This window comes from Phaeobacter sp. NW0010-22, assembly GCF_040365955.1.
In the GTDB taxonomy this organism is placed as follows: domain Bacteria; phylum Pseudomonadota; class Alphaproteobacteria; order Rhodobacterales; family Rhodobacteraceae; genus OMPR01.
Genome location: NZ_BAABWT010000003.1, coordinates 395,109 through 505,147, shown reverse-complemented (window position 1 = coordinate 505,147; position 110,039 = coordinate 395,109). Strand labels below are relative to the sequence as shown.

Below are 110,039 nucleotides of genomic sequence, written 5' to 3'. Positions count from 1 at the left end.
CACGGTGAAACATTAGAAAAGGCCGCTCAATTGGGCGGCCTTTTTTGCTTTTGCTGGCTGGCAATGAGTTGTGGAAGGAGAAAGCTCCGGCAGGGGGCAACCATATAACTTCCTCACTGCAGCTGTTCCTTTGTTACGCCTAGCTTGGCGTAGGATGTTGCCTTTGTCGTTACGACACAGAAACACCGACTGCCTAAATGCGCCTTCCCAAAGTGCTGTAACAGCATAACAAATTCTTTTGACGACGGAGCAGCTGAGATCTAGGCTTCAAGTAACGATTGCATACCTTTCAACATCGCGTTGGCATTACACACGAACTGGGAGCTCTAAATGAGATACTTTACGGCAATAATTTCGGCAATTTCTCTTCTTATGGCATTCGGTTTTGCCGATTTGGCAATGGCTAAAGACAAGGGCGGTAAGGCCAAAGGCAAGAAAGTACAAATCGACGGCAAGCCAGGGAAGGGAGCTAAAAAAATTCCACCTGGGCAGGTTAAACGCTACACTCGCGGGGCAAAGCTTCCTAGTGATCTAAAGTATACCAGCATTGACGACCTGTCGAAATGGAAGCTCAAGTCTCCTGGGAATGGCAATCGTTATATTCGGGTCGATGATGAAATTTTAGAGGTATCGAACGATCTTTCAACTGTAGTCGACGCTGTGGGAATTGTTGGAGATTTGCTGAAGTAGCAATACTTCTGTATCTCACCGGTTGTCTGGGCTACCCAAATTGGATGCAAACCGATCAGATCGGCCCAATTTCAAATACCCTCTTGTCACGTCCCGGTTACGGGCGTATAGCGCGCAAGTTCTCATGAAGAACATGGAGGCGGGGTGATTCCCGTCTTTCGGGTTCGAAGAGGGGCTGCGATGAGCGCAGGCCCTTCCTCTCAATCCTAATGCCTAGATAAGGGCTAATAAATGCAAAGCCAAAATATCCGTATTCGGCTGAAGGCGTTTGACTACCGTGTGCTGGACGCCAGCACACAGGAAATCGTCAACACAGCCAAACGGACCGGTGCCTCTGTTCGTGGACCGATCCCGCTGCCGAACAAAATCGAGAAGTTCACGGTTCTCCGTGGTCCTCACGTTGACAAGAAATCCCGCGATCAGTTCGAGATCCGTACGCACAAGCGTCTGCTCGACATCGTTGATCCGACCCCCCAGACCGTGGACGCGCTGATGAAGCTCGACCTGGCCGCTGGTGTGGACGTCGAGATCAAGTTGCAATCGTAAGATCGGAGGGTAATGAATATGCGCTCTGGTATTATCGCAAAAAAAGTCGGCATGACCCGTGTGTTCATGGAAGACGGCAAGCAGATTCCTGTGACCGTACTCCAGTTGGACGCCTTGCAGGTTGTGTCTCAACGTACCGCTGACAAAGACGGCTACACTGCTGTTCAGCTCGGCGCTGGTACACCTAAAGTTAAACGCGTTTCAAAAGCGATGCGTGGCCACTTTGCAGCGTCGAAAGTTGAGCCCAAGCGTAAGCTGGTTGAATTCCGCGTTTCCGAAGATGCCCTGATCGAAGTTGGCGCTGAAATCTCAGCCGAGCACTTCCTCGAAGGTCAGAAAGTTGACGTTTCGGGCACATCCATCGGTAAAGGTTTTGCCGGTGCGATGAAGCGCTGGAACTTCGGTGGTCTGCGCGCGACACACGGTGTTTCGATCTCGCACCGTTCGCACGGTTCGACAGGTCAGTGTCAGGATCCCGGTAAGGTTTTCAAAGGCAAGAAAATGGCTGGTCACATGGGCGCTGCCCGTATCACCACTCAGAACCTTGAAGTTGTAAAAACTGATGCGGACCGTGGCCTGCTGCTCATCAAAGGTGCCGTTCCCGGTTCCAAAGGTGGTTGGGTTACTGTCAAAGACGCTGTGAAAAAGAAGGCCCCTGAGGGTCTGCCTTTTCCCGCAGGTCTGAAAGCGGCTGCAACCGAAGCTCCGGCTGAAGAAGCTGCTGCGGAAGGTGGTGAAGCATGAAACTTGATGTGATCAATCTCGACGGCGGTTCCGCCGGCAACATCGAGCTGGACGCAGAACTGTTCGGTCTCGAAGCACGTGCGGACATCCTGCACCGTGTGGTCCGCTGGCAGCGTAACAACGCGCAGGCCGGTACCCACAAGGTAAAGACCCGCTCGGAAGTCAAATACTCGACCAAGAAGATCTATCGCCAAAAAGGCACCGGTGGCGCACGCCACGGCGCTCGCTCGGCACCGATCTTCCGCGGTGGTGGTATCTACAAGGGTCCAACCCCACGTAGCCACGGCCACGAGCTGACCAAGAAATTCCGTAAGCTGGGTCTGCGTCACGCGCTGTCCGCTAAAATGGCTGCGGGTGAGCTGGTTGTGATCGAGAACGCCGACACCGAAGCCAAAACATCCGCTCTGGCCAAACAGGTTGCAAACCTGGGTTGGAAGCGCGCTTTGGTTATCGACGGCGCGACCGTGAACGAAGGCTTCTTGAAAGCTGCGCGCAACATTGAAGGTCTGGATATCCTGCCGACAATGGGCGCAAACGTTTATGACATTCTCAAGCGTGACACACTCGTGATCACCAAAGCGGGTGTCGAAGCATTGGAGGCTCGCCTGAAATGAGCGCTAAAGCAGAACACTACGATGTGATCCGCAAGCCGATCATCACCGAGAAGGCCACAATGGCGTCTGAAAATGGCGCAGTGGTTTTCGAAGTCGCGATTGACAGCAACAAACCTCAGATCAAAGAAGCGGTTGAATCGCTCTTTGGTGTTAAGGTCAAAGCGGTCAACACTACGATCACCAAAGGTAAAGTGAAGCGTTTTCGCGGCCAGCTCGGCAAGCGTAAAGACGTGAAAAAAGCCTATGTGACCCTTGAAGAAGGCAACACAATCGACGTGTCCACCGGACTCTGAGATTAGCTTTTCGGTAAGAAAAGAAGGCCCTCGCGAAAGCGGGGGCCTTTTTCTATGGATCATACTTGGAATGGCTAGCATGGCTGTAAGGCATTCTGGTTAAGACCCGCCTGTCAAATCCTCAGCAAGCATGAGCGCGTTTCCATCGGGGTCGTAAAAAGTTGCTGTTTTGACCATGCCTTCAACGACATCTGTTTCGCCATCAAATTTTACGTTGGCCTGCTCTAATGTGTGCCTTGCAGTGTCCAGATCGTCTGTTCCAAAAACAGGGACGCAATTGCCAGGGGCCGGTTTTGTATGCTCGCCAAGGCCAATCGTTACGCCAGTTGTGTTTGTTTGAAGCTCGGACCAGCCCGCCTCGTCTGCGTGGTAGATAACCGCAAACCCCAGCATGCTTTGATACCATTCGGCGCTTGAGTGGCGATCTTTGACTGAGAACGCGATGGTGATGGTTTCATTTAACGAAATAGGTGACATGGTCTTTCCCTATGCTCTAAAATATACTAACTATACTTTATGGACATAAAATTGTTTGTCAATGTCACCTCAAGAGCATGGGCGCTGCCGATACTCGCGAATATGCACGCAGGTGTCGCTGGGCGGCGGGCGCCGCTGTTGGCTGCTACTGGAGCAGGTAGAACCGCGTTTGCGCAAAGCATGGACCATCTCATTGAGTTGGGTCTTGTGGAACGTAATCCGGGTTACGGGCATCCACTACGTCCAGAATTTCGACTAACGTCTCTTGGGATAACGGCGGCGGCTTTCGCAGGCAAAATTCAGTGTGTATCGGCTGACGAAGATCAAGACTTGCTACGTCGTTCATGGACATTACCGGTACTGTCATCGCTTCGCGCGCCGAGCCACTTTAATGACATCAAGCGTAACCTACCGCCCATTACGGATCGTGCGTTGTCGCAATCCTTGAAGGCAATGGAGGCGAGGAGTTGGGTCTGCCGTTCTGTTGATGAGGTCGCTCGCCCACCTAGATCTCTTTATCGCGCCATAAACACCGGGGGAGCGATAAGTAGGGTAACCGCCTCTGAAATTAGTTTTAAGCGAGAATAGAGGGTCTTGGCGAAAGCGGAGCCCTTTTTTGTTTAGGTGGACCTGAATATTGCTAGAGCTTCTTGCGTAATGGTTTTGTGGTCTGCCTAGAGGGTGTTTGTTGCAAATTGGGTCACCGGTTTGGGGGATCAGCCTGTGTTTGCTATAGTGGTCCCTTGTCGCGGAGGCACTCATGCAACATCGGAAATCAGAATCTTTAGTCGAAGGCCTTTGTTTTGGGGAAGGTCCTCGCTGGCGGAACGGACGGCTTTGGTTTTCGGATATGTACGGGTACAAGATTTTTTCGGTGGATTTAGCTGGTGAAATTGAAACGATCACCGAGGTCCCAAAGCAGCCAAGTGGGCTCGGATGGTTGCCGAATGGCGATCTGCTTTTTGTGTCAATGCTGGACCGGCGTATCATGCGTTTAGGCCCCGATGGGACAAAGGTCCATTCAGATCTTAGCGAACTGATAGAGCATCCTTGCAATGATATGATCGTTGATGCCGTTGGGAACGCGTACGTGGGCAACTATGGTTTCGATCTCGATTTGGTGATGAAGGGCGAGGGTCGCCCGCAGGAAACACATCTCGTTTGTGTAACGCCCGAAGGGGATGCTTTCAAAGTAGGTGATCCGTTACTTTTCCCAAATGGAATGGTCATCACGCCTGATGGAGGAACGTTGATCGTGGCAGAAACCTTTGGCGCCCGGCTAACGGCTTTTGATCTATCTGTATCGGGAGAGCTAACAAATGGTAGAATCTGGGCAAGCATAGAGGGAATTCATCCAGATGGTATTACACTGGATGCGGACGGTGCAATTTGGATTGCTTCGCCCAGAGCAAAATCAGTTTTTCGGGTTGCCGAAGGGGGGCAGATCTTGGAGGCCATCGAACTCGAGCAAGATTGTTTCGCCTGTATGCTTGGGGGCGAGGATGGGAAAACCTTGTTTATGCTTACGGCTGGAACATTCGACGGCAAGGAAAGCAAAGAACGCAAAACAGGTAGAGTTGAAGTCGTTGCGGTCGATGTTCCCAAGGCAGGGTTGCCTTAGGCTTTTGCCAAGAAAAGAAGGGATGTGCGACAGATATTTTCCTATATGATCGGGTTCTCGCACGCGCATTATTTCAAGCTGATAAATGTTCTGTGGAAACGTCTACTCAGATGGCGAGATTTTGTGGTCTTTCTATAGACTCGCCCCTTGTTCCCTGCTACGTCGCATCAATCGCGCAGCCTCGGATTCGTTCCGGGGCTCTTGATTTTGGAATCGGGGACCTTCGGGGCCCTACACGTCAGGCACCTTAGTAGTCGGTTTCTTTATGAAGCTTGCGGAAGGGGGCCTTTAACATAGCTGGACCAAAGACAACAACCTAAGGTCTGGCAGCGGTGGGGGAACCCGCCGTAGCTAAACGGAAGACAGAAAGCATGGCACTTAAGTCGTATAAGCCGACGACGCCAGGCCAGCGTGGGCTGGTGCTGATCGACCGTTCGGAGCTCTGGAAAGGACGCCCCGTCAAAGCCCTCACTGAGGGTCTGACGAAATCGGGTGGCCGGAACAACACCGGACGGATTACCTCGCGTCGTCGTGGGGGTGGGGCCAAGCGCCTCTACCGGATCGTTGACTTCAAACGGAACAAATTCGATGTAGCGGCAACCGTTGAACGGATCGAGTATGACCCGAACCGGACCGCATTCATCGCACTGGTCAAATACGAAGACGGTGAGCAGGCATACATCCTGGCGCCTCAGCGTTTGGCTGTTGGTGATCAAGTGCTTGCATCGGCTAAGGCCGACATCAAGCCTGGTAACGCAATGCCTTTCTCTGGCATGCCTATCGGTACCATCGTTCACAACATCGAAATGAAGCCCGGCAAAGGCGGTCAGATTGCCCGCGCAGCTGGTACCTATGCTCAGTTCGTTGGTCGTGATGGTGGTTATGCTCAGATCCGTCTGAGCTCGGGCGAATTGCGCCTGGTCCGTCAGGAATGCATGGCCACCGTTGGTGCCGTGTCGAACCCAGACAACAGCAACCAGAACTACGGTAAAGCCGGTCGTATGCGCCACAAAGGCATTCGTCCGTCGGTTCGTGGTGTTGTTATGAACCCGATCGATCACCCACACGGTGGTGGTGAAGGTCGTACCTCTGGTGGTCGTCACCCGGTTACTCCTTGGGGTAAGCCGACCAAAGGTGCCCGCACCCGTAACAAGAACAAAGCGTCGCAAAAGCTTATCATTCGCTCGCGTCACGCCAAGAAGAAGGGACGTTAATCTATGTCTCGCTCTGTATGGAAAGGTCCTTTTGTCGATGCTTACGTGCTTAAGAAAGCCGAAGCAGCGCGCGAGTCGGGCCGCAAAGATGTCATCAAAATTTGGTCGCGTCGTTCCACCATTCTGCCCCAGTTCGTGGGTCTGACATTTGGTGTGTACAACGGCCATAAACACATTCCAGTCAACGTCTCGGAAGACATGATCGGTCAGAAGTTCGGTGAATATTCGCCAACTCGCACCTATTATGGTCACGCCGCTGACAAAAAAGCGAAGCGGAAGTAAGTCATGGGCAAGGAAAAGAACCCCCGCCGCGTGGCAGACAACGAAGCAATGGCAAAACTGCGCATGCTCCGTACCAGCCCGCAAAAGCTGAACCTGGTTGCCGCGATGATCCGTGGCAAGAAAGTTGATCGTGCATTGACCGATCTGACTTTCTCGAACAAGCGGATCGCAGCAGACGTGAAGAAGTGCCTTCAGTCCGCAATCGCTAACGCCGAGAACAACCACAATCTGGACGTTGACGAGCTGATCGTTGCCGAAGCCTATGTGGGTAAGAACATGACCATGAAGCGCGGTCGTCCGCGGGCTCGTGGCCGGTTCGGCAAAATCTTGAAGCCGTTCTCGGAGATCACCATCACGGTGCGTCAAGTTGAGGAGCAAGCCTAATGGGTAATAAAGTTAATCCGATTGGCATGCGCCTTCAGGTCAACCGCACCTGGGACAGCCGCTGGTATGCTGACACCAAAGATTACGGCGATCTTCTGCTCGAAGATCTCGCGATCCGCGATTTCATCAAAGATGAGTGCAAGCAGGCCGGTATCGCACGTGTGATCATCGAACGTCCGCACAAAAAGTGCCGCGTTACGATCCACACTGCACGTCCTGGTGTAATCATTGGCAAAAAAGGCGCGGACATCGAAACGCTGCGCAAAAAAATTGCCGTGATGACAGACAGCGAACTGCACCTGAACATCGTCGAAGTCCGCAAGCCGGAACTTGACGCTGCTCTGGTCGGCGAGTCCATCGCTCAGCAGCTGGAACGTCGTGTATCTTTCCGTCGCGCTATGAAGCGTGCGGTTCAGAACGCTATGCGTATGGGCGCCCTGGGTATCCGGGTGAACGTCGCTGGTCGTCTGGGCGGCGCCGAAATCGCGCGTACTGAATGGTACCGCGAAGGTCGTGTGCCTCTGCACACACTGCGCGCCGACATCGATTACGCACACGTAGAAGCAAAGACTGCTTATGGTATCATCGGGATCAAGACTTGGATCTTCAAAGGTGAAATCATGGAGCACGACCCGCAGGCACGTGACCGTAAAGCACAGGAACTCCAGGATGGCCCTGCACCCCGTGGTGCTGGCGGTCGTCGCTAAGGGAGGCTGAACAATGCTTCAACCAAAGCGTACTAAATTCCGCAAAATGCACAAAGGCCGGATTGCCGGTCTTGCAAAAGGCGGTTCGGATCTGAACTTCGGCACATACGGCCTGAAAGCGCTCCAGCCAGAGCGTGTGACAGCCCGTCAAATCGAAGCGGCACGTCGTGCCATGACCCGTCACATGAAACGTCAAGGTCGTGTATGGATCCGGATCTTCCCGGACACTCCTGTGACCTCGAAGCCTACCGAAGTCCGTATGGGTAAAGGTAAGGGTTCCGTGGACTATTGGGCAGCCAAGGTTAAGCCTGGCCGCGTAATGTTCGAGATTGACGGCGTAAACGACGACATCGCACGTGAGGCCCTGCGCCTGGCCGCGATGAAGTTGCCGATCAAAACTCGCGTCGTAGTTCGCGAAGACTGGTAAATCGTTCCCTCGTAAGAGTGGACTGTGGACCCCGCCGAGAAATCGGCGGGGTCTTTTTTTTTGAGTTTCTTTTGGGGGCGCAAAAGAAACCCCGTATGTTGTTTCCCGATCTCTTTTTGTCGCGATGGGCCATTCTTTCGAGAGAGCAGCCAGTAGTTTGCGTCAAAATGGAGCGTGCTAATGTGCAGGCGTTCCGAAACACATTGAACAAAACCAGGAGCAATGCCCCAATGTCTCAGCAAACTGTCCTTATCACCTCAGCTACGGGTCGCATTGGCAAAGAGTTGGTTGCACGACTTGCGCGCAATGATGCGATCCGGGTGCGTGCCTGCTATTTCAGCGCCGACAAGGCGGATCAGCTCAAGAGGCTTGGGGCGGACGAAGTCGTGCATTTTGACCTGTCGAATGCCGACACGTGGGCCGCAGCGCTTGATGGGGTCAGCGCGGTTTATTCCGCATCTTTGGACCCAATGTTGGAAGGGCATTTGGCCTTTTGCAAAGAGCTGGGTCGCCGCAAAGCTGATATCAAGCATGTGGTACGTGTCAGCTGCATGGGTGCGGATACCAACACCGCGTCTTATGATGCTGACACCCATGCCTCACGCGCTGGTGCGTCTATTCCTCTGATGCTGCAACACTATTGGTGGGGCGAAAAGGCACTGATCGACGAAGGGTTGACCGTCACCGCGCTGCGCAACAATTTCTTCATGAACCACCTGCTGAAAACAGATTGCGCCTCCATTGCTGCCGAGGGCTGGTTCAGCAACCCGTTGGGCGACATGCGCAATTCGTTTGTTGCGACCCGCGATATTGCAGAGGCGGCAGAGGTGGTGTTGACCGAGGGGCCTGAGCGTCACGGCAACAAGTTCTATGATATTACTGGTCCTGTGCCGCAGTCGATGGCAGAAATTGCAGCAGATCTTGGCCGCGCCATGGATAAAGAGATCGAATACCGTGCCCAGTCGATGGTCGATTTCGAGGCCGATTTTGGCAGCACACGGGCAGAGTTCTTTGAGTACCTGACCAATGGGTTCTACACCCGCTCCAGCCCTGATTTCTATAACCTTACAGGGCACAAACCGACGTCGTACTATGACTACCTCACGACACAAGGGGCCAGTGGCGAAACCGGCCTTGAGGAGCTGTGGCAGGGCAACCTGTGGAAAAAGGGGCAGGATGCCATGAAGGATGCGGTTGAAACGTCAGCGTCTTAAGATTTGCCCTTCTCACTTACCGGTTTGCCTATGGGGAGCCGGTAAACTCCACCCTCGCGCTGACGAGGAAGCTGGGCTAAGACACATCCATGTCACAGATCGAATCCCTCTTTGTTACCCGCCTGTATCGCGCCCGCTTATCCGAGCACGGAAAATCCATCGACCCTCAGGAATTGGAGGCATCGTGTTATTCGATCGCCCAAGATGACGAAGCCGGGCAGGAGTGGTGCGAGAATAACGATTATCCCGGCTACACCAGCTACGCCTCGTTGACGGACCTGCCATGGCGGTTCCCAATCTTTGCGGACATTGTTGAGGCGCTTGATCAGCACGTAGCTAACTTTGCCAAGGATTTGGATTTTGATCTGGATGGGCGTGCGTTGAAGCTCGAAGATCTCTGGATCAATATCCTGCCCGAGGGTGGCATGCACGCCAGCCATATCCACCCCCATTCAGTGATTTCCGGAACGACCTATGTGTCGATGCCCGAAGGCACCAGTGCGCTGAAACTGGAAGACCCCCGATCCGCAATGATGATGGCCGCGCCGATCCGCGTGAAAGATGCGCGGCGCGAGTTAAAGCCGTTCATATATATGAAGCCGGATGTGGGGGATGTGTTGCTGTGGGAAAGCTGGCTGCGCCACGAAGTTCCTATGAACATGGCCGAAGAGGAGCGGATCAGTGTTAGCTTTAATTATCGTTGGGAGTGAAGTGCGTTCATTGGTTGCGCGCGCGCTCAACTCAGTCGCTGTCCTTGCGCTTACGTTCGGAGCTGCAAAGGTTGGGTCTGCACAGGTTATAGATAGACCTGCCTTGGCTCTCGAGATGTTTGAGACGCACTGTCTATCTCTCCTTTACGAGGCTGAGCGCGAAACAGTGATCCCAAATTCAGACTGGGAGGCGTTGAGACTTGATAAGCCGTTGATCGGATCAGTGGGCACCCAGCAGGGCGCGCGCCATCGTTCATCGGGACTAAATTTGGTGATCTCGAGCGCGGATACTGGCTTGGAAAGTTGCGCCATCAATGATCAGGAACGTTTGTTCATGCCGGACGAGCAACTTCGCTTTGATAGCTTAGTCGCTGATTGGGTTCAAAACCGCCTGCCAATGTTGTCACTTTCAAAGAAGGGTGTGTCACCAATCTATGAAGTTTTTGATCGTTGGATTGAGGCTGACGCTAGCGATCCTCGTCTTTTGGGCGTGTATTTACTACGCTACACCAAAGAGTATTCTGGATCCTCGATCTTGAGCTTGGGTTTTAGCTCTGAAACACCGCGTCTATAATTCTGTCTATTCAAGATCGAAATTGACTTAATATGCGCGATTGCCGGTCGTTTAGAGGAAGAGGAACAGATCTGTGGTGGCTTTCATTTTTGGTGGGAATAACGCCTGCCTGTTTCAGGCGATTGATGCGGCGACTCCGTACTTTGGTGTTGGGATGTTGGTGCTGTTCTGTCTGATCCTATATCGCACCGGCTGGAACATGAGGGAAAGCTTTGCCGTGTTGTTTGGCCTGCGCGGGCGTCAGAACACGCCCAAGATCGAGTTGGCAGTGTTGGGTATGACAATCTTGGCGTCGTTTGTGGTTGCAAGTCAGGCATTGGAAGTCTGCACGCTGTAGTGCCTATGATCCGGTGAATTTAGGGTAATTCACCGGTCTGAAACTTTCCCTTGCCCCCCACCGAAACCTCCCCTATAGAGCGTCATCTTGCGGATTCCTTGCCAAGGCAGGGGATTCGTGTGTGCTTCATTCATCCACCAGGTCAAAGGTGACCCTTTAGCGGGGCCTTCTGGTGTTTTGAGAAAAGGAAAAGGCGATGAACGCCAACGAACTGCGTGATAAAACACCGGATCAGCTCCGTGAGGAACTGGTCAACCTGAAGAAAGAGGGTTTCAACCTCCGCTTTCAACAGGCCACAGGTCAGCTGGAAAACACATCAGGTATCAAAGCGGCTCGCCGCAGTGCTGCCCGTGTGAAAACCATCCTGAACCAAAAAGCTGCTGCCGCAGCTTCCGAAGAATAAGGAGCCTGATAGTATGCCCAAACGTATCCTCACAGGCACCGTGACCAGCGACGCCAACGCCCAGACCGTAACAGTCTCGGTTGAGCGCCGTTTCACACACCCCGTTCTGAAGAAAACCATCCGTAAGTCCAAAAAGTACCGGGCTCACGATGAAAAGAACGTCTTCAAGGTCGGCGACTCTGTTCGTATCATCGAATGCGCGCCGAAATCGAAAACGAAACGCTGGGAAGTTCTGGAAGCTTAAGAGACCGAAAGGTCCCATAAGCGACAGGCTGACCAGTTTGTCGAAACCCTGGGAAATAAATCTGCAATGCATCGCAGTGTCCCATAGGTCGGGAGAAACCATATGATCCAGATGCAAACAAACCTGGATGTTGCTGACAACTCCGGCGCTCGCCGAGTTCAGTGCATCAAGGTTCTGGGTGGCTCTAAGCGTAAGTACGCTTCCGTAGGCGACGTTATTGTCGTTTCGGTTAAAGAAGCCATTCCACGTGGTCGCGTTAAAAAAGGTGACGTCCGTAAGGCCGTCGTCGTACGCACCGCTAAAGAAGTCCGCCGTGATGATGGCACAGCGATCCGCTTTGATCGCAACGCTGCTGTTATCCTGAACAACAACAATGAGCCCGTAGGTACACGTATCTTTGGCCCAGTTGTTCGTGAGCTTCGCGGCAAAAACTTCATGAAAATCATCTCGCTTGCTCCGGAGGTGCTGTAACTATGGCTGCTAAACTCCGCAAAGGCGATAAAGTCGTCGTGCTGGCCGGCAAAGACAAAGGCAAAGAGGGTTCTATCACCTCTGTTGACCCGTCTGCAGGCAAAGCAATCGTCGATGGTGTAAACGTCGCTATCCGCGCCACCCGTCAGACCCAGACCAGCCAAGGCGGTCGCATCCCTAAGGCGATGCCGATTGAATTGAGCAACCTGGCACTGTTGGACGCAAACGGTAAAGCAACCCGCGTCGGCTTCCGCATGGAAGGTGACAAGAAAGTGCGCTTCGCCAAGACCACAGGGGACGTGATCGATGCTTGATTCCGCAACCTACACACCCCGCCTCAAGGCACAGTACCGCGAAACCATCCGCGCTGCGCTGAAAGAAGAGTTCGGTTACAAGAACGACATGCAGATCCCTGGTCTGGAAAAAATCGTTCTGAACATCGGCTGTGGTGCAGAAGCTGTTAAAGACTCCAAGAAAGCCAAATCGGCTGTTGAGGATCTGACAGTGATTGCTGGTCAGCGCGCTGTGTCAACAAAAGCAAAGAAATCAATCGCTGGTTTCCGCGTTCGTGAAGACATGCCGTTGGGTGCCAAGGTCACTCTGCGTGGCGACCGGATGTTCGAATTTCTCGACCGTCTGATCACCATCGCGATGCCTCGCATTCGTGACTTCCGTGGTGTTAAGCCTTCTTTCGACGGTCGTGGCAACTTTGCCATGGGCATGAAAGAGCACATCGTGTTCCCAGAAATCGACTTTGATAAAGTTGATGAAACTTGGGGCATGGACATCGTAATTACCACCACAGCGAATACCGACGCTGAAGCTAAGGCACTGTTGAAAGCTCTCAACATGCCGTTCAACGCTTAAGCGCGGGAGGAAAAGACATGGCTAAAAAAGCAATGATCGAGCGCGAAAAGAAGCGCGAGCGCCTGGTGGCAAAATACGCTGCCAAACGCGCTGAGCTGAAAGCGATCGTAAGTGACGAGTCCAAGCCGATGGAAGAGCGTTTCCGCGCTTCCTTGAAGCTGGCAAAATTGCCGCGCAACAGCTCGGCAGTTCGTTTGCACAACCGCTGCCAGCTGACCGGCCGTCCTCACGCTTACTACCGTAAGCTGAAGATCAGCCGTATTGCTCTGCGGGACCTGGGCTCTTCTGGCCAGATCCCCGGTATGGTGAAATCGAGCTGGTAAGGGAGAGACAGATATGAACGATCCTATCGGCGATATGCTCACCCGCATCCGTAACTCGCAACTGCGTGGCAAATCCACTGTCATGACTCCAGCTTCTAAGCTGCGGGCATGGGTTCTGGACGTGCTGGCAGACGAAGGTTACATCCGCGGTTACGAAGCAATGACTGGTGCAGATGGCCATCCGGCTATCGAAATCAGCCTCAAGTACTACGAAGGCGAACCTGTAATTCGTGAAGTGAAGCGGGTTTCTAAACCTGGCCGTCGCGTTTACATGGGCGTCAAAGACATCCCATCCGTCCGTCAGGGCTTGGGTGTGTCGATTGTCTCCACCCCTCAGGGTGTGATGTCGGATGCCAAAGCGCGCGCAGCCAACGTTGGCGGCGAAGTGCTCTGCACCGTCTTCTAAGGAGGTCTATCGATGTCTCGTATTGGTAAAAAACCGGTCGAACTGCCCAGCGGCGTTACCGCCTCTGTGTCCGGCCAGACCATCGAAGTTAAGGGCCCGAAAGGGACCCGTAGCTTCTCAGCCACTGATGATGTGAGCCTCGCTGTCGAAGACAACGTTGTGACCATCACTCCTCGCGGCTCGTCCAAGCGTGCCCGTCAGCAGTGGGGCATGTCCCGCACCATGGTTGCGAACCTCGTAACCGGCGTGACCACCGGCTTTAAAAAAGAGCTGGAGATCCAAGGTGTTGGTTACCGGGCTCAGATGCAGGGCAACACCCTGAAGCTGAACCTCGGCTTGTCGCACGACGTTGACTACACCGCTCCTGAAGGTGTCACCGTTACTGCACCGAAGCAGACTGAAATCGTTGTCGAAGGCAATGATGAGCAGCTGGTCGGTCAGGTTGCCGCAAACATTCGCGCATGGCGTAAGCCCGAGCCCTACAAAGGCAAAGGCATTCGTTACAAAGGCGAATTCATCTTCCGTAAGGAAGGCAAGAAGAAGTAAGGACCAGCAAAATGGCAAACAGCAAAAGAACCCTGTTTCTGAAGCGCCGCTTGCGCGTCCGGAACAAACTTCGCAAGGTCAACGCAGGTCGTCCGCGTCTGTCCGTTCACCGTTCGAACAAGAACATCAGCGTTCAGCTGATCGACGACGTTCGTGGCGTGACTCTGGCAGCCGCATCGACCCTGGAAAAAGATCTGGGCGTCGTTGGCAAGAGCAACGTCGAAGCAGCAACCAAAGTAGGCGCGGCTATTGCCGAGCGTGCTAAGAAAGCTGGCGTTGAAGAAGCATACTTTGATCGCGGTGGTTTCCTGTTCCACGGGAAAGTGAAGGCTCTGGCCGACGCTGCCCGTGAAGGTGGCCTGAAGATCTAAGTCAGTGTGGGCGGTGCTTGCGCCGCCCCGATGATCCGGGGGTTCCGGTTTCGGTCGGACCCACCAGGATTGAGAAATTTTAGGCGCTAGCCGCCTTGTTAGAAGGAATGCCACACATGGCAGAACGTGATAACCGCCGGGGTAACCGTCGTGACCGCGACGAAACACCGGAATTCGCAGACCGCCTGGTCGCGATCAACCGCGTATCAAAAACCGTAAAAGGTGGTAAGCGCTTTGGCTTCGCCGCTCTGGTTGTTGTAGGCGATCAAAAAGGCCGCGTCGGCTTTGGTAAAGGTAAAGCGAAAGAGGTCCCCGAGGCCATTCGTAAAGCCACCGAGCAGGCCAAGCGTCAGATGATCCGCGTGCAGTTGCGCGAAGGTCGGACCCTGCACCACGACATGGAAGGCCGTCACGGCGCCGGTAAAGTCGTTATGCGCACAGCTCCGGAAGGTACTGGTATTATTGCTGGTGGTCCGATGCGTGCAGTATTCGAAATGCTGGGCGTGAAAGATGTTGTCTCCAAGTCGATCGGTTCGCAGAACCCTTACAACATGATCCGCGCAACAATCGACGGCCTCCGCAAGGAATCCAGCCCTCGTTCCGTTGCACAGCGTCGTGGTAAAAAGGTTGCTGACATCCTGCCTAAGCGGGACGAAGCGCCTGCCCAAGCAGAAGCGTAAGGAATCGATCACATGGCAAAAACCATCGTCGTAAAACAGATCGGTTCTCCGATCCGTCGCCCCGCCGACCAGCGTGCTACTCTGGTTGGTCTGGGTCTGAACAAGATGCATAAAACCCGTGAGCTGGAAGATACTCCTTCGGTTCGCGGCATGGTCAACAAGATCCCGCATCTGGTTGAGATCATCGAAGAGCGCGGCTAAGCGCTGGGTCGAACCCCGACAAGATTAGAAAACGCCCTTGGGAAACCGAGGGCGTTTTTTGCTTTGCTGCGAGTGCATAGCGGCTAGACCAGAACGTCGGTTGCTGACGCGCTGTCCTGACCCTATCTGCGGTTGGTCACAGAAAACATGGACAACGTAACACTGGGAATACGTCCCAGCAGTAGATAAGGAATATAACATGGCAATCGCTCAAGCACCCGCATCCTCAGGCCTCTCATTCTCAGCACGTCTGAGCGCGTTTTTCCAAGGCTTCAAAGAATCCCGCGTAAAGCGTATCGCTTACCGTCAAACAGTTTCCGAGCTGTCGTCGATGAGTGATCGTGAATTGCACGATTTGGGATTCAGCCGGTATGAAATTCAGTCGATGGTTCATCGTCACGTTTACGGTATGTGAACCTAGACAATAGATGTTAGTGAGCCCCCAGTTTCTGGGGGCTTTTTGCGTTCAGGGCGCAAAAATTTCCTGAGGTGCGGACAAACCCTTTAGGGTCACAGTATCTAAAACGTCGTTCGAATTGGGCAAACGATCTGCAAACGCTTTGGAGCAGAGAACGGGCTGAGATAATCTGGGGCACAACGCTTCGACTCGGGCTGCGACGTTAACGGCTTGTCCCATGACTGTGAAATCGAGACGCCGCTCTGAACCGACATTGCCATAGGATACGCGCCCGTGATGCAGGCCCACGCCAAAGTCTGTCGCTAAGGGCTGATCCGCATTGCGTGCCATTTCATGCGCAGCATGAGCCGCAGCCAAAGCATTGATACAGGTTCTCTCTCCGAGTTCAGACTCTGAAAAAATCGCGAGAACACCATCGCCCATGAATTTGAGAATCTCGCCACCGTGTGCTGTGACTGCCTGATCTATGAGTTCAAAGTAGCGATTGGCTAAGCTTAGCGCCTCTGACGCGGGGAGAGTGCTGCTCAACCCGGTCCAATTTCGTAGATCCGAAAAAAATACAGCCGCATCCAATTGCTCAACATGTCCGCGCGTGATTTCGCCACCCAAAACGCGTTGTCCGCTGCGTTGTCCCAAATAAGCCTCGGCAATCGCGCTGGAGAGGTAGTTCAGGCGATAGACTTCGACGATGGGCGTCAAACCAAGCGCTATTCTGTTGAAGGCGGCGATGTCTGTTTCAGAAAAACCGCTGGCGCGATCCGTTACAAACACGGCAATACCACCACCTTTCCCCGAGAAACGCAGCGGCACCCCATAATAGTCGGATGCCCCCCGGGCGTGCAGTTCGTGAAAGGCGTCATGGTCCGTCGGGCTGAGCGAGATCAAGCTCTGCCGCAGCGGTTGGCTGGTTTCGCGAATGACGGCCATGGGGCTGCCGATATAGTCATTGCGCTTTTCCAACCCGTGCGAGGCTTCTTGCGGTTCAATTGACCCACTGTCACGTTCCCAGATCGCGCTGGAGGCCGCAACAAGAGGGTGAATAGTGCGGATCGCCAATCGAAATCTCCAGATTGGCACGCCGATGTCCAACATTTCCTTTCCCAACGCCTTGGTGGCGGCATCAAGATCAGGAAGAAAGCGCCCATCGGTCAGGAGCCAATCCAAAATGTCTGTGTCTTTCCACGTCATTCAAATGCATCCCGTTAGGATGAGATTGAGAGTAGCAGAAACTTGGCGCTTTGGAACATTTGTGGCACGACTCGAGGGATTCAAACGGCAAAGGTCAACCAAGTGGGATCTGACTTGATCCTGGTAAGTGGAAGGTCTATACGCGCCCGGTGGCTGTACGAGTCACAGAATCAAAATCAAGAAATGCCGTGGTTGACCCATTCGCTTCGAGGGTCACATCCGGCTTAGGAGAAGCGATATGAAACTTCATGAACTGCGCGACAATGCCGGCGCAACCAAACCTCGTAAACGCGTTGCACGTGGTCCTGGTTCCGGCAAAGGTAAAACAGCTGGCCGTGGTATCAAAGGTCAGAAATCCCGTTCGGGTGTGGCAATCAACGGCTACGAAGGCGGTCAGATGCCCTTGTACCAACGTCTGCCAAAGCGCGGCTTTAACAAGCCAAACCGCAAAGAATTCTCTGTTGTTAACCTGGGCCTGATCCAGAAGTTCGTTGATGCAGGCAAAATCGATGCGACCGCAGCGATCACCGAAGATGCGATGATCGCATCCGGCCTGATCCGCCGTAAATTGGACGGAATTCGCGTTCTGGCCAAAGGCGAAGTTACTGCAAAGTTGAATCTCGAAGTCACTGGTGCCTCGAAAGCTGCTGTAGAAGCGGTTGAGAAGGCGGGCGGCTCACTGAAGGTCACATCTGCTGCAGCAGCAGAGTAACTGCTTGTGAGCGGCGACGATGCCGCTTACATAGTTCTCAGTTTTCCAATTTGACGCCGCCCGAGCCGGAAAACGGTTCTGGGCGGCGTTTTCATAAGAGAGACCGATAATGGTATCAGCAGCAGAACAAATGGCGGCCAATACAAGCTGGTCAGCCCTTGGCAAAGCCACCGATCTGCGCAACCGCATCCTGTTTACTCTCGGGTTGTTGATCGTCTACCGCTTGGGGACTTTTATTCCCGTACCAGGTATCGACGGTGTTGCGCTGCGCGAGTTCATGGAGCAAGCGGGGCAGGGCATCGGCGGTATGGTTTCGATGTTTACCGGGGGCGCATTGGGCCGCATGGGTATCTTTGCCCTTGGCATTATGCCCTATATTTCGGCGTCGATCATTGTTCAGCTGATGACGGCCATGGTGCCGCAACTTGAGCAGCTCAAGAAAGAAGGCGAACAGGGTCGTAAGAAGATCAACCAATATACTCGTTTCGGTACTGTGGCATTGGCCACTGTGCAGGCCTATGGGTTGGCTGTTTCGCTCGAATCAGGTGATCTGGCGACAGATGCCGGTCTCTACTTCCGCTTTTCGACCATGATTACACTGGTTGGCGGTACAATGTTCCTGATGTGGCTGGGTGAACAAATCACTGCACGCGGCATCGGGAATGGTATCTCTTTGATCATTTTCGTCGGCATCATTGCCGAAGTCCCAGCCGCTTTGGCGCAGTTCCTGGCCTCGGGTCGTTCGGGCGCAATCAGCCCTGCCGTGATTCTGTTGGTCATTGCGATGGTTCTGGTGACAATCACTTTTGTGGTGTTCATGGAGCGCGCTCTGCGCAAGATCCACATCCAGTACCCGCGCCGTCAGGTCGGAATGAAGGTCTATGACGGTGGCTCAAGCCACTTGCCTGTCAAGGTTAACCCGGCCGGTGTTATCCCTGCGATATTTGCCAGCTCGTTGTTGCTTCTGCCTGTGACGATCTCGACCTTCTCAGCAGGTGCTGCAAACGGTCCCGTTATGTCTTGGCTGTTGGCCAATTTCGGACCGGGCCAGCCGCTGTATCTGCTGTTCTTCGTTTCGATGATCGTCTTCTTTGCGTATTTCTATACCTTCAACGTTGCGTTCAAGCCGGATGATGTCGCGGACAACCTAAAGAACCAGAATGGCTTTGTTCCGGGGATCCGCCCGGGTAAGAAAACCGCTGAATATCTCGAGTATGTTGTGAATCGGATCTTGGTCATGGGCGCGGCTTATCTTGCAGCAGTTTGTTTGTTGCCCGAAATTCTGCGCGGCCAATTTGCGATCCCGTTCTATTTCGGCGGTACCTCCGTTCTGATTATTGTCTCTGTAACCATGGATACCATCCAACAAGTTCAGAGCCACCTGTTGGCGCACCAATACGAAGGGCTGATTGAAAAGTCCCAACTGCGCGGTAAAAACAAAAAACGCGCTAGGAAGGGACCTGCTCGTCGATGAATATCATTCTATTGGGCCCGCCAGGCGCGGGCAAAGGCACTCAGGCGCAGCATTTGGTCGATGCACGTGGCATGGTTCAGCTGAGCACCGGTGACATGTTGCGTGAAGCCAAAAGCAGCGGCACCGAAATGGGCAAGCGCGTTGCCGAAGTCATGGACAAGGGCGAACTCGTCACTGATGAGATCGTCATTGGCCTGATCCGCGAAAAGCTAGAGCAGGGCGCCGAGGGCGGGTTCATCTTTGATGGGTTCCCGCGCACTTTGGCGCAGGCCGACGCTTTGGGTGAGCTGCTGGCGGAAAAGGGCGAGAGCCTGGAATGCGTAGTCGAATTGCAAGTTGACGACGAGACGCTTGTGAAGCGCATCGTTAACCGTGCTGCCGAAGCCGTTGCAGCAGGCAAGGAAGCACGCGCAGACGACAACGAAGACAGCGTGCGTATCCGCCTGATGGAATACTACAAAAAGACCGCGCCGTTGATTGGGTACTATCACGCCAAGGGCGATCTGCGCCCGGTCGACGGTCTGGCTGACATCGATGATGTTACTGCATCTATCGCAGCGGTTCTTGGCTAGAGTTTTCCCTGCACTACAGAGAAATCGTGTCTGGATCGACCTTTCGAACCAGACACTTGCCCTTTTCGCTGGGTTCCGTACCGGCAGGGCTTGACGATATTTCCAAAACTCTCTACGCACCCACATCCCCTAGGGGAATCAAACGCGTGGATGGGATTCGCTCATCCCGCAAGACTACCTCGAGATACTTGGCCAATGGTGTTCGCATCCGGTCTGGTGTTGTGAAAAAAGGTTCCGGTGTTACGGAACCGCAACCAAAAGGAAAGTGACACGTGGCACGTATTGCCGGCGTAAACATCCCCACTGCAAAGCGGGTACCAATCGCCCTTACCTATATCACCGGAATCGGTAACACCTCAGCTAAAGCAATCTGCGAAGCTGTTGGCATCGACTCCACCCGTCGCGTCAACGAACTGTCGGATGCCGAAGTTTTGGCCGTGCGTGAGCACATCGATGCAAACTACACCGTCGAAGGTGACCTGCGTCGTGACACCCAGATGAACATCAAGCGTTTGATGGATCTGGGCTGCTACCGCGGTCTGCGCCATCGTCGTAACCTGCCCGTTCGCGGTCAGCGTACCCACACCAACGCTCGCACTCGCAAAGGCCCCGCAAAGGCCATTGCTGGTAAGAAGAAATAAGGGAGGGTTTGATCAATGGCACGCGATAAGACTCGGACCAAGAAAAAAGAGCGCAAGAATATTGCTTCGGGCGTAGCCCACGTAAATTCGTCGTTCAACAACACCAAGATCCTGATCTCTGATGTACAGGGCAACGCGATCTCTTGGTCGTCAGCCGGTACCATGGGCTTCAAAGGCTCGCGGAAATCGACCCCCTATGCTGCTCAGATGGCTGCAGAAGATGCAGGAAAAAAAGCACAGGATCACGGCGTCAAAACGCTGGAAGTCGAAGTTCAGGGCCCCGGCTCAGGACGTGAATCGGCTCTGCGCGCGTTGGCTGCAGTGGGCTTCAACATCACGTCGATCCGCGACGTGACACCGATCGCTCACAACGGCTGCCGCCCACCAAAGCGTCGCCGCGTTTAAGCAATACAAAAGTTTTACTGGGGCCGCGTTATTTGACGCGGCCCCAGTACGCCGTTTGAAACCTCGGGCGTCTGCACCTTTATGGACATGGGGCGCAGACAGGAATGGAGGGACACATGATCCATAAGAATTGGGCAGAACTGATCAAGCCGACCCAGCTGGACGTTAAGCCGGGCAACGACCCTGCGCGTCAAGCGACTGTGGTCGCTGAACCGCTTGAGCGGGGCTTTGGTCTGACACTGGGCAACGCCCTGCGTCGCATCTTGATGAGCTCGCTGCAAGGCGCGGCCGTCACCTCCGTTCAGATTGACAACGTTCTGCATGAGTTCTCCAGCGTTGCTGGTGTGCGCGAGGACGTCACTGATGTGATCCTGAACCTCAAGCAGGTTTCGTTGCGCATGGAAGTCGAAGGGCCCAAGCGCCTGTCGATCAATGCCAAAGGCCCCGCCGTTGTTACCGCTGGTGACATCAGCGAGAGCGCTGGCATTGAAATCTTGAACCGCGACCATGTGATCTGTCACTTGGACGATGGTGCCGACCTGTTCATGGAACTGACAGTGAACACAGGCAAAGGCTACGTTTCGGCTGACAAGAACAAGCCAGAAGACGCGCCTATCGGCCTGATCCCGATCGATGCGATCTATTCGCCGGTTAAAAAGGTTTCGTATGACGTTCAGCCGACCCGTGAAGGTCAGGTTTTGGACTATGACAAACTGACCATGAAAGTTGAAACTGACGGTTCGATCACGCCTGACGATGCAGTTGCCTACGCCGCGCGCATTCTGCAGGACCAGCTGTCGATCTTCGTCAACTTTGATGAGCCTGAATCCGCAAGCCGTCAGGACGAGGACGATGGTCTCGAGTTCAACCCGCTTCTGCTCAAGAAAGTGGACGAGTTGGAACTGTCTGTGCGTTCTGCGAACTGCCTCAAGAACGACAATATCGTCTACATCGGCGATCTGATCCAGAAGACCGAAGCAGAAATGCTGCGCACGCCGAACTTTGGCCGTAAGTCTCTGAACGAGATCAAAGAAGTTCTGTCCGGCATGGGTCTGCACCTTGGCATGGACGTTGAGGACTGGCCGCCCGACAACATCGAAGATCTGGCGAAAAAGTTCGAAGATTCGTTCTAAGAATTCGGGGGAGGGCACATGCGCTCCCCCAATCAATGCCCGGTCAGCCGGGGAAGACATGGGCGATCCTGCCCCAAGGAGAGGGACTGACCCGCATCGGTCTCCAGACAAAGCACAAGCTTAAGTTAGGACTAATAAAATGCGTCACGCACGTGGATACCGCCGCCTGAACCGTACACATGAGCACCGTAAAGCTCTGTTTGCTAACATGGCTGGCTCGCTCATCGAGCACGAGCAGATCAAAACAACTCTGCCAAAAGCAAAAGAATTGCGCCCGATCATCGAAAAGCTGATCACTCTGGGCAAGCGCGGCGACCTGCACGCCCGTCGTCAGGCGTCCGCACGTCTGAAAGAAGACCAGTATGTTGCGAAATTGTTCGACATCCTGGGCCCACGGTACAAAGACCGTCAGGGTGGCTATGTTCGCGTTCTGAAAGCTGGTTTCCGTTACGGTGACATGGCGCCTATGGCGATCATTGAATTCGTAGACCGTGATCGTGATGCAAAAGGCGCAGCCGACAAGGCACGCACTGCAGCTGAAGAAGCCGCTGCAGAATAAGTTCAAAGTGGCAATTGCCGCTTTTGGGGCCCATGCTCAGCTGAGCATGGGCCCTTTTTGTTTGTAAAGTCTTCAGAATGTCTGCGGTGGTAAAGGGCTGAACGGGATTCCCCAATCGGATTGCTTGCAATCTGTGGGACCGCCCCGCATATCCGAGGGAACATGCAAATACCGGAGGCTCCATGTTTCGTGCAGTTCTGACAGCAGCAATGGTACTGAGTGCCTCTTTCGCCGGTGCGGAAACCCGTGTGCCGACATCACAGAGTGAAATTTCCTTGGGTTTCGCGCCTGTGGTCAAGAAATCGGCCCCTGCCGTGGTGAATATCTACGCAAAGATCATCACCGAAGGACGGCCGAATCCGCTGTTTTCGGATCCCTTCTTTCAGGACTTTTTTGGGGGTTCTTCGGCACCGCGTCCCCGTGTTCAGAATTCATTGGGTTCGGGGGTTATCCTGTCAGATGATGGGTTGGTGGTTTCCAACTATCACGTGGTCGGTATGGCATCAGAAATTCAGGTTGTGACGACGGATCGGCGCGAGTTTTCCGCCAAGGTCGTGCTAGGCGACGAAGAAAGCGATATCGCGATCCTTCAGATCGAAGAGGTTTCTGATCTCCCCTATTTGGCACTGCGCAACTCTGATCAGGTCGAAGTAGGGGAATTGGCTTTGGCGATCGGGAACCCGTTTGGAATTGGGCAAACTGTGTCTAGCGGTATTGTTTCAGGGCTCGCGCGATCCGGTGCAGCAACGGGGCAGGCGCGGGGCTATTTCATTCAAACTGACGCGGCGATTAATCCAGGGAATTCCGGGGGCGCGCTGATCGACGTGAACGGGGATCTGATTGGTATCAACACCTCGATCCTCAGTCGTTCAGGTGGATCAAACGGGATTGGTTTTGCTATTCCTGCGAATTTGGTGGCTGAATTCATGCGTCAGGCGCGCGAAGGGCGCCCCTTTTTCCAACGTCCTTGGGCGGGAATGGCCGGGCAGCCAATGACAGCAGATATCGCCGATTCACTCGGGTTTGCGATGCCTGAGGGGGTGGTGATTTCAGATCTTCACGGCGAAAGCCCTTTTTCGGTTGCTGGTTTCAAAGTGGGCGATGTGATCACCAAGGTGGACGGAAAGATTGTAAATTCTCCGTCTGAGATGGTTTTTCGTATGTCGGTGGCCGGAATTGGTGGTGAAGTTGTCGTTTCCCGTTTGCGTGGTCAAGAAGCAAGCGATGTTCGTGTGTCGATGCTGGCCCCCCCTGATGAACCTGCATCAGATCCGATAACTTTGGGGGATGACACTGTATTGCCTGGCTTGGGTTTGGCACGTATCAACCCGGCGGTGATTTCTCGGTTCGGGTTGCCGCTTTCGATAGAAGGGGTGATTGTAACCGAACCGGGCCGGTATGGTGCCCGTGCGGGGTTACAGTTCGGGGATGTGCTGTCTGTCATCAATGAAGAAGAAATGCACACAACGGCTGACATACGAACGGCCCTGACTGACCCGGGGCGGTGGGTGAAACTCGACTTGATGCGACGCGGACAATGGGTCTCGTTGCGGTTTCGGATGTAGGTGATGTCAGATCTATTCGATCTCGGAAAACAACAGGGCAACCGGCCTCTTGCTGCGGCTTTGCGGCCGGAATCGCTGGATGATGTTATTGGTCAGGATGCGATCACTGCCGAAGGTTCTACCCTGCGGCGCAGAATTGCTGCAGACCAGCTGGGCAGCATAGTTCTGTATGGTCCCCCAGGTATTGGAAAAACATCAATTGCGCGTGCCGTGGGCAATATGCTCAGCAAGGATTTTCGCCCGCTTCACGCGACACGCGCCGGAGTAAAGGAAATCCGCCAACTTGCGGACGAGGCGCGGATACGCCCGCTGCTCATCTTTGTAGATGAGGTTCATCGTTTTTCAGCCACACAGGCGGATGATCTTCTGGCGATCTGCGAAGAGGGTACGGCTGACTTCATCGGTGCTACAACCCAAAACCCCTATACGGCTTTGCCGAAAGCTTTGGTTTCACGGTCCACGATCCTTAAGCTTGAGCCGATTTCGATCAATGACATGGTGACTGTGGTTGATCGTGGGCTTGCTCATTTGGCAAGCACCGGAATTCAGGTCACTCTTTCATCAGACCATAAACACCTCATCGCGGGTCGCTCTGGGGGCGATGCCCGCCGTGCGCTGACAACACTCGAAGGGCTTTGCGTTGGCCATGCCTTGGATGAGCCTGTCGTTGTAACAGAGGACATGATCGAAGACGCTTATATGGCAGCGCCGGTTAACCATGATCGTTCTGGGGATCAGCACTACGACGTTATTTCCGCCTTTATTAAATCCATGCGCGGAGGGGCGGCAGACGCTGTCCTGTATTGGCTGGCTAGGCTTATTCATGGTGGGGAAGACCCACGTTTTATAGCGCGCCGCATCATGATTCAGGCATCTGAGGATGTGGGGCTTGCCGACAACACTGCGCTTCAGACCGCTGTTGCAGCGGCGCAGGCGGTGGAAATGATCGGATATCCAGAGGCTCGGATCATTCTGGCGCATGCGGCGCTGCATGTAGCACGCGCGCCTAAATCTGGGTCGGCCAATCACGGAATTTCGGCTGCTCTGTCCGCTGTGACGCAAGAGGCGCCATTGCCGGTCCCATTGCACCTGCGCGACGCGCATTACCAAGGGGCCGAGGCTTTGGGGCATGTGGGCTATCGCAGCCCGCACAAGGACCCAAAGGGTTGGATTGATCAAGATTACGCACCGGGTGTGCCCAAAGGGCGGTTTTATGTGAGCGAGGCGCGAGACGCCGCGACGTTTGAAAAACGCGCCGATGACTATTGGGAACGGGTCACGGGACGGCCTTCGCCCAAATTGTTCGACTAAGCGGCAAAGTCACCTTGCCACTCGATTAGCTGCGAATTTGGCTGCAATGAGGGGATCTGAGCAGATAGTTTGGTCAAACGCGGGGTGAAATGCTGCGAATCTTGACATTCCCTCCTATGCGCGCGACAGACCGCGCATGATCTCATCGGTTTTACATGTAGCGCTTGGCGGCGCCATCGGGGCGTCGCTCCGGTATCTGACAGGCATTGGCGTTTTACGCGCATTTGGCCATCAGGAGTTTCCTGTCGCCATTTTGACCGTGAACGTCATCGGGTCGTTCCTGATGGGCGTTTTTGTGATTGCAGCGGCACATCGCGGACTGACGCATCTCAGTCCCTTTGTGATGACTGGATTGATGGGTGGGTTTACGACTTTTTCGGCGTTTTCGCTGGAAGCGGTGAACCTATACGAACGCGGCGCCATGGGGCACGCGGCACTTTATGTGGGACTGTCCGTTGGGCTGTCTCTGGCGGCGCTGATGGCGGGGCTATTTCTTGCAAGGGGGCTCTGGGCATGAGCGGCGTACAAATGATTACTGTGGGTGATGACGATGGCGATCAGCGGTTGGACCGCTGGCTGCGCCGGATGTTCCCACATCTAAGCCAAGGGCGCGTCGAAAAGATGTGTCGCAAAGGCGAGTTGCGGGTTGAAGGCGGTCGGGTCAAAGCCTCGACCCGATTGGAGATCGGTCAAGTGGTGCGGGTTCCCCCACTGCCGGATACTGATCACAAGCCTACCCCTTTGAGAGATCGTGTATCCGATGCGGATGCCAAGATGATCCAAGACTGCGTGATCTACCGGGATGATCAAGTGATCGCCATCAACAAGCCTTGGGGCTTGGCGGTTCAGGGCGGCAGTGGCCAGACCCGCCATGTGGATGGCTTGGCCGAAGCGCTTCGTTTTGGCAACGAGGACAAACCACGCCTTGTCCACCGGTTGGACAAAGATACATCAGGTGTCTTGGTCATGGCACGCACCCGCGAAGCGGCCAAGTCCTTGACGGCGGCGTTCCGTCACCGCGATACGCGCAAGATCTATTGGGCGTTGGTTGCAGGTGTGCCGACCCCCTACCTGGGCGAAATTAAGACAGGTTTGGTAAAGGCTGGCGGTCATGGCAAGCAGGGCGAGGGTGAAAAGATGATCGCCATTGATCCGCGGGATATTGATGGAACATACGGCGCCAAACGTGCGCACACGGTCTATGCTACTTTGTACCGTGTTGCCGGACGGGCGTCGTGGGTTGCAATGGAACCGATCACTGGGCGGACGCACCAGTTGCGGGCTCATATGTCCGGTATGGGGCACCCGATCATTGGCGATGGTAAATACGGTGGCTCTGGGCAAGAAAACCTAGGCGATGGCTGGGGCGCACAACTTGGCGGCGTCATAAGCAAAAAACTGCATTTGCACGCGCGTAGCCTGTCTTTTGAGCATCCAACAACTCGCAAATCCATCACAATCACGGCTCCTTTGCCGGAGCATATGGCAGAAACGTGGGATACCTTTGGATGGACCGAAGATTTGGCAGCAGACGATCCATTTGAATCGCTACAATGAGCAAACCGCTGCGCCTGATCATTTTTGACGTAGATGGGACGCTGGTCGATAGTCAGGCCAGTATCGTTGGCTCGATGACTGCTGCTTTCGAAGCGCTTTCGCTGCCTGTACCGAGCCGTGGGGCGATCTTGTCTATTGTGGGCTTGTCGCTGCCGCAGGCGATGGCGCGTCTGGTGCCTGATCAATCCGATCAAACGCAGACCCAGTTGGTGCAGGGGTACAAAGATTCCTATCGGGATCAGCGCCTTGCATTGGGCGCGGCCCATTCTCCGCTTTATCCCGGAGCTCGTGAAATTTTGGACAGGCTGCAGGGTGTTCCTGAGTTTTTGCTGGGCATAGCCACCGGAAAATCCTTGCGAGGATTGGACGGTTTGATCGAGGCACACGGATTAGAACGGTATTTCGTGACCAAGCAAGTCGCCGATTTCCACCCCTCTAAACCGCACCCATCCATGATTGAAACTGCGCTAAGGGAAACAGGGCTCACGGCGTCAGACGCGGTGATGATTGGGGACACCAGTTTTGACATGGAGATGGCAGCCAATGCCGGAGTGACGGGTATTGGCGTTAGCTGGGGCTACCACGATACGTCTGCGTTGCAGCATGCCGCACAGATCATTGATACATTTGACGCGCTGCCCGAGATGTTGGCGCAAATCTGGAAATAAGAAATGAGTGAATGGAAACCCAAGCGGTTCTGGAAAAACAGCCTGGTTGTCGAAGCGGGCAACGGGTTCACAGTTGAACTCGACGGCCGCCGTGTAAAAACGCCCGCCAAAGCTGAACTGATTGTTCCTACTCAAGATATGGCCGAGGCCATTGCTGTTGAGTGGGATGCACAGGACGGACAGGTCGACCCTGGCACGATGCCAATGACACGATCGGCCAATGCGGCAATTGATAAAGTGCGTCACCAACACGCAGAGGTGGCCGAAATGCTGGCCGCTTATGGTGATTCGGATTTGTTGTGCTATCGGGCGGATTCCCCGCGAGAATTGGTTCAAAGACAAGCTGAACAGTGGGACCCGGCTCTGGATTGGGCTGCTGAAACACTGAATGCGCGGCTTGTTTCACAATCAGGTGTGATCCATCGCCCCCAAAATTCCGAAGTTATCGAAACGCTCACCAAAGCAGTTCACGCATTGGATTCTTTTCAGCTCGCGGCTTTTCATGACCTTGTCAGTTTGTCAGGATCGCTGGTTTTGGGCTTTGCAGCTGCAAAAGATTGGCGCAAACCGGACCAAATCTGGCAGATTTCGCGGCTGGACGAGCTTTGGCAAGAAGAATTGTGGGGCGTCGATGAAGAAGCTCAAAAAATGAGCGACGTGAAACGTCAGGCCTTTTTGCATGCAAAACGGTTCTTCGATTTCTCTGGATGAGACCCTAAACTATCATTCTTGTTTAAGTTTCCCTAGGGGAAGTTAAGGAGCGATTTCATCGAAAGAGGTGATGCAACCCTTGACGTTTGTTGATGATTGCGCCCACACTCGGGCGCACTGAAGGGGAGTGAACTTTTCGGTACCAATTCCGGCATTACTCAAGCCGGCAAAACCGCCCCACAACGAGGCGGACATCAGGAAGAGGTAAATATGAATAAATCCGTAGTTTTCGGCGCGCTCACCGTCGCTGGCTTGGCAGCAAGCGCTGCTGCAGCTGGCACGATGGATGATGTAAAAGCACGTGGCACATTGAACTGTGGCGTTACAACTGGTCTGGTAGGGTTTGCTGCACCTGACGCGAATGGCGAATGGAACGGTTTTGACGTTTCGGTTTGCCGCGCTGTCGCAGCCGCAGTTTTGGGAGACGCTTCTGCTGTAACTTTCGTACCAACCACCGGTAAAACACGCTTTACGGCTTTGGCATCAGGTGAAATCGATCTGCTTGCACGTAACACCACATGGACGTTCTCGCGCGATGTTGACCTCAAGTTCACTTTTGTTGGCGTGAACTACTATGATGGTCAGGGCTTCATGGTTCCAAAAGAACTGGGCGTGTCTTCAGCCAAAGATCTGGATGGCGCAACTGTTTGTATTCAGACCGGTACAACCACCGAACTGAACCTCGCGGATTTCTTCCGCACCAACAACATCAGCTATGAGCCGGTTCCAATCGAAACAAACGCTGAAGCGCAGCAACAGTACCTTGCTGGTGCGTGTGACGTTTACACCACTGATGCATCCGGTCTGGCTGCAACACGTGCGTCGTTCGAAGATCCTGCAGGTCACGCCCTGTTGCCCGAAATCATTTCCAAAGAGCCTCTGGGCCCGCTTGTTCGCCACGGCGACAACGAATGGGGTGATGTCGTACGCTGGACTCTGAACGCTGTAATCACAGCAGAAGAGCTGGGTGTGACTTCGGCAAACGTTGCTGAAATCGCATCGTCGACAGACAACCCAGAAATCAAGCGTCTGCTTGGTTCCGAAGGCACTTTGGGTGAAATGTTGGGTCTGGACGCAGAGTGGGCCAAGCGCGCCATCATGGCGGGCGGCAACTATGGAGAAATCTTTGCCAAGAACATCGGCGAAGAAACACCAATCGGTCTGGCACGTGGTCTGAACGCACAGTGGACCGAAGGCGGCCTGCTGTATTCGCCCCCATTCCGCTAAACATCATGTGAAAAGGGCGCAGGGAAACCTGCGCCCTTTTTGCCTTTTCAAAAACGTGCCTGATTTCAGTGAGCGAAGAAAAACTTCGCCGAAAGACAAATCAGGGTCTCACGGGGATATACATAGGTCATGACGACTCTCACTGACCCGCCAAAGGAGCAGTTCCGGCTGTCGATGCTCCTTTATGATACGCGGTATCGATCAGCTACGATCCAAGTCATCGCAATGCTCTGTTTCATGTTGTTGGCCGCTTGGCTCATCAACAACACAGCTCAAAACCTGGCCGCGCTGGGTAAACCCATTGATTTCGGGTTCTTTAGCGAGCCTGCCAGCTATGACATCAACCAGCGACTGCTGGAATATACATCTCGGGATACCCACCTGCGCGCTGCCTTGATGGGACTATTGAACACGCTCGTGGTTGCTGTTCTGGGCTGTATTACGGCGACGATCATTGGTGTGTTCGTCGGGGTTCTTCGACTGTCGTCGAACTGGTTGGTTGCACGGATTATGACCGTTTACGTGGAAATGTTCCGTAACGTACCAGTGTTGCTTTGGATCGTTCTGGCGATGGCCATCATGATCGAAAGTCTTCCGGCTCCACGCGCTTTCCGTGGCGAGGATCCAACTGCGACAATGAAATTGTTTGATAGTGTCGCCATCACGAACCGTGGCGTCTATGTTCCGGAATTCCTGTTTTCGCGCAGCTTGGGTAACATTCACCTTTTTGGTGACTCCAGTCTCCGGTTTGACATCTCTTTGGATCTTATGGCTGTCCTTGTTGTGCTTGCACTCAGCATTTTTGCGATGCGCAAAGTCGCAGCCAAAGCTGCCGCAACACAAGAAGCAACCGGTGATCGTCCTAAGATCTGGTATATCCAACTGGGTTTGCTGTTTGTGCCGATGGCCATTCTGCTTACTGTTTTGGGCTGCCATTTTGGCTATCCAGAACTGAAAGGGTTCAATTTCAAAGGCGGGACGTACATGCGTAACTCGCTGATTGCCCTTTGGCTTGCTCTGTCTCTCTACACAGCAGCGTTTATCGCGGAAATCGTACGGGCAGGCATCTTGGCGATCTCAAAGGGGCAGACTGAGGCTGCTTCGGCCCTGGGAATTCGCCCCGGTAAGACGATGCGCTTGGTGATCCTGCCGCAAGCGCTACGTGTGATCATCCCCCCAATGATTTCCAACTATCTGAACCTGACCAAGAACTCGTCATTGGCGATCGCGGTTGGTTATATGGATATTACGGGCACGATGGGTGGTATCACGATGAACCAGACCGGCCGCGAGCTGGAATGTGTTCTTTTGCTGATGCTCGCCTATCTGATCATTTCGCTGAGCATTTCAGCCGTGATGAACTGGTACAATAACAGCGTCAAATTGGTGGAGCGGTAATATGAGTGATGTTTCATTTGTCCGCACAGAAATGTTGCCGGAAAAGGCACCGCCTGCATCCGAAGTTGGTGTAATTGGCTGGGCCAGACACAACCTGTTTTCAGGCTGGTTCAACTCTGCGCTGACCATCGTGTCGATTGCAGCGATCTACTATGTGTTGTCGGGCGTTTTCCCATGGGTTTTCCAATCTGTTTGGAATGCCGATTCACTGGGTGAATGCCGTGAAATCATGAAGGCAACATGGGGATCAACGCATGGCCACGCCTGTTGGGGCGTTATCAATGATCGCTGGGAGCAGTTGCTGTTCGGTTTCTATCCGAGCGAATTGTACTGGCGTCCTATTGTGTCTTTGATCCTGTTGCTTGCAGCGCTTAGCCCGATCCTGTTCGCGGATCGTGTGTCGCCAAAGATGCTGATTTTGACAGCTGCCTATCCCTTCTTGATGGTGTTTCTGATGTGGGGTGGCACTATCTGGGGCCCGCTCAGCGCAGCCTTTGGTTTTGTCATTGCGTATCTGATCATCAAATACGCAACTGAAGCTGTTGGCGAATTGTTCGCTATGATTGCTGGCGTTGCGGTGGCGGTGATCTGGTGGTTGCTATTGTCTGGCCCAATTGTCGAGGCGCTGTCTTCGGCCATGCCCATCGGGATCGAAGCCGTCGCCAGCCGTAAGTTCGGTGGTTTCATGCTTGCGATCTTGCTGGGTGTTGTTGCGATTGGTGTGTCACTGCCCATCGGTATTGTCCTCGCCTTGGGGCGGCAGTCAGATCTGTTGATTGTCAAAGCATTGTGTGTGGGCTTCATCGAGTTCATTCGTGGCGTACCACTGATCACTCTGCTGTTTGTGGCGTCGTTGCTGTTGAACATCTTCCTGCCGCCAGGCACGAACTTTGACATCATTCTGCGCGTCATGATCATGATGACCCTCTTTTCGGCCGCCTATATGGCCGAGGTGATCCGGGGTGGCCTCGCGGCTTTGCCACGCGGTCAGTACGAGGGCGCAGACAGTCTGGGATTGGATTATTGGCAAGCACAGCGGTTGATCATCATGCCGCAAGCTCTGAAAATCTCGATTCCCGGGATCGTGAGTACATTCATTGGGATCTTTAAAGATACGACGCTGGTGTCGATTATCGGGTTGTTTGACGTGATTGGATTGGCAAGTGCCATCCGTGCCGATACCGCCTGGAACGGCATCTATTGGGAATTGTTCGCCTTCATCGCGTTCCTTTTCTTCATCGTCTGTTTCTCTATGTCCCGATATTCCATGTATCTGGAGCGCAAGCTTCAGACTGGCCACCATTAAGGAGTTCAACCTATGTCTGAACTTGCTACTAACCGCGAAATCGACCGTTCTAAGATGCAGGTCTCGGATGAGGTCGCGATTGAAATCTCGAACATGAACAAGTGGTACGGGTCGTTCCACGTGTTGCGGGATATCAACCTCACCGTCAACCAAGGCGAACGGATCGTTATCGCCGGACCTTCGGGTTCGGGGAAATCGACCCTGATCCGGTGTCTGAATGCTTTGGAAGAGCACCAACAGGGCAAGATCATTGTGGATGGGACTGAGCTGTCAAATGACCTCAAGAACATCGACAAGATCCGGTCCGAGGTTGGTATGGTGTTTCAGCACTTCAATCTGTTTCCGCACCTGACGATCCTTGAAAACTGTACGTTGGCTCCGATTTGGGTACGCAAAACGCCCCGGAAAGAAGCCGAAGAACGTGCGATGCATTTCTTGGAAAAGGTCAAAATCCCTGAGCAGGCCAACAAGTATCCGGGCATGTTGTCAGGTGGTCAGCAGCAGCGTGTGGCGATTGCCAGATCGTTGTGCATGATGCCGCGGATCATGTTGTTCGATGAACCAACATCGGCGCTGGACCCTGAGATGATCAAAGAGGTGCTCGACACCATGATCGAGCTGGCCGAAGAAGGCATGACCATGCTTTGCGTAACGCACGAGATGGGTTTTGCCCGTCAGGTCGCGAACCGCGTGATCTTTATGGATGCGGGCCAGATCGTGGAACAGAACGAACCAGAAGAATTCTTTAACAACCCACAGTCTGATCGGACCAAGCTGTTCCTCAGTCAGATTCTCGGGCACTAAGGCATTCTAACGGGGCTGTGCCCCGGGTATCTTATCGCAAAGGCCGGGCTTGTTCCCGGCCTTTGTCATTCCAGCAATTCACGCGGCAGGACAAAATTCAGTACCCGCCCGCTGTGCCATTGCAATGAGCCCCAATCAGAAATGTCAAATTCGATCACAGCTGTCGCGCAGGTGGGATAGTCCCCATATCGTGGGTGGGCAGGCGACGTTCGCACGAGTCGTCTGGCGAAATCAGCTATTCCTGGGTTGTGCCCCAGCATCAGGACAACATTACCGCTGGCATCGCACAGAACGTCCATCATCTGTTGTGACGAGGCATGATAAAGCGCGTCAGCATAGGCGGCATCGGCCTCTAAATTCATCAATTCCCACGTTTCCCGTGTGCGTTGGGATGATGAACTGAGGACCTGATCCGGGATATGATCTTGGGCCTTTAGCCACGCACCGATTGCCTGAGCCGAGGCTTTCCCACGTGTGTTCAGCGGACGTGAATGATCTGGTAAAGACGCATCGCCCCAACTGGATTTCGCATGGCGGGTCAGGATCAAAGTGCGCGTCATGACGGATGAAAGGCTTTCATGTGGTGGGCGGTCTGGGCAGGGTCGCGGTTAAACGCAACACTGACGGGGCATGCTAAACGCGCAGCACACCCATTGGTCATGCAGGGGTGGCCGTCGTCTGTATCAAGGTATGCGTGGCATGTATCGAGTTTATAAAACGTTTCCGCGTTGAGCGCGCCAACCGGACAGGCGGTCGTACAGGGCGCAGGGCATCCGTCACAGGGGGAGCTGACCGTTGTGACAGGGATGTCGAACTCCTGGGGGAAATGCAGCGCACCTCGGTAGGAAATCATCATGCCGACGGTGTCGTGGACCATGGCACCGACAGGACTGAGAAAGGCGCGCCCGGACTTTAGCGCCCAATCGATGAACGGTGTGTAGGGTGGGCCGCCAAATGGGAAATGAACCGTTGCGCCAAATCTGTTTGCTAGACTTGAAACAATCCGGTCGGACCAGCGATCAACCGGATTTGCGGTTCGGTCCTGCCATTCCGGGGATTTCTGTAGTGTGGGCCAGAATTCCTGTCCAGCCCCCAACAAAATCAACGTCCCACCATTCAGTTCTTTGGCTTCGCTTACTCGCGGGTGCTGCGCCCCCATGATGATTAAGCCAGCATCACCTGCGGCGGTTTCAATGGCATCATACGTCACTTGCGGCGAAACGGGAGTAAGAGGCTCCATCCCAATTGAGCAGGGCGTGTGTCCTGCCATTTCAGACCAACTGTCATTTCGTCGTGCCCTTCACTTGGGTATGCCGTATAGGTTCCCATCACTCGATCCCAGATTGACAGAGCAAACCCATAGTTACTGTCATGCTCTTGCCTATGCACCGAGTGGTGGACGCGATGCATGTCGGGCGTTACCAGAATCCTACGCACCACAGCATCCACCGCAAGAGGAAGTCGAAGATTTGCGTGATTGAACAGAGCTGTCCCATTTAGCAGGATCTCGAACAGAACTACGGCTAAGGCACTGGGTCCCAATAGATAGACTAGACCGATTTTAAGCAGCATGGATAGTGCAATTTCAATCGGGTGGAACCGGATTGCAGTCGTCACATCCATATCCCGATCCGCATGATGGACGCGATGCAGACGCCAGAGGATCGGCACCTTATGGGTAATCAGATGTTGGGCCCAGATCGCGAAATCCAGAATCAGAACACAGATCAGCACTTCGACCCAGTTGGGCCAATTGATATGATTGAACAAACCCCAACCATTGGCCTGCGCATCCATTGCGGCGCCAACAGCGAGGAGGGGCAGGGTAAAGGCAAGGCTCCGCAGGACCACTGTGTTGAGGACCGATATCGACAGATTGGTTATCCATCGCTTCTGACGGCCAACCGCTCGTGGACGGCGCGGATGCATTGCCTCGGCGATTGCGAAGAGTGCAAAGAGGCCGAGGAAAATGGCCAAACGGATGAACGGTTCATGTTCCATGCATTCAGGCTTGCGCATGTGAAGCCAGCGCGCAAGCCAGAATACGACACAAATCCGTTAGTCAGGTCGGATCAGTGACCCTGCACCATGTTCGGTGAACAGTTCTAACAAGCAGGCATTGGGGGCTCGGCCATCCAGAATGACAACAGCACGAACACCGCCATTGATAGCATCAAGGGCGGTTTCGGTTTTTGGGATCATGCCACCGGCGATAGTGCCTTCAGCTGTCATTTCGCGGATCTTGCCGGTCTTGAGCTCGGTCACGACTTCACCATCCGCATTCTTAACCCCAGAGACATCGGTCAGCAGCAGCAGGCGATCGGCCTTGAGAGCCGCGGCAATGGCTCCGGCAGCCGTGTCGCCGTTTACATTGAATGTCTCACCGTTGCGGCCTGCACCCAAGGGGGCGATTACAGGGATCACGTCATTGGCAAAGAGGTCATGCAGCAACTTTGGGTTCATATCGACAGGGGTTCCAACAAAGCCCAGCGATGCGTCGGTCTGGTCGCAGGTCATCAGGTGCGCATCTTTACCAGACAGGCCAACGGCGGTCCCACCTTGCGCATTGATGGCTTGCACGATCCGCTTGTTCACAACACCCGATAGAACCATTTCAACGACTTCGACGGTGGCGGCATCGGTCACGCGCTTGCCGTTCACAAATTCGGATTGAATATCCAATTTTTTGAGCATCGCGTTGATCATCGGACCCCCGCCATGCACGATGACGGGGTTCAACCCAACCTGCTGCATCAGCACGATATCTCGGGCAAAGCTTTCCATTGCTTCGTCACTGCCCATGGCGTGACCGCCTAGCTTGATGACAACAATGGCTCCATCGTAACGCTGCAAATATGGCAAAGCGCTTGAGAGTGTGGCGGCGGTCGCTATCCAGTCGCGGTTCATGTTTTGCTTCTTCATGGTCATGTCCCTTTGCGCAACCGTGTTAGGGCCTTTGCGCCGATATGCCAAGACTCGCATTGCGGGCCGCGACACTGGTGCTAGGGTCGCGTCGAAATCATTGGATCGGATCGGCTATGCGACAAAAGACAATGTTACTTACTGGGGCAAGTCGCGGAATCGGCCATGCCACCGTCCGGCGTTTTGATGCAGAAGGGTGGCGCGTGATCACGTGCTCGCGCAATCCATTGCCCGATGGGTGCCCGTGGAGCAGTGGCAACGACAACCATGTTCAGCTTGATCTGGGTGATCCGGCCGATACGATCAACGCAGTTGGCCTTATTCAGGAAATGGTTGGCGGCAAGTTGGACGCATTGGTCAACAATGCGGGTGTCTCTCCCAAAGGGCCTGACGGAGAACGTTTGAACACTTTGGAGACTGACCTGATGACATGGGGGCAGGTCTTTCACGTAAATTTCTTTGCCTCGGTCGTGCTGGCGCGCGGGTTGAAAGACGAACTTGCTGCTGCAAAGGGCGCAGTGGTCAACGTGACGTCGATTGCGGGGTCTCGGGTACATCCATTTGCTGGCGCAGCTTATGCGACCTCCAAGGCGGCCCTAGCGGCGCTGACACGGGAAATGGCACATGACTTTGGCCCTTTGGGGGTACGGGTCAATGCGATTGCCCCAGGCGAGGTGGAAACCGCAATTCTTAGCCCCGGTACGGACAAGATTGTGGAGAAGCTACCCCTGCAACGACTCGGCCAACCTGAGGAAGTCGCTGCCGCGATCTATTTCCTGTGCTCAGAGGGGAGTTCATACATCTCCGGTGCAGAAATCGAAGTGAACGGCGCTCAGCACGTCTGAGCGGACCGAATTTGGTGCGCGGCATGTCATTGGGACGCAATCGTGCCACGCACCCGAGGTCCCGCCCGCCGACGGGACCTCGATCCGTTTAGCTGAACGCGCGTTTCATCGCTGGGATGTTCGACAGGATCAGCAGATCAAAGGCGAGCGCGGACAACAGCGTTAGTCCGACAAGCGGAAACGCCATCGAGGTGAACAGGCCAATCATGACCGCGCCTTTCCAGAACGGTAGCTCAGCAGGGAGTGGCGGAGCCGCCAAACGTCCTGCTTGTGCTGGACGGCGTTTCAGCCACATCACAACACCTGACACACAGACAAAGATTACCGACAGGCAGAACACAGTGTTCAAAATGAAATTCCACAAACCCATCAGACCCATGTGCAAGGGGATGCCCAAGGCCATCGCCTTACCCATGACGGAATAATCGGCATAGCGCACATCCGCGAGGATATTGCCGGTGAATTGATCCACATGGACCGTGCGATCATTGACGGGGTCGGTGGAGTCGCTGCTCATGCTATCCCGGTTCAACGTCCAGACACCTGTATCACTACTTGGGTAGGCCACACGGAAACGACCATTCATTCCAAGGGCTGATCCAAGAACCACCATCGAATTAATGTCAGCCTTGGTTCCTTTTGGAATGCCCGTGATGCCTGCATCCGATCCCGAAGCGGGCATTGGTGTTTGCTCTAACGCCCATGGCACATCGTTTTGGCTGCCGTGGTTCATACTGGCGTGAATGTCATCTGACAGCGGAACATTGTCCCACTTTTCTGCCGGAAAGCTGCTCCAGGGTTGAACGATCATACCGCCCCAGACACCAGCCCAAGACAGACCTGAAACCAGGAACAAGACCAGCAAACCCGACATCCAGAACCCGACAACCGCATGTAAGGATTTCCAGAGCGCTCGCCCCCGTGCCCTAAGGTTTGGAACAAAGGCCGACACCCCATTGCCACGCGGCCACCACATATAGAGGCCAGTAAACACCAGAACCAGTGAGAGCCCCGCCGCGATTTCTAACAACCGGTCACCAGTATTCCCAATCAACAGGGTTGAGTGAATGTTATCGGCCAAGTCATACCAACCGGCACGACGATCCCAAGTTAGCAGAACGTCTCCGGCATAGGGATCGACTGCGACCATGCGCTGCCCGGTTTCGGTTTTGATACGGAATACGGTCGCTAAATCGGCGGCCTTGGGTCCGATCCATTCGACAACTGTGCCGGGGACTTCGTTCAGGGCAACATTTGCTTGGGCCGATACGGCCAAGGGTTCCCCCTGAATGGCGACGGCGATTTTTTCACCGTCTCTCCCATCAACCTGCGTGAGAAACATCATCATCAGGCCTGTTACGGCGAGTATGATCAGAAACGGAATTACGAATAACCCCGCATAAAAGTGCCACCGCCAGGCAGCGAAATAGAATTTTTGCGCGAAATCGCTTTGGCTCGCATCTGCGGCCACGTGTTGGCTGTCCATCGCCATTGGGAATTCTCCATATCGGAACGGGGCCTCGCATCTGTGTACGGGCCATCTTGCTTTGTTTGTGTTCGCGAAAGTTAGGAGAGGACGGGCGGCCCACGTGCATCATAGCGCCAGTGCATGCCAGCGCTACGGTGCGTGAAGTCTTCATGGTTCCAACGGGCGTTCAACGGCGCTGCCACTGTCAGAATCACCAAGTCTGGTTGGTCGAAGGTCGTGTCCGGAGTGGTTGCAAATGGGCAGTGCATCCGGGAGTCTGTTTCATCATGAGGCGGGTGATCTTGGTCCAGATCGACCCAACGTTCAGCTGGGCCGTCTCCGGTACAAATCACCAACAGAACCTTACCGTCAGCGCCTGCAGTAGGCATCCAGCCCTGCGGGATCGCGCTGGACAAAGCCAGCGTGACGATCGTGAGCAGGGCAAGAAGTCGGGTCAAAATCATTCGAGGGTCGTGATGATCGAACGCAGTGTTGGAATACCTTCGCCTTTTTCAGACGAGGTCAGCACAATTTCGGGATAAGCCGCTGGATGTTTCGCCAATGCAGCCTGAACCTGCTTCAGAACGGCGTCTTTGTCTTTGATCTTAACCTTGTCGATCTTGGTCATGACGCATTGGAAGGTCACAGCAGCACTGTCCAACAGCGACATGATTTCATCATCCACAGGTTTCACCCCGTGGCGCGCATCAATCAGAACAAATGCCCGGCGGAGTGTTTGACGACCGCTCAGGTATTGCTTGAGCAGGCGTTGCCACTTTTCAACCACGGCCAGCGGGGCGTTGGCATAGCCATAGCCCGGAAGGTCGACCAAATAGTGATCGGGGCCTTGGGTGAAATAGTTGATCTCTTGCGTGCGACCGGGGGTGTTTGACGCGCGGGCCAACCCTTTGGTGCCGGTCAGCGCGTTGATCAAGCTGGACTTTCCAACGTTGGACCGCCCAGCAAAACAGACCTCCATCCGGTCGGCTGGTGGTAGGCCGGACATTGCCACGACGCCTTTTACAAACTCAGATTGGCCTGCAAACAGCTTGCGACCGCGTTCCTGAGTGATCTGATCCGGCTCTTCGGCCACTGTAAATGTCATACCGGTCATAGCGGTGTTACCTCGTCTCCGATCCGGATGTCTCCACCCTGAATCACCTCGGCGCGGACCGAGAAATCTTTGTGACCCCAAGTTTGTAGTGCTGCGAGGGTATCCGCATCCCGCACGCCTGTCTCGGGGTTTGTTGTTGTTGCGGCGCAGCGATCCGTGCGTTCACGCACGCGCAAAATAACATCGCCGATTTGCACGTCGCGGCCCATCCAGTCAAATTCAACCCATTCGGGTAGGCCTTCGAACCATAGGTTGGCCCGCCAGCGCGAAATCGACAGATCCTGGCCCATCTGAGCCTCGACTGCACGATGGGATGCCGCGTTGCAGAGCGTGACAGAGGGGAAATCGCTGTCCGTCATGCCACGTCCAGGCACGCGAAGGATGCGTGCAGAAGCGGCTCGGTTTTCCGGCATCAAAGGCTTGACCCAATCCAGAAACAGCTGCGTTTGTGTGTCTGGGGCAAATGTCAAATCAGGGCGCTTGGGGTGCATCAGGGTGACCTGATCTCCATTCAGCTGTGCCGTCATCGCCATCAATTCAGGCGCTTTGGCTACCCTGCTGAAATTGGCACAAGAGACCCACTCTGAGCCGTCTGCTTTTGACGCCTCATGGGCGACGGCCCAAACACGATCCCCGGGCATGGTTTGCCCGGGGATAAGTGTGACACTGGATAGCTGTTCGCGTCCGTGACTTTTGATGGGGTGTCGCCAGAGACTGGTTACTGCGCCCCTCATTTTTCGTCTGCCTTGGACTTACGCCTGAAGCCGGATTTGATGTTGCCGAAGATATCCGGTTTGTAGCCTTGGCTTCGCATAATCAAATACTGCTGGGTGAACGTGATGGTGTTGTTCGCGATCCAGTATACGACCAAACCACTGGCAAAGCTGCCGAGCATGAACATGAAGACCCAAGGCATCCAAGCAAAAATCATCTGCTGAGTCGGATCCGTGGGGGCCGGGTTCAGCTTTTGTTGCAGATACATGGAAATACCGAGCAACAGCGGCAGGATGCCGATAAAGATCGTTGCCATCAGCGTGCCCGCTTCTGGACCGCCCCATGGCATCAAGCCAAAGAAGTTCATGATCGAGGTCGGGTCAGGCGCGCTGAGATCCTGGAATGGACCAAAGAATGGGGCCTGGCGCAACTCGATCGTGACAAAGATCACTTTGTAGAGTGAGAAGAAAATCGGGATCTGCAATAGGATTGGCAAACAACCCGCGGCTGGATTCACCTTTTCCTTTTTGTAGAGCTCCATCATGCCTTGCTGCATTTTCTGGCGATCATCCCCAGCGGCGGCTTTCAAAGCCTCCATCTGAGGCTGCAGTTCTTTCATCTTCGCCATGGAGACGTAGGATTTGTACGCCAGCGGGAAGAGCGCTGCCTTGATGATCAGTGTCAAACCAATGATCGACCAGCCCATGTTGCCAATGAGTTGGTTAATATTGTGGAGCAGCCAAAAAATTGGTTTGGTCAGGAAGAAGAACCAGCCCCAATCGATGCTGTTAAGAAAGTCGATAACACCGTTTTTCTCGTAATTCCGGATGGTTTCCCATTCCTTGGCACCAGCAAACAACTGGGTCGAAACCTCGGCGGTTGCGCCGGGTGCAACGGTCATTGTGGGCAGAACGGTTTCAGTCTGATAAATCTTGCGGCGATTGTCGTATTTCGCGGCTGCTTTGAACGACTGGCCTGCTTCTGGGATCAACGTTGTCATCCAGAAGTGGTCTGTAAAGCCAATCCAGCCATCTTTCTGAACCTGATAGACTTCAGCCTGTGCGCCTTCGTTTGGATTCACTTCGAAATCGCGAACGTCATCGTAGTCTGTTTCTGTCAGTGTGCCATCGGTGACGTTGACGACGCCTTCGTGCAAAATGAAGAAATTCTTCAGGTCAGGCAGGTCGGCATCTTCGCCAATGCCATGACGGGCCAGAATCCCATAAGGTGCCATGCTGGCCGTGGTGTCTGATCCGTTTTCTACCGATTGTGTAACTGAGAACATATAGTTTTCATCGACAGCGAGTGTGCGACGGAAAATCATGTTCTTGGAGTTTGTCCAAGACAGGGTGATCGGTGTGTCCACGCTCAACTCGGTACCCTCTTCAAGGGTCCATTCGGTGTTGGCTCCGGGAACATCCTCAAGCGCCAGACCAGCGCCAGGGGCCCACCCGTACAAAGCATAGTACGCAGATGGAGTACCCACGGGAGAGAGAACTTTTACGATCTCAGCGTCGTCATCCAGAGAAACACGGTAGTCTTTGAGGGACAGGTCATCGATACGACCACCTTTGAGAGAGACGCTACCGGTCAGACGGGCAGTTTCAATCGCAACACGCGGCGATTCGTCATCAGCTGACGCTTCGGCTTGGGTCGCTGCGGCGGCTTGCGCGTCCGGAGTTGAAGGCGCGAGAGCAATATTGTTCTCGACGGCGCTAATGCTTGCTTCTTCTGTCGGCGCCGTAGCTTCGGGCGGCGGAAACAGCACGAACCATACAAGGATCACGACAAAGCTGAGCGCGGTTGCAAGGATGAGATTCTTGTTCTGATCGTCCATCGGGGACAGCCACCTTGTGCATTGAAAGACAACGGTGGGTTCAACAGAGTGCGAGGGCAAAGGTCAAGCGGAATCGCCTCTGTTGGGCGGGTAGGACGCGGCATATTTTACCGAATCCCCGAGATTTCAACCTGTTTCACGTCCAATTCGTGGAGTTCCCTGCAATTTGGCTTCATGCGTGGCAATCCAATCGAGGGTCTGTTCGAACGGCATGGGCTTACCAATTCCAAAGCCTTGAACATGGTCACAACCCAGTTGGGCCAACAAGGCATGTTCCCCTACAGTTTCAACACCCTCGGCCAGTGTTTCTAGTTCCAATCGTTCGGCCATGGTTAGAATGGCACCGATCATGCGCTGTTGTTCAGGGTCGCAATCGGCTTTCATGACAAAAGATCGGTCGATCTTAATGCGTGACACTGAAAACCGGCGGATAGAGGCAATGGAAGCATGGCCAGTGCCAAAGTCATCTAGATCAATGCGACAGCCAAGAGCCCCCAAGCCGGTGATGTTGCGTGTGATTGTATCATCGGGGGTGTTTGAAAAGACCGTTTCAAGAATTTCGACTGATAGCCGCTCGGGCTTCAGGTCGAACCGGTCCAATTCCCATTGGATTTTGTTCACCAACCCTGGGTTTTGCAGCTCATCTGAGGCAAAGTTCACCCCAACCCGTGGGACACTCACGCCAGCACGATCCCAGGCTTTCAGCGAAGTTAGGGCATGATAGAGTATGACCTCTCCCAATCGTTCCATCTGCCCCGCTTGATCAATTAGTGGAAGGAAAACATCTGGGTTGATGACGCCCCGTACGGGGTGAGTCCAGCGTGCGAGTGCTTCGAACCCCGTGACTTTGCCGGTATCTGTTGAAATCTGCGGCTGATACCAAGGCTGGATCTGGCCATTCTCTAGGGCCGCGACAATTTCCCCGCGAAGATCGCTCTTGATTCGGGTTTTGCGCCGCATGTCTTCTGAATATGCGCGGATCGCTGAGGGGCCAGCCTGATGGGCCTCGTGCAACGCGGTGGTGGCAGCATCTAGCCAATCCGTTGCGGTTTTACCAGGTGCACGGTTGAGTTGACAGAAACCGACCGAGCAAGAAACGTAGACTGCCAAGCCATCCAGAGAGATAGGTTCTTCGATTGAATTCTGGATGCGCCCCGCAAGTTGTATGCAGAGTTCCAAGTCCAGCTGGGGAACAGGAGAGAGGCAAACCGCGAATTTGCGATCCCCAAGCCGTGCAACTGTATCGTTGTCACGTAGGGTTGCCTGAATGCGCTCGCCGCTGCGTTGGGCTATGCTATCACCGGCGCTTTGCCCATGCTGGCTGACCAGTTCTGGATAGTCGTCTAACTCGATTACAAAGCATGCGGTGCGCAGATCCGCGAGCGCGGCCCGTTCAAACGTCTGCTCGACAACGTTTTGAAAACCATCTCTCAACAACAGGCCCGTCACCCCATCACGCCCCGTGTCAGGAGAGACTGGCCAGCGCCCCAAAGCCCCTGCAAAGGCAAAGATCAAAGGGAAGCCAAGAGCCGCTAGGACAAGGGCTGTTTCCCCCCCGGTCCAAAAGGCTCCAAGGGTGAGTGCCGGTAGAAAGGCAAGAATCGGCGGCCCGGTTAAAATCGGGACGATTTGAGAGCGAAAACGGGATAACAGTAAGTTTGTCCGCATTGGTATCATCGGGCCTTTCACATGGACGCAAGGCGTGCATGGGAACCCTATGACGATCAGTCTGAGTCAGACGTTAACGCAGGCGAGGAATTTCCCCAGAATTTTCCTCTATTTTGTCAAAATTCAAGGCAAGCCCCTGAAAGTCAAAAAGTTTTGGATCCAAAAGGTGAGAGGGACGCGCATTCATGAGGGCTCGAAACATCACTTGACGGCGACCAGGGCTGTTCTTTTCCCAGCCATCGAGAATCTGTTTGACCTGTTGACGCTGCAACCCATCTTGGCTGCCACAGAGATCACAGGGGATGATGGGGTAGTTCATGGCCCGCGCAAATTTTTCGCAATCCGCCTCGGCCACATGGGCCAGCGGACGATAGACAAATAGATCGCCCTCTTCATTGACCAGTTTTGGAGGCATGGTGGCAAGACGCCCGCCGTGAAACAGGTTCATGAAAAACGTCTCTAGGATATCGTCGCGATGATGACCCAGCACCACGGCAGTACACCCTTCCTCGCGCGCGACACGATACAGATTGCCCCTGCGCAGCCGTGAACACAGGGCGCAGAATGTCCGCCCTTCTGGAACCTTGTCCATCACAATAGAATACGTGTCCTGATACTCGATCCGATTGGGGACACCCTTCTTTTCCAAAAACTCGGGTAGAACTGTGGCTGGAAAGCCGGGTTGCCCCTGATCCAGATTACAGGCGAGCAAATCCACGGGCAGCAGGCCACGCCACTTCAGTTCGTACAGAACAGCGAGCAGGGTATAGCTGTCTTTTCCCCCGGACAGGCAGACCAGCCAACGAGGTGTGGACCCATCCGCCGGCCGCTCGACCATACCATACTGCTCGATTGCTTCGCGCGCATATCTGACGATCCGTTTGCGCAGCTTTTTGAATTCTGTGGTCGAAGGAGCCCCGGCAAACAGTGGGTGGATTTCATCGTGATCGTCAAACATAGAGGGTCTCCGGTTGGTTCCGGGCGTATGCCACGTGCAACGGGTGAAAGCAAAGACCTAGCGAGAAACACCCGAAAATGGTACATTCCTGGCTTTTGAAAGAGGTATTTAGCGTGGACTATTTCTTATCCGTACGGGGGCGCCAAAGCGATGGCTATTCAAACAGAATGGGCGGTGCGAAGTATCTTGCGGTGCCAGAAACAGCCGGGACATACAGAAAATCTCACGAAATAAGAGTGACCCAATGGGTGCGTGATGTTCAGGCCGCGGCTGGGGCCACAGCACAGGAAAAGGGCCATATCGTTGTGTTCGTGCACGGGTTCAACACGGATCAGTGGGATATGCTGGAACGTCACCGAAAGATCCGCAAAGGGTTGGAGGCGCAGGGTTTCAAAGGCGTCGTGATCAGCTATGACTGGCCCAGCGATGGTTCTGTCCTAGGGTATACGTCAGATCGACGCGATGCGCGGCGGTCTGCCGATTTGCTCTTTTCCAACGGCATCACACGGCTTTCCAAACCGCAAACCGCGGATTGCGATTACAACATTCACGTCTTGGCCCATTCCATGGGGGCCTACCTTGTGCGCGAGGCATTCGATTACGCCGATGATGATCATGTAACTGCACAGAAAAGCTGGACGGTTAGTCAGGTGGCTTTAGTTGCGGCTGATACCTCGTCTAAGTCGATGAAGGCGGGCAACCCTAAAACCTCCTCCTTGTTGCGCCACAGTACGCGGGTGACCAACTATTACAGCCCCTTTGACGAAGTGCTGTCGGTTTCAGAGGTTAAGCGAATCGGAGTGTCCCGGCGTCTGGGGCGTGTTGGGATGCCTCAGGACCGGGCAGAAAAGGCGGTGAACCTCTATTGTGGTAAGTTCTTTAATGACAACAGGATTGGTTTTGGCGACGGCACTGCGATCACGCACAGTTGGTATTTTGATGCCCCGCGGTTCTATGAGGATTTGTTTCACACCGTCATGGGTAAACTCGACCGCGAAGTGATTCCGACTCGGGGGCGCACTGATCAAGGGAACTTGGCGTTGGTCTAAGAGTCTTTTGTGTCTTCTGGATCAGGAACCGGATCGTATCCGTCCGAGCCCAACGGATGACAGCGCCCTATTCGGCGCGCAGCGAGCCAGCTGCCCTTAACCGCCCCATGTTTTTGCAAAGCTTCCAAGGCATACGCAGAGCAGGTGGGTTGAAACCGGCAGTTAAAACCGACCCACGGGCTAAATATCAGCCTATAGGCGCGTACGGGCAGTGCAACGATGTGGGCCAATGGTGTCATGGGGGCAATCTAGGGGTAGCTGCTGCATAGAAAAAGCGGGTGCGACGAAAAAGGCGTCAGTCGTGCAGCTTGCGCAAAGCGTATTTCAGATCGTTCTGCAGCAATTGAAACGGGCGCTCAGCGGTGTCCGTTTTCTTACCGATCAACACGTAATCCCAACCGGGTTTAGCCAAGTCAGGCATCACAAGGCGGGCCGCCTCGCGCAGGCGCCGCTTGGCCCGGTTTCGCGCGACGGCGTTGCCAACTTTTTTCGAACAAGTGAACCCTATGCGAACGCCCTCGGCTTCGTCTGGTCCACGCTTGCGAGCTTGCACAAGCATCGAAGCCGTTCCCCGGCGTTTTGCCCGGGCGGCTTTTAGAAAATCGGATCGCTTCTGCAGAACCTGCATTGAGAGGCTTCTCTCAATATCTGGACGAACGGAAACCGCCGACGGCATATCCTCAAGTCTAGCTTTGCCAGTCTCGAGGGCCTTCGGCGGTGTCATGTCCGTCTGAACAGTCAGAGAGCTTATGCGCTCAGCGACTTACGACCGCGTGCACGGCGGTTGTTCAAGATTTTGCGGCCGGCTTTTGTAGCCATGCGCGAACGAAAACCATGGCGCCGTTTGCGAACCAGGTTGGAAGGCTGAAAGGTGCGTTTCATCGCTCCGTCTCCAATATATCGGTCGGGCGCGGCGTAGATTCGCCTTCCCGGGGTCTATTCGAAGCCCGTCCTCTAAAGCCAGAACGATGCCAAGTCAAACCCCATGCCCGGGTTTTGTAAGCGTTTTGCAACAAATTCTGCCGAGGTAAACAGTGAAACGTTTCAAATCATCGAAATAAACGGAAAAACCTCACAATTTCGGGGGGAAGAGATCAAGGCCCTGTGAGGTCCCTGTTGATTCTAGCGTGCAAGGCGCATGTTGAGGCCGAAGACGACACACTTAATCAAAACGGTCCCATGAGCGATTCTATGCAGATGCCCAAGCACGGGTTCGCCCGTCACATTCCTTTGCTGGTGATTCTGATCGCCGCCTGCGTGGGGTTCTTTACCCTGCGCGATTACCTCAGCTTTGAAACATTGCGCGACAATCGCGAGGCCCTTTTGGCATTCAGAGATGCCAACTACTTAGCTTTGTCGGCGCTTTTTGTTGGGGCATACATCCTGATCGTTGCCTTTTCGTTGCCCGGCGCTGCCGTGGCCTCCATGACGGGTGGCTTTTTGTTTGGGCTTGTTGTTGGCACTGCGCTGAATGTCGTGTCAGCAACGGTTGGGGCATCTGCTATCTTTCTCGCTGCCCGCTGGGGTTTGGGCGCGACGTTGACGGCTAAGTTGGAAACCTCTGAGGGGACCATCAAAAAACTCAAAGAAGGCTTGCGGGAAAACGAGATTTCGGTGCTGTTTTTGTTGCGCTTGGTTCCAGCCGTTCCCTTTTTTGTTGCAAACCTTGTCCCTGCTTTGGTTGGGGTTAAATTTCGCAACTATCTGGTCACCACTGCTCTAGGCATTATCCCAGGTGCGATTGTTTTTACTTGGATTGGGGTTGGACTTGGCGGCGTTTTTGATCGGGGTGAAACCCCTGATGTGTCTCTTTTGTGGGAACCGTTTGTCATTGGACCCATTTTGGGGCTTTGCGTCTTGGCGGCGCTGCCCATTCTCATCAAGGCCCTGCGCGGCAAGAAAGAGGCCTGAACCATGGAACAGATCAAGACGGATATTTTGGTCATAGGGGCAGGCTCAGGCGGTTTGTCAGTCGCTGCAGGTGCCAGCCAGATGGGGGCTGATGTTGTCCTGCTCGAAGGGCATAAAATGGGGGGGGATTGTCTGAACTTTGGCTGTGTCCCCTCAAAGGCGTTGATTGCCAGTGGCAAAGCGGCTTATGGGCAATCTCATGCAGCGGCATATGGGGTCGCTGATGTGATGCCTCAGATCGATTATGCCGCGGCCAAAGATCATGTTCATGATGTCATTGCCCAGATCGCTCCGGTCGATAGTCAAGAACGGTTTGAGGGCTTTGGTGTTCGCGTGATCCGCGAATACGGGCAGTTTCTGTCGCCGTCGCAGGTGCAGGCAGGGGATCATGTAATCACCGCACGCCGAGTCGTTATTGCGACCGGATCATCGCCCTTGGTTCCGCCAATCCCAGGCCTCGACGGCGTCCCCTATGATACCAATGAAACCATTTTTGATCTGCGTGACAAACCGGATCATCTGTTGATCATCGGTGGCGGGCCTATCGGGATGGAGATGGCGCAGGCTCATATTCGTTTGGGCTGCAAAGTCACCGTGATCGAGGGTATGAAGGCCCTTGGCAAAGACGATCCCGAAGCGGCGGCCGTTGTGTTGGACGCTTTGCGCAATGAAGGCGTCGAAATCGCCGAGGATGCATTGGCGGCGCAAATCCGTGGGCAGGCGGGTGCGATCGAGGTCGCAGCCCAAGACGGGCGCATTTTTAAAGGATCCCATCTCTTGATGGCTGTTGGGCGCAAAGCGAACACCGATTCCCTGGCGTTGGATAAAGCCGGGATCGAAACAACCCGAACCGGCATTCAAGTCGATGCAGCATTGCGCACCAGTAACAAGAAAGTCTACGCGATTGGGGATGTCGCTGGGGGGCTGCAATTTACCCATGTGGCTGGCTATCAGGCGGGAATCATTATCCGTTCCGCTCTGTTTGGGTTGCCGTCCAAAGCCAAGACAGCACATATCCCATGGGCGACTTATACGGACCCAGAACTGTCTCAGGTTGGTTTGACCGAAGCACAAGCGAAAGAACGCCATGGCGAAACCGTAGAGGTGGTTCGGTTCGATTATAACCATAATGATAGGGCTATTGCTGAGCGTAAAACAGCCGGGTTTATCAAAGTGATGGTCGTAAAAGGGCGTCCTGTGGGCGTAACAATCGTGGGATATCAGGCTGGCGAATTGATCAACTTGTGGTCGTTGGCTTTGGCCAATAACTTAAAGATGAGTCAGGTCGCTGCGATGGTGTCACCTTATCCCACGATTGGAGAGGTGAATAAACGCGCCGCGGGGGCCTATTTCACACCCAGACTGTTTGAAAACCAGACAGTTAAACGCGTCGTTAGATTCGTCCAACGCTGGATCCCCTGATCGGGAAGGGACTTTATGCTCAATACGCTGTCTGGCCGATTTTTGATCCTGACAACGGTCTTTGTAATGCTGGCCGAAGTTTTGATTTTTGTGCCGTCCATTGCCCGTTTCCGCGAAGACTATCTGCTCAACCGCCTTGAACGTGCACAAATCGCGTCTTTAGCGTTGGAAGCCGATGATATGTTGGAAGCAAAGTTGGAGGCAGAGCTGTTGAAAACGGCGGGTGTTTTCAACGTTGTTCTACGTCGCGATGAAATGCGCCAGTTGATGTTGTCGTCGCCTATTCCGGCAGCAATTGCTGACACCTATGATTTGCGCATGGCCGGGCCTTTCGTGTTGATTAGGGACGCGGTACAGCGTTTGTTCACTCCAGAAAACCAGATCGTGCGCGTTATCGGAGAACCGGTGCGAGATGCCGGTCTGTTGATCGAAGTCACAATGGAGACCGCGCCGCTGCGGATGGCGATGATCGACTACGGGTTGCGGGTCTTATTGTTATCGGCCGTCATCTCGATTTTTACTGCCTCGCTGTTGTTCTTTGCTGTTCGCATATTCCTGGTGCGTCCGATCAAAGGTGTGGTTGGCTACATGCAGCGCTATGCACAGGCGCCCGAAGATGCACGCGGGATTATTCAACCCAAGGCCGGCGTGACAGAGCTGCGTGAAGCGGAAGAGGCTTTGCTGATGCTACAGACCGACCTGACGCAGGCTCTGAAGCAGCGAGAGCGTTTGGCGCAATTGGGTGGGGCGGTGGCCAAGGTCAGCCACGATTTACGAAATATCCTGACATCTGCCCAGTTGTTTACGGATCGTATCGAGATGAGCGAAGACCCGTTGGTCCGACGTATGGCACCCAAGTTGGTGAATTCGATCACGCGCGCGGTGTCTCTCTGCGAAAGCACGCTCGCGTTTGGACGCGCCGAAGAGCCTGCTCCGATCCTCACGATGGTGCGTTTGTATGAGGTGGCCGATGATGTGGTTGCCAGCGAACGTTTGGCCATCGCAGAGGCTTGCGTGCAGATTTGCAATGAAATCCCTGAGGATCTGATGGTGCGCGCCGATCCTGAACAGATCTTTCGGGTGATCATGAACCTTGTACGAAATGCACGGCAAGCTCTGATCGCATCGAACAACCCCGGTGTCATTACAGTTTCGGCCAGCGAGCAAGGTGAGGAATGGTGTATCGAAATTTCCGATACCGGCCCGGGATTGCCTCCCAAAGCCCAAGAAAATCTATTCACGCCTTTCGAGGGTGGGGTGCGCAAAGGTGGCTCGGGTCTTGGTTTGGCAATTTCTTCTGAATTGGTACGCGGGCATGGTGGGGATTTGTCGTTAAAGAGCACTGGACCGGCGGGAACGACCTTTGAAATTCGCCTTCCACGAGGGGACGGAACTTTTTGAAAGTTTTTTGAAGAATCGGCTTGCACCTCCCCCGCGCTAAGTCTAAATCCTGCCTCAACGGACCGATAGCTCAGCTGGATAGAGTACCTGACTACGAATCAGGGGGTCGGGGGTTCGAATCCTCCTCGGTCCGCCATCTTTCAAATCAACGAAAGATGGCGGCGTTAAACTCCAAATATTACAATAAGTTGCGCCAGAGATCATCTTTTGATCTACCTCTCTCTTTGCGATACAAAGTGACGATGACACCGCAATCGATCCCCTTTTTTCCACCAACCAATGGCCGAGCCCACGAAGTGTGCGGTGCGGGTGCGTACTTCTTTGCCTTTACGCTTGCAGGCAAGTTGGGGGGGCAAATCTTGTGGGTGCGTGAAGGCTGGCTGTCTGAGCAGATAAACCCCACAGGGTTTGGTGAGTTTGTCGATCCGCAGGCGCTTTTGGTCTCGGTTGCAAACGATCAGACAGAGGTTCTGGCGGTCGCCGAGGAGGCCCTGCGTTCGGGGGCTGTTTCGCTTGTTATTGCAGAAATAAACAAGCCTTTGGGTCTGACAGCAGGGCGTCGGCTGCAATTGGCCGCACGGGATGGAAAATCCACTGCGTTGGTTATTATCCCCCAAGATATGGGAAGCAACGCAGCCGAGACTCGTTGGCAGTGCACACCAGTATTTGATCAGGATGTCTCGACTCTGCAATGTTGGAATCTTATAAAGAACAAATCGGGAACATTGGGGGTTTGGTATGTTCGATGGGATACAGCGTCGCGTCATCTCCGTATGGTTTCCCCGGCTGGCGAGCGAGCGGGTTCTAAGGGTTCGCCCGATTGAAGGGCCGTTTGCGCTGACCCTCAAGCAAAACAATGCGAACCGTCTTTATTGTCTGAATGCCCAAGCGGAATGGCAGAATTTGCATCGCGGAATGCCCTATGCTGATGCGCGCGCTTTTTGCCCTGATCTGCAAAGTGGCCCTGCCGATCCTGCACAGGATCTGCAGTTTTTGCATGTATTGCGCCGTTGGGCCACGCGGTACTGTCCTTGGGTGGGCCTAGAGGGCGTGGATGGCTTGGTGTTGGATATCACCGGATCAGCGCATATTTTTGGCGGCGAGGGGGCCATGCTGGCGGATATGCGGGCGCGGATGACACGGGCAGGGATCTCGGTGCAGATTGGGGTCGGCGATACACGCGGCGCAGCCTGGGCTTTGGCGCACTATGGCGAAGGGGTGGCGGAATCGGGCAATATGCTGGGGGCTTTGTCAAAGCTACCGGTGGCCGCCCTGCGCCTAGAGGAAAAGGCCAGCATTGCGCTACAGCGCTTGGGATTGCGCAAAATTTCGGATCTGGCGGCGGCCCCGCGCGCGCCACTGACCCGACGGTTTGGCCCTGGCTTGCTTTTGCGGCTGGATCAGGCGCTGGGCGCGCAACCCGAAGAGATCACACCGCTGACAGCTCCTCCGCATTATGGGGTGCGCATGACGTTACCCGAACCCATCGGGTTAGTGGCGGATGTGATGGCTGGAACAGAGCGGTTGTTGGTCCAGCTGTGTCAGAAACTGAAAGCGCAGGAAATGGGCGCGCGATTGTTATGCCTGACCCTGCGCCGTGTGGACCAGGACCAGCAACAAGTCGAATTACGCCTTGCCCGCCCTTTGCGGGATCCAAGTCGGATTTTGCCGCTGTTCGAGCGGGGGGTGAATACGGTCGAAGCCGGATTTGGCATAGATCAGTTGCGCCTTGAGGCCACGCAGGTTGACTCTGTGCCTGTGCGCCAGATGAGCCACGTGTCCACCGGCGGCAAGGATCTGCTGGATGACCTTATCACTCGGATCGGAACCCGGATTGGCTTGGAAAATATCCAACGCTTTTTACCCGCGGACAGCCATATCCCTGAGCGGAGCTTTGTGATTGCTCCGGCGGCTTATTCCGACCCCGAAGGGGGCTGGGCCGTGCCGCGTCCGCGCCCTGTGCGTCTCTTTCCGCCAGAAGCCATCGTCGGGACTGGCCCCCGCCCACCGGCGCGGTTTCGGTGGCGACGGATGGCGATGACCACGGCCCGAACCATCGGGCCGGAACGCATCGCACCGGAATGGTGGCTCGAGGATGACAGCTGGCGATCGGGGGTGCGGGATTACTGGCACGTGCAGACGCGGCAGGGGCGGCGGTTGTGGCTCTATTATACGCCGCAAAACCCGGGATGGTTTGTGCAGGGGGAATTCGCATGACTGCTCTTCCGGCCCCTGCCAACAGCCCGGGATATGCCGAACTGTGCGTGACAAGCAATTTCACCTTTCTCACTGGGGCCTCGCACCCCGAAGAATTGGTGACCCGTGCCGCTGAGCTGGGATTGTCGGCGATTGCGATCACGGATCGGAATTCTTTGGCCGGGGTCGTCCGGGCGTGGTCAGCGTTGAAAGAGCTGCGGCGCGAGGCACAGGATGCAGTGCACATTCGATCTCAGCACCGGGTTGCTTCCTGTTCGCGTCAGGAAGTCGGAAACCCGCAACCGATTGCGAAACCAAGCGACCCGCACCTGCCACGTCTGATTGTCGGATGCCGCCTTGTGCTGCGCGACAGCACGGTCGATTGGGTGGCCCTGCCACGGGATCGCACAGCCTACCAACGATTGACCCGATTGCTGACGCTGGGCAAGCGGCGCACCAAAAAGGGGGGCTGCGATCTGACCCTGCAAGACGTGTTGGAGTGGTGCACCGGGATGAGCCTGATTGCTTTGCCTCAAAAGGGGCTAAGGGCATCGGTCCCTGATATCCAGCGGGTCCGAAAACAGTTTCCCAACCACGTCTTTGTCGGGGCATGCCCTCGTTATGATGGCAGCGACCAAGCCTATCTGGCGGCCTGTGCGCGGTTGGCGCAAGCCACATGCGCGCCCATGGTGGCGGTCGGGGATGTGTTAATGCACAGGGCCAGCCGCCGGCAATTGGCCGATGTGCTGACCTGTATGCGTGTGGGGGCGACGATTGATCAGATCGGAACGCAGGCCTTGCCCAATGCCGAACGCCGCCTGAAAGGGCACGCTGACATGGCGCGTGTCTATTATGAATACCCGGGGGCCTTGCGGCGCACGCTAGAGATTGCCGATAGATGCAGCTTTGATCTGCAAGAGCTGTCGTATGAATATCCGGATGCGGACACAAACCACGAAACCCCGCAGGTGCGGCTGGAACGTTTGGTTCACGAGGGTCTAAAGCGCCGCTATCCAGCAGGCGCATCCGACAGGGTTCACGCGCTGGTGGCCAAAGAGCTCGCGCTGGTTCAGGATTTGGGGTTTCCGGCTTATTTTCTGACGGTCCACGACATCGTGCAATTTGCCCGATCACAGGACATCCTGTGTCAGGGGCGCGGTTCGGCGGCGAACTCGATCCTGTGCTATCTTTTGGGGATCACGGATGTCAGCCCTGAACAGATTACGATGGTGTTTGAACGCTTTGTGTCCAAACACCGGGGTGAACCGCCTGATATTGACGTGGATTTTGAACACGAGCGCCGCGAAGAGGTCATTCAGTGGATCTATCAGAAATACGGCCGCGAGCGTGCGGGGCTCTGTGCCACGGTGATTCATTTCCGATCCCGGGCCGCGATCCGGGAAGTGGGCAAGGTGATGGGCCTGTCTCAGGACGTGACCGCCGGGCTGTCGGGGCAGATTTGGGGCATGAGCAACGGCGGCATCAATGTGGATCGGATTCGCGAGCTGGGGTTGGATCTTGAAAACCGACGCTTGATGCAAACCATCCAGTTGATTGGTGAAATCATCGGATTTCCCCGCCATCTATCCCAGCACGTGGGCGGGTTTGTCATAACCAAGGGGCGGTTGGATGAACTGTGTCCCATCGAAAATGCAGCGATGGAGGATCGCACCGTCATCGAATGGGACAAGGATGACATCGACGCGATGGGCATCCTTAAGGTGGATGTGCTGGGGCTGGGAATGCTCAGCTGCATTCACAAGGCGTTTGGATTGCTTGAGCATCACGAAGGTCAGCCGATGACGATTGCAACGGTCCCACAAGAGGATCCCGCAACCTACGACATGCTGTGCGTTGCCGATGCGATTGGGGTCTTTCAGGTCGAAAGCCGGGCGCAGATGAATTTCCTGCCACGGATGAAGCCTCGAACCTTTTATGATCTGGTGATCGAGGTGGCGATTGTACGTCCCGGCCCCATTCAGGGCGGCATGGTGCAGCCCTATGTCAAACGGCGTCAGGGGCTGGAAAAGGTCAGTTACCCTTCGGCAGAGTTAAAGGCGGTCATGGGCAAAACGCTTGGCGTGCCGTTGTTTCAGGAACAGGCGATGCAGATTGCCGTGGTCGGGGCAGGGTTCTCTCCGGAGGAGGCGGACCGCCTACGCCGGTCTTTGGCCACCTTTCGTCGGATGGGCACGATTGGGGTGTTTCAGGAGAAATTTGTCTCAGGAATGCTCAAGAGAAATTATGATCGCGCCTTTGCCGAGCGTTGTTTTTCTCAGATCGAAGGGTTCGCGGACTATGGCTTTCCTGAAAGCCATGCGGCAGCTTTTGCGATGCTCGCCTATGTGTCTGCTTGGTTGAAATGCCATCATCCGGCGATCTTTGGCTGCGCGCTGCTGAACTCCCAGCCGATGGGGTTTTATGCGCCCGCTCAAATCGTGCGCGATGTGCGCGAACATGGGGTCGAAATTCGCCCGATTTGCGTCAATGGCAGCGCATGGGACAACACGCTGGAGCGTCGCCCAGACGGGGCACTGGCGCTGCGTTTAGGGTTTCGTCAAATTAAAGGGTTCAAGGAAGAAAACGCCGCCTGGATCGTGGCGGCGCGCGGCAATGGCTATCCAGATCCGCAAAGCCTGTGGTTGCGCGCAGGCTTGATGCCCACGGTGTTGGAACGCTTGGCCGAGGCGGACGCGTTCTCGGATATGGGCCTGACCCGACGCGCGGCGCTGTGGCACGTCAAAGCCATTCGAAGTCAGAAACCGTTGCCCTTATTTGATGACCCAATTGATGGCGAAAGCATCCGCGAGCCTGAGATATCGCTGCCAGTCATGAGCTTGGGTGAAGAAATCGTAGAGGATTATGTATCGACACGCTTTACCCTGCGCGCCCACCCGATGGAGCTGTTGCGCCCGACGATTCCGGGCCTCACGGCGCATGATAGATTGGCCAAGGTGCCGATTGGTCAATGTTCTGTGTGTGGGCTGGTCATAACGCGCCAACGTCCGGGCACCGCATCGGGTATTATTTTTCTCACGCTCGAGGATGAGACAGGCGTCAGCAACGTGGTGGTTTGGCCCAAAGTCTATGAGCGGTTCCGCCGTGTGGTTATGGGCGGGCGGCTTTTATATGTGCGCGGCTATCTGCAGCGCGAAGGGATCGTGGTGCATCTGATCGCACAAGATATTCAGGATATGTCGCACAAATTGTCAGAGCTGGGCCATCCGCTGGATGAAGCGATCGGGGTGACGCAGCCACAGGCCGATGATGCTCCCCGACCCCAGCAAGCGACATCAAGCGCACGCCACCCGCGAGAGCAGGCCAAGCGCCTGTTTCCCAGCCGCGATTTTCACTAATCGAAGGGCAGGAACAAAGGCCGCCCCAAGCGGGTGTGGCCTTTGCTGTCGTTTAGAAAACGTTTCGGCTATTTCCGGTTTCGCTTCCGTTTCTGTTCCGCCCGAACCAGTTTCCCCAAAGATTTATCTTTGGATTTACGTTCCTGCAGGCTTGCGGAATGAAACCGGTCCTCAGCAACGAGCTTGGTCCAACGCTGCAGTCGTGACGCATCGACCTCTCCGCGTGCTACCGCCGCTAGCACGCGACACCCGGGTTCACTTTCATGTTTACAGTCGGAAAATTTGCACTGGTTTGACAGCTCGGTGAGGTCCTCAAACAGTTCGGACACGCCCGATGTGGCCCCGGTGATCTGAAGCTCGCGCATGCCGGGGGTATCCAGCACAGTGCACCCATTTTTCAGCAGATGCAGCTGCCGGTGTGTGGTGGTGTGGCGCCCTTTGCTGTCGTCTTCGCGGATACCTTGGGTGGTGACATCCGTGCCAGCAAGAGTATTCACCAGCGTTGATTTCCCCACCCCAGAAGAGCCGAGAAACGCCAGCGTTTGTTTTGGTTTACACCAGGGCGCAAGCTTGACTTCGGGTTCGGCCCCGCGCGCATCCAGCACAACAACAGCCACACGATCAGATATCGCCTCGGCGGATTGAACATAGCTTTCAGGGTCATCGCTCAGGTCGGATTTGGTCAGCAAGATAACAGGTATTACCTCGGCCTCCAACGCAAGCGCGATATAGCGTTCCAGTCGCGCAACATTGAAATCCTGATTGCACGAGGTGACGATAAAGGCGGTGTCGATGTTCGCCGCAATCAACTGCATCTGGCGGTCCGTGCCCGGTGCCCGCCGTTGATACAGACTCTTGCGTGCCAAGACACGACTGCTGTTGGGCAATGCCTCGTTATACATGATCCAGTCCCCAACAGTGGCATCTGATCGGGGGGGCAGAACAAATTCGCCCTCGGCCCCCTGAACATGCAGGCCACTTCGGTGCACTTTGGTGACCCGCACCGGGGGCGTTCCCTCAATTTCCTCACTGCTGATTTGCTGGGCGAAAAAGGGCTGCCAGCCAAGGGTGTCTAAAACAGAGCGGGGCTCAGAACCGGTATTGGTCGATAGATTAGGAAAAAAGCGTGAATAATCACGTGTCATTGGTAGAAGCTTTCCTGCTTCGGTCTTGGGCAAAATCCAAGACGCAGAGTGTCAGAATATCTGAAGTCACAAATAATCGATCCATTGTGCCGCAGCAGCAAAGGTTTTCTTCGATCTGATTTGCATTGGGAGGGCGCGATGCCTCCCCACCTTAACAGGGCATAAAATCTCCATTGATGGACAGAGATATATGCGGTTGCGCCAACATTGCAAGTTGGCGCAGCGCCAAATTTGGATCAGGGCGCAAACCTGCGCCCTGAACGCATCACTCGGCAGTGTCGCGAATGACGAAATGTTTGGTTGTTGTTTCCACAACTTCCCAGAAGCCGCGAAACCCATCAGGGATCAAAAAGCTGTCGCCGGTTTTGAAATCACGACGTGTCCCGTCTTCGTGGATCAGCGCGCAGTGACCGGAGACGATATAGCAGTATTCGTCTTTGTCGGTGAACGCATGCCACTTACCGGGGGTCGACGTCCATGTGCCGGCCGAGAGTTTACCATCGGGGCTGGTGAAATGCATGCCAACCTTGTGGTGTGGATCGCCGTCTACAACACGATCAGGCAGGTCGGCCAGACGGCGTTCGCTGCGCACGGCGGGCTCGTCCAAAAGAGAGATGACTTGGGTCATGTGGTTCGTCCTTGAATGAAAAGGCCCCCAGAAGAGGGGGCCTTGTGTTTGCTTAGATCACTTCGTCTTGCAGATAGTACCACACATAGGCCATGCGCTGTCCCATCCGCCGGAAGGGCGTCAAAAGGCCATGACTCGGCAGGGGAGAGGTGAAAATCGGCAAGTCAAAAGCCTTGTCTTTTTTGCCTGCAACCAGCTGTGCCATGCGACGTCCTGCCTGCGCCGAATACATCACGCCATTGCCGCCATAGCCCATCGCGTAATAGATCTTTTCGTTGGGGTTTGGCTGGAAAATACGAGGCATCATGTCGTGGCTTACGTCCACCCATCCCCACCACGAATATTCGAGATTGATGTCAGTCAGAGCCGGGAATTTGCGGGCCAGACCCTTTTGCAGCATCTCCAGGTGTTTGCCGTTTTCCGCATCGTTGCCAGTGACCGCTGAACGGCTGCCGATCTGCATCCGATTGTCAGGCAGCAGACGATAATAATGGCGCAGCGTCCGGGTGTCAGTCAGCGGCGATTTAGTCTGGATACCACAGTCTGCCAGTTCGCCGTTAGTCAGTGGACGCGTCACCATTGAATTTGACAGGATCGGCATCAAGCGGTGTTTGGTCTTCTTGTTTAGACCGGGCGCAGTATAGCCGGCTGTGGCCAACGCCACGGATTTGGCTTTGACGATGCCACCGGGGGTGCGCAGGTGATGTACGCCATTCACGGTTTCCCAACCCATCACCGGGCTGGCGGTGTGGATCTTTGCGCCAAGTCGACGAGCCATGTTCACATAGCCAAACGCGAGTTTGCCTGCGTGAATACAGGTGCCGTCGGGTTCCCACATGGCACCGGCGGCTTCTTGGTCTTTGACGTGATCTGCGTGCAGCTCCTCACGCGACATGACGCGCGATTTGTAGCCAAAGGTGCTGTTCAGCAGGTCGCTTTCTTTTTGCAGACCAGCCATCACTTTGTCGCGGTGTGCGATGTAATAGTGCCCACCCGTTTGCGGGTCACAATCGATATCGTCCTGCGCGATCAGATCTTCGAACAGCTCAAACGCTTCTGAGACTTCGCGATGCATGCCCTTGGCAACATCCACGCCCCAGCGCTTGATCCACTGCGACCGCTTGAGTCGCCCGGATGAGATCTGGGCCTGTCCGCCATTTCGGGTGGAACAGCCCCAGGCCACTGTGTTGGCCTCGAGCACGACAGCCTTGATGCCGTGCTCTTTGGCAAGGTGGATAGCGGTGGACAGCCCGGTGTAACCGGATCCGATGACAACAACGTCTGCCTCCATGTCGCCGGATACGGGACCATCATCTTGGGGCGGTTCGCCCGCTGTTCCGATCCAGTATGTCGGCGCATGCTCCCGGTTATGGCCCGGACCCGCGTCAACGACTGGATCGTATTTCGGGTCATAGCTGGCGCGCGGCCAATGCCGTGGGATGCTGTTGTCCACCATTTGCTTATTCCTCCTTAATCGTCAGGTGCTGGTCAGGCTTTGAACGCAGGGCGGGATTTCCGCAGCGCTTGTTTTACGACCAGCTGGCCGTCACGAACGGTGAACAGGTCAGCGCCTTCAGCTTCAACGCGCATGCCATTGCCATCGGTACCCGAGAAGGTCCATTCGGACACGGCACGATCACCGTGTACAAAGTGGCTATGATGATCCCAGTGCGCGTCTTTCATGCCGCCCCAGACAGCCGAAAAGGCGGCTGCGATGGCTTCTTTGCCCTCGATCTTGTTGCCGAACTTTTCGTCCCCACCAACGGTATAGAACACGCAGTCATCCGCAAAGTGGGTCATCACGGCGTCGATGTCGTGACGGTTGAAAGCGTCAAACGTATCGGCGAGATCCTGTGCGGTCAGGGTTTTTGTCATTTCTTTTTTCCTTTGCTTAAAGAGAGATCACTCGTCATCCGTGGGATGAGGAACGATGAGTGTTGGGATTTTCGAGCGCCGCAGCACGCGTTTGGCTACGGTGCCCAAAAAGGTATGCGAGAACCCGTGGTCATGGGCCCCCAGAACAATAAGGTCACAGCCCATTTCTTGCGACCGGCGCAGGATGACTTCGGCGGGGTGACCATCGGTGACCTCGATCGAGGTCACTTGGTCCCGGATCTTCGCATCATCACCTTCGAAACGCGCCCAGAAGTTGGCTTGCCGTTCCGCTAGGATCTTGCGCACCATTTCATGGCGGCGCTCGGTTGCGGTGCGGCGGGTTTCCTCGTTCAGGATGAACATTTCCATGGTGATCTTAGCGTCATCCGAGATCGGCTGGTTCACGTGCAGGACATGAATTTCAGCTCCGGTGGCCTGCGCAATGCTGGCAGCATGGCGCAGGGCGTGGGTGGAGTTTGCCGAAAGATCGGTTGCGAACAGGATACTGGTGATCATCTGTTTCATGATTTTATCCTTTCAGATCAATAGCCGAACACACGGGGCAGCCACAGGGACAGTTCCGGGAAGAAGGCGATGACAAAGATTGCAATCGTGTTCACCGCTGCAAAGGGCAGAGCACGGATTGAGATTTGTTCGATTGAGATGTTCGAGATACCCGACGCGATGAACAGGTTTTCGCCTAGCGGTGGTGTCTGGAAACCAATACCCAGCGTACAGACCATCACCACACCAAAGTGGATCGGATCGATACCAACCGAATAGGCCACCGGCAGCATCACAGGTACCAGGATCAGGATGGTTGCCAGTGTCTCCATGAACATGCCGACAAACAGCAGGAAGAAGATGATCAGCGCCCAGATCACGTAAAGGTTCTCGGTAAAGCTCAGCATGCTATCCGCGATGATGGCCGGGATTTGGTTTTCTACCAGCAGGCGTCCGAAAACGGTGGCCGTGAACAGGATCAGCAGAACGCGCCCGGTCAACCAAGTGGTGGCTTCCAGCGACTGGAACAGCGACTGCCATGTCAGTTCGCGGTAGATGAACGCACCCACAACCAGAGTGTAGAAGATCGCAACAATCGCAGCCTCGGTCGGTGTGAAGAACCCGGAATAGATACCACCCAAAATCACCAGCGGTGCCATCAGCGACCAGAACCCACGGTACATTTCGCAGCCAATGTTCTTTGCAGACCAACCCTCGGATACGCCTTTGTAACCGCGCTTTTTGGACATGAAATAGTTCAGGATCAAAAGGCTGGTTGCGATCAGGAACGCAGGAACAAAACCAGCGATGAACAGTTTCGAGATGGAGACCGACGAGAAGGTGCCGAATTTTTCGACCGCTTCCGGGGGCGGGGCCATGCCGAGCGCGGCAATGCCGAAAATCACCATTGGGATGGAGGGAGGAATGATGATGCCGAGACCACCAGAGGAGGCGGTGATTGCAGAGGCATAGCCACGCTCATAGCCGCGGTCGATCATGGCAGGGATCATCAGCATCCCCACCGCCGCGGTTGTTGCCGGGCCAGAACCCGAGATTGCGCCAAAGAACAGACACGCCATGACGGTCGCCGCAGAAATGCCACCGGTGAACGGACCGGCAAGGCTTTCAGCCACGTTGATCAGGCGTTTTGAGATACCAGCGGCCTCCATCAAGGCACCGGCTAGGATAAAGGCGGGCAGGGCCATCAGCGGGAAGGACCCGACCGAAGTAAAGGCGATCTGCACGAATTTGATAGGGTTATCGCCCAAGTAAAGGAACGAGATGAGGGAGGAGACCCCCAGCGCCACCGTGATCGGCGCGCCAATGAGAAGGAGGATAAGAAAGGATCCAAACAGGATGCTTACGATTTCGGTTTCCATAGTATTCTACCTTTGAATTCTGTCGCGCTGATCAGGATTTGGCGGCGTCGGTCGCCGCTTTGATCTCGTCCAGGTCGATCTGGTCGGGATCGGCGATGTTTTCGCCTTTGATCAATTTGCGGTAATTCACCTGCAGGATGCGGATAGTCATCAGCGCGAACGCGATGGGGAGCACCATGTAGATGTATTTCATCTCAATGCCCAAGGTCTGTGATTTCCAGAACTTGTTCATCTTGTTGAAGACGAAATCATAAGACAGGTAGAGGAAGCATACGTTGAAAAAGATCCAGAATAGATCTGCAAACGCTTCGATATATTTGATGTAGTGATCGGGCAGGAACTTAAATTGGAACGTAACGCGGTTGTGCGCGCTCATCTTGGCGGCATAGCTGGCGCCAAAGTAAACGAACCAGACGAACATGTAGACCGATAGCTCTTCGATCCATGAAAATGAGTATCCAAATGCCTCGCGTGAGACGATTTGAACAAATAACAAAATGACAAAGCCTGACAGCAAGACCCGGCAGATCACGCTCTCGATATTGTCCAGAAATTTCCAGAACATTTCTTTTCCCTCCTCCCAGAGCGGAGAAGCACATGTGCGCTTCTCCGAGATTTTTTAGCGATTTACTTAACCGGGTCGCGACCGATTGCTGCCAGAGCAGCATTCACTTTTTCGATGCCGCCAACCGACTCATAGAACTGAGGCCATACAGCTTCGGTTGCGAGTGAGATGAACTCTTCTTCGTTGTTCTCAGGGTCGACGATTTCCATGCCGCGCTCTTGAAGAGTGGCTTTGATGGTCGATTCCTGATCGCGCAGATACTGAGCAGAGAAGGCGGTTGCAGCTTGACCAGCAGCCAGAACGGCAGCTTGATCGTCAGCGGACATGCCCGAGAATACAGCCTCGGATACGATCAGTGGCTCGATCGAAAACAGGTAACGCAAGTTGGTGATATAGGACTGAACTTCGTCGAACTTCATCGCGTAGTTGGTGATGTAAGGGTTGTCCTGTGCATCAACAACTTTGGTCTGCAGGCCAGCAAAAGTTTCGGACCATGCCATTGGTGTCGGATTTACGCCCCACGACTGGTATGTCGCGATCATGATTGCGTTTTTGGGTGTACGGATAACCAGATCCGACAGATCCGCAACCGACTTAACAGGGTGCTTGGAGTTGGTCAGAACGCGGAAGCCCGAGTAAGCCCAACCGATGATGCGTACACCGGAATCACGCAGTGTGTTTTCTACCAGCTCTTGACCGATCGGGCCTTGGGTCAGCGTTTCCGCATCTTCCAGGCTCAGGATCATGTAAGGCAGTGTCAGCGTGCCAACGGTTGGCGAAAACGGTGTCACGTTGTTGATCGCTAGGATCGAGAAATCCAGCGTGCCGATGGCCGCTTCGTTAACGGTGTCCTGCTCGGAACCCAGCTGACCGTTCAGGAACAGTGACGCTGTGTGGTCGGTGTTTTTTTCCAGTTCGGCGATGAAAGCTTTGCCCAGTGCTTCTTGTGTGCCGCCTGCGCCGTCACCAACTGCGATCTTGAAGTTCTTCGCGTCAGCCGCGCCAGCAGCCATGATTGCTGCGACAGAAACGGCTGCAGTCAGGGTGCTGAGCTTTTTGAAAAATGACATGGAGGTCCTCCCATTATGTCTGATGATCGAGGTGCGCGCTGACACGGGGAGAGATGGTCAGTCCGATTCTGCCTCGGTGTCAGGTGTGATATGGCCAATGACATGTTTCTCAGATACAAACTTATTCGCGCAAAGTTTGATGAATGGCGAACATACATGTTGAAGAAATCTCTTGTTACCCGAATTGCAGATGCGGATTTAAGGTTGCTGAGGATTTTCAAGACCGTGGTAGAAAGTGGCGGTCTTTCTGCTGCGGAAACCGAGCTGAACATCGGGCGATCAACGATTTCCAAACATATCTCGGATCTTGAAACCCGTTTGGAATTGAAGCTGTGCAACCGGGGGCCAGCGGGGTTTTCGCTGACCGAAGATGGGGCACAGGTGCTGCAAGCAACCGAAGATTTGCTGGCTGCGGTGTCTCGGTTTCGAGTTGAAGTGAACGAGATCAAGGAAAATCTGGCAGGAACGGTTCGTGTGGCCCTGTTTGACCAATGTGCCTCAAACCCGGAATCGCATCTGGCCCGTGCCATTGGGCGGTTCAAGGATCTTGCGCCAGCGGTTCAGGTCGAGCTGTCGCTTGAACCGCCGAACGTAATTGAAAGCCAAGTGATCGAAGGTCAGCTGGATTTGGGGATTATTCCGTTGAACCGGACATCGGAAAGCCTGGACTATATCCCGATCTATGGCGAGCACATGTATATGTACTGCGGGATCGGGCATCCGTTTTTTGGCGTTGATCAGTCTAAGATATCAATGGAGGAGGTACGCGACAGCAACTACGCGGGTATCAGTGTAAATTCTCCCAACCTGTTGATTGGGCAGCGGTTAAAGCTAAGGCGCGAAGCGACGGTACAATCGGAACAGGCGCTTGCCATTCTGATCATGTCCGGGCGCTATATTGGGTTTCTGCCGGACCACTTGGCCCAAACATTTTTGGATCGACGGTTGATGCGAGCGGTGAAGGCGGACAAGCTGCATTATCGTACGCAGTTTGCGATTATCACGCGCAAACGTCCTGAACCGAACCGAATTACCCGCGTCTTGCGTGAAATGTTCGTCCGTGCGCACAGCGCCGCGTGACTGATCCGTCTGGGGCCAAGGAGAAATGCACCCAGTCGCTCAGAGGAGATTGGCTGGGTGTGAATTTGATCCTGTTATTGGGCCACTAAACGAGCGTCTGACTCGGCCGTCGGGGCGGTGAGCTGTTCCGCCTCTTCTTTGGTGGGGGCATACATGTCATCAAATCGTTTTTTGCGTTGGTCTGGCGACAGCTGTTCAGTGCGCTGCGCAATGCTCCAACGTACGCCAAACGGGTCTACTATGACGGCGGTCAGATCGCCCCACCATGTTTGGGTGACCGAGGACACAATATGGGCCCCATTGTTGATCGCGCGCTCGTAACACTCTTCGACATTGTCCAAATAGTGATGCAGCGTAACGTGACCGATCCCGGCGTCTGGCAAGGCTGTTTCATCAAGGCTCAGCACAAGAGTTGTGCCGGATATCTTGATCGTTGCATGCAGGGTGATGTTTGTCTCTGGCAGAACAAGGGTTTCTACGGTTTCAGCCCCCAGCGTCTCCGCGTAAAACGCGATGGCATCCGGGATATTGGCAACCGAAATCATGGCGGTGACCGCGTTGAACCCTTTGGGCTTGGTTGGGATTTTTGCGTGTGTTGGCATGGTTTTTCTTTCTCAAATCAAAGAACCAATCAGGGCGTTGTGTATGTCACCCGGCCTGGTGGTCAGGTGTCGGCAGGGCGGCAGGCAGCGCCGGAATAGTTGCGGTTCCGGTCGGGCGACCCGGTTTTTTAAGCGGCCCGAGTGAGTTGAGGTAAGTTCTGTCAAATTCGGGCTGATACACTGGGAACTCAACCGTGTTGTCGCGAAAGCTCTTAAGCGGTTGCCCCATGTTAAGAATGCCGTTGCGGCGCTGTCGGCGGACCAGTTCGAAATCAACTTCGATCGGGATCATTTCTTCTTGGACATTGCCGCGGTGCAAAACCTGTCCAGCAGGGTCGATGACCATCGAATACCCATTGCCGCCAGCCAGCAGCCCATTGATATGAAAGACATAGCTCTGGAACATCGCGGCTGACCCCTGAGCAATCGCCAGATCCGCAGGCCGATCGACAAAGCTGGCGAGAACGGGATTGATGATCACCTCTGCGCCCATCGAGGTTAGGGTGCGGGTCACTTCTGGGAACCACAAATCGTAGCAGATAGAGACACCAAACCGCCCGACCGAAGGTACGTCAAATACGCAGAACTCGCGGCCGGGTGTGACGCCTTGCTCGTACGGGGTAAAAGGGAACATCTTGCGGTATCGGGTGACCACTTCACCTTCTGGGCTGAAAACCGGTGTGGTGTTGTAGATCGCCCCATCCAGCTTTTCGAAATAGGATCCCGGAATCAGCCATGTGTCATAGCGGCGAGCCATCTCTGAAAACTCGCGCTCAAATGCGCCGCCCATGGGTTGTGCCGCGTGTATGGCTGGGCCGTGCGCGGCCAATTCCGAAAACACAACCATCTGCACCCAAGGGTAGAGGTGAAACAGGATTTCCATCCGCTGTCGCATCTCTTCAATATTGCGATGTGTTGTGATGTGCATCTGAATGCCTGCAATGGCAAATCTGGACATTACCGGGTCTCCTTTGGTGGGGGCGTCAGGTCAAGAGATAGGTTGGCCCAATCCTGATCCTGCCCAAGGTGTGTGCGTCGCCAGAATGCGGCGAGCCGATCCTGTTCGGGGCCAGTATTCTTGGTGTGCATGTCGCTGAGAAACGCCGAATACCAACCCGGCACCGGGCGGTCGGGTGTATAATGGGTTGAGGCCAAGGCGCGTGATCCCGTCTCGGAATAAGCAATCGCTTGTTGGCGGGCGGTGACGGCTCGGATGTTCCATTCCAGCCGGGTTCCATCTCGCCAACTTAAACGCGCTGTTCTCTGAATTGGCCGATATGTGGCCGTGTAAACGGTGCCAAAGCCTCGTCGGTAGTTTGTGCTGAAAACGGGACTCTGGTTGAAAACTCTTAGCAGGTCTGCTGCGCTGGTTTGCTGTCCCTGCAGCACCGTATCAAGGTGTCTTGCCCGCTCCAAGGTGTTCGAAACGCGCCCGTGCATGGGCCATTCCACACCTAATTGATGGTTTGTGGCCCAGGCTTGGCGCCGTACAATGGCAGGGCGGTCTGGGGCGACATAAACAGTGGCCCAGTTCCCCGCCGCGTCAATCAGAGACACGTTATAAGACATGTGAGATGGAACGGTGCGCAGCACTTCAATGCCATCTGCAACATCTCGGCAGGTTTGCAGGAGATAGCGGATAATCACGGGAATGCCGAACCCTTTGGCCACCTCGATTCGCCCTCCAAAGGTGAGCGAAGCGGCCAGACCGAATTCGTTCATGCCATCAGCCAGCCCCGATAGCGCTTCGACCATGCCCGCCACGCGGGTTCCAGACCAATTGGTTGACAGGAATGTTGCCTCGTTCAAGGCGGGATCCAGATCGTAGTTCCGAATAAGATAGGGGCCTTGGTCGTCAACGGCGACCACTTGCGAGCAATTGACCAGATATCTGGGTGGGCACCAAAAGCTCAGGAAGTGGACCAAATCGTCGTCCGCTTCCACTGTGTTACACAGGGTGTCCCAAAGGCTTTCGTATTCCGGCATCGCGCGGCGCACGGCGCGGCGCATTTTTGCGTTGGGTATTTGGCCCGTCGTGCGTTGCGTGAACCATTCACGCCAGCCCGGCCATCCATGCGCCACCACACTCTGCCACGCCTCACCGGGGGTGTTTTCACACATGCTGCGAAACGTGAGTTGCATTATGGGCTGCCTTTGACGGGTGTGTGCGTTGGCTTATTCGTAACACTATGCATCATAATGTCAACATTATGATACATAGTGTTGGTTCTTGCCAAATTCCAAAGGTGCCTCATTCGCCACCATTTGCCGGTGGTGCTCGGCTCAAAGCGGACGGTCAGCAGGCAAAGTGATCCCTAAAACCATTTTCCCGCCGTCATATTGACCGGCAGCGTTGGGTGGGAATTGGGTGACAAGGGGACGCTCTGGAATTTTGCCTTGATGGCCTTGTTCCATTTTTGCGCCCGCTCCAGCAGCTCGCGGTTATCGGATTGCATCCGGCCACGGGCCAGCAAGCAGCCCAGATCGGCGCCGTGATAGCAATACTCACCCACGCCGTAGACACGCAGATAAAAGGCTTCGGTCTCATCACCAATGGCATTGATATTATAGGACGCGCGCAAGAAAGTGATGTCGCCGTCTTCGTCCATCTTCCAAAGCCCCGATTGTGGAGCTTTGGTGATCAGCTCTACCTTGTCTTCTGTTTGCTTCAGGATCAGCTGGGTCCAGTGGTCGTAGTGATTCCACCTAGATTGCACTTCGGTGATGTCGATTTCATATTCTACATCCATGAATTCCAGCAGGTGGAACAGGAACAGCGGGCAGCCCCCATAAGTCGAAGTGATTAGATTGGTTGGGGGCGAAGCGCCGGAAATGCGTGGGTTCAATTCGCCCAAATAGACCTCGCCGGTGTCTGTATCCAGTAGAAAATCGATACAGAACACGCCTTTATAGCCCTCTTGATACAACCGATCGCCAAATTTGCGGGCCATTTCCCGAACTTTTTCCGGCACTTCATCAGGCAAGATGGAGGGGGAAATATCATTGCCACACCATCCGCCTTTGTAAGGCGTAATTTCTTCAAAGCCGGTGATATCGGTCATGACGGGACCGACCAGTGTGCCATGTCGCGTGGCGCAGCCTTCGATTGTGCCGGGCAGGTGGTTGAGCCGTTTCATGATTTTGAGATGCTGGCCAATGATCTTGCCTGACACGGCATCCCAATCATCCTGCGATTTGATAAAGAACGTGGTGCGTCCGCTGTCCCCATATGGGGTTTGTACAACCAGATCTTTGCCCAGACCCGCCCGTTCGGCCAGTTTAGACAATTCGCCATAAGTGTTGGCCTCACCCATGATATTGGGTGCGCTGGGCACGCCGGCCTCATTGCCTAACCGGGTGGTTTCGATCTTGCTGTCGAGCCGGTTGCGCAAAGCATCCGATGGGAGCGCGATCGTCAGGCCGATGTCTTCGCACAGAGCCTCTGTTTGGGCGTCAAATTGAACAAACAAGGCCAGTCCGGGTGGTTGAGACTTAACGCGGTCGCGGAATTCCGGGTGGTCCACCAGATAGTTGCCGACATCCTCCATGGACTTGAAATCCTGTGGCTCTGCTTGTGTTGGCAAGACAACGCGGGGATGACGGCCGTCAAAGATGTCAAAGTAGTTCACGAACTCAAGCCCGCCGACCCATTGGTCCAACCCCATCAGGTTAAACGGGGTCGGCATAATCACATAGATCGGCGTCTTGTTGCGGCGCAGGTATCTGTAGATTTCAGTCAGCCCGCGAAGGGGGGGAGTTTCTGTATTCATGGCTGACCGATTCCTTTTGATTTCAGCTTTTGGTGATTGACGCTGCGGCAGCTTTGATTCGCGTCTTTGCAAGGGAAGGCTGAGAGGATTTGCTTTGAATGATGATCGTATTATGCTCATAATATTGAGGTACATATTTTTCAAGACCATCGCAATTTTCTCCGATTTTCTGAATTTATCTTTTAAATACAGGCATGTTTCTGACGATGTTGTAAGGTTGACTGGTAAATGTAATCAAAAATCAAGCGAAAAGTGCATAATTTATTGCGCAACATGTAAGGCGCGGTGTAGGACTTACCAACGCTGCCGCTTGGGATCTGACCTCTGGGTACGGGATGGCGCAGCGAGAAATTGGGGACTCTGTCCCGTTTTGGAGGATCAAAATGAAATTCAGCACATTCACTCGCCGCGCCGCTTTGGGTGCGATTGCAGGCGCTGCAGCGCTCGCCGCAGTCACCACAAGCGCCTCAGCTGACACCGTGCGTCTGCGCTTTCACACGTTCTACGGTACCGAAATTGACCCAATCGCAAAGAAGTTCCGCAAAGCGGTCAAAGAAGCGTCAAACGGCACACTGCGCATTCAGTACTTTCGCGGCGGAGAGCTGGTGGCCTCGGATCAGTTCGCGGATGCTGTCTCCAAAGGGACCGTTGATATTGTGCATGGCACAGGCGGCTACTGGTCTGGTCAGATTGACATCGGCAACATCGAAGCGGGTCTGCCCGGCGCATGGGCCAGCGTTGATGAGGCAAAGGCCCTGTTCAACAGCCCCGAAGTTGATGCGTTGTTGACCGAAGCCTACGCCGAAGCCGGGACAGTGTATTTGGGCAAAGGTTACGGTCATAACTATGACCTGCTGACCAAAGAGCCGATCACATCGCTCGCAGACCTGAAGACTCGCAAAATCCGTGCCACGTCAAACGTCGCCAAGGTACTGAACGCATTTGACATCCCAACCGTCTACCTGCCCGCGCAGGAGCTTTATATTGGTATGTCGACTGGCGTGATTGATGGTGCCGTTTACGGTGGCCCGGTTGAGTACGAACAGCTTAAGCTGCACGAAACCGCGACGAACTATACCTTTATGAACATGTTGATGCCGGGTTGGACTGAAACCTTCCTTGCCAACCCTGCGGCTTGGGACAAACTCTCGGACGAGCATAAGCAGATCCTGGAAACTGCGATTGCACAGTTTGCTGATGACATCCACCAGTGGCTGTCAGACGGCAACGAAGGTGTCGCCGAGGGCACTTTTACCTATGCGACGTTGCCCGCCGAAGATTCAAAGGCGCTGACTGCTGCTGCTCAAGGTGTATGGGCGGAAGAGGCCGCGCGCTCGGATCGCAACAATGCGTTCGTTGATGCACTGGTTGCCAACGCCAAGGCGCAAGGCCGCCTGTAATGAGTTGGGTGACCAGATATCTGGTCGCCCAGGACGGCCTGTCCGAGTTTGTCGGACGGGCCGTGTCATGGTTGACCCTGGGTATGATCTCCGTGCTGATGCTGGAAATCATCGCCCGTTACTTTCTTAATTCTCCCACCATCTGGGCGCATGAAACTTCGACAATGCTGTACGGTGCATTTTGCATGTTGGCGGGTGCCTATACCCTGCGCCATCGGGGGCATGTCCGATCCGAAGTGATCTATGGCCTGATGGGGCCGCGCGGCAAAGCGTTCTGTGACACCATCATTTTCACGCTGGGCTTGGTTGTGCTTGGTGTCTTTTTCAAAATGGCCGTTGAATTCGCCGCCGACAGCTGGGCTGTTCGAGAGTATTCGAACAAAAGTATCTGGCAACCTGCCATCTACCCGATCAAGACGGTCATCCCCGTCGCGGTTGGTTTGGTGATCTTGCAGAACATTGCTGAATTGCTGCGTGCCGTACTGGTGCTGTTTGGGGTGGATTTTGTCGATCCCCGCGACGGCGAAGACGAAACCGATATTGATCCGGAACTTCTGGAAGCCGCCAACAAGTAAGGCGCATTTACGCGGGGGACATGCGGTCACCCGGAGAGGAATACATCATGGCTGAACTCGATCCGCTGGCCATTACGGCGATCATGTTCCTGTCGATGCTGGCGCTGATGGCGATGGGCTCGCCACTTGCTTGGGCATTGACAATTTCCGGCGTCGGCAGCGCCTTTGTTCTGTGGGGCCCAGGTGGGCTCGAGCTGCTTGTCAGCTCCACCTACAGCGCGATGGACAACTTTCTGCTGGTGGCGCTGCCGCTCTTTATTTTCATGGGGCTGGTCTTGCAACGGTCGGGGATAACCGACGACCTGTTTGAAATGATTCACAAGCTGATGGGCGGCGTGCCCGGTGGCCTTGGGGTCGGAACCGTCATCATCTGCGCGTTGATTGCTGCGATGGCCGGCGTTTCGGGCGCGGCCACGGTTAGCCTTGGCATCATTGCGCTGCCCGCGATGTTGAAGCGGGGGTATGACAAAAAGCTGGTGACCGGCACAATCATGGCCGGTGGCGCGTTGGGCTTTCTGATCCCGCCGTCTGTATTAATGATCATCTACGCGTTTCTCAGTCGGGATTCGGTCGGTAAGCTGTTCGCCGCAGGCCTGATGCCGGGTCTGATGCTGGCAGGGATCTACATCGCCTATGTCCTGATCCGCTGCCGGATCAATCCAGACCTTGGCCCACCAGCCCCTGTCGAAGATCGCTTTAGCGGCCTTGAGAAACTCAAATCCCTGCGCCACCTGATCCCGCCCGGGGTTTTGATCGCAACCGTTCTGGGCTGTATTATCGGGGGCGTGACCTCTCCGTCTGAGGCATCCGCGATTGGCGCGTTCGGGGCGTTGGTGATTGCGGCCCTGCATGGGCGCGTCAACTGGGACATGCTGCGGTACGTGATGCTGACAACGACCAAGCTGATGGGGATGCTGATGTGGATCACCGTGGCCGCAGTGTTCTTTTCCAAAATCTATGTGGGTTTGGGCGCTGGTCAGATCGTGGGTGAGCTGATCGAAGATTTCGAACTGTCGCCGATGTACGTCATTCTGGCGATGCTGGCGACTTACTTTGTCTTGGGCATGTTCTTGGATGATTTTGCGATCGTGTTCATCACAGTACCGCTGTTCGTGCCGATCGTGCGTGATCTTGGCTATGACACCACATGGTTTGCAGTGCTGTTCATCCTGTCGATGCAGTCCGCCTATCTGACGCCACCATTTGGCTACAACCTGTTTTACATGCGCTCGGTTGCCCCACCAGAAATCACCATCGGGGACATCTATAAAGCGGCGCTGCCCTTTGTGGCATTACAGATCTTTGGTTTGGCGCTGGTAGTGATCTTTCCTCAGATCGCGCTTTGGCTGCCGTCGATCTTGTTCTGATACCTCAAGGTCTGCGCACCTCCCTGCGCTGGCCTTATCCCCCAACTCAAAGGCCGCCCTCGGGCGGCCTCTTTTTTGTCCGGGGTGTCGTGTTCAGCTGCCTTGGGGCAGGGTGGGCGCAGACAAATCCAGCGCAAGCTCTGCGTCTGAAAACTGCCATGGGCCTCGCACGCCCGGTACCCCTTCTGGGTCAATGCGCAATCCACGGGCTTGAATTTGTGGATCCTCAAACGCCTGACCGATCGAGTTGATTGGCCCGGCTGGGACAGTGGCGGCCTCCAGTGCAGTCAACAGATCGGCCGAAGACCATGGCTTGAGCGCCAGTTCGATCTGCTCCGTCAGCGCCTCGCGGTTGCTGACGCGCAGTTGGTTGGTGGCATACTCAGGATCTGTCGCCAGATCGGGGCGCGCGACAACGGCGCAGAACCGCTGAAACTGCCCATCATTGCCGACCGCCAAAATGATGTGACCATCCGCCGTTGGTAGGGCTTGATAGGGTGAGATGTTGGGGTGGTCGTTTCCCTTGCGCATCGGGCTGTTGCCTGTGGCGAGGAAGTTCATGGCCTGATTAGCCAGCATCGCCGTTGCGCAATCCAGCAGGGACATGTCGATGTGCTGCCCAAGTCCGGTGCGGTGACGCTGTTCCACTGCGGCCAGAATACCAATGGTTCCGTACAGTCCGGTGACAACATCCGTGACGGCAACGCCCACTTTTTGCGGTTGGCGATCAGGCTCACCGGTGATTGACATCAACCCAGACATGCCTTGGATCAGGAAATCATAACCGGGGCGTTTCGCGTAGGGGCCTGTTTGCCCAAACCCCGTGATGGAACAGTAGATTAGGCGCGGGTTCAGTGCCTTGAGGCTGTCATAGTCCAAACCGTATTTCGCCAATCCACCGACCTTAAAGTTCTCGATCAGAATGTCGGCCTCCGCAACAAGATCACGCACTGCCTGTTGCCCTTCGGGGGTGCGGAAATCAATCGCGACCGAGGTTTTGCCCCTGTTCGCGGCATAGAAATACGCCGCCGTCTTGTCGCCGTCCCGTTCGATGAACGGAGGGCCCCATGTGCGCGTGTCATCTCCGGCTGGGGCTTCGATTTTGGTGACTTGGGCTCCAAGATCAGCAAGCGATTGGCCAATCCATGGGCCTGCAAGGATGCGGGCAAGTTCGACAACTTTCAAACCATCAAGCGGGGTCATTTACATTCCAGTTTGGGCAGGGTCACAGAGGTGCCGTGCGCTGAGGGTTACAGATACGGGGGTGTGCAGGCCGAAATCACTTCGGCTGGGCGGTCAGAGATGTTGCGAAACCGGTGTGGTTCGCGACTGTTGAAAAGATAGGCATCGCCGGCTTTCAGGACCTGCGACTCATCGCCAACAGTCACTTCCAGCTCACCGGTAACTACAATGCCACCTTCGTTTGACTCGTGTTCAATCATGGTCGATCCGGTGTCAGCACCCGCTTCATAGCGTTCGTGCAGGATTTGCAGCCCATGCAGCTTGGCGTCGCCAACCTGCTTTAACGTGATCATTTTTTGTGCCGCTTCGTTTCCTTGATACAGCATCGATGTCAGATCGCGCAGCTCGTCGGGCTTAAAGAAAGATTGATTGTTTAGTGGGCTGTCTGGTTCAAAAAATTCAGACATCGTGATTCCAAATCCGCCCAATATTTTGCGCAAAGATGCAACCGAAGGGCTGCTTCTGTTGGTTTCGATCATCGAGATCTGACCGTGGGGGACACCAGCGCTTTCGGCTAATTGCCTTTGAGATAGGCCGAATTGCGTTCTCAAGGCGCGTAATCTGCCCCCTACATCAAAGTCATCGGTCATTGTCTGTGCTCTCCCATGGATTATGCCCAAGGATAGTCGAATCGAGGGTTGATGCGCAACTTTACCCTAGTATTGCTCAATTATTTGAGCAATACATTATCCAGAATCGAAAATCAAACGGGAGGACCACCTGTGAATTCCAGTCAAACTTTGAAAGCGCGCCGTGAGGCTGCTGTTGCAACCGGTGTTGCCACCCGCGGGATCTATGCCGTGCGGGCCGACAATGCCGAGCTGTGGGATGCGGATGGCAAACGCTATATCGACTTTGCCGCCGGGATCGCTGTGAACAACACGGGCCACCGTCACCCCAGGGTGATGGCCGCCGTCGCCGCACAGTCCGAATCCTTCACTCACACCTGCTTCCACGTTGCGCCCTATGAAAGCTATATCGCGCTGGCGGAACGTCTGAACGACGCCACCCCCGGCGATTTCGCAAAGAAAACCATGTTGGTCACAACCGGGGCCGAAGCGGTTGAAAACGCCGTGAAAATGGCGCGTGCGCATACGGGCCGTTCTGGTGTGATCGCGTTTTCGGGCGCCTTTCATGGCCGCACACTGATGGGCATGGCCCTGTGTGGCAAGGTGAACCCTTACAAGAAAGCCTTTGGCGCGATGCCCCCCGAAGTGGTGCATGTGCCTTTCCCAAATGAATTCCACGGCATCACCGTTCAGGACAGCTTGAACGTTTTGGAAAACATGCTGCGCAGCTCGATTGATCCGGAACGCGTTGCCGCAATGATCATCGAACCGGTTCAGGGCGAAGGTGGCTTTAACATCGCGCAACCTGAATTCCTGCGCGCGCTGCGCAATATCTGTGATGAACATGGCATCGTTTTGATAGCAGACGAAGTGCAAACAGGTATCGCACGCACGGGCAAGCTCTTTGCGTTCGAACATGCAGGCGTGGCCGCCGATCTGGTGACCATGGCTAAGGGCCTGGCTGGCGGGTTCCCGCTCTCAGCCGTGACTGGTCGGGCCGAGATCGTCGATGCTGCCCCTGCGGGCGGCATCGGCGGCACTTATGCGGGTAACCCATTGGCCGTAGCAGCGGCAAATGCGGTGCTTGAGGTGATTGAAGAAGAAGACCTGTGCGCCCGTGCCGATGACATCGGGGATGCGATCAAGGCGCGCCTGAACGACATCGCCTCGCGTCAAGGTATGGAACCGATTGGCGACGTGCGCGGTGTCGGGGCCATGATTGCGTTTGAAATGGTGACAGACCGGGCCACCAATGCCCCAGACCCAGCCCTGACCCAAGCCATCATCGCCGAGGCCGAAGCCCGAGGCTTGATCATCCTGCCGTGCGGCACACGCGCAAACGCTGTGCGTCTGTTGCCGCCGCTCACGACCCCTGCGCCCATCTTGGCCGAAGCGCTGGATGTGCTCGAGGCATCAATCGAAGCAGCTGTAAACGCACAAGCTGCTATCGCTGCTGAATAAGCAGGCGTTATCGTTTAGAAGTCAGGGCCGGATCTGTCGGCCCTGGCCATGACACTTCAATAAATTTCGGATACTCCATGAAACAGAACCTTGTCGCGGGGGCCTGGCTGGACGGGCTTGACGCAATTGAAAATCGCAACCCGGCGGACGTGTCCGAAGTGATCGGCCTTTATGCTCGCGCCTCAGCTGATCATGTGGATCAGGCCGCGCAGGCCGCGCGTGCTGCATTGCCCGACTGGGCTGGCTGTTCCCCTCAGGTCCGTTCCGATCTGCTTGAAGCTGTTGCACAAGAGCTGCTCGCCCGTAAGGATGAAATCGGCCGCGTTCTGGCGCGGGAAGAGGGCAAAACCCTGGCCGAGGCCACCGGCGAAACCGCCCGCGCCGCACAGGTGTTCCGTTTCTTCGCAGGTGAGGCGATCCGGGTTGCGGGCGATGCCATCGCCTCGGTTCGCCCGGATGTGGATGTTGACGTGGTGCGCGAACCGGTTGGGGTTGTTGGCCTGATCACCCCGTGGAACTTTCCCATCGCGATCCCGGCATGGAAAATCGCCCCGGCACTGGCCTATGGCAACACGGTTGTGTTCAAGCCGGCGGACCTGACGCCCGCCAGCGCGCATATCCTGACCCAGATCATCCACAATGCTGGGTGTCCGGCTGGGGTGTTCAATCTGGTGATGGGGCAGGGGTCCGTTGTCGGCAACGCCATCGTATCCCACCCACAGGTCGACGCCATTTCATTCACTGGCTCCGTTCCCGTCGGGCGGGGTCTTGCCGTTCAGGCCGCGCAAGGGATGAAGAAAGTACAGCTAGAGATGGGCGGCAAGAACCCCATCGTTGTGATGGATGACGCAGATCTGGATATCGCGGTTCCTGCCATTCTGAATGGGGCGTTCTATTCAACCGGACAACGCTGCACCGCATCTAGCCGGATCATCGTGCAGGGCGGCATCCATGATGCATTTGTAGATCGCCTGACTACGGAAATGCTGGCACTAAAGGTCGGCAATCCCTTGGACCCATCCGTTCAGATTGGCCCAGTGGTGAGTGAAAAGCAGTTGAACGGCAACCTCGGCTATGTCGATCTTGCCAAACAGGAAGGCGCCGAGGTCATTGGCGGCGAGCGTATTCAGGGCGAAACCGACGGATACTTTCAGGCCCCGGCGGTGTTCCTCAACGCGACAAACGCCATGCGCTCAACCCGCGAAGAGATCTTTGGCCCCTGTGCCAGCGTGATCAAAGTCGCTGACTTTGACGAAGCCCTCGCTAGCGCCAATGACACCGAATTTGGCCTCAGCTCGGGCATCTGCACCTCCAGCCTGAAATATGCACGTGAATTCAAACGCCGCAGTCAGGCCGGGATGGTTATGGTCAACCTGCCCACGGCCGGGGTCGATTACCACGTGCCGTTTGGCGGGCGCAAAGGGTCCTCGCACGGATCCCGCGAACAGGGCCGGTATGCGGCTGAGTTCTATACCATTGTCAAAACAGCCTACAGCTTTGCGGGGTAACACGATGGAGTTCCGAACCGTTGGCATTGTTGGGGCAGGGCAGATGGGCAATGGCATCGCACATGTCTTTGCCACCTCTGGCTATCAGGTCTTGCTGAACGACATCTCCCAAGATGCCCTCAATGATGCCATCGGGCGGATCCAAAAAAACACCGCCCGCCAAGTCACCAAAGGACAGATGAGTGAAGAGGACCGCGCCACCGCGTTGGGCCGCATTCGTACAACGCGTGAATTGGGTGACCTTGGTGGCACGGATCTGGTGATCGAGGCCGCAACCGAGCGCGAACAGATCAAAGATCAAATCTTTGCCGGGCTTCAGCCCTCACTGGAATCGCATACGGTGCTCACCTCGAACACCTCGTCTATTTCCATCACCCGACTGGCGGCCAAAACGGATCGCCCGGAAAAATTCATGGGCTTCCATTTCATGAACCCTGTGCCGGTGATGCAGTTGGTGGAACTAATCCGCGGCATCGCAACATCGTCAGAAACGTATGCTGCGCTGCTTAAGGTGGTCGAAAGCCTTGGCAAAACTGCCGCCTCAGCCGAAGATTACCCCGCCTTCATCGTCAATCGCATCCTGATCCCGATGATCAACGAAGCCTGCTATGCGCTCTACGAAGGGGTTGGCAATGTCGCATCGATTGATGCCTCGATGAAACTGGGTGCAAATCATCCGATGGGGCCGCTGGAACTGGGCGATTTCATCGGGCTGGATACCTGCCTTGCGATTATGAACGTCTTGCACGATGGCTTGGCGGATACGAAATATCGTCCCTGTCCGTTGCTGGTCAAATACGTCGAGGCAGGCTGGACCGGCCGCAAATCAGGCCGCGGATTTTACGATTACCGAGGCGATGCTCCTGTGCCGACCCGTTAGGTTCGCATCAACGCGTGTACGGGACATGACCGAAGGGGGCTCCACATGCTGGGGTCCCCTGTTTTTATGGCACTTAGGCGGCACTTAGACTGTGCCCAATCACTGCTTAATGAAAACATGTTTTCCGTGAATGGCATCGTCCCTTAGGTTTAAAAGCAGATCCGCCCGGAATGCCTAAGAGGAATTTGAAATGACAGTTGAAAAAGTAGATACACTTGTTGTGGGTGCTGGCCAGGCTGGTGTTGCAGCAAGTGAACACTTGTCGAACAATGGCATCTCTCACCTTGTGCTGGAACGGGACCGGATCGCAGAGCGGTGGCGCACGGGGCGCTGGGACTCTCTGGTGGCAAACGGTCCGGCATGGCATGACCGTTTTCCCAATATGGAATTTGCCAAATCTGGTCCCGAGGAATTTCCCCACAAAGAGCAGGTTGCCGACTATTTTGTCGATTACGCCAAAATGATCAACGCCCCCATTCGCTGTGGTGTCGATGTAACTAAGGTGACCCGTAATTCCGGCAAACCCGGCTTTCGCATCGAAACCTCTGATGGGGTGATCGAAGCCGAAAATGTAATTGCAGCCACCGGCGCGTTCCAAACCCCTGTCATCCCGTCGGTGGTGCCGCAAGACGCGGATGTATTGCAGATGCACTCGTTCCACTATCGCAATCCCGATCAAATGCCCGAAGGCGCGATTCTGGTCGTCGGTGCCGGGTCATCCGGGGCGCAGATCGCGGATGAACTGATGCGCGCTGGGCGCAAGGTCTATCTGTCCGTTGGTCCACATGATCGCCCCCCACGCGCCTACCGAGGTCGTGATTTTGTCTGGTGGCTCGGTGTGCTGGGCCTGTGGGACGTGGCGGCGCTAAAGCCCGGAACAGAACATGTGACCATCGCGGTCAGCGGCGCCCATGGCGGCAATACGGTTGATTTTCGCGAATTGGCGGCAGGCGGCATGAACCTTGTCGGCATGACGCAGACCTACAACGACGGTGTGCTGACCTTTGCGCCAGATCTGGCGGACAACATTGCTCATGGCGATGCCAATTATAACGGGATGCTGGATTTGGCAGATGCCTATGTCGCCCGCAACGGTCTGGACCTGCCAGAAGAACCCGAGGCGCGCGCCGTGCGCCCGGATCCTGAGTGTGTCACCAACCCAACACGGGAGCTGGACCTTGCCGCCGCTGGCGTGAATTCGATCATCTGGGCCACCGGCTTTTCACAAGATTTCAGCTGGCTTGAGGTCGACGCCTGTGATGAGGCAGGTAAGCCCAAGCATCAGCGTGGGGTGTCCTCCGAACCGGGGATCTACTTCCTTGGGCTGCCTTGGCAATCGCGTCGCGGATCGACCTTTATCTGGGGCGTCTGGCATGATGCAAAACACGTCGCTGACCAAATCGTGACACAGCGCAAATATCGCGATTATCGCGCCCCCGTTAAGCGAGAGCTTACAGACGCCTAAAGCGCACGTAAAATAGGGGAGGGGTCGCGGTAAAGCCGCCCTTCTTTCGTTCCTTGTTGCGGGTCATTTCCGTGGTTAGGGGCAACCTTAACAGAGGTGAGACAGACAGTTCTTTCCAACCGCTATACCGCAGTGGAAACTCACTTTCGAAACGCGACTCGGGCCCGTGATTTCGGGACGAAAAACCACAGGAGATCACAAATATCATGGACTTAGGCGCAAGAGGTTTGTTTGACGTAAACTTGGATCGCCAGCCCCAGATAATAGGTGATCGATTCGACACACACGCGCTGGCTCAATTGGGGTCGGACGCAAACAAACGATTTGAGTAAGAGGAGACCGCCAACATGGCAAAAGATCATATAGCCACCTTGGACGCCCTTCGGCAGAATACCTCGGTTCCTTTTGAGCAGGCGCGCGCGATGCCGCCCGAAGTCTACACGTCCGAGAGCTTTGTCGCCGAAGAGCTGGAGCATATCTTTAGCAAAGACTGGTTCTGTGTTGGCCGTGCCAGCGCGCTGCCCAATCCGGGCGACTACATCACTTGCGAACTGGCCGACCAGCCTATCGTCGTTTTGCGGGATCGCGACAATGAACTGCGGGCGATGTCAAATGTCTGTCTGCACCGGATGTCGACCCTTTTGCAGGGCAGCGGAACCGTACGCTCCATCGTATGCCCCTATCACGCCTGGACCTACAATCTGGACGGCAGCCTGCGCGGCGCCCCGGCCATGACCCTGAACGAAGGGTTCTGCAAGGACAATTACACGCTGCCAAAAGTACGTTGTCAGGAATGGCTCGGCTGGGTCTTCATCTCTCTGAACGCTGATGCTCCTGATGTCTCTGACCAGCTGAAACAGGTCGAAGAGATGGTCGCCGGCTACGACATGACCAACTACACCGAAGCCTTCTTTGAAGAGCATATCTGGGACACCAATTGGAAGGTGTTGGCCGAAAACTTCATGGAAAGCTACCATTTGCCGGTGTGCCACGCGGGTACAATTGGTGGCCTCAGTAAGCTCGAAGAAATGGTTTGCCCTCCCGGTTTGCCCGCATTCAACTACCACACCATCTTGAAGGATGATCAGCTCCGCATCGCGATGGCACATCCGTCGAATGAGCGCCTTAAGGGGGACGAGCGTCGCACAACATTCCTGTTGGCTCTGTATCCCAGCCTGTTGATTACTCTGACGCCCGGATATTTCTGGTATCTCAGCCTGCACCCCAAGGGGCCCGGTCAAGTCCACATTCGGTTTGGCGGCGGCATGTCCGATGATTATGCCGATGATCCGGACGCTCAGGAAAACTTCAACGCGCTGAAAACTCTGTTGGATGATGTGAACGTCGAAGATCGCGGTTGCACCGAAAAGGTGTTCAAAGGGCTCAGCTCCAACTTGGCAGCCCCCGGTCACCTCAGCCATCTAGAACGTCCGAATTACGATTTCGCGCAATATCTGATGGCTCGTATCGATGCTGGCAAACAGAATGCCTAACGCGTTCTTTGCCTGAAACTGTAAGCCCCGCAAAAGGCCATACAGTGCAAATAGACCTTGGCGATCCACTTGCGCACAACGCTCGGATCGCCAAGAGCTGCCCCGAAAATTTTGTAACCCCATCCTCAAACCGGCACATCTGCCACCCCGCATCAGGTACAGACTGACCTGCCGGACCCGAAGGAGCCCCCAATGGCACACACTCGCATTCGCAAGTTCAACACCTCTGACACGTATCCCGAACAGAAACTCGACAACGATCTGTGTCAGGCCGTGATCACCACGGGTGGCAAGACGGTCTATCTGCGCGGCCAATGTCCACAGAATCTGGACGATGCGGTGAACATCGACAGCCATGATCCGGTCGAGCAAACCCACAAGGTGATGCAGAATATTAAGCAGCTGATCGAAGAATGCGGCGGATCAATGGAACATTTGGTCAAAGTTGTCGTTTATATTACAGACGTGCGCCACCGCGAGGATGTTTATCGAACTATGGGCGAATACATCAAAGGGGTGCACCCGGTGTCTACTGGCCTTGTCGTCCAAGCTTTGGCCCGCCCCGACTGGCTGGTCGAGATCGACGGCACAGCCGTTATTCCGGACTAAGACCTAGGGGGCTGACCGCCCCACTTCCCCAAAAGACTATTGTGATCAGGTAAAACAGGGCCTGCGCCAACAGGCGTGGGCAGGGAGATAAGATATGACCTTTTCGTTGGTGGCACGGTGCGCTGAAACAGGCATGTTCGGAATGGCGATTTCCTCGTCCTCTCCGGCAGTGGCAGCGCGGTGTGCGTTTGCCCGTGCTGGCGTCGGGGCCGTGTCGTCGCAAAATATAACAGATCCGACATTGGGCCCCTTGGCTCTGGACCTGATGGAGGGCGGTGCCTCGGCTTCTGAGGCCATCGCCGAGGTGCAGGCGCGTGGCAAATTCATCGAATACCGTCAGGTTCTGGCCGTGGATGCGCAGGGTGAAACCGCGATCCACTCTGGTCCGAACTCACTGGGGATCTGGACGCAGGCGCAGGGCCGGGATGTGGCCTCGGGCGGGAACCTGTTGGCCAACGACGGTATCTGTCAGGCCATCGTGACAGGATTTGAAACCGCAACCGGTCATCTGGGCGACCGCCTGATCGCAGCCATGCGCGCCGGGCTGGCCGCAGGTGGCGAAGCTGGCCCGATCCATTCCGCCGGTCTGCTGATGGTTGATAAACACAGCTGGCCCGTCGCCGAATTGCGCTGCGACTGGACCGAAGGCTGCCCTATTGAGGCCATCGCAACCGCTTGGGAGGTCTATCAACCTCAGCTCGAAGCATACGTCCAACGCGCGCTCGATCCGCGCGAAGCACCATCTTACGGGGTTCCGGGCGACGAATAAGACGCCCGGAATCAAACTCATGCAAAACCGCTTATCAGGGAGGAACCTATTATGACGGATGTAGCAGAAATCAGCCGAACTTTGCAGGAACTGGCAGCATTGCCCGCAGATCGTCCGATGGGGATGCCCGGGCGCTTTTATACGGATCCCAAATGGTTCGAACACGAAAGCGCCAATGTACTGCGCCAAGGCTGGCATTGCTTGGGGCGCGTGGACGAGGTGCCCGAACCGGGCGACTTTTTCACTGCACAGGTGCTGAACGAACCGATGATCATCGTGCGCGGCGATGATGATCAGGTGCGCGTGCTCGCCAACGTCTGCCGCCATCGTGGCATGCCTCTGGCCGAGGGTCGTGGAAATGTGAAACGCTTTGTCTGCACCTACCATGCCTGGGCCTATGGCCGCGATGGAGGCCTGTTGCGGGCCGCACGGATGGAAAACGCCGGGTTCAAGACCGACAATTGCCGCCTCTATGGGTTCAACACCCAATTCTGGAACGGCTTTATTTACGTGAATCTCGATGATCAGGCCGCCCCGTTCGAGCATCCTGAGTTGGACACGCTTCTGTCTGCGTATGAGACTGAAACCTTCCGAATTGTGCACGTGGCCGAGGAAAACTGGCACACCAACTGGAAATGCTTGGTCGAAAACTTCATGGAAGGCTATCACCTCTCCGTGGTACACCCCAAGACGCTGCATGACTACACCCCCACCGGATTGGCCCGCAAAGGTCCTGCCGGGGGCGGCTTTACCTCCTATTGCGCCAATTACCCGCAAGATATCCCTTCCCGTGGGATGGGGGCGCCGGGCCTCAACGAAACAGAGCAGATGCGTTCGACCCTGTTTTCGATCTTTCCGACGCAGGTCGCCAGTCAGGCGGCAACCCTGCTGGTGTCGATTTCGATTTTCCCACTGGGCGCCGATCTGATCCGCGTGAAATGGACGATGTCCACCTATGGCGATCAATTGGATGATGAAACCATCCAAGGGCGCATCAAGCTGTGGGAAGAGGTCAACCGCGAAGACCGCGAGAAGCTGGAAAAAATGCAGGTGGCGCTGAAATCGAAACATGCCCAAGCCGGACCACTGGCCGCCGATGATTACGAAGGCACAATTCGCGATTTCCAGATCTGGCTGGCCCAGATGGAAGCCGCCGGTGGCCCACAGGTAGAAGCTGCGGAATAATACTCCGATCATTGAACCCATGCGCGCGCTCTTGCGATGAGGGCGTGCGCAGAGGATAAGGGCATATGCCACTTAGATTTACACTCAGACAGTTGGAATATTTCGTTGCCGTCGGCGAGGCGGGCACGATCACGCTTGCTGCGGATCGGGTGAATGTGTCCTCGCCTTCCATTTCGGCCGCAATTGCGCAGCTTGAACAGGAATTCGGGCTGCCTCTCTTTGTGCGCCAACATGCGCAGGGCCTGTCTTTGACCCTTGCAGGTCGCCAGATGATGGTTCAGGCGAAAACGGTTTTGAAAGAGGCCGAGCAGCTGACCGACCTTGCCGGTGACATATCCGGGTCGGTGCGCGGCCCCTTGGCGATCGGCTGTCTCGTTACCTTTGCTCAGGTGTTGTTGCCCGCCCTTAGGCGCGGGTTCGAAGACGAATTCTCGGATGTCCGCACCACCCAGTTCGAATTGAACCAGTCCGAGATCTTCAGCTATCTGCGCCGCGCCGATATCGATGTCGCCCTGACCTATGATCTGGAATTGCCCTCAGATCTGAAATTTGTGCCGCTCTTGCAATTGCCGCCCTTTGTGATCGTCAACGAAACCCATCCCTTGGCCGATCTGCCTGAGGTGTCGGTCGAGGCTCTGGGCAATCACCCGATGGTCTTGCTCGACCTGCCATTCAGCTCGGACTATTTCTTGTCGTTCTTTGCCAATTCCGAGGTGAAACCAAACATCGCAGAACGCACCCGAGACATGGCGGTGATGCGCGGGTTGGTTGCCAATGGGTTTGGCTATTCGATCGCAAATGTGCGGCCTCGAAACGACCAATCCCCTGATGGAAAACAGCTTAAATTCATCCCCTTGGTTGGCGGCACGCGCTCGATGCGAATGGGGTTGCTGATGTCCAATGATGCAGATCGGACCAACGTGGTACGCGCCTTTGTCGAACACTGCAAAACCCGCAATGCCCAGGATGGTTTGCCCGGATTTGGCGGCTAACCCCGCCTCTCCAAAGCGCGAAAAATATTGGAAATGATGATGACACAGACTGTGGAAGTACTGGATAAACTGATCGAATTTGACACGGTCAGCGCAAACTCCAACCTCGACATGATTGATTTCATCGAAACCTACCTGACAGAGCGCGGCTTTCAGACCACCCGCCTGATGGACCCAAACGGGGACAAGGCGGGATTGGTTGCTGAACGTGGCCCGGCCGGGCGGGGCATCGTCTTGTCAGGGCACACCGACGTTGTGCCCACCACTGGGCAGGCCTGGACCCGCGACGCCTTTAAGCTAACGCAGGATCAGGGGCGGCTCTACGGGCGCGGCACCACGGATATGAAAGGCTACCTCGCCTGCATGCTGTCCGCCGCAGACAGGGCCGCACAGTACGACCTGAAAGAGCCGCTAAAACTGGTCTTTTCCTATGACGAGGAAATCGGTTGCGTCGGCATTCAACGCATGTTTGACCCGCTCAAGGCTTGTATCGGTCAACCCCGCGCCTGTTTTGTCGGCGAACCCACCGAAATGCAGGTGGCCATTGGCCATAAGGGCAAGGCAGCCCTGCGCGCAACCTTTGTGGGCCAGAACGGCCATTCCGCCTTGGCGCCCACCTTTGTGAATGCACTGCATCTGGCGGGGGATTTCATGATGGAGCTGCGCGGTTTGCAAACCGAACTTGCAGAAAACGGGGCGCACGACCCCGCATATGATGTGCCCTTTTCGACGGTTCACATCGGCAAGCTGTCCGGCGGTGTGGCCCTGAATATCGTTCCTGACCATGCCGAGATGACCTTTGAATATCGCCATCTGGCCGCTGACCCTTCGGATCAGATCTTTGAAAAAATCAGTGCCGCCGCCGCGCGGGTCGAAGCCGCCTATAGCGATCAATTCGCGGGCGCTCAAATCCTGCTGGAACGATACAACGCCTACCCCGGTCTGGACGTGGCAAACACGACCGAAATCGCGGCGCTGGCACAGCGGCTCGCACAGACAGATACCACCAAAGTCGCCTTTGGCACCGAGGCAGGGGTGTTCGAACAGCTTGGCATTCCAACCGTTGTGTGTGGGCCGGGATCGATGGCGGGGCAGGGGCACAAACCCGACGAATTTGTCACTGCCCAACAGCTCGCTGCCTGCGATGAAATGCTCACCGGTGTGTTGGCCGAACTCGCCAACTAACGCCAATCCCCAAATGGTTCGGCGCAAGGCACAGAGGGCACTCATTTTATGCTGGGGAATTGACCCATAGGCGCATGATGTGCCCTATAGGCCAATGAAACAGCCACATACCAACAGCATAAAATTTTGCAACTTGAGGTTTCTTTGGTGGGAAATGCTGCACAAACCCATAAAACGGGCGTTCCTTCCGGCGCGCTTTGCTACGTTCAGAGGGAAGCCGAACCCGGAAAGAAACCGATGCTCTTTAACGCGCCGCTAGAAAATAACGCGCTTCTGAACCACAAGTTGAACGCAAAAGGACACCCCCATGAAACTGTCTGACTTCAAAGCCCTCACATTCGACGTCTACGGCACGCTGATCGATTGGGAGGGCGGCATGATCACCGGCCTGAAACCGCTCACGGACCGGGTCAGCCGAACCCTGACGCGGGATGATATCCTCGAGGCGCACGCATTTTATGAAAGCACCGCTCAGCGCTATTCTCCGGCCAAGAAATACTACGAACTGTTGCCCGTTGTGTACCGCCGTCTGGCCGAAGAGTGGGGTGTCGAGGTGACGTGGGAAGAATGCGCAGCCTATGGCCTGTCCGCGCGCCACTGGCACGCCTTTGATGACACGATCGAAGCGCTGACCTACCTCAAGAAGCACTTCAAACTGATGGTCCTGACCAACACCGACAACCTGACATTTTCGGGCGCGAACACCCGTCTGGGGGTTCATTTTGACGGCGTCTATACCGCCGAGGATGTCGGCAGCTACAAACCTGCGGACCGCAATTTCGACTATATGCTCGAGATGCTGGCCCGTCAGGGGATCGAAAAAGGGGACATCCTGCACACGGCTGAAAGCATGTTCCACGACCACGCGCCTGCCAACAAACACGGGCTGTCCAATTGCTGGATCTATCGCCGCCACGACAAAGAAGGGTTCGGCGCCACAATGAATCCCGGCGAGATGCCGACCTATAATTTTCGCTTCAATAGCATGATGGACTTGGTTAAGGCGCATCAAGCAGAGTTGGCAGGATAAAGCGAACAACTGGGGGAAAGAATATGGCTGGATCGCCGAAGCTCGACCGGATCGACATCAATATTCTTTCCACCCTGCAGGCGCAGGGCAATATCACCAACGTGAACCTTGCATCGGCTGTTGGCCTGTCCCCTAGCCCCTGCCTGCAACGGGTCAAACGCCTTGAAAAGGCTGGATATATCCAGAACTACCGCGCGGTTCTGAATCTCAAAAAACTGGCCGACCATGTGATTGTCTTTACCGAGATCACGCTGGCCGATCACCGTCGCAAGGACTTCATCAAGTTCGAAAACGAAATCCGAACCCACGATAATGTGGTCGAATGCCACCTCCTGAGCGGCGGCTATGACTACCTGCTGAAATTCGTCGCGCGCGGCGTCTCACAATATCAGGAAATCATGGAAACCCTGCTCGACCGCAACCTTGGGATCGACAAATACTTCTCTTATATCGTGATCAAACCCGTGGTCGAAAAACACAGCCTGCCGATCCAGGATTTGGTCAATCGGGACGAATAGGGAGCAAGCTTCGGGCGGCTCTCTGAGGTCACCGATAATCGAGGCGGCGGCGGCGCTGACACTGCCGCGTCACACCAACCCGGAACCCTATACCCTTGCCAAGATTGCCTTCTTGCTCGGCTCAAGATGCCGAACCGGCGAGTGCTTTACCGCCAATGTCATTGAGTGGAACGCTGGCACCCGTCGACTTTGGATCCCGATGACCTCAGCGAGCGGTTGATGAAGCACGGTTGGGGTTTTGGCCCAAGTTGCCCGAGGATCGGCGGACCAGGCTGCGCGTTATCTGAACCTCAAATGCTCAAAGGAATTTCACGAAGGATTCCCTCAGGAACATTGAAATCGACGAATATCGTCTCTTCATTGATATCAGCATCGGAATAGGGGGACATAGCGAACCTCGATTCCTGCTGTGTTGCGAATTTTGCGGGCTTGGCAAATGTCGGATCATCTGGTGGCGACTCTTGCCAAACGTCAACATGGCGGTTTTGATATTTTACAGATTCGAGCATGCTGCTTGAAATCTCCGGTCCTAAAGGCACGCCACCCACAGTGCCACTATCCAGTATGGCCTGACAAAACGCAGCAATATCGAGAATTTCAACGCAAGCATCGTATCGATAGCCATCCGGCGCATCAACGCACATCGCCCTCATCGCACTTTCGAAGGGCTCGATTGAAAAGCAGAGCACGTAGGCTGGTCGCGGAACAATTGTTAGACGCACGTCGATGCGAGCCGTCTCAAGCGCAGGATCTTCTATCTTCATCGCTCTTGTCTTATTGATACGCGAGGCGACTACAGATCGTTGTATTGGGCTCAATGTTGAGAAATTCACATCCCGCACCTCAGCGGACATGAAACCCTCTTCTTTGTCTGCAATCCACTCAGGGCCTTCCATTTTCCTATAATAGGACAGGTTTGCGATACGGACTCTGCCTCGCAAGAAATCTCCCACGTGCTTCTTGCTCATGAACTTGAAGTGCCTTGGGAGTGATTTCGAAGTCATGGGCAGGCTCCTCGGCACCCAGACTTTTTGGGCAATTATTGGGAAATCGTCATTTTCATCCCCAATTTGCCGCCAATTTGCGATTTTGCGCAAGTATTGGATATGTCGCAGAAACAGGGGGTTAGGTGGCGGAGACGAAGTCTTACGAATTAACACCATAAGCATATTGTTTTAAACGATAATTAAAACACCAATCTAACCCATACCACACTTCATACCCCATCACCTCATCAGCAAACGCACCCTTAACCTCTCAGATTGCCAATCCAAGTACACTGGTTCGAATCCGGTACTCACCGGCATCTTTCTTCAGTTGGCGTTCTAGGGCTAAGGTCGTGGGCCTTCCCTAAAGGTGAGCCACCACTGGGCGTCGAGGATAGATTTCAATTTCAATTGTCGCACTTAGTTTATATCAAGCTCAGATAGATCAGCCTGTAGGAGAAACCACAACAAGTTGCGGACTTTTCCTCAGTGTGAGCGTTTTCATACTTGACTGAAACGCGAATACTAAATATTCGGATACTTAGTATACACATGGTGATTCTAATGGGCTCCGCAAATATTAAATGGGCAACCGAGCAAAGATTCCAGTACTTGGAGCAGCGAGCCTTCTGGCATGGAAGTCTGAATCGAAGCGACTTGATTGAGAAGTTTGGGATTTCTGTTCCACAAGCATCGAAAGATCTGGCGTCGTACCAAAGGATGCACCCTTCAAACTTGTCTTACGACGCCAGCAAGAAGCAGTATTCTCCCACAAAAGATTTTACCCCATTCTTCGCTTCCAATGATGCCGACGAATACTTGTCGACTCATTCGGATGCGGCTCGAAAGTCAGGCAAAACAAGCCTGTCCACAAAACTACCACTACCTGTCCGTACCGTTTCAACCAGCGCAATTCAGCCCGTGATTGAGAGCATTTACCGCGCTGCATCAGTGGAAATCCAATATCAATCAATGAACCCCTTAAAACCTGCCCCATCGTGGCGGAGAATTACACCCCATGCGTTTGGGAACGATGGTTTAAGATGGCACGTTCGGGCTTTCTGTCATGAAGATTTGAAATTTAAGGATTTCATCGCATCTCGAGTTCTGGACGCACGTGATATCGGCGATGCCGGAGAGCTAGCAAGCAGCGACACTAGCTGGATTGGCACTGTAGATGTCCAATTGATCCCCAACCCAGAGCTTTCCAAGGCACAAAAAGCGGTCATCGCGTCTGAATACGGCATGAAAAACGGATCGCTTACAATCACCGTTCGCAAGGCAATGTTATATTACTTCAATAAACGGCTAAGGCTGGATGTAGCTTCAGAACTCGACAAGTCGCATGAAACACCGTTGATTGTGTCCAACCGTGATGAGTTCGACTCAGCATTAATGGAGGCAATGAAATGACTTCCATCAATTTTGAGTTCTTGAGAGAAGATTGGCCCGAACTGGCTGGATTGGGCGCATTGGCCGAATCTTATGCGCACACTGACCCAACAAGTTCAGTGTTTAATATACGCCTTCTTGCTGAGAACTTAGTTAAAGACATTTACCGGGACCTGAAACTCCCCAAACCAGTCAGGGCCAAACAAATTGACCTGCTCAACGGGGGGGCGTTCTGCACTATTACGCCCAAAGTAGTCCGCGACAAACTTCACGCAATTCGGGTCCAGGGCAACAAAGCTGTCCATGGTGAAGGGGCCTCGACAGCCACCGCGATCTGGCTTCTAAAGGAAGCATTCGACCTGTCGCGTTGGTTGATTGTTTACTTCAAGAAGTCAGACATTCAATCGCTACCGAAGTTTTCCAAACCCCTTCCCCCAACCGATGTTTCAAAGGTAAAAACTGAAACAAAGAGGGTACTTGATCGACTAGCGGCTCAGGAAGCTGAGATGGCGTCATTGCTGGAAGAGCTGGAAACTGCTCGCCTCCAAGTTGAGACCTCAGAGAAGAAAGCCGCGGAACTTGAAATATTGGCAACATCGGCATCCGAGACCGCTGATATTCTTGAATTTGATGAAGCAACCACACGAACTAGGATTATTGACTCGATGATCGCAGCCGCTGGTTGGGATATCGCTGGTGGCGACGTCTCGACTTCGGAAGTTGCCAAGGAATTCGGAGTTCTCGGACAACCGACTACTTCTGGAAAAGGTTTTGTTGATTATGTCCTTTTTGACTCTGATGGTTCTCCACTTGCGGTGATCGAAGCTAAAAAAACGTCCGTTGATCCCGAACGCGGTAGAAAACAAGCTCAGCTTTACGCCGACGCGCTGGAGGAGCAAAGTGGGCAACGCCCAGTCATCTTCTACACCAATGGTTATGACCTATGGCTTTGGGATGATGCCGGTGGGTATCCACCTCGAAAGGTCTACGGCTACTACTCAAAGGACAGCTTGCAATACCTCGTGAAGTTCCAGCGGAAGAACAAGAAAGACTTAACAACGCTGGTGCCACAAGAACGTATCGTCAACAGGCTTTACCAAATTGAAGCCATCAAAGCCGTAGCGGAACGTTTTTCAGACCACTACCGAAAGGCTTTGATCGTTCAGGCGACAGGGACAGGAAAAACAAGGGTCGCTATCGCTCTCGCTGACTTGCTTATCCGTGCGGGTTGGGCAAAACGCGTTTTGTTCCTTTGTGATCGTAAAGAGCTTCGCAAACAGGCCAAGAATTCCTTCACTGAGTTCGTGGAAACAGAACCAGTACGAGTTGTAAATTCTAGAGCGAGCGGGGAATCAACTGAACGAATCTTCATCGCTACCTACCCTGCGATGTTGAAAGTTTTTCAGTCGTTCGATGTTGGCTTTTTTGATCTGATCATCGCCGATGAATCCCATCGGTCTATCTACAACATCTATGGTGATCTCTTTCACTATTTCGACAGCTTACAGATTGGCTTAACTGCAACGCCAGTTAACTTTGTTACACGCAGCACCTTCGGCCTTTTCAACTGTGAAGGCCAACTCCCAACCTTCAACTATGACCTCGAACAGGCGGTAACATCCGAGCCTCCGTATCTGACACCATTTGAGGTATTTGAACATACTACCCAATTTCTAAGAGACGGTATTCGCCTTGAAGGTCTGACAGCCCAGCAGATCGCGGAACTTGAAGATCAAGGTGAAGACCCTAACAACTACGATTTTTCGTCCGAGCAAATCGACCAAGGCATATTCAACCGTGATACCAACCGGGTCATAATCAGGAACTTGATGGAGAACGGCGTTCGTGATGGCTCCGAACAATCAATCGGCAAAACCATCATATTCGCTCGCAACCACGTGCATGCCATGTTGATGAGCAACTTGTTCGATGAGATGTATCCGCAATATGGCGGGAAGTTTTGCCGAGTCATCGATAACTACGATCCACGGGCCGAACAATTAATCGACGATTTCAAAAGCTCCACGAACGAACTGACCATCGCGATCTCAGTCGATATGCTTGATACTGGCATAGACGTTCCTGAAATCGTCAATCTTGTGTTCGCAAAACCAATCAAGTCGCCGGTCAAGTTTTGGCAAATGGTTGGGCGGGGCACACGTCTGTGTCCTGACCTGTTTGGTCCAGGTCTCGATAAAAAGGTCTTCCGGATATTTGATCATTGGGGTAACTTCCAACGGTTCGAAGATGGATACCAACCCGCAGAACCACAGCCATCCAAGTCTCTACTCCAAGTGTTGTTCGAGCAACGTCTAACCTTGGCAGAAACAGCTTTGCGTAAGAGCGAAATCGCTACATTTTATGATATAGTCACTCTGATCTCAGCCGACATCGAAGCACTACCTGAAGAATCGATTGCAGTACGCGAACGCTGGAAAGAAAAACGATCAGTTGGCGCATTGGATAACCTAAAAAAGTTTGAACCAAACACGGTTTCTGCGCTTCGAAATACCATCGCACCGCTCATGCAATGGCGGAATATCAGGGGCGCAACAGAGGCTCACGCATTCGACCTCCTCGTATGTAGGCTTCAAATCGCAACCCTTCTTGCATCGGCAGATGTTGCTGATCTGCGCATAGATTTTATGGAGCGGTTGGATCGGCTCCAGATGAATCTGAACCCAGTGCGAGAAAAGGCGGAAGTGATAAAGCATGCCAAATCAGACACCTTTTGGGGGAACTTGACGGTTGCGGCGCTAGAGGACGTTCGCAAGCCATTGCGTGAGATCATTCATTACCGCGAACCCGGGACTAGCCCGGGTATTGGTCCTAAGATCATTGATGTAACAGAAGACGAATCTCTGGTCCAAACCGGGCGTCGCAGTGCAAGTCTGCATACCGTTGACATGGCGGCCTATAAGAGCATCGTTGAAGGAGAGTTGCGCAAACATTTCGACACCAACCCGACGCTTGTCAAAATCCGTAACGGTGAACCAGTCACGGCGGAAGACCTCAACGCCATCATTTCCCTAGTCCTGACCCAGAACCCCGATGTTGGCCGTGAAGCGTTGGAAGAGTTCTTTGCAACGACAGCCCTACCGCTAGACCTGGCGATCCGCTCCATGGTGGGCCTTGATGCGGAAATGGTGCGGGATCGGTTCTCAACTTTCGTGCTCAGCCACCCAGAGCTTACAGCCAAACAAACTAGGTTCTTGGGCATGCTCCAGAACCACATTGTCAAATTCGGTTTCATAACAATCGACAAACTTTACGACCAACCCTTCACTGTGGTGGATGCGGACGGGCCAGAGGGTGTGTTCGATAAACCTGATGACATCGATCAACTTATGAAAATCGTTAATCTCTTTGCGCCCCCTTCTCGGTCCGGCGACAGCGACGGAACGGATAAAGGAACGATACACTAATGATTACAGGCGATCTAAAACGTAGCGTTGACGCGCTTTGGACGGAGTTTTGGCAAGGAGGTATCACCAACCCCCTGACTGTGATCGAGCAGATCACATTTCTGATTTACGTCCGGCTGCTTGATGTGGCTGAAACCCGCGATGAAAACCGTCTGCGTCGCAGCGGAACGGAATTCAAACGCCGCTTTTCTGATGCCGACCAAGACCTACGGTGGTCGCACTTCCGCCACCTTGGTGGTGATGCAATGCTGCCTTTGGTTCGTGACCGTGTGTTCCCACATTTCCGAAAGTCATCGGTTGGTGGAACCACCTTCTCTGAGTTCATGAAAGACGCCCAGTTGATGATCCAGAAGGAGAGCCTTCTGACCAAGGCTGTCACCATGATCAACAACCTGCCTCTGACCGAAGGTGACACCAAAGGGGATCTCTACGAACACCTGCTCAGCAAACTCACCACAGCGGGCATCAATGGTCAGTTTCGCACACCGCGCCACATCATTCGGCTCATGGTGGACATCTTGGAACCCAAACCGACCGAGGTGATCGCTGATCCATCTTGTGGCACCGGCGGGTTCCTTGTTCAGGTGATGGAATACCTGATGGAGACCTACACTTCACCCGAGGCGGTCATCACCGAAACGGATGATGATGGGAAGCCGTACAACATTTACACCGGTGACCTGCTCGAGGATCATCGTGAACATATTCGTTCGAACATGTTCCACGGGTTTGATTTTGACGCCACCATGCTGCGGATCGCGGCGATGAACATGATGCTGCATGGTGTTGACGACCCTGACATCCATTACCAAGACACGCTGTCTAACAACTTCCCCGAACGGTTCCCAAAGGCCGCGACCGAAGGGTTCGATGTGATCCTGGCCAACCCACCATTCAAAGGCAGCTTGGACTACGAAGATGTGCATGCCGGGCTGCTGCGGCAGGTAAAGACCAAAAAGACAGAACTGCTATTCCTGGTGCTTATCCTGCGAATGCTCAAGATTGGCGGACGGTCTGCAACCATCGTGCCTGATGGGGTCCTGTTCGGTTCCTCAACGGCACATGTGGCCCTGCGTAGGCAGTTGTTGGACGAGAACCAGCTAGAGGCCGTGATCTCTCTCCCTTCTGGTGTGTTTAAACCCTATGCGGGGGTCAGCACCGGCATCCTGATGTTCACCAAAGGCGGACGCACGGATGATGTGTTCTTTTATGACGTGTTAAATGATGGTTTTTCGTTGGACGATAAGCGCGACCCAATTCAGGCAAACGACCTCCCCGGATGTCTTGCAGCATGGAAGAACCGCAAGGCCATTGGAAGTAACAAAAGAACCGAAAGTGCCTTCATTGTGCCTGCTGAAGAGATCAGGGAAGCAAACTACGATTTGTCAATCGGTCGGTACAAGAAGCGAGTTCATGAAGTTGAAGATTTCGACGCGCCCGATCTCATTCTTGAACAGATGAAAAAACTGAACACGGAAATCGGTGCCGATCTAGCTTCTCTTGAAGGCATGCTCAAATGACAGCGGCTAAAAATATCACTGTCAACGATGGCGATGACCCGACGCCTATGCAACCTGTTGGTGAGTTTAAGGTAAAAAGTCGAGGATCTGTGGACCCCAGACGCTTCCCGGATGAGCTATTCGAACTTTTTAGTATTCCTGCATATGACTCCCAGAATCCTGAAGTCCTACACGGTAAAGAAATTGGTTCATCGAAGAAGGTCGTCGAACCTGGCGATGTATTGATTTCGCGAATTGTTCCGCACATTCAACGCGTGTGGGTGGTTGGCCCATCGAATGGACATAGGCAAATTGCTTCTGGTGAGTGGTTGGTCTTTGGGCATTCTGACGTTGACCAAGAGTATCTGCGCTACATGCTGCTTTCCACACCGTTCCACCAACAGTTCTTGGACACAGTCGCAGGCATGGGCGGCTCACTATTGCGGGCACGCCCCTCAGAAGTTGAACGCATAGAAATTCCAGTCCCGAAATTGCTGCCGGAACAACAACGGATCGCGGCGATATTGGACAAGGCGGATGCTATCCGCCGCAAACGCGAACAGGTCCTCACCCTCGCCGATGACTTCCTAAAATCGACGTTTCTTGAGATGTTTGGTGACCCTAGTGAAAATCCGAAAAAATACCCTGTTGAAAACTTTGCATCGATTTTGTCGATACCGCTGCGCAACGGAATATCACCATCTAGTCGAGGAACGGTTCTCGCCCGCGTGTTAACACTCACAGCGATAACCGGGGACCATTTCGATGAAGAACAGGAAAAAGAGGGTAAGTTCTTGGTTCCTATTTCAGCGAAAGACACCGTAAACGACTCTGATTTCTATATTTGCCGAGGCAACGGGTCTCCTGATTTGATCGGCAAAGGATTCTACGCGACACAAACGATCCCGGGTACCGCGTTCCCAGATACAATGATTGCTGCCAAGCCAAATCCTAAACAGGTGACCCGGGCATTTCTAGAAGGTATTTGGAACAGCCCTTTTGTCAGGAACCAAATTCTTGAAGCCGCCCGGACAACCAACGGAACATTCAAGATCAACCAAACAGCCGCTGGTGCTATCAAGTTACCTATGCCACCGATGGAAGCACAGAAGCGTTTTCAAACAATCGTGGACCAGGTAAGGCAGTCCAACGAAAAGCTAAAATTTGGCGATGACCTATTCCCGTCCCTGTCACAACGCGCATTCAATGGCGAGCTGTAGGATGTCGAGATGAACCCTTCTGCCAACACTGACCAACAGATCATCAATGGTGCCGCTTCTAAGCCTGACCTACACCAACTGACGCTGCCCGGTCCCATGCTTCAGCGGGGGTTCTGGCTCTACGTCTGGCGTGTTGGGACACCAAAGGGTGAACGTCTCTATGTTGGTCGTACCGGCGATAGCAGCAGCCCCCGTGCCACTGCGCCATACACACGAATGGGGCAGCACCTTGGCTTCGCAAAGACCCAGAACAGTCTAAGGCGTCTGCTTGGCGAAGCAGGTATCGAGCCTGAAGCTTGTGCACAATACGATTTGGTTTCGTTTGGTCCGATATTCCCAGAGGTCGGCCTGACACCAGATCAAGACCGTGAAGAGCAAATGGCATTGCACAAACCCATCCGCGACCAGATGGCTGGATTGGAAAAGCAGCTTCGCGACGCATTGGTCGCATCCGGTTACGATGTATTGAACGTGGTCCATAGCAAAAAGCAATTTGATGACGCCCATTGGTTGATGGTGCGAAACGCATTTTCAGAACATTTCCCGGAGTTGATAGATGAGTGATTTAAAGCTGTTCCACCTTAACGGCTCCGATGCCGCCGAAATCCCCGGCAGCGGTCTGGCCCTTGAAAAATCCTTGCAGACGCTGATCGAGCAAAACCTAGAAACATTCCTTGGCGTTCGTTTTCTGGCGTCAGAATTTTCAACCGGTGCCGATCACGGTGGGCGGATGGACACGCTTGGATTGGACGAAAACGGCTATCCCGTGATCATCGAATACAAACGTTCCACCAACATGAATGTCATCAACCAAGGTTTATTCTATCTTGATTGGTTGGTCACCCATCGCGGTGACTTTGAGATGTTGGTGCTTAAGACCTTTGGTGCCGATGCCGCGCAATCGGTGGAATGGTCATCCCCCCGCCTCATCTGCATCGCGGGCGATTTCAGCAAATACGACGAACACGCCATAAAGCAGATGAACCACAACATCGATTTGATCCGGTACGTAAAATTCGGCGACGATTTGGTGCTGCTGGAGCAGATCAACGCGGCGGTTGCTCCGACCAGTGGTGCGCCCGCATTGAATGGGCCGAAACCGGCTGCTGGCAAGGCCAAGTATACCACGGTGTCAGAGCATCTGGAAAAAGCTGACGATGACCTGACCGACCTTTACGAGGCTGTGAAAGAACATCTGTCGAGCCTCGGCGATGATGTCCAACACAAAGCACTGAGGTTCTATTTCGCCTTTAAGAGGATCAAGAACTTCGCCTGCGTCGAGATCAAGAACCAGGACAAAAAGGTCATGATCTATCTGAAGGTTGATCCCGACAGCGTTGAACTGGACGAAGGCTTCACACGAGATGTTCGGAAGATCGGACACTTCGGCACCGGCGACCTTGAGGTCACGATCCGATCTATGGCTGACTTTGAAAGGGCCAAGCCGCTCATCGAGCGCAGCTATGAGGTTGCGTAAACATGATGGACGAGGCTGAGTTCAAAGACCGGCAGATATGGGTCCGCGCGTTCTATGGGTTCGACCCAGAACATGACGGATTGATTGGCTTCACGCTCGAACAGAACCGCACCACCATGATGGACAAGATGCGTGATGGCGATCTGGTGCTCATCTACGGTGCGGTAGATAGCCTGACTGAACAAGACCTCCAAAGGCAGGCTCTGGGGTTTTTAGAGGTGAAGCTGGAGGAGTGCCTTGATCGCGAGAGAATGAGTCCATCTTCTATTCAATGGCGGAAAGAACGGGGTTTCCAAGATCGATGGAATTACGGCATCAGGGTAACTCGTGCTTGGCGGGTTACCAACCGTGTTCACATCAAAACCATTGCGCCGGAATCTTACCGAGGTATCTACAGGTTTGATCGTACAACGAGAGCCAAACTGCTTGAGCCCGACGAACATCGCCGAGCACTCAGTCACCATGTTCGACAGGTCAATGTTTATGGTGAAGAACCAGTAAACGAGAGTGATTTGGAGACCGGTTCTTTGAGACACGCTCTAAGACCTTCCAAGGGCATTCCACCTACATATGGTGCACGATCATCAAACATGAGCGACGGTGAGAACCATGTATATCTGATGAAATTCTCGGGTGGTGCCAAATTCCTGCTTGGGCACTCTGGGTATGGCGAAGGACACGCATTGGTGAAGGTAGGAAGGTCGAACGATCCTGCTCGGCGATTGTCTGAAATCAACACCGGATTTCCTGAACGATCCGCCGCAAAATGGTCTCTCGAGAATACCCAGAAGTTTCCAAGCGGGGTAACGGCTCATTCTGTTGAATGCGACATAAAATCCGCGTTCGACGCCGCGTTTAATTCAGAAGGCGGAGAGTTCTTTAGCGGGGATTGGGACTCTATGCAGAACAAGTTCCAGAACGTTTGTATCTCTTCTATACCCCACATTCTTGGTGCCCCTGGAAAGGCCAAGGGTATAAAATGAAATTTCATTGGCTGCCAATAATCTCAATAACATTAAAGAACAGGATCAAATATGCGACTCAGCCGAATTGAGATTGAGAACTTCAAAGGTATTGCCGCAAAACAGGTCATCGACCTTGCTCCGATAACGCTCCTTTTTGGGGCAAACTCGGCGGGCAAGAGTACGATCTTGCAAGCTTTACACTATCTCCGTGAGGTTCTGAGCCGAGCCAACCCAGACCCGGACCAAACCCTGGCTGGGGGGTTAATCGATCTCGGTGGATTCGCCAATTTGATCCACGCCCATGATCTTAACCGAACCATGACTATAAAAATTGTAATCGATGGCGTGGACGGATTTGGTGCAGACCATTTACCGTTGAATGCTGGTGGATCGTTGACCGCACCAGAATTCGAGCAACTTCCCATTCGCTACCTCTTGGGAGAAAACACAGACCTGAAGGATTACGCAGTGGTGCAATCCGTCGGTGTTAGCGTCTCTGTCGCCTGGAGTGAATTAAATGCTCAACCATATGTCTCTGCGATCACGGTCCAGCTTGACAACAAAGATGTAGCGACCATTTCGTCGCCACCTCAATCAGGGCGGGCCATCCTTTCTGACATCAATTTCGAACACGATCTATTCCACCGGATCGTTGACCAAATCGAACCCGATGACCCAGACGAAGGATTATCTAAACACCCGCTTGCTGACGAAGTAGCAGAACTATCGCGAGAGATGGCTGATTCTGATGCCGTGCCCGAGTCAAGCTACCGAGTTTCAATAAAGACCGTCAGAGGAGCCTTACCTGATTTGAACTCTACGTTGACCAGCGATTTGCGCGATCCAGACGTCTCGAAGGTTGAGTTTGAAAGGGCCTCCCCGAGGGTCCGCGGCCTGGAGAACCTTCTAGATGAACTTGTGGTTGGCCCAATGAGAGTTGCCCGTGACTACTTGAATGAGACGACCTATATCGGCCCACTCCGAGAGATTCCACCGCGTGGGTTTCAACCGAAATTATCACCTGATGAAGCGCGTTGGGCGCAAGGTCTGGCGGCTTGGGATCTGCTTTATTCCGACCGCAAGGGAGATTTGCTGAAGCGAGTAAATTTCTGGCTAAGTGGAAAGGATCGGCTAGGGACCAACTACGAAATCTTACGTACAGAACGCAGGGACATCCCGACCACCAGCCGTATGCACCAATTATTTGCACGAGGCATCACAGAAGATGATCTGTCGGAACTTCAGGAAGCCTACACAGACTTGCACCCGACAAACGAGATTGTACTCCGTGACTTCGCACAGAATATTACCGTCTCACCAGTGGATGTCGGGGTTGGAATTTCGCAGATGATACCTGTTGTCGTCGCCTGCCTGAAGAAAAACCCTGGCGTCGTAATGGTGGAGCAACCAGAATTGCACATCCATCCCGCTATCCAAGTCGGACTTGGCGATTTGTTCTTGAGTGCAACCAGTGCAGACCTGAATTCGATGTCTGACGGTAAGACACTTCTCATAGAAACTCACAGTGAACACATCATGCTTCGGCTGCTTCGGCGAGTTCGTGAAACTTCAAACAACCAGCTTCCTCCTGGGGCGATGAGCGCCCAGGCAAAAGATATAGCGGTGATCTACGTTGAAAACAAAGATCAGACTGTTGAGTTCAAAAGAATGAATGTGGACAGCGATGGAGATTTTAGTGACCGCTGGCCGAGAGGCTTTTTCAGAGAAAGAGCCAAGGAACTATTCTAATGATTTGTGAATATGCGATTGAACCGGCTGCGCTTCCGCTGACATGGCAACGCTTCATTTATGTGATCGAAAAATTTGGGTTTGATCGCGGGCGGTTGATTTCTTGCTTGCCGACAGAATGGTTGAGAGAAGTTGCAGACGCAGTAGAAGATTCCGACTTCACCGAATTGCAGCGGATGAAGGCCGACGAAAAGCTGCTCTGGGTGAGGAAGCATGCCCTTTGCGTTTCCGGAAGGCCGCTTAACACTACGATTGGCGGGTGGAGTGAAAATGCGATTTCAGCGCAGGAGGCCGGTCGAGTTAGGGCTGTGTTAACGGCTGAAAACCCAGACAACCACGTCGGTGTAATCAAATTTGATGAATTAACCGACGATCACGTGTCGTTTGACGCCCCAATTTCATGGGAGGTTCCCAGGAGTTCGGCTGGTATAACTTCAGCGGCAACTCCATTTGTCACGGAATCTCAAGCAATCCTAATTGTTGACCCTTACTTTCATGGAGGTATGGGCGGGCCAAACTACGCTGACCCGATAGCTTCAATTTTGGACATCATTAGTCGCTATGGTCGAAAGTCAGTCCGATTCCAAATTCATTTCAAGACGATCGCGCAGAACCCCAACCTCGATTATTACGAAGCGAACTCGAAAGCTCTCTTCGGAAAACTCATCCCAGACGGTTTATCCATCGAATTGTATGAGTGGACGGAAAACGAAAGCGGCACTCAACTCCACGATCGACATCTCCTGACCGAACGGGGCGGCATCACACTTGGTGCGGGTTTTTGCGCTGTCACTAATGCCCCCAACCTAGGCGTAACCCTCATGAGTATAGAAGACTCAAAGAAAAAGATCATGAGGTTCCTTCCCAAAAGTGTTGAATACGATCCTGCGGGAAAGGGATTAAAAGTACTTTCTGATGGAACCACCCGGCGGATTTGATGATGTCTATCACTGCCCATACGGATGCAACCCAGGGCTTCTATAACCATCGAACGGTTTGAACGTCCGATTCTACATTGAACGTGCGCGTTGATTGTTTCGCAACGAACTTCCGCCCGTTATGGCGAATAAATCACTGAAGTCTTTTTCTCACTGGCCAGAGTCTTCCGGTTCTACGAGTGCTATGTGGCTCACACCCAGTGCTTGCGACAGTTCATACAACGTAATGATAGTTGGATTTCGCTGACCTCGCTCCAATCCGCTCAAGTATTGCTGGCTGAAACCAGAGCGCGCTTCGACGTCCTCTTGGGTAAGACCTTTTTCTCTTCGTAAGCGAGCGAAGTTCTGTCCAACTAATTTGCGCATATCCATGCACGGGAAGATTGTGCATTACATACTTTAATATTATCAACTATAATATGTATTTGATTTTCCAGGATATGCGGTATGCACATCATCATCAATCCTAAACCCAAAGGCAGAACCGGGAAGACAACGACCTTTAATGCGTTGGCGTCAGGATTTCTGACCTTCTGGCTATCGCTCGCTACAGCGGCTGTCGCAGAAGACGGCCTGACTGCAATCGCACCACCAGCTGAGCGCGCGTACTCCTATAATATCCTTGGCTTGCAACCGGGCGATCCGCTTGAGGATGTGCTCACTGTCTATGCCGAGCGCAGCGACGACGCACCGACCAGCGAACGCGAGGTTGTGCGGGTGCAATCGCCTGAGGGGAATGTCTTCGAGTTTACATACCAGCTCTTCACCCGGATTGGCGATGTCGGCATCAATGGACGGCTTGCAGGGGTTGCGCAGGATCAGATCACGGCGCGACTGGCCTCAGATGTGATGGAACAACGCCCTCTGGCGATCTACCGCAGCATACGCCAACCCAGTGAAGAACTGCCTGAGCCGTTGGAACTCCAGGCACAATTGGAAGAGCTGTATGGCCCGGCATCCCGCGTCACCATTGCCGGTCGCGAGATGGCCATGCTCTACGCTTGGAGCGAAGATGGGTTCATCTCCGACCTCGATGCATTGGGCCCTCTGACCCATGAAGAAACGCGGACCAGTGGCAACCGCACTTCTACGCTGAGCACGCAATATGAGATCTGTGGAACGGCGCAGCACTATACCAACACCGTCGATTACCGCTTCCGCTATCCGAGAGAGAAAGAGATCCGTCCCGGCTGCATCGCGACATTCACGGTCACGCATAAGGGCGAACCGGGCATGACCTCGATCAGTTTTGAACTGGTGGATTATGAGTTGGGGCGCCTTCATGAGCAGGAATTGGATCGACAAATTGTTGAGGTGCTGACAAGCGGAGAGGTCAAAGCCTCGGATATGGACCTATGATCATATCGCGCAAACCTATCCCCCTTTAATACCCGCATTTATGGCGGGCGGCCTTCCGAGCTGTGCGCCACGATGATCCATCATCCTGACATGCCTTCGAAACCGTCCTTGCCAACAAAGAAGACGGAGAAAGAACATGACCAATTGGTACACGGCTGACACGCATTTCGGGCATGAGAATGTCATCCCATTTTGTGGACGCCCATTCCGCAACACCGGCCACATGGACACGGTGCTGATCGAGAACCTGTGGTCCAAAGTTGGACCGCAAGATGATCTATGGATCTTGGGTGACTTCGCCTTTGGGGCAAAAGCCAAAGAGGTCGACTATCTTGCGGCTGTCTTTGGCCAGCTTCCCGGTGCGCGCAAGCACCTGATTGTCGGCAATCATGACCTGGACCCCACATTGGCCTTGCCGTGGGATAGTATTTCGCACCTTGCAGAAGTCAGAGATGGCCCCAAGAAACAGGGGCACACGCTGTGTCATTATCCCATGATCACCTGGAACCATGCGCGTCGCGACGCGCTGCAACTCTTTGGCCATGTTCACAACAATTGGTGGGGCTCTCGCAACAGCGTGAACGTCGGCGTCGATGTCTGGGATTTCATGCCGGTGCGGTTCGAAGACATCGCGCGCCGCGCCAAATCTCTGCCCGTGAACAAGCACTGGCAGGATGTCGAGCATAATGCGGTTGAAGAAAAAGCGTAGCGCCAGAGGTTAGAAAAGGCATAATCTTTGTGCCACCTCCGCGTAGCGTACGCTAGAGGTAAGGATAGACTAAAATCGACAAAACCAAGTGCTGATCCACCAAAAAAAAACGGTCGCCCATTCCTAGGCGACCGTAGAAACTCCATAACGGGATTTTAGGCTCGAGAAAGATCGGGCGCTTCGAGTACATGAGGGGTATTGTAGGCCTCTAAGTCGATCTGATCTTCAGATTTCGCAATAATCACTGTGCAGGCCGCATCTCCTGTGACGTTCAGCGATGTGCGTGCCATATCGAGGATGCGATCGATACCAGCGATGATTGCGACACCCTCCAAGGGCAATCCAACCGAAGTTAGAACCAGAGAGAGCATGACTAGGCCAGCACCAGGAACACCTGCAGTTCCGATTGAGGCCAGAGTCGAAGTCAGGATGATGGTGATGTATTCCGACATCCCTAGTTCGACGCCAAAGGCTTGAGCTACGAATAGTGCTGCTACACCCTGATACATCGCAGTACCATCCATATTGATTGTCGCACCAAGCGGCAGGGTAAAGCTGGCCACAGATCGGTTCACGCCAAGGTTCTTTTGAACTGCTGTCATGGTCACCGGCAACGTGCCTGAGCTCGAGGTGCTGGTGAACGCAACGATCTGAGGTTCAACAATGCCCTGAAAAAACCGTCTTGGGTTCAGACGGGCAACAACTGCTACCAATCCGCCATAGACAAAAATTGCGTGCAGAATACACCCGATGTAAAGCGCAGCGATAACCGTGCCTAGTGGGAGCAGCAAATCGAGCCCATACGTGCCTGAAACCCAAGCCATCAAGGCGAACACGCCATAAGGGGCAAAGGAAATCACGATTTCAGTCAATTTTAGGATGACGGAGTTTAGAGCCTCAAAGAAGTCACGAATGGGTTTTGCTGCGTCACCGACCAGATTGATAGACAAGCCAAACATGATCGCAAAGAAAATGATCTGTAGAACATTGCCATCCGCTGCGGCTGCAATTGGATTTTTGGGAACTATGGCGATTAGCTGCTGGATAAAAGGTGGTGAGCTTTTGGGCTCCATCGCGATGGCGGTACCTAGGTCAATCCCTACGCCTGGTTGGAAGAGTGTGCCAAGCAAAAGACCTATGGTTATCGCGAAAGCAGTTGTGCCGAGATAGAAAATAATCGACTTCAGGCCGATGCGCCCCATCCGAGCCATGTCGCTAACAGAGGTCATCCCGCAGACCAGTGATACGAAAATCAATGGAACAATCAGCATTTTGATCAGTGAGAGGAACAGTGTTCCAACGTATTTGATCGAAACGGCAATCGCCCCATTGCCTGTCGAATTCAGCACAATGCCAACGATCACCCCAAGCACAAGTGCGATCACAATCTGCTTCCAAAGAAGCATGTTCCGCCAGGGCGCTAAAAAGCCCGTTTTTCTTTTAGTGGTATCCATTGTTTCCTCCCAATTTTGGCTATGGATCGACTGCTTCAGAGAGCATTCTCACAAGGTTACCACCCGCAGTTACCGTATGGTCATGCTAAGACCGAAAGCGCATTGCAAAATTTGCAATGCGCTGCCGTTGGGTGAAAAACGACTACTTCCCTAAGTTTTTTGCGAGATGGACGCATTTCCGCGCCAGCACATCTGTCGGGTCCACCGGCACTGCGCCCATGTCAGATGATGGGCTTGTTACAATGAGCGGAAGCTCCGTACAGCCCAAGACAATCGCTTCAGCGCCTTTGTCGACCAAATGGCCAAATGCTTGATTTATCTGTTCTTTGCAAAGGCCTTCGGTAAACCCGGCCTTAACGCCCGAGGCTCCATAAATTGACTCCATCACCAGTGCCTGATGTGCTTCATCTGGAATTACATAGGCAAGACCGGCCTCTTCCAGAGCCTGTTGGTAAAGATCGCTGTGAATGGTTCCGTTTGTTGCGAGGATGCCGACTTTACTTATGCTCGGCGAGAAACTCCGAATGTGATCGGTCGTTGCCGAAAGAATACTGACAATCGGCACTTCCAGATGACGCTGGATGCGATCTACATAAGCATGAGCTGTATTGCACGGAATGGCTAAGATATCTGCACCCCCGCATTCGAGCTTTTTACAGGTTGAATAAAGAGCGACGGTAGGATCAGTGCCGCTACCGACTAGGTTTTCGGTACGGTCAGGAATCTGTGGGTTCTGCTCGACAAGGATTTTGATGTGATCCTGATCACGGTCTGCATCCGTCGCATCGACCAGCTTTGCCATAAAATCAACCGTCGCCGCGGGGCCAACGCCACCTACTACCCCAACCTTGAATCTACGTTTTCGGTTTGCCTCAGTGACCTTTAACGCGTGTCTCGCATAAACTGCTGCTGTGTCGACAGCGATCATGGCTGAAGGGATATCGAGTTGGCCAAAGAGCAAAGGCAGTTCTGTCAATCCTGGCACGAAGACGGTGGCACCTTGCCCTGACAAATCTTTGAGTGCTTGATTGATTGGTGTCAAAACATTGTGTCCCCGATTGCCGGACTTGAACCCTTTTTCTCCATAGATGGCATTCATGACGGCGGCTTCCGCCGTTTCCGAAGGGAAGACGACACTTGTATTGTCTCCAAAGAGAGTTTGAAATAATCCACTTTTGCGAACATAAGGCGTTGTGAGTGCACCGATTTTAGTGGGTAGAGGGCCAAGAAGTGCAACTGCATCTTTGATTGCTTCAGTCATGCTGACGAGCTTGAGGCCCAGTTCGTCTTCTAGTTCTTTTAGAAAGCAATGGGTGACAAAGCAGGGCAACAGAGCAGCGTTACAGCCGTCCTGTTCCATTCGTGACAGTGTGTCGAAGACATATAGCTTGCGATGTGTTGCGTTGTATTCTGGGTGCATTGGTGAAACGGGTTCACGCATAGGTTTTTGTTCGAAAACCAGTTCCCGATGGTCGCCTTCGGATTTGACGGGAGTTTCCTGCACGATCCGATTAAGCAAATCGGCCCCGGCGAGAGCACCAAGGCCGCCGACGATTCCCAGTCGCAGTGCATGCCTTTTGCTCATTGGCTTGCCTCTTCGGTGAGGTTTGCGAATTGATTAAGTGCAACTTTGGCCTGATCCTGAGTTAGGATGCTTCCCGCTGCGGATTGCAAGCTTACCCCGTGTGCCAATGCATGTTTTGCAAGCTTCGCAGCAGCGTCATACCCGATCAGTGGGGCGAGTCCGGTCACATGAACGAGGCTGTTGTCCAGCAAATCCTGACAACGTTTTTCATCAGCAGCAATGCCGTCGACACATCTAATGCGGAGCACGTTCATGACATTGGTCAGTGACCCCATCGTCTCTAAGACTTTGTGAATGATCACCGGCTCCATCGCATTGAGTTGAAATTGCCCAGCTTCGGCCGCCATAGTCACAGTCAGATCGTTTCCGATAGCCTGATAGCAAACTTGGTTGACCACTTCGGGGATTACCGGATTGACCTTACCAGGCATGATCGAAGACCCGGCTTGCACGGGCGGTAGAATGATCTCACCGATCCCTGCGCGCGGCCCCGATGACATCAATCGCAGATCGTTGCAGATTTTCGAGAGCTTAATAGCGACGCGTTTAAGTGTGCTGGAGAACATCACGAAAGCGCCGAGATCAGAGGAGGCTTCGATCAAGTCACCCGCAAGCGCCAAGGGCTCGCCGGTAATCTTACTCAGATGTTTGACGGCAGCTTCGCCAAAACCTTCAGGCGAGTTGATGCGTGTTCCGATGGCTGTTCCACCTAGATTTACCTCAGTCAATAGTTTCGATAACTCACTCAGACGGTCGACATCTTCCGTTACCGTTGTGCAAAAACCGCGAAACTCTGCGCCAAGAGACATCGGCACTGCATCCTGAAGCTGGGTGCGGCCAACCTTCATCACGTGATCAAACTCACAAGCTTTCTGGCCAAAGGAACCAGCCAAAGCGTACATCGCATCGACAAGAGGGGGTATGCGTGCAAGTACAGCAATGCGAATGGCTGTAGGGTAAACGTCGTTCGTGGATTGTGAGCGATTGACGTCGTCATTGGGATGAAGTTTGTGATAGTCGCCATATTTTGCGCCAAGCTTCTTTAGTCCTAAGTTGGCGATGACTTCGTTCGCATTCATGTTGGTTGACGTTCCAGCGCCCCCTTGCATGACGTCGACAACAAATTGGTCGTGATGCGCGCCAGCTATGATATCGTCGCAAACCTCGATGATGATTTTGGCCTTATCCAAAGACACTGTGCCAAGGTCGCCGTTGGCCTGCGCACAGGCCTTCTTTACCGATGCTAAGCCAACGATCAGATTGGGGTAATGACCAATTGAAACGCCTGTGATCGGGAAATTTTCCAGTGCCCGCTGGGTTTGACTGCCCCACGCCGCATCCTTGGGAATATCTATTGGGCCGAGGTTGTCTTTTTCCGTTCGGTTTGCATGCATGGTATGTGCCCCTTTTTGCCGGCCTGTCGGGACTGGCGTTTTTTGGTTGGATTTGCCCTGAACCGAGCGTCTTTCAGGTCGGATCATAGAAGTGCATTCTGCGCATCACCAACTCAAGCAGCGCAACACTGTTGCAAGTTTTGCAACATCTGCGCAGACTACTCTGGTGCCGCTGAGAAGGAGAGGTTCCATGGAAATCGACTGGCTTGAAGATTTTCTTGCCTTGGAGACAGCTGGCGTTTTTGCACGATCAGCCGACGCACGTAATATCAGCCAATCAGCATTCACCAGACGGATTAAAAATTTGGAGCATTGGGCTGGAACACCGCTGTTTGATAGAAGTGTCCATCCAGTTGTTTTGACTCCAGCGGGCAAAGCTTTCAAGCAAACCGCTATTGATACGGTTAAAGCATTGAAACTGAGCCAGAACGACATTCGCGATTTATCCCGCAGGGAGGCATCTGTTCTCGATTTCGTAGCTCTTCACACGCTTGCAATTTCGTTTTTCCCACCTTGGCTGACAAAAATGTCCAGCCATCTTGGTCCGATCAAAACAAGGTTGGTCGCTGAGAATTTTTCAGGTTGCGCCGAAGCAATTTTGAACGGAAGCGCAGACTTCATGCTTTGTTATTCTCATCCTTCGGTACCCACCATTTCTGATGAAAACCGCTACCCGTCGGCGACCATTGCGCAGGACAAGATGATCGCTGTCAGTGGTGTTGATGCATCGGGCGCTCCAAAATTCCGTTTGGATGACGACGGTCAGATACCCTATCTGTCCTTTTCGCCCGACACGTTTTTAGGGCGAATTTCGCATGTATGTATTGAACGCTGCAAGCTGGGCGAGAAGCTTTCTACAATTTACGAAAATTCCGTAGCCGAGGCACTCAAATCCGCCTGCCTCGAAGGCCATGGCTTGGCTTTTCTACCAGCAGAGGCGGTCAAAAGAGAATTGGAAAATGGCATGCTTTGCAGAGTGGGACAATCTGAGCTGGAACCAACGATCTATATAAAGCTTTATCGGTCCATCGAACGCTCGCGACCAGAGCTCGAACGATTTTGGATGTTGGCAAATGATAACTGAGGCAACCCGTCAGTTTGCGAATTCTGCATTAGTTTGCCTCGGAACTGGTTGTTCTTGCCAAATTCCAGAAGCGTTCCATTGATATGTTGCTTCGCTCGGTAGAACGATAGAGTTTTACGGCCATAGTGCGTTCTGAATATGCGTTGCTAATGCGCCTCAGGCTGCCTGTAGTCAACATTGGCTCGACGCTCATATACGGCAACCAAGCAATTCCAAGCCCTTCAACACAAGCGGCTTTTTGGACTTCTGCTACTGAGGTCTCGTAGCGCAGCTCAAGCTTGTCAGCAATGGCAGTTCGTTCGATTGAAATTTCACTCAATCGACCCAGAAAACTTTCAGATGAATAGCCAAGAAACGGTAGTTTACCTTGCTGCTCAAAGCCAAAGAGAGCTTCACCGTTAACATCCACACCGGAAACTGCCACAAGCCTGTCTTCAGTGATCTTGATAGATGGGAACCGTGTGTCATCCGTCAAAGTCATGACGGCCGGGTGATCATAGCAAAGCATGAAATCATCCGTTCCAGCCATTAGCGATTCAACACAACCAGAGAAGTTCTCCACGGAGAGGCTTGTATTTACCGAGCCATTCGATTCAGTCATGTTCTTTAGCCATGTTGGTAGAAAGGAAATCGCTAAGGTGTGAAGCGCAGTAATGTTAAGCACTTCGCAGTCTCGGCGTGAAATCTGGTGAAGATCTTCCTTTACGATACGAAGAGAACGCACGGTTTGGTGTGCGGTTTTCAGAAACTCCTTGCCAGCAGCGGTCAATACAACGGGGTATCGACTTCTATCGAACAACGGCACCCCAACCCAGTGCTCTAGGTTCTTGATTCTGCGAGTAAATGCAGATTGGCTGATATTGCGAGCATGGGCAGCCTTAGCAAACACCCCAGTTGAATTCAAAGCGAGAAAATCTTCTAACCAGTCAACTTCCACAACATCCTCCATGTGTCTTATCTAAGTGTAGTGGGTTGCGAACAAAGTGGCGTTGCAAAGGTCGCAACGCGCTTGCAAAAACAAGCGGTTGATTTTTGAAACTCAGTTGGCTTGTAAAATTCTGCCACCTGTTAAGAGAACATCACTGGATGGGCACTTGGATATGTTGTGGACCTGTCGCGGTTTAACCCTAGACAGAGCGCGAGCCGGATATCCTAGGGATTGAATTGGGTTTCAAAACCGACAACCACTGTCTTGTCGCTTGCAGCAGCGACTTGAGAACTCAATCGATTACTTTTGAACAGAATAGCACGTACGTTGGAATTGGTTAGCTGGAGAAACATTCGAATTCTATGTATCTGTTAATGCTCCAATTGTTTTTCATTCTATGGCACAAGGAAACTCAGTTTACGGACTGGGGTCTGAGTCAATATGTGTAGCCGACCGCGTTTTCCGATTTAGATGGGTTGGCTTTGTTGAAGTGGGTTTTGATCTCGTCAACCATCTGAGACAAGCCGCCTCAAGTCGTCTTGTTGCTTCTGCAAATCGTTCAAGCGTGTCCCTAACGCGGTCGCGAACTGATCGAATTCGCGCCTCAAATTCGCGAATTCGTTCGGTGAGGTACTTGCGCTCTTCAAACCAGTTTCGAAGGTGGTGTTCAGTTCTTCGACAGCGCGCAAGAGTGCGGTCTCGAAGGGCGTCAATTGGGGATGGCTCATGGTTCACCTCGTCACTGCTGTTTCGATGCAGACTGTCCCGCCGCTCAGATTTGGCACCGGACAGTCGGCCAACTCGACGCCCCGGGGCAGGCTCAGAACCCGTCCCAATCCGCCAAGGCCACGCGTCACTCTCACCCCATCCAAGCCAAAGGTCGCTAGGTTGATTTGAGGCGATGTTGTTTCCGCTTTCGGGAATGTCAGCTGCACGGCCATCAAGAGTACCCAGGAGGTCAGCAAGACCCCCGCCAGATAGGTCGGCAGCATGGTCTTCCAGGTGACCGTTCGCCATTCCTTCCGGCTCTCTTCCAGCGCATTTGTCGCTTGCTGTATCCTGTCCGCCTGATCCTCGATCTGTCGTGCTGTTCGGTTGTGGATCTGACCGCTCTGCTTTTCGAGCTCGCTCATATCTTGCACGATTTTTCTCT

118 protein-coding genes and 1 tRNA gene (1 of these 119 only partly in view) are annotated in these 110,039 nt (G+C 54.1%); 82 read left to right on the top strand and 37 right to left on the bottom strand.

Translation table 11 applies throughout. The annotated features are described in order from the left end of the window. Window positions 1-330 precede the first annotated feature (330 nt). From ABWV33_RS09420 to ABWV33_RS09400, 5 genes are all read left to right on the top strand, one after another. A complete protein-coding gene (locus ABWV33_RS09420) occupies window positions 331-690 on the top strand; it encodes a hypothetical protein (protein ID WP_164618568.1) in 360 nt (119 codons plus the stop codon). A 231-nt stretch (window positions 691-921) separates the two neighbouring features. Further along, window positions 922-1,236: a 30S ribosomal protein S10 gene (rpsJ, locus tag ABWV33_RS09415; protein ID WP_108838874.1), complete on the top strand. Its 315-nt coding sequence runs from the start codon at window positions 922-924 to the stop codon at window positions 1,234-1,236. An 18-nt stretch (window positions 1,237-1,254) separates the two neighbouring features. Next, the gene (rplC, locus tag ABWV33_RS09410) at window positions 1,255-1,980 is read left to right on the top strand and encodes a 50S ribosomal protein L3 (protein WP_164618598.1); all 726 of its coding nucleotides are present in this window, start codon (window positions 1,255-1,257) and stop codon (window positions 1,978-1,980) included. Next, on the top strand, window positions 1,977-2,594 hold the full coding sequence (rplD, locus tag ABWV33_RS09405) for a 50S ribosomal protein L4 (RefSeq protein ID WP_164618566.1): 618 nt from the start codon (window positions 1,977-1,979) through the stop codon (window positions 2,592-2,594). Before rplC ends, rplD begins: the two co-directional genes overlap by 4 nt. Next, window positions 2,591-2,887, top strand: a complete 297-nt coding sequence (locus ABWV33_RS09400) for a 50S ribosomal protein L23 (protein ID WP_113821521.1) — start codon at window positions 2,591-2,593, stop codon at window positions 2,885-2,887. The genes rplD and ABWV33_RS09400 overlap by 4 nt, the downstream gene beginning before the upstream one ends. Before the next feature lie 99 nt (window positions 2,888-2,986). Here ABWV33_RS09400 and ABWV33_RS09395 read toward each other — a convergent pair whose 3' ends face one another. Further along, complete coding sequence (locus tag ABWV33_RS09395) at window positions 2,987-3,364, bottom strand: VOC family protein (RefSeq protein WP_353330287.1); 378 nt, start codon at window positions 3,362-3,364, stop codon at window positions 2,987-2,989. 39 nt (window positions 3,365-3,403) lie between these two features. On the opposite strand from ABWV33_RS09395, the gene ABWV33_RS09390 reads away from it, so the two are divergent. The 23 genes from ABWV33_RS09390 (at window position 3,404) to ABWV33_RS09280 (ending at window position 15,761) form a co-directional block, all read left to right on the top strand. Continuing rightward, complete coding sequence (locus tag ABWV33_RS09390; RefSeq protein WP_353330285.1) at window positions 3,404-3,952, top strand: winged helix-turn-helix transcriptional regulator; 549 nt, start codon at window positions 3,404-3,406, stop codon at window positions 3,950-3,952. 172 nt (window positions 3,953-4,124) lie between these two features. Further along, complete coding sequence (locus ABWV33_RS09385) at window positions 4,125-4,985, top strand: SMP-30/gluconolactonase/LRE family protein (protein ID WP_353330283.1); 861 nt, start codon at window positions 4,125-4,127, stop codon at window positions 4,983-4,985. Window positions 4,986-5,356: 371 nt separating this feature from the next. Beyond that, window positions 5,357-6,199, top strand: coding sequence for a 50S ribosomal protein L2 (rplB, locus tag ABWV33_RS09380; RefSeq protein WP_113821517.1), 843 nt, complete (start codon window positions 5,357-5,359; stop codon window positions 6,197-6,199). A 3-nt stretch (window positions 6,200-6,202) separates the two neighbouring features. Beyond that, on the top strand, window positions 6,203-6,481 hold the full coding sequence (gene rpsS, locus ABWV33_RS09375) for a 30S ribosomal protein S19 (RefSeq protein WP_113821516.1): 279 nt from the start codon (window positions 6,203-6,205) through the stop codon (window positions 6,479-6,481). A 3-nt stretch (window positions 6,482-6,484) separates the two neighbouring features. Continuing rightward, window positions 6,485-6,865 (top strand): 50S ribosomal protein L22, encoded by a 381-nt coding sequence (rplV, locus tag ABWV33_RS09370; protein WP_113821515.1) that lies wholly within the window; start codon window positions 6,485-6,487, stop codon window positions 6,863-6,865. Further along, on the top strand, window positions 6,865-7,572 hold the full coding sequence (gene rpsC / locus ABWV33_RS09365) for a 30S ribosomal protein S3 (RefSeq protein WP_113821514.1): 708 nt from the start codon (window positions 6,865-6,867) through the stop codon (window positions 7,570-7,572). Before rplV ends, rpsC begins: the two co-directional genes overlap by 1 nt. Before the next feature lie 13 nt (window positions 7,573-7,585). After that, a complete protein-coding gene (gene rplP / locus ABWV33_RS09360) occupies window positions 7,586-7,999 on the top strand; it encodes a 50S ribosomal protein L16 (RefSeq protein WP_113821513.1) in 414 nt (137 codons plus the stop codon). Window positions 8,000-8,229: 230 nt separating this feature from the next. Further along, entirely contained in the window at window positions 8,230-9,213 is a 984-nt protein-coding gene (locus tag ABWV33_RS09355; RefSeq protein ID WP_353330279.1) for an NAD(P)H-binding protein, read from the top strand. A gap of 89 nt (window positions 9,214-9,302) precedes the next feature. Beyond that, on the top strand, window positions 9,303-9,923 hold the full coding sequence (locus ABWV33_RS09350) for a 2OG-Fe(II) oxygenase family protein (protein WP_353330277.1): 621 nt from the start codon (window positions 9,303-9,305) through the stop codon (window positions 9,921-9,923). Further along, window positions 9,895-10,497, top strand: a complete 603-nt coding sequence (locus tag ABWV33_RS09345) for a hypothetical protein (RefSeq protein WP_353330275.1) — start codon at window positions 9,895-9,897, stop codon at window positions 10,495-10,497. The genes ABWV33_RS09350 and ABWV33_RS09345 overlap by 29 nt, the downstream gene beginning before the upstream one ends. Before the next feature lie 76 nt (window positions 10,498-10,573). Then, window positions 10,574-10,834 carry a hypothetical protein gene (locus tag ABWV33_RS09340; protein WP_353330273.1) on the top strand — a complete coding sequence of 87 codons (261 nt, stop codon included), beginning with the start codon at window positions 10,574-10,576 and terminating at the stop codon, window positions 10,832-10,834. A 196-nt stretch (window positions 10,835-11,030) separates the two neighbouring features. Beyond that, window positions 11,031-11,237, top strand: coding sequence for a 50S ribosomal protein L29 (gene rpmC, locus ABWV33_RS09335; RefSeq protein WP_353330271.1), 207 nt, complete (start codon window positions 11,031-11,033; stop codon window positions 11,235-11,237). A 13-nt stretch (window positions 11,238-11,250) separates the two neighbouring features. After that, window positions 11,251-11,481: a 30S ribosomal protein S17 gene (rpsQ, locus tag ABWV33_RS09330; protein ID WP_113821508.1), complete on the top strand. Its 231-nt coding sequence runs from the start codon at window positions 11,251-11,253 to the stop codon at window positions 11,479-11,481. A 102-nt stretch (window positions 11,482-11,583) separates the two neighbouring features. After that, window positions 11,584-11,952 carry a 50S ribosomal protein L14 gene (gene rplN, locus ABWV33_RS09325; protein WP_113821507.1) on the top strand — a complete coding sequence of 123 codons (369 nt, stop codon included), beginning with the start codon at window positions 11,584-11,586 and terminating at the stop codon, window positions 11,950-11,952. A gap of 2 nt (window positions 11,953-11,954) precedes the next feature. Further along, window positions 11,955-12,266 (top strand): 50S ribosomal protein L24, encoded by a 312-nt coding sequence (rplX, locus tag ABWV33_RS09320; protein WP_113821506.1) that lies wholly within the window; start codon window positions 11,955-11,957, stop codon window positions 12,264-12,266. Next, entirely contained in the window at window positions 12,259-12,819 is a 561-nt protein-coding gene (rplE, locus tag ABWV33_RS09315) for a 50S ribosomal protein L5 (RefSeq protein ID WP_113821505.1), read from the top strand. The genes rplX and rplE overlap by 8 nt, the downstream gene beginning before the upstream one ends. Before the next feature lie 17 nt (window positions 12,820-12,836). Next, a complete protein-coding gene (gene rpsN / locus ABWV33_RS09310; RefSeq protein WP_113821504.1) occupies window positions 12,837-13,142 on the top strand; it encodes a 30S ribosomal protein S14 in 306 nt (101 codons plus the stop codon). 13 nt (window positions 13,143-13,155) lie between these two features. Then, window positions 13,156-13,548 carry a 30S ribosomal protein S8 gene (rpsH, locus tag ABWV33_RS09305; protein ID WP_113821503.1) on the top strand — a complete coding sequence of 131 codons (393 nt, stop codon included), beginning with the start codon at window positions 13,156-13,158 and terminating at the stop codon, window positions 13,546-13,548. A 12-nt stretch (window positions 13,549-13,560) separates the two neighbouring features. Continuing rightward, entirely contained in the window at window positions 13,561-14,094 is a 534-nt protein-coding gene (gene rplF, locus ABWV33_RS09300) for a 50S ribosomal protein L6 (protein ID WP_113821502.1), read from the top strand. Between the two features lie 11 nt (window positions 14,095-14,105). Then, window positions 14,106-14,465, top strand: coding sequence for a 50S ribosomal protein L18 (gene rplR, locus ABWV33_RS09295; protein WP_113821501.1), 360 nt, complete (start codon window positions 14,106-14,108; stop codon window positions 14,463-14,465). A 116-nt stretch (window positions 14,466-14,581) separates the two neighbouring features. Beyond that, window positions 14,582-15,145, top strand: a complete 564-nt coding sequence (gene rpsE, locus ABWV33_RS09290) for a 30S ribosomal protein S5 (protein WP_113821500.1) — start codon at window positions 14,582-14,584, stop codon at window positions 15,143-15,145. Window positions 15,146-15,157: 12 nt separating this feature from the next. Then, window positions 15,158-15,346: a 50S ribosomal protein L30 gene (rpmD, locus tag ABWV33_RS09285; RefSeq protein ID WP_037311717.1), complete on the top strand. Its 189-nt coding sequence runs from the start codon at window positions 15,158-15,160 to the stop codon at window positions 15,344-15,346. A gap of 199 nt (window positions 15,347-15,545) precedes the next feature. Beyond that, window positions 15,546-15,761 carry a DUF1127 domain-containing protein gene (locus ABWV33_RS09280; protein WP_113821499.1) on the top strand — a complete coding sequence of 72 codons (216 nt, stop codon included), beginning with the start codon at window positions 15,546-15,548 and terminating at the stop codon, window positions 15,759-15,761. A gap of 51 nt (window positions 15,762-15,812) precedes the next feature. Here the strand turns inward: ABWV33_RS09280 and ABWV33_RS09275 are convergent, their stop codons facing one another. Next, a complete protein-coding gene (locus tag ABWV33_RS09275; protein ID WP_353330265.1) occupies window positions 15,813-16,952 on the bottom strand; it encodes an adenylate/guanylate cyclase domain-containing protein in 1,140 nt (379 codons plus the stop codon). 238 nt (window positions 16,953-17,190) lie between these two features. Between ABWV33_RS09275 and rplO the strand changes: the two genes are divergently transcribed. From rplO to ABWV33_RS09190, 17 genes are all read left to right on the top strand, one after another. After that, complete coding sequence (gene rplO / locus ABWV33_RS09270; protein ID WP_113821497.1) at window positions 17,191-17,664, top strand: 50S ribosomal protein L15; 474 nt, start codon at window positions 17,191-17,193, stop codon at window positions 17,662-17,664. A gap of 109 nt (window positions 17,665-17,773) precedes the next feature. Next, entirely contained in the window at window positions 17,774-19,138 is a 1,365-nt protein-coding gene (gene secY / locus ABWV33_RS09265; protein WP_113821496.1) for a preprotein translocase subunit SecY, read from the top strand. Then, window positions 19,135-19,710: an adenylate kinase gene (locus tag ABWV33_RS09260; RefSeq protein WP_113821495.1), complete on the top strand. Its 576-nt coding sequence runs from the start codon at window positions 19,135-19,137 to the stop codon at window positions 19,708-19,710. The genes secY and ABWV33_RS09260 overlap by 4 nt, the downstream gene beginning before the upstream one ends. 272 nt (window positions 19,711-19,982) lie before the next feature. Further along, window positions 19,983-20,351, top strand: a complete 369-nt coding sequence (gene rpsM / locus ABWV33_RS09255; RefSeq protein ID WP_113821494.1) for a 30S ribosomal protein S13 — start codon at window positions 19,983-19,985, stop codon at window positions 20,349-20,351. Between the two features lie 15 nt (window positions 20,352-20,366). Next, a complete protein-coding gene (rpsK, locus tag ABWV33_RS09250; RefSeq protein WP_085794095.1) occupies window positions 20,367-20,756 on the top strand; it encodes a 30S ribosomal protein S11 in 390 nt (129 codons plus the stop codon). A 116-nt stretch (window positions 20,757-20,872) separates the two neighbouring features. Next, window positions 20,873-21,889: a DNA-directed RNA polymerase subunit alpha gene (locus tag ABWV33_RS09245; RefSeq protein WP_113821493.1), complete on the top strand. Its 1,017-nt coding sequence runs from the start codon at window positions 20,873-20,875 to the stop codon at window positions 21,887-21,889. 139 nt (window positions 21,890-22,028) lie between these two features. Further along, window positions 22,029-22,448, top strand: coding sequence for a 50S ribosomal protein L17 (gene rplQ / locus ABWV33_RS09240; protein ID WP_121998167.1), 420 nt, complete (start codon window positions 22,029-22,031; stop codon window positions 22,446-22,448). A 182-nt stretch (window positions 22,449-22,630) separates the two neighbouring features. Then, window positions 22,631-24,013, top strand: a complete 1,383-nt coding sequence (locus ABWV33_RS09235; protein WP_353330260.1) for a trypsin-like peptidase domain-containing protein — start codon at window positions 22,631-22,633, stop codon at window positions 24,011-24,013. 3 nt (window positions 24,014-24,016) lie between these two features. Continuing rightward, window positions 24,017-25,324 carry a replication-associated recombination protein A gene (locus ABWV33_RS09230; RefSeq protein WP_353330258.1) on the top strand — a complete coding sequence of 436 codons (1,308 nt, stop codon included), beginning with the start codon at window positions 24,017-24,019 and terminating at the stop codon, window positions 25,322-25,324. Between the two features lie 136 nt (window positions 25,325-25,460). Further along, window positions 25,461-25,841, top strand: coding sequence for a fluoride efflux transporter CrcB (gene crcB, locus ABWV33_RS09225; protein ID WP_113821489.1), 381 nt, complete (start codon window positions 25,461-25,463; stop codon window positions 25,839-25,841). Then, window positions 25,838-26,881, top strand: a complete 1,044-nt coding sequence (locus ABWV33_RS09220; RefSeq protein ID WP_353330256.1) for an RluA family pseudouridine synthase — start codon at window positions 25,838-25,840, stop codon at window positions 26,879-26,881. The genes crcB and ABWV33_RS09220 overlap by 4 nt, the downstream gene beginning before the upstream one ends. After that, window positions 26,878-27,549 (top strand): HAD-IA family hydrolase, encoded by a 672-nt coding sequence (locus ABWV33_RS09215; RefSeq protein WP_353330254.1) that lies wholly within the window; start codon window positions 26,878-26,880, stop codon window positions 27,547-27,549. The genes ABWV33_RS09220 and ABWV33_RS09215 overlap by 4 nt, the downstream gene beginning before the upstream one ends. Window positions 27,550-27,552: 3 nt before the next feature. Continuing rightward, a complete protein-coding gene (locus ABWV33_RS09210; protein WP_353330252.1) occupies window positions 27,553-28,260 on the top strand; it encodes an ATP12 family chaperone protein in 708 nt (235 codons plus the stop codon). A gap of 210 nt (window positions 28,261-28,470) precedes the next feature. Further along, entirely contained in the window at window positions 28,471-29,487 is a 1,017-nt protein-coding gene (locus ABWV33_RS09205) for an amino acid ABC transporter substrate-binding protein (protein ID WP_113821485.1), read from the top strand. Between the two features lie 129 nt (window positions 29,488-29,616). Next, window positions 29,617-30,885, top strand: coding sequence for an amino acid ABC transporter permease (locus ABWV33_RS09200; protein WP_113821484.1), 1,269 nt, complete (start codon window positions 29,617-29,619; stop codon window positions 30,883-30,885). Between the two features lies 1 nt (window position 30,886). Then, a complete protein-coding gene (locus tag ABWV33_RS09195; protein ID WP_164618536.1) occupies window positions 30,887-32,191 on the top strand; it encodes an amino acid ABC transporter permease in 1,305 nt (434 codons plus the stop codon). Window positions 32,192-32,203: 12 nt separating this feature from the next. Further along, window positions 32,204-32,995, top strand: a complete 792-nt coding sequence (locus ABWV33_RS09190; RefSeq protein WP_113821482.1) for an amino acid ABC transporter ATP-binding protein — start codon at window positions 32,204-32,206, stop codon at window positions 32,993-32,995. A gap of 65 nt (window positions 32,996-33,060) precedes the next feature. Here ABWV33_RS09190 and ABWV33_RS09185 read toward each other — a convergent pair whose 3' ends face one another. Genes ABWV33_RS09185 through argB form a run of 4 tightly spaced genes read right to left on the bottom strand, consistent with a single transcriptional unit; the run spans window position 33,061 to window position 35,917 of the window. After that, a complete protein-coding gene (locus tag ABWV33_RS09185; RefSeq protein ID WP_353330249.1) occupies window positions 33,061-33,555 on the bottom strand; it encodes a SixA phosphatase family protein in 495 nt (164 codons plus the stop codon). Further along, window positions 33,552-34,235, bottom strand: a complete 684-nt coding sequence (locus ABWV33_RS09180; protein ID WP_353330247.1) for a ferredoxin — start codon at window positions 34,233-34,235, stop codon at window positions 33,552-33,554. The genes ABWV33_RS09185 and ABWV33_RS09180 overlap by 4 nt, the downstream gene beginning before the upstream one ends. Then, on the bottom strand, window positions 34,202-34,996 hold the full coding sequence (locus ABWV33_RS09175) for a sterol desaturase family protein (RefSeq protein WP_353330311.1): 795 nt from the start codon (window positions 34,994-34,996) through the stop codon (window positions 34,202-34,204). The genes ABWV33_RS09180 and ABWV33_RS09175 overlap by 34 nt, the downstream gene beginning before the upstream one ends. Before the next feature lie 57 nt (window positions 34,997-35,053). Further along, window positions 35,054-35,917, bottom strand: a complete 864-nt coding sequence (gene argB, locus ABWV33_RS09170) for an acetylglutamate kinase (protein WP_113821479.1) — start codon at window positions 35,915-35,917, stop codon at window positions 35,054-35,056. A 116-nt stretch (window positions 35,918-36,033) separates the two neighbouring features. On the opposite strand from argB, the gene ABWV33_RS09165 reads away from it, so the two are divergent. Further along, window positions 36,034-36,762, top strand: coding sequence for an SDR family NAD(P)-dependent oxidoreductase (locus ABWV33_RS09165; protein WP_353330245.1), 729 nt, complete (start codon window positions 36,034-36,036; stop codon window positions 36,760-36,762). Window positions 36,763-36,850: 88 nt separating this feature from the next. Here ABWV33_RS09165 and ABWV33_RS09160 read toward each other — a convergent pair whose 3' ends face one another. From ABWV33_RS09160 to ttcA, 7 genes are all read right to left on the bottom strand, one after another. Further along, on the bottom strand, window positions 36,851-38,254 hold the full coding sequence (locus tag ABWV33_RS09160; RefSeq protein ID WP_353330243.1) for a PepSY-associated TM helix domain-containing protein: 1,404 nt from the start codon (window positions 38,252-38,254) through the stop codon (window positions 36,851-36,853). Window positions 38,255-38,328: 74 nt separating this feature from the next. Then, window positions 38,329-38,694: a DUF2946 family protein gene (locus ABWV33_RS09155; protein WP_353330241.1), complete on the bottom strand. Its 366-nt coding sequence runs from the start codon at window positions 38,692-38,694 to the stop codon at window positions 38,329-38,331. Next, entirely contained in the window at window positions 38,691-39,335 is a 645-nt protein-coding gene (gene yihA, locus ABWV33_RS09150; RefSeq protein WP_502930904.1) for a ribosome biogenesis GTP-binding protein YihA/YsxC, read from the bottom strand. Before yihA ends, ABWV33_RS09155 begins: the two co-directional genes overlap by 4 nt. Window positions 39,336-39,340: 5 nt before the next feature. Next, window positions 39,341-40,078, bottom strand: coding sequence for an MOSC domain-containing protein (locus tag ABWV33_RS09145; RefSeq protein ID WP_353330239.1), 738 nt, complete (start codon window positions 40,076-40,078; stop codon window positions 39,341-39,343). Continuing rightward, window positions 40,075-41,895 carry a membrane protein insertase YidC gene (yidC, locus tag ABWV33_RS09140; protein WP_353330237.1) on the bottom strand — a complete coding sequence of 607 codons (1,821 nt, stop codon included), beginning with the start codon at window positions 41,893-41,895 and terminating at the stop codon, window positions 40,075-40,077. The genes ABWV33_RS09145 and yidC overlap by 4 nt, the downstream gene beginning before the upstream one ends. A 126-nt stretch (window positions 41,896-42,021) precedes the next feature. Next, window positions 42,022-43,563: a putative bifunctional diguanylate cyclase/phosphodiesterase gene (locus ABWV33_RS09135; RefSeq protein WP_353330235.1), complete on the bottom strand. Its 1,542-nt coding sequence runs from the start codon at window positions 43,561-43,563 to the stop codon at window positions 42,022-42,024. A gap of 73 nt (window positions 43,564-43,636) precedes the next feature. Next, a complete protein-coding gene (gene ttcA / locus ABWV33_RS09130) occupies window positions 43,637-44,521 on the bottom strand; it encodes a tRNA 2-thiocytidine(32) synthetase TtcA (RefSeq protein WP_353330233.1) in 885 nt (294 codons plus the stop codon). A gap of 113 nt (window positions 44,522-44,634) precedes the next feature. Here ttcA and ABWV33_RS09125 point away from each other — a divergent pair, with 113 nt between their 5' ends. Further along, window positions 44,635-45,570: an alpha/beta fold hydrolase gene (locus ABWV33_RS09125; RefSeq protein ID WP_353330231.1), complete on the top strand. Its 936-nt coding sequence runs from the start codon at window positions 44,635-44,637 to the stop codon at window positions 45,568-45,570. On the opposite strand, the gene yidD is transcribed toward ABWV33_RS09125, so the two are convergent. From yidD to rpmH, 3 genes are read right to left on the bottom strand one after another with little or no spacing between them, the layout of a single operon-like run. Next, the gene (gene yidD / locus ABWV33_RS09120; protein ID WP_353330229.1) at window positions 45,567-45,809 is read right to left on the bottom strand and encodes a membrane protein insertion efficiency factor YidD; all 243 of its coding nucleotides are present in this window, start codon (window positions 45,807-45,809) and stop codon (window positions 45,567-45,569) included. The genes ABWV33_RS09125 and yidD overlap by 4 nt on opposite strands. A 56-nt stretch (window positions 45,810-45,865) precedes the next feature. Then, the gene (rnpA, locus tag ABWV33_RS09115; protein WP_164618518.1) at window positions 45,866-46,294 is read right to left on the bottom strand and encodes a ribonuclease P protein component; all 429 of its coding nucleotides are present in this window, start codon (window positions 46,292-46,294) and stop codon (window positions 45,866-45,868) included. Between the two features lie 23 nt (window positions 46,295-46,317). Beyond that, a complete protein-coding gene (rpmH, locus tag ABWV33_RS09110) occupies window positions 46,318-46,452 on the bottom strand; it encodes a 50S ribosomal protein L34 (protein ID WP_113821468.1) in 135 nt (44 codons plus the stop codon). Between the two features lie 297 nt (window positions 46,453-46,749). Between rpmH and ABWV33_RS09105 the strand changes: the two genes are divergently transcribed. The 7 genes from ABWV33_RS09105 to ABWV33_RS09075 all read left to right on the top strand — a co-directional run bounded on the left by ABWV33_RS09105 (window position 46,750) and on the right by ABWV33_RS09075 (window position 55,856). Beyond that, window positions 46,750-47,481 (top strand): TVP38/TMEM64 family protein, encoded by a 732-nt coding sequence (locus ABWV33_RS09105; RefSeq protein ID WP_353330227.1) that lies wholly within the window; start codon window positions 46,750-46,752, stop codon window positions 47,479-47,481. Window positions 47,482-47,484: 3 nt separating this feature from the next. Continuing rightward, window positions 47,485-48,903, top strand: a complete 1,419-nt coding sequence (locus ABWV33_RS09100) for a dihydrolipoyl dehydrogenase family protein (protein ID WP_353330225.1) — start codon at window positions 47,485-47,487, stop codon at window positions 48,901-48,903. Between the two features lie 15 nt (window positions 48,904-48,918). Next, complete coding sequence (locus tag ABWV33_RS09095) at window positions 48,919-50,304, top strand: sensor histidine kinase (protein WP_113821465.1); 1,386 nt, start codon at window positions 48,919-48,921, stop codon at window positions 50,302-50,304. A 59-nt stretch (window positions 50,305-50,363) separates the two neighbouring features. Then, window positions 50,364-50,440, top strand: a tRNA-Arg gene (locus ABWV33_RS09090). 106 nt (window positions 50,441-50,546) lie between these two features. Continuing rightward, complete coding sequence (locus ABWV33_RS09085) at window positions 50,547-51,128, top strand: ImuA family protein (protein WP_353330223.1); 582 nt, start codon at window positions 50,547-50,549, stop codon at window positions 51,126-51,128. Beyond that, window positions 51,043-52,521 (top strand): Y-family DNA polymerase, encoded by a 1,479-nt coding sequence (locus tag ABWV33_RS09080; protein WP_353330221.1) that lies wholly within the window; start codon window positions 51,043-51,045, stop codon window positions 52,519-52,521. The genes ABWV33_RS09085 and ABWV33_RS09080 overlap by 86 nt, the downstream gene beginning before the upstream one ends. Continuing rightward, the gene (locus ABWV33_RS09075; RefSeq protein ID WP_353330219.1) at window positions 52,518-55,856 is read left to right on the top strand and encodes an error-prone DNA polymerase; all 3,339 of its coding nucleotides are present in this window, start codon (window positions 52,518-52,520) and stop codon (window positions 55,854-55,856) included. Before ABWV33_RS09080 ends, ABWV33_RS09075 begins: the two co-directional genes overlap by 4 nt. A gap of 68 nt (window positions 55,857-55,924) precedes the next feature. Here the strand turns inward: ABWV33_RS09075 and rsgA are convergent, their stop codons facing one another. The 8 genes from rsgA to ABWV33_RS09035 form a co-directional block, all read right to left on the bottom strand. Beyond that, on the bottom strand, window positions 55,925-57,001 hold the full coding sequence (rsgA, locus tag ABWV33_RS09070) for a ribosome small subunit-dependent GTPase A (RefSeq protein ID WP_353330217.1): 1,077 nt from the start codon (window positions 56,999-57,001) through the stop codon (window positions 55,925-55,927). Between the two features lie 265 nt (window positions 57,002-57,266). Next, a complete protein-coding gene (locus ABWV33_RS09065; protein ID WP_113821460.1) occupies window positions 57,267-57,629 on the bottom strand; it encodes a cupin domain-containing protein in 363 nt (120 codons plus the stop codon). Between the two features lie 52 nt (window positions 57,630-57,681). Then, a complete protein-coding gene (locus ABWV33_RS09060) occupies window positions 57,682-59,085 on the bottom strand; it encodes an NAD(P)/FAD-dependent oxidoreductase (protein ID WP_353330215.1) in 1,404 nt (467 codons plus the stop codon). Between the two features lie 32 nt (window positions 59,086-59,117). Beyond that, window positions 59,118-59,504, bottom strand: coding sequence for a nuclear transport factor 2 family protein (locus ABWV33_RS09055; RefSeq protein ID WP_113821458.1), 387 nt, complete (start codon window positions 59,502-59,504; stop codon window positions 59,118-59,120). A 27-nt stretch (window positions 59,505-59,531) separates the two neighbouring features. Continuing rightward, window positions 59,532-60,029: a universal stress protein gene (locus tag ABWV33_RS09050; protein WP_113821457.1), complete on the bottom strand. Its 498-nt coding sequence runs from the start codon at window positions 60,027-60,029 to the stop codon at window positions 59,532-59,534. A 17-nt stretch (window positions 60,030-60,046) separates the two neighbouring features. Beyond that, window positions 60,047-61,387: a TRAP transporter large permease gene (locus tag ABWV33_RS09045; RefSeq protein WP_353330212.1), complete on the bottom strand. Its 1,341-nt coding sequence runs from the start codon at window positions 61,385-61,387 to the stop codon at window positions 60,047-60,049. Window positions 61,388-61,418: 31 nt separating this feature from the next. Then, the gene (locus ABWV33_RS09040) at window positions 61,419-61,952 is read right to left on the bottom strand and encodes a TRAP transporter small permease (RefSeq protein WP_113821455.1); all 534 of its coding nucleotides are present in this window, start codon (window positions 61,950-61,952) and stop codon (window positions 61,419-61,421) included. A gap of 62 nt (window positions 61,953-62,014) precedes the next feature. Continuing rightward, window positions 62,015-63,022, bottom strand: a complete 1,008-nt coding sequence (locus ABWV33_RS09035) for a TRAP transporter substrate-binding protein (RefSeq protein ID WP_353330210.1) — start codon at window positions 63,020-63,022, stop codon at window positions 62,015-62,017. Between the two features lie 156 nt (window positions 63,023-63,178). Between ABWV33_RS09035 and ABWV33_RS09030 the strand changes: the two genes are divergently transcribed. Further along, window positions 63,179-64,102, top strand: a complete 924-nt coding sequence (locus ABWV33_RS09030; protein WP_113821528.1) for a LysR family transcriptional regulator — start codon at window positions 63,179-63,181, stop codon at window positions 64,100-64,102. A gap of 74 nt (window positions 64,103-64,176) precedes the next feature. On the opposite strand, the gene ABWV33_RS09025 is transcribed toward ABWV33_RS09030, so the two are convergent. From ABWV33_RS09025 to ABWV33_RS09010, 4 genes are all read right to left on the bottom strand, one after another. Next, entirely contained in the window at window positions 64,177-64,704 is a 528-nt protein-coding gene (locus ABWV33_RS09025; RefSeq protein ID WP_353330208.1) for a VOC family protein, read from the bottom strand. A 46-nt stretch (window positions 64,705-64,750) separates the two neighbouring features. Further along, complete coding sequence (locus ABWV33_RS09020; RefSeq protein ID WP_353330206.1) at window positions 64,751-65,662, bottom strand: carbon-nitrogen hydrolase family protein; 912 nt, start codon at window positions 65,660-65,662, stop codon at window positions 64,751-64,753. Beyond that, window positions 65,662-66,846: a C45 family autoproteolytic acyltransferase/hydrolase gene (locus tag ABWV33_RS09015; protein ID WP_353330204.1), complete on the bottom strand. Its 1,185-nt coding sequence runs from the start codon at window positions 66,844-66,846 to the stop codon at window positions 65,662-65,664. The genes ABWV33_RS09020 and ABWV33_RS09015 overlap by 1 nt, the downstream gene beginning before the upstream one ends. 173 nt (window positions 66,847-67,019) lie before the next feature. After that, complete coding sequence (locus ABWV33_RS09010) at window positions 67,020-68,594, bottom strand: biotin carboxylase (RefSeq protein WP_353330309.1); 1,575 nt, start codon at window positions 68,592-68,594, stop codon at window positions 67,020-67,022. Window positions 68,595-68,857: 263 nt separating this feature from the next. Between ABWV33_RS09010 and dctP the strand changes: the two genes are divergently transcribed. The 3 genes from dctP to ABWV33_RS08995 are packed head-to-tail and all read left to right on the top strand — an operon-like array spanning window position 68,858 to window position 71,816. Further along, the gene (gene dctP, locus ABWV33_RS09005) at window positions 68,858-69,874 is read left to right on the top strand and encodes a TRAP transporter substrate-binding protein DctP (protein ID WP_353330202.1); all 1,017 of its coding nucleotides are present in this window, start codon (window positions 68,858-68,860) and stop codon (window positions 69,872-69,874) included. Then, window positions 69,874-70,449: a TRAP transporter small permease subunit gene (locus tag ABWV33_RS09000; RefSeq protein ID WP_164618493.1), complete on the top strand. Its 576-nt coding sequence runs from the start codon at window positions 69,874-69,876 to the stop codon at window positions 70,447-70,449. The genes dctP and ABWV33_RS09000 overlap by 1 nt, the downstream gene beginning before the upstream one ends. 47 nt (window positions 70,450-70,496) lie before the next feature. Next, window positions 70,497-71,816 (top strand): TRAP transporter large permease, encoded by a 1,320-nt coding sequence (locus ABWV33_RS08995; protein WP_113821449.1) that lies wholly within the window; start codon window positions 70,497-70,499, stop codon window positions 71,814-71,816. 93 nt (window positions 71,817-71,909) lie between these two features. Here ABWV33_RS08995 and ABWV33_RS08990 read toward each other — a convergent pair whose 3' ends face one another. Beyond that, window positions 71,910-73,019: a CaiB/BaiF CoA transferase family protein gene (locus ABWV33_RS08990; RefSeq protein WP_353330200.1), complete on the bottom strand. Its 1,110-nt coding sequence runs from the start codon at window positions 73,017-73,019 to the stop codon at window positions 71,910-71,912. Window positions 73,020-73,066: 47 nt separating this feature from the next. Then, the gene (locus ABWV33_RS08985) at window positions 73,067-73,648 is read right to left on the bottom strand and encodes a cupin domain-containing protein (protein WP_113821447.1); all 582 of its coding nucleotides are present in this window, start codon (window positions 73,646-73,648) and stop codon (window positions 73,067-73,069) included. 132 nt (window positions 73,649-73,780) lie between these two features. Between ABWV33_RS08985 and gabT the strand changes: the two genes are divergently transcribed. The 12 genes from gabT (at window position 73,781) to ABWV33_RS08925 (ending at window position 86,722) form a co-directional block, all read left to right on the top strand. Next, on the top strand, window positions 73,781-75,088 hold the full coding sequence (gene gabT, locus ABWV33_RS08980; protein WP_353330198.1) for a 4-aminobutyrate--2-oxoglutarate transaminase: 1,308 nt from the start codon (window positions 73,781-73,783) through the stop codon (window positions 75,086-75,088). Between the two features lie 77 nt (window positions 75,089-75,165). Beyond that, window positions 75,166-76,596 (top strand): aldehyde dehydrogenase family protein, encoded by a 1,431-nt coding sequence (locus tag ABWV33_RS08975; protein WP_353330196.1) that lies wholly within the window; start codon window positions 75,166-75,168, stop codon window positions 76,594-76,596. A 4-nt stretch (window positions 76,597-76,600) separates the two neighbouring features. After that, window positions 76,601-77,476 carry a 3-hydroxybutyryl-CoA dehydrogenase gene (locus ABWV33_RS08970; RefSeq protein ID WP_353330194.1) on the top strand — a complete coding sequence of 292 codons (876 nt, stop codon included), beginning with the start codon at window positions 76,601-76,603 and terminating at the stop codon, window positions 77,474-77,476. 190 nt (window positions 77,477-77,666) lie between these two features. Then, the gene (locus tag ABWV33_RS08965) at window positions 77,667-78,941 is read left to right on the top strand and encodes a flavin-containing monooxygenase (protein ID WP_353330192.1); all 1,275 of its coding nucleotides are present in this window, start codon (window positions 77,667-77,669) and stop codon (window positions 78,939-78,941) included. A gap of 347 nt (window positions 78,942-79,288) precedes the next feature. Continuing rightward, the gene (locus ABWV33_RS08960) at window positions 79,289-80,434 is read left to right on the top strand and encodes an aromatic ring-hydroxylating oxygenase subunit alpha (RefSeq protein ID WP_353330191.1); all 1,146 of its coding nucleotides are present in this window, start codon (window positions 79,289-79,291) and stop codon (window positions 80,432-80,434) included. Window positions 80,435-80,626: 192 nt separating this feature from the next. Beyond that, a complete protein-coding gene (locus tag ABWV33_RS08955) occupies window positions 80,627-81,043 on the top strand; it encodes a RidA family protein (protein ID WP_353330189.1) in 417 nt (138 codons plus the stop codon). Window positions 81,044-81,137: 94 nt separating this feature from the next. Further along, window positions 81,138-81,812: a DUF1028 domain-containing protein gene (locus tag ABWV33_RS08950; protein WP_353330187.1), complete on the top strand. Its 675-nt coding sequence runs from the start codon at window positions 81,138-81,140 to the stop codon at window positions 81,810-81,812. A 51-nt stretch (window positions 81,813-81,863) separates the two neighbouring features. Next, window positions 81,864-82,997 carry an aromatic ring-hydroxylating oxygenase subunit alpha gene (locus ABWV33_RS08945; RefSeq protein WP_353330185.1) on the top strand — a complete coding sequence of 378 codons (1,134 nt, stop codon included), beginning with the start codon at window positions 81,864-81,866 and terminating at the stop codon, window positions 82,995-82,997. Window positions 82,998-83,062: 65 nt separating this feature from the next. Next, window positions 83,063-83,989 (top strand): LysR family transcriptional regulator, encoded by a 927-nt coding sequence (locus tag ABWV33_RS08940; RefSeq protein ID WP_215194375.1) that lies wholly within the window; start codon window positions 83,063-83,065, stop codon window positions 83,987-83,989. Between the two features lie 39 nt (window positions 83,990-84,028). Continuing rightward, complete coding sequence (gene argE / locus ABWV33_RS08935) at window positions 84,029-85,174, top strand: acetylornithine deacetylase (RefSeq protein WP_353330183.1); 1,146 nt, start codon at window positions 84,029-84,031, stop codon at window positions 85,172-85,174. A 307-nt stretch (window positions 85,175-85,481) separates the two neighbouring features. Beyond that, window positions 85,482-86,204: a haloacid dehalogenase type II gene (locus ABWV33_RS08930; protein ID WP_113821437.1), complete on the top strand. Its 723-nt coding sequence runs from the start codon at window positions 85,482-85,484 to the stop codon at window positions 86,202-86,204. 23 nt (window positions 86,205-86,227) lie between these two features. After that, on the top strand, window positions 86,228-86,722 hold the full coding sequence (locus ABWV33_RS08925; RefSeq protein ID WP_353330181.1) for an Lrp/AsnC family transcriptional regulator: 495 nt from the start codon (window positions 86,228-86,230) through the stop codon (window positions 86,720-86,722). Window positions 86,723-87,012: 290 nt separating this feature from the next. Here ABWV33_RS08925 and ABWV33_RS08920 read toward each other — a convergent pair whose 3' ends face one another. Next, entirely contained in the window at window positions 87,013-87,726 is a 714-nt protein-coding gene (locus ABWV33_RS08920) for a hypothetical protein (RefSeq protein WP_353330179.1), read from the bottom strand. Window positions 87,727-88,272: 546 nt separating this feature from the next. Between ABWV33_RS08920 and ABWV33_RS08915 the strand changes: the two genes are divergently transcribed. The 9 genes from ABWV33_RS08915 to ABWV33_RS08875 are packed head-to-tail and all read left to right on the top strand — an operon-like array spanning window position 88,273 to window position 100,373. Further along, on the top strand, window positions 88,273-89,121 hold the full coding sequence (locus ABWV33_RS08915) for a BrxR family helix-turn-helix transcriptional regulator (RefSeq protein WP_353330177.1): 849 nt from the start codon (window positions 88,273-88,275) through the stop codon (window positions 89,119-89,121). Next, window positions 89,118-92,525 carry a DEAD/DEAH box helicase family protein gene (locus ABWV33_RS08910; protein WP_353330175.1) on the top strand — a complete coding sequence of 1,136 codons (3,408 nt, stop codon included), beginning with the start codon at window positions 89,118-89,120 and terminating at the stop codon, window positions 92,523-92,525. The genes ABWV33_RS08915 and ABWV33_RS08910 overlap by 4 nt, the downstream gene beginning before the upstream one ends. Next, window positions 92,525-94,045: a type I restriction-modification system subunit M gene (locus ABWV33_RS08905; RefSeq protein ID WP_353330173.1), complete on the top strand. Its 1,521-nt coding sequence runs from the start codon at window positions 92,525-92,527 to the stop codon at window positions 94,043-94,045. Before ABWV33_RS08910 ends, ABWV33_RS08905 begins: the two co-directional genes overlap by 1 nt. Beyond that, window positions 94,042-95,244 (top strand): restriction endonuclease subunit S, encoded by a 1,203-nt coding sequence (locus ABWV33_RS08900; protein WP_353330171.1) that lies wholly within the window; start codon window positions 94,042-94,044, stop codon window positions 95,242-95,244. Before ABWV33_RS08905 ends, ABWV33_RS08900 begins: the two co-directional genes overlap by 4 nt. Window positions 95,245-95,253: 9 nt before the next feature. Beyond that, window positions 95,254-95,808: a hypothetical protein gene (locus tag ABWV33_RS08895; RefSeq protein WP_353330169.1), complete on the top strand. Its 555-nt coding sequence runs from the start codon at window positions 95,254-95,256 to the stop codon at window positions 95,806-95,808. Then, window positions 95,801-96,721 (top strand): DUF5655 domain-containing protein, encoded by a 921-nt coding sequence (locus ABWV33_RS08890; RefSeq protein ID WP_353330168.1) that lies wholly within the window; start codon window positions 95,801-95,803, stop codon window positions 96,719-96,721. Before ABWV33_RS08895 ends, ABWV33_RS08890 begins: the two co-directional genes overlap by 8 nt. 2 nt (window positions 96,722-96,723) lie before the next feature. Next, window positions 96,724-97,704: a GIY-YIG nuclease family protein gene (locus ABWV33_RS08885; RefSeq protein WP_353330166.1), complete on the top strand. Its 981-nt coding sequence runs from the start codon at window positions 96,724-96,726 to the stop codon at window positions 97,702-97,704. A 51-nt stretch (window positions 97,705-97,755) separates the two neighbouring features. Next, window positions 97,756-99,435, top strand: a complete 1,680-nt coding sequence (locus ABWV33_RS08880; protein ID WP_353330164.1) for an AAA family ATPase — start codon at window positions 97,756-97,758, stop codon at window positions 99,433-99,435. Beyond that, complete coding sequence (locus tag ABWV33_RS08875) at window positions 99,435-100,373, top strand: hypothetical protein (RefSeq protein ID WP_353330162.1); 939 nt, start codon at window positions 99,435-99,437, stop codon at window positions 100,371-100,373. The genes ABWV33_RS08880 and ABWV33_RS08875 overlap by 1 nt, the downstream gene beginning before the upstream one ends. Window positions 100,374-100,523: 150 nt before the next feature. Here ABWV33_RS08875 and ABWV33_RS08870 read toward each other — a convergent pair whose 3' ends face one another. Then, window positions 100,524-100,739, bottom strand: coding sequence for a helix-turn-helix domain-containing protein (locus tag ABWV33_RS08870; protein WP_353330307.1), 216 nt, complete (start codon window positions 100,737-100,739; stop codon window positions 100,524-100,526). An 81-nt stretch (window positions 100,740-100,820) separates the two neighbouring features. On the opposite strand from ABWV33_RS08870, the gene ABWV33_RS08865 reads away from it, so the two are divergent. Both ABWV33_RS08865 and ABWV33_RS08860 read left to right on the top strand, forming a co-directional pair. Next, complete coding sequence (locus ABWV33_RS08865) at window positions 100,821-101,732, top strand: hypothetical protein (protein WP_353330160.1); 912 nt, start codon at window positions 100,821-100,823, stop codon at window positions 101,730-101,732. Between the two features lie 136 nt (window positions 101,733-101,868). After that, entirely contained in the window at window positions 101,869-102,441 is a 573-nt protein-coding gene (locus ABWV33_RS08860) for a metallophosphoesterase (RefSeq protein ID WP_353330158.1), read from the top strand. A 155-nt stretch (window positions 102,442-102,596) separates the two neighbouring features. On the opposite strand, the gene ABWV33_RS08855 is transcribed toward ABWV33_RS08860, so the two are convergent. The 3 genes from ABWV33_RS08855 to ABWV33_RS08845 all read right to left on the bottom strand — a co-directional run bounded on the left by ABWV33_RS08855 (window position 102,597) and on the right by ABWV33_RS08845 (window position 106,874). Continuing rightward, window positions 102,597-103,895 carry a dicarboxylate/amino acid:cation symporter gene (locus ABWV33_RS08855; RefSeq protein WP_353330156.1) on the bottom strand — a complete coding sequence of 433 codons (1,299 nt, stop codon included), beginning with the start codon at window positions 103,893-103,895 and terminating at the stop codon, window positions 102,597-102,599. Window positions 103,896-104,037: 142 nt separating this feature from the next. Further along, the gene (gene cuyB / locus ABWV33_RS08850; protein ID WP_353330154.1) at window positions 104,038-105,480 is read right to left on the bottom strand and encodes a cysteate racemase; all 1,443 of its coding nucleotides are present in this window, start codon (window positions 105,478-105,480) and stop codon (window positions 104,038-104,040) included. Continuing rightward, a complete protein-coding gene (locus tag ABWV33_RS08845) occupies window positions 105,477-106,874 on the bottom strand; it encodes an aspartate ammonia-lyase (protein WP_353330152.1) in 1,398 nt (465 codons plus the stop codon). The genes cuyB and ABWV33_RS08845 overlap by 4 nt, the downstream gene beginning before the upstream one ends. Window positions 106,875-107,064: 190 nt before the next feature. Here ABWV33_RS08845 and ABWV33_RS08840 point away from each other — a divergent pair, with 190 nt between their 5' ends. Further along, on the top strand, window positions 107,065-107,958 hold the full coding sequence (locus tag ABWV33_RS08840) for a LysR family transcriptional regulator (protein WP_353330150.1): 894 nt from the start codon (window positions 107,065-107,067) through the stop codon (window positions 107,956-107,958). A gap of 28 nt (window positions 107,959-107,986) precedes the next feature. On the opposite strand, the gene ABWV33_RS08835 is transcribed toward ABWV33_RS08840, so the two are convergent. Both ABWV33_RS08835 and ABWV33_RS08830 read right to left on the bottom strand, forming a co-directional pair. After that, window positions 107,987-108,907, bottom strand: a complete 921-nt coding sequence (locus ABWV33_RS08835; protein ID WP_353330148.1) for a LysR substrate-binding domain-containing protein — start codon at window positions 108,905-108,907, stop codon at window positions 107,987-107,989. A gap of 396 nt (window positions 108,908-109,303) precedes the next feature. Continuing rightward, window positions 109,304-110,039 carry the end of a relaxase family protein gene (locus ABWV33_RS08830; protein ID WP_353330146.1) on the bottom strand. It continues 959 nt past the right edge of the window, so only the last 736 of its 1,695 coding nucleotides appear in the window; the start codon falls outside the window, past its right edge — the gene reads right to left on this strand; it ends in the stop codon at window positions 109,304-109,306.

Excerpts from the sequence above, each read along its gene's own strand:
- ABWV33_RS09420 (WP_164618568.1), top strand. The coding sequence starts at position 331 with ATGAGATACTTTACGGCAATAATTTCGGCAATTTCTCTTCTTATGGCA.
- rpsJ (WP_108838874.1), top strand. The coding sequence starts at position 922 with ATGCAAAGCCAAAATATCCGTATTCGGCTGAAGGCGTTTGACTACCGT.
- rplC (WP_164618598.1), top strand. The coding sequence starts at position 1,255 with ATGCGCTCTGGTATTATCGCAAAAAAAGTCGGCATGACCCGTGTGTTC.
- rplD (WP_164618566.1), top strand. The coding sequence starts at position 1,977 with ATGAAACTTGATGTGATCAATCTCGACGGCGGTTCCGCCGGCAACATC.
- ABWV33_RS09400 (WP_113821521.1), top strand. The coding sequence starts at position 2,591 with ATGAGCGCTAAAGCAGAACACTACGATGTGATCCGCAAGCCGATCATC.
- ABWV33_RS09395 (WP_353330287.1), bottom strand. The coding sequence starts at position 3,364 with ATGTCACCTATTTCGTTAAATGAAACCATCACCATCGCGTTCTCAGTC.
- ABWV33_RS09390 (WP_353330285.1), top strand. The coding sequence starts at position 3,404 with ATGGACATAAAATTGTTTGTCAATGTCACCTCAAGAGCATGGGCGCTG.
- ABWV33_RS09385 (WP_353330283.1), top strand. The coding sequence starts at position 4,125 with ATGCAACATCGGAAATCAGAATCTTTAGTCGAAGGCCTTTGTTTTGGG.
- rplB (WP_113821517.1), top strand. The coding sequence starts at position 5,357 with ATGGCACTTAAGTCGTATAAGCCGACGACGCCAGGCCAGCGTGGGCTG.
- rpsS (WP_113821516.1), top strand. The coding sequence starts at position 6,203 with ATGTCTCGCTCTGTATGGAAAGGTCCTTTTGTCGATGCTTACGTGCTT.
- rplV (WP_113821515.1), top strand. The coding sequence starts at position 6,485 with ATGGGCAAGGAAAAGAACCCCCGCCGCGTGGCAGACAACGAAGCAATG.
- rpsC (WP_113821514.1), top strand. The coding sequence starts at position 6,865 with ATGGGTAATAAAGTTAATCCGATTGGCATGCGCCTTCAGGTCAACCGC.
- rplP (WP_113821513.1), top strand. The coding sequence starts at position 7,586 with ATGCTTCAACCAAAGCGTACTAAATTCCGCAAAATGCACAAAGGCCGG.
- ABWV33_RS09355 (WP_353330279.1), top strand. The coding sequence starts at position 8,230 with ATGTCTCAGCAAACTGTCCTTATCACCTCAGCTACGGGTCGCATTGGC.
- ABWV33_RS09350 (WP_353330277.1), top strand. The coding sequence starts at position 9,303 with ATGTCACAGATCGAATCCCTCTTTGTTACCCGCCTGTATCGCGCCCGC.
- rpmC (WP_353330271.1), top strand. The coding sequence starts at position 11,031 with ATGAACGCCAACGAACTGCGTGATAAAACACCGGATCAGCTCCGTGAG.
- rpsQ (WP_113821508.1), top strand. The coding sequence starts at position 11,251 with ATGCCCAAACGTATCCTCACAGGCACCGTGACCAGCGACGCCAACGCC.
- rplN (WP_113821507.1), top strand. The coding sequence starts at position 11,584 with ATGATCCAGATGCAAACAAACCTGGATGTTGCTGACAACTCCGGCGCT.
- rplX (WP_113821506.1), top strand. The coding sequence starts at position 11,955 with ATGGCTGCTAAACTCCGCAAAGGCGATAAAGTCGTCGTGCTGGCCGGC.
- rplE (WP_113821505.1), top strand. The coding sequence starts at position 12,259 with ATGCTTGATTCCGCAACCTACACACCCCGCCTCAAGGCACAGTACCGC.
- rpsN (WP_113821504.1), top strand. The coding sequence starts at position 12,837 with ATGGCTAAAAAAGCAATGATCGAGCGCGAAAAGAAGCGCGAGCGCCTG.
- rpsH (WP_113821503.1), top strand. The coding sequence starts at position 13,156 with ATGAACGATCCTATCGGCGATATGCTCACCCGCATCCGTAACTCGCAA.
- rplF (WP_113821502.1), top strand. The coding sequence starts at position 13,561 with ATGTCTCGTATTGGTAAAAAACCGGTCGAACTGCCCAGCGGCGTTACC.
- rplR (WP_113821501.1), top strand. The coding sequence starts at position 14,106 with ATGGCAAACAGCAAAAGAACCCTGTTTCTGAAGCGCCGCTTGCGCGTC.
- rpsE (WP_113821500.1), top strand. The coding sequence starts at position 14,582 with ATGGCAGAACGTGATAACCGCCGGGGTAACCGTCGTGACCGCGACGAA.
- rpmD (WP_037311717.1), top strand. The coding sequence starts at position 15,158 with ATGGCAAAAACCATCGTCGTAAAACAGATCGGTTCTCCGATCCGTCGC.
- ABWV33_RS09280 (WP_113821499.1), top strand. The coding sequence starts at position 15,546 with ATGGCAATCGCTCAAGCACCCGCATCCTCAGGCCTCTCATTCTCAGCA.
- ABWV33_RS09275 (WP_353330265.1), bottom strand. The coding sequence starts at position 16,952 with ATGACGTGGAAAGACACAGACATTTTGGATTGGCTCCTGACCGATGGG.
- rplO (WP_113821497.1), top strand. The coding sequence starts at position 17,191 with ATGAAACTTCATGAACTGCGCGACAATGCCGGCGCAACCAAACCTCGT.
- secY (WP_113821496.1), top strand. The coding sequence starts at position 17,774 with ATGGTATCAGCAGCAGAACAAATGGCGGCCAATACAAGCTGGTCAGCC.
- ABWV33_RS09260 (WP_113821495.1), top strand. The coding sequence starts at position 19,135 with ATGAATATCATTCTATTGGGCCCGCCAGGCGCGGGCAAAGGCACTCAG.
- rpsK (WP_085794095.1), top strand. The coding sequence starts at position 20,367 with ATGGCACGCGATAAGACTCGGACCAAGAAAAAAGAGCGCAAGAATATT.
- ABWV33_RS09245 (WP_113821493.1), top strand. The coding sequence starts at position 20,873 with ATGATCCATAAGAATTGGGCAGAACTGATCAAGCCGACCCAGCTGGAC.
- rplQ (WP_121998167.1), top strand. The coding sequence starts at position 22,029 with ATGCGTCACGCACGTGGATACCGCCGCCTGAACCGTACACATGAGCAC.
- ABWV33_RS09235 (WP_353330260.1), top strand. The coding sequence starts at position 22,631 with ATGTTTCGTGCAGTTCTGACAGCAGCAATGGTACTGAGTGCCTCTTTC.
- ABWV33_RS09230 (WP_353330258.1), top strand. The coding sequence starts at position 24,017 with ATGTCAGATCTATTCGATCTCGGAAAACAACAGGGCAACCGGCCTCTT.
- crcB (WP_113821489.1), top strand. The coding sequence starts at position 25,461 with ATGATCTCATCGGTTTTACATGTAGCGCTTGGCGGCGCCATCGGGGCG.
- ABWV33_RS09220 (WP_353330256.1), top strand. The coding sequence starts at position 25,838 with ATGAGCGGCGTACAAATGATTACTGTGGGTGATGACGATGGCGATCAG.
- ABWV33_RS09215 (WP_353330254.1), top strand. The coding sequence starts at position 26,878 with ATGAGCAAACCGCTGCGCCTGATCATTTTTGACGTAGATGGGACGCTG.
- ABWV33_RS09210 (WP_353330252.1), top strand. The coding sequence starts at position 27,553 with ATGAGTGAATGGAAACCCAAGCGGTTCTGGAAAAACAGCCTGGTTGTC.
- ABWV33_RS09205 (WP_113821485.1), top strand. The coding sequence starts at position 28,471 with ATGAATAAATCCGTAGTTTTCGGCGCGCTCACCGTCGCTGGCTTGGCA.
- ABWV33_RS09200 (WP_113821484.1), top strand. The coding sequence starts at position 29,617 with ATGACGACTCTCACTGACCCGCCAAAGGAGCAGTTCCGGCTGTCGATG.
- ABWV33_RS09195 (WP_164618536.1), top strand. The coding sequence starts at position 30,887 with ATGAGTGATGTTTCATTTGTCCGCACAGAAATGTTGCCGGAAAAGGCA.
- ABWV33_RS09190 (WP_113821482.1), top strand. The coding sequence starts at position 32,204 with ATGTCTGAACTTGCTACTAACCGCGAAATCGACCGTTCTAAGATGCAG.
- ABWV33_RS09185 (WP_353330249.1), bottom strand. The coding sequence starts at position 33,555 with ATGACGCGCACTTTGATCCTGACCCGCCATGCGAAATCCAGTTGGGGC.
- ABWV33_RS09180 (WP_353330247.1), bottom strand. The coding sequence starts at position 34,235 with ATGGAGCCTCTTACTCCCGTTTCGCCGCAAGTGACGTATGATGCCATT.
- ABWV33_RS09175 (WP_353330311.1), bottom strand. The coding sequence starts at position 34,996 with ATGGAACATGAACCGTTCATCCGTTTGGCCATTTTCCTCGGCCTCTTT.
- argB (WP_113821479.1), bottom strand. The coding sequence starts at position 35,917 with ATGAAGAAGCAAAACATGAACCGCGACTGGATAGCGACCGCCGCCACA.
- ABWV33_RS09165 (WP_353330245.1), top strand. The coding sequence starts at position 36,034 with ATGCGACAAAAGACAATGTTACTTACTGGGGCAAGTCGCGGAATCGGC.
- ABWV33_RS09160 (WP_353330243.1), bottom strand. The coding sequence starts at position 38,254 with ATGGCGATGGACAGCCAACACGTGGCCGCAGATGCGAGCCAAAGCGAT.
- ABWV33_RS09155 (WP_353330241.1), bottom strand. The coding sequence starts at position 38,694 with ATGATTTTGACCCGACTTCTTGCCCTGCTCACGATCGTCACGCTGGCT.
- yihA (WP_502930904.1), bottom strand. The coding sequence starts at position 39,335 with ATGACATTTACAGTGGCCGAAGAGCCGGATCAGATCACTCAGGAACGC.
- ABWV33_RS09145 (WP_353330239.1), bottom strand. The coding sequence starts at position 40,078 with ATGAGGGGCGCAGTAACCAGTCTCTGGCGACACCCCATCAAAAGTCAC.
- yidC (WP_353330237.1), bottom strand. The coding sequence starts at position 41,895 with ATGGACGATCAGAACAAGAATCTCATCCTTGCAACCGCGCTCAGCTTT.
- ABWV33_RS09135 (WP_353330235.1), bottom strand. The coding sequence starts at position 43,563 with ATGCGGACAAACTTACTGTTATCCCGTTTTCGCTCTCAAATCGTCCCG.
- ttcA (WP_353330233.1), bottom strand. The coding sequence starts at position 44,521 with ATGTTTGACGATCACGATGAAATCCACCCACTGTTTGCCGGGGCTCCT.
- yidD (WP_353330229.1), bottom strand. The coding sequence starts at position 45,809 with ATGACACCATTGGCCCACATCGTTGCACTGCCCGTACGCGCCTATAGG.
- rnpA (WP_164618518.1), bottom strand. The coding sequence starts at position 46,294 with ATGACACCGCCGAAGGCCCTCGAGACTGGCAAAGCTAGACTTGAGGAT.
- rpmH (WP_113821468.1), bottom strand. The coding sequence starts at position 46,452 with ATGAAACGCACCTTTCAGCCTTCCAACCTGGTTCGCAAACGGCGCCAT.
- ABWV33_RS09105 (WP_353330227.1), top strand. The coding sequence starts at position 46,750 with ATGAGCGATTCTATGCAGATGCCCAAGCACGGGTTCGCCCGTCACATT.
- ABWV33_RS09100 (WP_353330225.1), top strand. The coding sequence starts at position 47,485 with ATGGAACAGATCAAGACGGATATTTTGGTCATAGGGGCAGGCTCAGGC.
- ABWV33_RS09095 (WP_113821465.1), top strand. The coding sequence starts at position 48,919 with ATGCTCAATACGCTGTCTGGCCGATTTTTGATCCTGACAACGGTCTTT.
- ABWV33_RS09085 (WP_353330223.1), top strand. The coding sequence starts at position 50,547 with ATGACACCGCAATCGATCCCCTTTTTTCCACCAACCAATGGCCGAGCC.
- ABWV33_RS09080 (WP_353330221.1), top strand. The coding sequence starts at position 51,043 with ATGTTCGATGGGATACAGCGTCGCGTCATCTCCGTATGGTTTCCCCGG.
- ABWV33_RS09075 (WP_353330219.1), top strand. The coding sequence starts at position 52,518 with ATGACTGCTCTTCCGGCCCCTGCCAACAGCCCGGGATATGCCGAACTG.
- rsgA (WP_353330217.1), bottom strand. The coding sequence starts at position 57,001 with ATGACACGTGATTATTCACGCTTTTTTCCTAATCTATCGACCAATACC.
- ABWV33_RS09065 (WP_113821460.1), bottom strand. The coding sequence starts at position 57,629 with ATGACCCAAGTCATCTCTCTTTTGGACGAGCCCGCCGTGCGCAGCGAA.
- ABWV33_RS09060 (WP_353330215.1), bottom strand. The coding sequence starts at position 59,085 with ATGGTGGACAACAGCATCCCACGGCATTGGCCGCGCGCCAGCTATGAC.
- ABWV33_RS09055 (WP_113821458.1), bottom strand. The coding sequence starts at position 59,504 with ATGACAAAAACCCTGACCGCACAGGATCTCGCCGATACGTTTGACGCT.
- ABWV33_RS09050 (WP_113821457.1), bottom strand. The coding sequence starts at position 60,029 with ATGAAACAGATGATCACCAGTATCCTGTTCGCAACCGATCTTTCGGCA.
- ABWV33_RS09045 (WP_353330212.1), bottom strand. The coding sequence starts at position 61,387 with ATGGAAACCGAAATCGTAAGCATCCTGTTTGGATCCTTTCTTATCCTC.
- ABWV33_RS09040 (WP_113821455.1), bottom strand. The coding sequence starts at position 61,952 with ATGTTCTGGAAATTTCTGGACAATATCGAGAGCGTGATCTGCCGGGTC.
- ABWV33_RS09035 (WP_353330210.1), bottom strand. The coding sequence starts at position 63,022 with ATGTCATTTTTCAAAAAGCTCAGCACCCTGACTGCAGCCGTTTCTGTC.
- ABWV33_RS09030 (WP_113821528.1), top strand. The coding sequence starts at position 63,179 with ATGTTGAAGAAATCTCTTGTTACCCGAATTGCAGATGCGGATTTAAGG.
- ABWV33_RS09025 (WP_353330208.1), bottom strand. The coding sequence starts at position 64,704 with ATGCCAACACACGCAAAAATCCCAACCAAGCCCAAAGGGTTCAACGCG.
- ABWV33_RS09020 (WP_353330206.1), bottom strand. The coding sequence starts at position 65,662 with ATGTCCAGATTTGCCATTGCAGGCATTCAGATGCACATCACAACACAT.
- ABWV33_RS09015 (WP_353330204.1), bottom strand. The coding sequence starts at position 66,846 with ATGCAACTCACGTTTCGCAGCATGTGTGAAAACACCCCCGGTGAGGCG.
- ABWV33_RS09010 (WP_353330309.1), bottom strand. The coding sequence starts at position 68,594 with ATGAGCATAATACGATCATCATTCAAAGCAAATCCTCTCAGCCTTCCC.
- dctP (WP_353330202.1), top strand. The coding sequence starts at position 68,858 with ATGAAATTCAGCACATTCACTCGCCGCGCCGCTTTGGGTGCGATTGCA.
- ABWV33_RS09000 (WP_164618493.1), top strand. The coding sequence starts at position 69,874 with ATGAGTTGGGTGACCAGATATCTGGTCGCCCAGGACGGCCTGTCCGAG.
- ABWV33_RS08995 (WP_113821449.1), top strand. The coding sequence starts at position 70,497 with ATGGCTGAACTCGATCCGCTGGCCATTACGGCGATCATGTTCCTGTCG.
- ABWV33_RS08990 (WP_353330200.1), bottom strand. The coding sequence starts at position 73,019 with ATGACCCCGCTTGATGGTTTGAAAGTTGTCGAACTTGCCCGCATCCTT.
- ABWV33_RS08985 (WP_113821447.1), bottom strand. The coding sequence starts at position 73,648 with ATGACCGATGACTTTGATGTAGGGGGCAGATTACGCGCCTTGAGAACG.
- ABWV33_RS08975 (WP_353330196.1), top strand. The coding sequence starts at position 75,166 with ATGAAACAGAACCTTGTCGCGGGGGCCTGGCTGGACGGGCTTGACGCA.
- ABWV33_RS08970 (WP_353330194.1), top strand. The coding sequence starts at position 76,601 with ATGGAGTTCCGAACCGTTGGCATTGTTGGGGCAGGGCAGATGGGCAAT.
- ABWV33_RS08965 (WP_353330192.1), top strand. The coding sequence starts at position 77,667 with ATGACAGTTGAAAAAGTAGATACACTTGTTGTGGGTGCTGGCCAGGCT.
- ABWV33_RS08960 (WP_353330191.1), top strand. The coding sequence starts at position 79,289 with ATGGCAAAAGATCATATAGCCACCTTGGACGCCCTTCGGCAGAATACC.
- ABWV33_RS08955 (WP_353330189.1), top strand. The coding sequence starts at position 80,627 with ATGGCACACACTCGCATTCGCAAGTTCAACACCTCTGACACGTATCCC.
- ABWV33_RS08950 (WP_353330187.1), top strand. The coding sequence starts at position 81,138 with ATGACCTTTTCGTTGGTGGCACGGTGCGCTGAAACAGGCATGTTCGGA.
- ABWV33_RS08945 (WP_353330185.1), top strand. The coding sequence starts at position 81,864 with ATGACGGATGTAGCAGAAATCAGCCGAACTTTGCAGGAACTGGCAGCA.
- ABWV33_RS08940 (WP_215194375.1), top strand. The coding sequence starts at position 83,063 with ATGCCACTTAGATTTACACTCAGACAGTTGGAATATTTCGTTGCCGTC.
- argE (WP_353330183.1), top strand. The coding sequence starts at position 84,029 with ATGACACAGACTGTGGAAGTACTGGATAAACTGATCGAATTTGACACG.
- ABWV33_RS08930 (WP_113821437.1), top strand. The coding sequence starts at position 85,482 with ATGAAACTGTCTGACTTCAAAGCCCTCACATTCGACGTCTACGGCACG.
- ABWV33_RS08925 (WP_353330181.1), top strand. The coding sequence starts at position 86,228 with ATGGCTGGATCGCCGAAGCTCGACCGGATCGACATCAATATTCTTTCC.
- ABWV33_RS08920 (WP_353330179.1), bottom strand. The coding sequence starts at position 87,726 with ATGACTTCGAAATCACTCCCAAGGCACTTCAAGTTCATGAGCAAGAAG.
- ABWV33_RS08915 (WP_353330177.1), top strand. The coding sequence starts at position 88,273 with ATGGGCTCCGCAAATATTAAATGGGCAACCGAGCAAAGATTCCAGTAC.
- ABWV33_RS08910 (WP_353330175.1), top strand. The coding sequence starts at position 89,118 with ATGACTTCCATCAATTTTGAGTTCTTGAGAGAAGATTGGCCCGAACTG.
- ABWV33_RS08905 (WP_353330173.1), top strand. The coding sequence starts at position 92,525 with ATGATTACAGGCGATCTAAAACGTAGCGTTGACGCGCTTTGGACGGAG.
- ABWV33_RS08900 (WP_353330171.1), top strand. The coding sequence starts at position 94,042 with ATGACAGCGGCTAAAAATATCACTGTCAACGATGGCGATGACCCGACG.
- ABWV33_RS08895 (WP_353330169.1), top strand. The coding sequence starts at position 95,254 with ATGAACCCTTCTGCCAACACTGACCAACAGATCATCAATGGTGCCGCT.
- ABWV33_RS08890 (WP_353330168.1), top strand. The coding sequence starts at position 95,801 with ATGAGTGATTTAAAGCTGTTCCACCTTAACGGCTCCGATGCCGCCGAA.
- ABWV33_RS08885 (WP_353330166.1), top strand. The coding sequence starts at position 96,724 with ATGATGGACGAGGCTGAGTTCAAAGACCGGCAGATATGGGTCCGCGCG.
- ABWV33_RS08880 (WP_353330164.1), top strand. The coding sequence starts at position 97,756 with ATGCGACTCAGCCGAATTGAGATTGAGAACTTCAAAGGTATTGCCGCA.
- ABWV33_RS08875 (WP_353330162.1), top strand. The coding sequence starts at position 99,435 with ATGATTTGTGAATATGCGATTGAACCGGCTGCGCTTCCGCTGACATGG.
- ABWV33_RS08870 (WP_353330307.1), bottom strand. The coding sequence starts at position 100,739 with ATGCGCAAATTAGTTGGACAGAACTTCGCTCGCTTACGAAGAGAAAAA.
- ABWV33_RS08865 (WP_353330160.1), top strand. The coding sequence starts at position 100,821 with ATGCACATCATCATCAATCCTAAACCCAAAGGCAGAACCGGGAAGACA.
- ABWV33_RS08860 (WP_353330158.1), top strand. The coding sequence starts at position 101,869 with ATGACCAATTGGTACACGGCTGACACGCATTTCGGGCATGAGAATGTC.
- ABWV33_RS08855 (WP_353330156.1), bottom strand. The coding sequence starts at position 103,895 with ATGGATACCACTAAAAGAAAAACGGGCTTTTTAGCGCCCTGGCGGAAC.
- cuyB (WP_353330154.1), bottom strand. The coding sequence starts at position 105,480 with ATGAGCAAAAGGCATGCACTGCGACTGGGAATCGTCGGCGGCCTTGGT.
- ABWV33_RS08845 (WP_353330152.1), bottom strand. The coding sequence starts at position 106,874 with ATGCATGCAAACCGAACGGAAAAAGACAACCTCGGCCCAATAGATATT.
- ABWV33_RS08840 (WP_353330150.1), top strand. The coding sequence starts at position 107,065 with ATGGAAATCGACTGGCTTGAAGATTTTCTTGCCTTGGAGACAGCTGGC.
- ABWV33_RS08835 (WP_353330148.1), bottom strand. The coding sequence starts at position 108,907 with ATGGAGGATGTTGTGGAAGTTGACTGGTTAGAAGATTTTCTCGCTTTG.